We start from the raw sequence: 114,689 nt of genomic DNA, 5'->3' as shown, positions 1-114,689 counted from the left end.
AAGCGTCGCCCGTGAGCCGTCCGCCGCTTATCTGAGCGGTCGTGGGCCGCCTCGTGACACAGCACCAAAAAGAGATCGTGAGTCCACACCGCGCGTTTCGGGCTCGTCACCGCCGAATCAGTAATCACGATCCGGGTGTAGCCATCCGTCCAGGCGTCGGCGGTCGCCTCACCCCACGAGATGGTGCGATCGATCCCCATCGCATCGGCAAGCGCCCGCGCAAACAGGAGATAGCGACCTTGTCGGGTTGTTAGTTCGATATCGGCGAGCCGGGTGTATCCCTCCCAGATGCCGAGCGCTTCCGCGCGTTCGTGGACCACAAAGGTGTCTGGCAGCGTGATCGCGGCGTCGTCATCGCGAGCCGCGCGTGCCAGTTGATCGGTTGCCTGATCGGTCGTATCGAGGATAATGGATCCGCGCTCGACGAGTGCGTCCGCGCCGTGTCCCACACCCTCCTGCAAGGCGATCTGCGGGGCCGCCTGTATCTGAGCGAGACTCACCGGCGTCTCGGTGACGAGCTGGAACACCTGCCGCCCGCGCCACCGCTCACGAAGGCCCTCATCGGTTGCGATCAACTCGGCCATCATCGATCGCGTCTGGGCGGCAAGGGCGTTATCGCTGAGCTGGTCGTACAGCGCGATTCGTGCGTCTTCGAGTGTCTCTTGGATGCGTCCCCACCGATCACACCCCGATTGGATGTCCGTCCGCCCGAAGTTCAGCGTGAGATTACCGTTCGAGACCACGACGCCCCCGACGCCCGCATCGTGATCGGTGGTGACGTACAACCCGTTGCTGTAGATGGCAAGCCCCTGATCGGGCGTGTGGGTGAGCGCTAGGTAGGCGTCGGTGGTCTCACGAGTGACGGCGACACGCGCGTCGTCGACGGTATCAAAGGGATGCCCGCGATCGACGGGCGTCCCGTTCACCACAATCTCGACGCCCGTCCGGAAGGTGAGGTAGCCGAATCGCTCGCAGAGCCGATCGTAGATGCGTGGCCATCGGTAGCTGTCGGGGGCGGGTACCTCATTCGCGTAGTGATCAATGGTTACGCAGACACCGTCGAACGCATGCTCGGTGTCGACGACGACCCCGTTCCGGCCGGCCGCCTGCGCGAATGGTGCTGTGTCTCTGGCGTCCTGATAATCAAAACACAACGCCTGGTGGCCGCTCCAGATGCGGACGGCGCCTTTTGCGATGATCGCGCCCGTGCCGATTCCCCACTCGCCGAGTGTCGCGTCGTCATCGCGCGCTTTGGTTCCCGCCCCAAGCACGGAGAGATCGCGACGACCCGCTTTCTCGGCGAGATCGACGCCGGCGCCGTCATCACAGACAACTGTCCGGTCTGGCGTGACGCTCACCAACACGCGCTCGGAACCCGGACTGTCGACGCCGTTCTGGACGGCTTCACGAATGGCATCGGTGAGATCCGCCATCTGGTCTTCGATCAGGTACTGGGCGACCTGATCGGTGGTGGTCATCTCGACAGAAGCGGTACGACTCGGCTCGGTCCCCCTCGATTCTGGGGGTGTCGACTGTTTGGACATGGTGTCCACCCCTCGGGCACCACAGAAACCCAGCAAGGGCGTCCTCACTGCGTGTCGATCGCGTCGATTAGCGTGGTACTCACGTCGCGGATTCGCTCACACCGAGTGAGGAGCTGCTCACTCTCATCATCGCTCCATGCCGCGAGATACCGCGCGGATCCGTCCATCTCGAGATCAAAGTGGCGCCCAACAACGTATGCGACCGCCTCAGCTTCCCGTTCACGTGCCTCCCGCCCGGCCGCGTCAGTTGAATCATGCTGCAGTGCGTGCGCGTACTCATGAAGCAGCGTCCCCGCGACGGCCGCAGTGTCGTCGTCGCGCACCTGCACGTGAGGGTCACCGTCGACATGGCGACACACGCCGTCCGCGTCGCCGTGGGGCCATGCCTCACTCTCGAGTATCTCGACTGCGATCTCGAGATCGGTGACCGCCTCGAGGAGCGCCGTCACCAGCCCGTCCGCGTCGCCCTGAGCTGCCGTCTTCAACTCGGGAAGTGACTCACCGTCAGTTTGAGAGACGTCGAACACCGGAACGGGCTTGAATCCGACAACATCCGTCTCCCACTCGTTGGGTGGCGTGTCGTCATACGCACAATCGTTGGTTTCGTGGTAGGTAGGTCCATCTCCGCACTCGGGACACTGATTCGTGATGATCGGCGCCCAAATCCAGATCGCTGACTCGCCTTCTGTCACGTGTCGGTCGAACTCTTCTTGCCACGTCCGATACCCCGCAACCCGTGTCGCGTCGGGATACTGCAGGGTGATGAGCAGCGTGTTTCGGTGTGAGTAGTCGCGAAAGTGACTCTGCACGTCAAGCCACCGCTGGAACTGTGCGCTGGCACGCGCTTCGTCGACGCCGTCAACGAGTTCGGCGAGCCACTGGTCGATCGCTTGATGCATCTGGTCGGCGCGGGCGTCACCGTCACCGAAGGTGACTGACCCGCTCGTGGACAGGGATTTAGCCATGCTCCCACCCATTGGGAGCATAATAATCCGGCTGAGCCACACACCGAGCAGACGCTGGCGTCATCGTGATCGGGATCACCGCATCGGTCTCATCGGACTCATCGACACAGCGGCGTTTGTTGTCCGCGAGTGCACGTCTCGGCATCACAATCCGGTCACGGCGTACGTCGGTCCGTGGAGACACTCAAGATGCTCCAGACGACATCACCGAGCGGCGATTCACGAACCATGGCATAGAGTATCTCTTTGCGACCAGGCTTCACAGAGCGCCTCCGCATCGCTGGAGAAGTGTCCGCTGCTCTCCGTCTATTCGAACTGAAGACGGTCGTTTTCGCGCTCCAGGCTTGACATCCTCCCCGCGCTGAAGCGCGAGGCTTTCTCCTTGATGCCCTGTAATTCTACCGCTATTGTTAGGATTTTCCCTAACACTTATCGGAACCGGTTGCGTCAGTAAACGTGTGGATGAGCGATGATGTCACCGTACTCGAAGACGAGATTGAAGCCTACGCCGACGGCACCGTGGCGCGGGTGCGCGTGCTCTCGGTCCCGACGTCGGAGCGATTCGAGGAAGGGATCAAGTACGCTTACCACTACGGCGAAGCCGGCACGGATGACCCGATCATCCGGTTCGACAACCACCACGGCGTCCACGAGCTCCACCTCGGGGGCGAGACCTTCGAGATCGACTACCCCGGCCTCGCGGAGATCTTCCGCGCCTGGCGGGCAGCGCTCCCTCCGGAGAAGCGCGACGACTGGTAGCCCATCCGAGTACGGTAACCGACGTACAGACTCCCGACCAACCCCGACCAACCATCCCACGCCCCACACCTCATGACCCGAACACTCCACGTCCAGATCAAGCCCACCGATCGTAGTGACCTCGAAGAGCGTCTCGAAGCGATCGACGCCGGCGAGGACGTCGAACCGAGCGAGCCGACGCTCTCTATCGAGGACCTCGAAACGTTCGGTCGCGTCTTCCGCTCGACCAACCTCGAGCTCCTGGAAGCGATCGTCGAACACGAGCCGGAGAGCATCCGCGAGCTGGCGCGCCTCGTCGATCGGAACCCGCCAGAGGTCCTCGAGAACGTGAACGAACTTGCCGACTACGGCCTCATCGAACTCGAAGAGGACGGCCGGGCGAAGCGGCCGGTCGTGTGGTACGACGAGATCGATGCCGACATCCCGCTCACCCCGCCGTCGGGGCAGGACCGCAAGGCGAACGCCTGAGGTAGCGAGAGAAGATGGGCGGCGACGTCGATCCCGGGGACTAATACATGCATTTTTGGCTCTGTTGAAATCCTCTTCTTCGAATATATTCTCAACTGGATTGACATCCTCTTGCGCCTGAAGACGCAGGAATCCCGAGCGTTGGGAGTTTCAGGTTTGCAACCATGCTTCTGCCACTTCACGGGAGTCCGTTTAACCCAGCCATCGTGGTCAGCGGCTGACTGGCGGTGCCAAACCGCCGTTACTCCTATCCTTGGTGTCAGTGACTCCCATCTGTTGTTTTTGCCAGCAGGGAGTCGTTGACACTTCGACGGACTCGGAGTTACCTTTGGCTTGCTCAACCAACAGGCACAAGGCGAACGTCTCTGCGTTCGTGTTCACCGTGTCGGTGTTCCGGATATTGTCTCATTAGTGGCGGGTAAACCGCCTCCAAAGGCCGTTCGAAATCGCTCCGTTCCGACCTGACCTTACTCCTGCTACGAGATGGTATTATTTGAAACTCCGGATTAGAAACTCAAAACTGCCATTGAACGAGGATTCGTGTAGTGTATTGTCGGATTCATCCTGCGGCTAAAGCCGCAGGTATTCTCCTTGCTCTTTATAACCGATTGATGAGAACCGTGGACCGCTCGTCACCGGTTCCGTTACCGGGATGGTGACTCTCGACGACGCGAACACTTCGCATGACGGCAATTCTCAGACACTGTCGGGTTCTACCGCGATCCAGACACCGTACGCGAACACGGCAAATCCCGTAACGAAGACTGGGATCCCAACGAGATAACCCCCGCCGGTAATACCAACATAGCTGAACAGAGCCAACGAGATGCCGAGAGAGATGAATATCGCGGCTTTTCCACCGAGGTCGTACAGGACGGTGGTCGGAATCGGGTCGAGCCATCCGCTCATTACGTGAGATGTGGAGGACTGGATGCTTGACTCTTCGTCACTCACCTACCCGTCATCCGGAGAATGAGCGATATGTCTCGACTGAGATAGTCGATAAACCCGCCGTATCATATCCAGTCTCTGTACTGAGCGATTGCGGGTAAAAACTATCACCTGCTAAGGATTTCAACAAAGCCGGATATTTGTATCCTGAACAGCCGTCTCTACCTTTCTCGCCATAAGATTAAAATCAAATGGATGTACATTTTACAGGCCATGGGGCAGCAGCCCGACCCCTCCCCGCAGCAAGACGCCACACACCTCCACCTCCGGCCGACGGACGCCGCCCTGTCACCGGCAGCCGTTACGCAGGGCTTTTGTCGGCTTCACAGCAGTGATGCAGACACCGACGGGTGGACCGACCGGCTCTTCGGGACGCGGGCGCCAACCTTTGAGTTCCGGCTCCAGCGGCCGGCCGGCCCGGACGCCGATCTCACCCTCTATGCCGGAAGTACTGATGCGCCCACAGCAACGCTACACGAAGGGTTACGCACCGCGTGTCCGAACGAGTACGAACTCACGCCGGCGACACCTGAGTCGCCCGCAGCGGTTGAGACACCGACTCCCGACGATGAAGGTACTTCGCTGGCAGCCGTCGAGTGGGTCGGTGACGCCGAGCGACGCGATGACTGGCAGACGCAGTTGACACCGTTTGCCGTGTTTCAAGCCACCGACGAAACTCGGCTGCCACTGGCGGTGATCGCCGAGGCACTGACAGACACCACCGCAGCGGTCACCTATCAAGTGGTGTGTCGCCGGTATCGCGACTGGCGCGGTGACGCCCGCGCTCGACAACAGCAGCTCGAGGCAGGTCGCGACACGCCCGCCAGTCGCGTTGTGGATGATCTGGTTGGCGATGTGCTGGCCGACACTGCTCCGAAAAAACGGCCCACCCAAGACCGCCAGCGCGATCCGGCGACGGCTGGCCGGCAAGAGGCGATCGCCGCGGCCGACCCGCAATACGCATTTCTCGTGAGCGCCCGCTGTGTGATTCGCGGGCCACAGGCAGAGCCGCTCGCACGCCGGCTTGCGACCATACTCGAGGGGGTGAGCAACGCATATTACACGATCGACGGTACGGTCACGACCGGCGCCGACGCCGAGCCGGTCGTCGAGGCGGTTCGTGAGCGGACGGTCCATGAGCCAACCTACGACACTGCGCGCACGAAGCTGCCGTGGACGGCAAACCGGAGCCGCGGACTCATTATGGACGCGGCGACGCTCCCCGCGATCTGTCTGGTTGATGGCACCGCACTTACTGCAAGCGGCGCACGCGCCGTGGATCCGACTGCCGCCGATCGGACGGCGCTTCCACCTCCGCCTGCCAGCCAACTCACGCGCTACCGTGACTCCGGTCTTGTCATCGGCCAGCCACTCGATCAGGACGGAACGCCCACCGCCGATCCGATCGCGGTGCCGCCGGCGCTCCAGCCGCTCCACGTTGCGTGGTTCGGGAAGACGGGCTCGGGGAAATCAACGAGTTTGCTGACGGGAATGCTCGCAAACGCCGACGCCACAGCCGGTGCCGACATTCTCATCACGCCGAAAGGCGATGCGATGGCCGACGCGTATCTGCGGGCTCATTACGCGCGCTACGGCACACTTGCGAACGTCTACTACTTTGATTGTGCAGAGACGCTCCCCGCACTCTCATTTTTCGACATTCGCGACCAGCTGGCGGCCGGTATCGATCGCACGACCGCCGTCGAAGATCTCACGGATCACTACATCGAGATCCTTGAAGGTGTGATGGGCCGTGATCGCTTCCGGCAGGCCGTCCGCTCTCCCGATATCATTCGTCAGTTGGTGAAAGCACTCTTTGATCCCGTCCACGGGAGTGATGCGTTCCCTCATCGCGATCTCCAACGCACAACAGCCCGGTTTCACGAAACCGGTGAGCCGCCGCCAGTGGTCAATGACGAGCTCCAATCGATGCTGTACAACGTGGCCGCCAACAGCCAGCAGTCGTTTGATGAGTTGCTCCAAGGGGTGCACAACCGCATCGAGAAAATCCCGCTCGATGAACGGCTGGGCCAGCTGTTTAACCACGTCCCCGAACCTGGCGATTCGCAGTTCGATTTGCGATCGGTGATCGATGAAGACGCCATCATCATTCTCGACACCGGCGGGTTGCGCACCGCAAGCCAGCGCGTGCTCACACAGACCGTCCTCTCACAGCTGTGGACCGCGCTTCAACGGCGGGCACACACGACTGAGCCGGCCGACCGGGCACTGGTGAATCTGTATCTTGAGGAGGCCGCTCAGCTCGTCTCCTCCGGTATTGTTGATGACTTGCTCGCCCAGTCGCGGTCGTTCGGCTGTAGTGTCACGCTTGCCACGCAGTTTCCGGGCCAGCTGCGTGTGCGTGATGAGGCAGCGTACATCGAGCTGCTCAACAACGTTTCGACAATTGTGACTGGTAGCGTCGCTGTCGACACCGCACTCACCACGCGACTCGCGACTGCCGATCTGGAGCCCGCAGCCGTCGGCAATCGCCTGCGGTCGCTACAGCGTGGCCAGTGGCTAGTGCGGCTGCCCGCTCCGTTCGGACTGGAGCCACCACGGCCGTTTCTGGTCGCGAGCGCGCCCCGTCCAGCCGGCCATCCGGATCGAGAGTCGTTTCGGCCGGCACGCGAGACCGCGTTTGCCGCCCAGCGAGACGTGCTTATCGACCGGACACGGCTTGAGTACGGAATCGACGTGACGGCGACGCGAGCGACGACCGGGTCACCAGAGACTGAGACGGCTGCTGGCGACGAGGCCGCACCTGCCGACTCGGAGACGACCGTCTCTCGGATCGATTCGGCGCTGCCGTACACTGAACGACTGCCAGAGCCCGTTATCTACGATGATGAGCGCCACGCGCTCGTCTGTGTGGCGTGTGAGACTCCGTATGACCCCACCCCGGCTGGGCTTCGGGCGGCGATGGGCTGTTGTCACGACCCGACGACGGTCGATCGGGCCGACTGCCCCATCTGTGATCTGCCGCTCAAGCTCACCTACACAGAGCGCCACGAGAGCGCCATTAGTGATGCGGGACTCCGGTTTCTGCAAGCGGTGTATTCAGCCCACCAACAACAGTACGACCCCACAATCGAATACGATATCACCCGCGACAGCATGCGGCGGCTCGAAGAGTACGTTGGCATCGACGCGACCGAGGTCGACGAGCTGCGCGAGGCTGGACTGGTGAGCTGTGATTGTCGGTATCCGCATACGCTGTATACGGTCACACCGGACGGCCGTGATGCCATCGGCGTGCGCCACCGCGAAGGCGTCGCTCACGGCGCTGGCGCAGGCGATCTCAGCGAGTCCAGCTTTCACGTGGCCATGGTCGAGGTGGGGAGTCAACTGCTCGAAGCGGAGTACGTCGACGATCCGAGCTCTCCGGCCACAACGGTCGAGCGCTACTACGAGGTGCGCGAGGGGCGGCTTGATGCTGCGGCCGTCGACGAGACCGGTGCCGTCGTCGCCGCGCTCGAAGCCGAGCGCATCAACAACGATGCGAGTCGGGCCATCCCTGAGGATTACGACAAACTGGCGGCCGAAGAGCCGAACGCGGCCATCTGGATCGTCAAAAACCGCGAAGCCGCCCACGCCGTGATCGAGGCGCTCAACACGCCGCCAGACGGACAGCCCCGCGTCGAAAAGAGCTACGGGAAACAAACCCGCCCAGCGGTGTTCACGATCGACCAGCCGGGACTCACCGACGTGTTCACGTTTCAGTCGGTTCGTGATACGCACCTCGACGCGTCAGAGTAAGTTGAGAAGTATTGCGGTGAATCGCCTCGATCTGCTCGGTCTGTCGATCACGATCGTCGATAAGTACAGGGACGTGTCCCGCGGAGACCGAAGCGTACGCGTTACAGCGGCCACCAACTGGCTGTTTCATCCTCATCTGTGGCGCGTTCGAGCGCCTGTCGTCGGTTCCGTTCGGCCGCTAAATCCGCTCGAAGCTGTTCGTTTTCTTCGATGAGCGTTTCAATTCGGGCTGTCAGCTCTTCGAGTCGTTCGAGACGTGCGCGGGCATGCTGTGGGTGAGCTGCTGGCCCGGAGTTGAGTGTCGTTGCTGCCGTCGCGGGAGACCCTGCGGTGGAGTCACCGGCTGATGATGTCTCGGTTCGGCTGGGTGGTGTCGATTCGGCTGGTGACGTCGACGCGTGCTGTGCGGGATCGGTCGCCGTTGGTGTCGAGGGAGCCGCTGAGTCATCGGGAGCGGTGTCAGTGTCACCGGCCGACGGTGATGCGTCGGCTGTCCCCGGTGGCGTGTACACGTCGTCTGTACGAGCGATCGCCCGCTCAAGCGTCTTCTCACCGTAGGTACTGCCGTCAGCGTAGTGGACCTCGTCCCACTTGTCACGGGCCAGCCCCGACTGTCGAAACAGTCGATCCATTCGACCGCGATCCCGGCCCGTCCAGAAAGCAAGCAGCCGACACAGTGCCATGTCTGCCTCAGAGTGGCTCTCGTAGCCGCTGGTGTCACCTCCCCAGAGCCGACGAAACTTTGCACCGTTGGCAGCGGCTGTTGCCCGATTGAGTAGCTCCTCGTCTGAAAGCGCACCGACGCCGGCGGTGGCTGTCTCAGGTGCGGTGGTGTCATCGTTCGGGGATCGATCCGTGGTGGTACTGGGCGGCTCGCTGGACGACTCGGAAGCCACTTTCTCAGCGTGAAGCGACGCCACCGCTGCCGTCCGCTCGGCTACCGTTGCGGGTGTTTCTGCAAGTTGTGTGCCGGTTACAGTGAAAAATCGCGATCGGTCATACAGCTCAAGGTTGCCAGCGCGGTTGCGTCCCTCAGGGAGCGCCCCCGTGACGAGAATGTGATAGCCGGTTTCAGAGGGGCTCACTTCCGTGTACGAGTCGAGTTGGGTGATGATCTGGCTGGCCCACGCGGTCGGCTCGCCGGTGTCAGGATCGCGGCAGTCATCCAGATCGATCCCGATGAGCGGGTCATCTGTCGTAAACACAAACCCCAATCCATCGACTGGGGTTGATGTCACCGCCTTGCGGGCCGTCTGGAAGTCTCGCCACGTATCCGGATCCGTCGTCGACGCAAACTGCGTTGTGCCGGGAATAATCGGGACTTTGGTGTGCTTGTCCTCTCGCTGTTGGCTTCGCCAGCACACCCACTGGTCACGATCGACGAGCGCGTCCGGGAGGGTGTCGGCGGTCGGGGGAATTCCCATAGTGTACGCGTGACATGATCACACGGATCAGGCAAATAAATATCGCCAGAGACGCACTCACCGAGCATCTCGACGTCGGCGTCGACCACGTATTGTTGCGGGACGTCTATCGGGTCGTACTCGTGTATAGATCTTCGGGTCGCTCTGTACGATCGCATCTCGATCCGTCTCCCTGCCGTCTTTGGGTGGTCTTCCCGTCCGCAATAACACTGCAGACAACGGGTGACACTGTTGGGGTCACCACCCCGGAGAGACGCGATCGACACACACCGGCCAGGACGGCCGATCGCAATCGGCTGGTACGCTCTAAAAATCGCTCGACGGCGTCGAGAGTCGATCGATGCTGTTTCCGACAGCGCATCCGTGTCGTCGTCGACGACGGCGGTAACCTCTCTGATGGCCGACATCGAGATTCACCGGTATCACCCCCACTATTTCCAGGGTGATCGACAGAATTACGATCGACATCTCACAGCCGTGATGTATCTCGTGGCCCCGCGTTGTGCCCGAGTGGATCGTCGTCGACGACACGTACGGTGGACAGCACGGCGTACGATCGGGTGAGACGCAGATCGCTGCCGCCCTGCCGAGTCGCCTGTGGACGCAACATTGATCGGTGGGGGGTACCACCCCCGCTGTTACACATCTTCAAGAGTGATGTATTGCGGTCGGGGTGTCGGCTGAAACATCGGTGACGCGTGTCACTTGTTCGGTGCTCGGTGAGTGGGTGCGGTGTGGAACGCTGCCCGTTCGCTCTCGATGGTGTCGCCGGCGCCCGGAAGCGACGCCAGTTCTTGGGTGGCTGGGTCGAAGTCGATGACCCGTTTCTCGTTGGGCATCGCTGTGACCTGGATGCCGCGCCACTCGCCGTCGACGCCGATGAGCGCCTCAGCGAAGCCGGCATCCTCGTTGCCGGGCACCGCATCCTGGACGAACCGCATCTGTGCGTAGTTCAACCCGAATTCGGCGGCCCACGCCTCGTCCATCCCGTCGAGGCGATGGAACTGCTTGACGGCACACTGATCGAGGATGGCCTCGCTTTCGGCGTGCTCGAAGAACTCATCGACGGTTTGGGTGACCAGCCGGATAGACAGATCGTGATGCCGATGGTGACGGAACACGGTTTCAAGAAACGCCAGACTCGCAGCATCCTGCATGATGTAGCGTGCCTCATCGATGTAGAACACGACCTCTGTGTCCGATATCTTCGCTCGCTCGTACACCAGCGAGATGAGCAGCTGCATCGTCAGCGCCGTGCTGCTGTCGACGCTACCCTCCTGTTGGGCGAGATCGAGGTAGATGACCTTCTCGTCGTGGATGTCGAAGTCCGACGCTTGACCGAGATTGGCGTGGCGACCGCCCCCTTCGAAGGGGCGAAGCTGATCGAGTAGCCACGTTGCATCCTCTGTGATCTTCTCTGTCTCCTCGTCAGATCGGACGATGAACGCCTCAGGGTCGTCGATCATGTCCTCGAAGACATCCAGCATGTCGCGGATGGTCGGGCTCGGGTTGCTGTGCGTGGCAATGTCGTCCGTAATCCCCTGACGTTTGTAGGCACGCTTGAGCCCGAGTTCGAGCGTCGTCCGTCGATCCCCGAGTGAAATCCCCCGCAGTGCGAAGAAGTTCGTGAGGAAACTCATCGCGTCATCGAGTTTTTCGTTAAAGGGACTCGCGTCCTCACCCATCGCCCGCTGGACGTGTTCGGGGGTTTCGCGAATTTCTAGGGGATTTAGCCCGAGCGTTCCGCCGACCGTGATGCGTTTGGCGCCGAGAGCTTCGGCGACGCCGGCCCAGTTGTTCAGCGGTTCGAGGATGATTCCGATGCGGTCCTTGCTCTGCTCGATCGAGCGGATGAAGTTTTGCTTCGAGCTGAACGACTTCCCTGAGCCCGTGTCCCCGACCGTGAACATCGCATAGCCGTTCTCCCGGGCGAACGGATCGATGACGACCGGACTCTGGGTATCTTTGTGAATTCCGAATTCGACGCCACCCTCTTCGAGAATCGTCGCGTTGTGTGGTGAGGAAAGCATCGCGCCGACGGCGCCCCCGAGCGCGATCGATGTGCGTCCGAACACGTTCTTGCCGATGGGTGCGGCAGACTGGAGGGCGAGGTCTTGCCGGCAGATCGCCGTCTTCGGCGTGAGGTTCGCTGGATCATCACGGAGCGCACTGGTGACTGTCTGGACGGCATCTCGGAGGTCGTCTTTCTCGTCGGCCCGCACCGTCACGTACAGCCCTTGATCGAAGACACGCGCGCCGTTCTCGACGGCTTTGTAGGTCGCGGCGGCTTCGTTGGCGCGCTCTTGCAGGTAGGTACTCCGAACGCTCTGTTCGAGATCAGCATCCACCTGGAGATCATCAGCGATCTCTTGCAGTTCGTTCCGCGCCCGCTCCTGATTTTTTGGGGTGAGATGCGCCGTCAGGTCGAACTGGATATCGGTCAGCTCGAAAAGGTCGCTCAGATACCCGTCGTTCGGGTAGTCCGGGTACTCAGTGATGTACAGCGTCGTCGTCCACTGCTCGCCGACGCGTGCGGCTCGTGTGTCCCATTCGATGGCGGCCGGTGCGGTGATCGTCTTGTGTGATTCGGCGATGTCGTCGAGCAGTTGCCGTTCGGCCTTGCCGTCTTTGAGTGTCTCCTCGTCGAGGAGATCTGAGAATGCGACTTCCTCGTCGTCATCTTCGGAGTACCAGTCCCAGAGCCGTGTCCCACCGACGCCGAGAACAACCGCGATGCCGACGTAGAGGGCGGCGCCTTCAGCTGCGATCGGATTCGACAGCCACTCCACTAACTGGCCGACAGCCTCGCTACCCGACTGGAGGATTTGGTTATCCATTGTGCGCATCCTCCCGGCGCGAGTGACCCATAATTGCGTGGTCGCGCACGATACGCTCTGCGTCGTCATAGTCGTGCTCGCAGCCGTTCCAGAAGTCCATATTGAGGACGAACAGCTCGACCGTGCTGAGCCGGCGGGCAGACCACCCCGAGGCCTGTTGGATGAACTCGGTGCGCACGTCGGTGACACGACTGTCGAGTTTCTCGAACAGTTGGGCGCGGCGCTCAACGGCGGTGAGATTCTCGCGACGGGTGACAAACGGGGTGAACAGGAAGCCGATCACGGGGAACTGGGTAAGCTTCTCGGCGGGCGTCTCCTCATCGCGGAAGCGGTCATACACCTCCAGCGGGGTGACCTGGACGCCGATGTAGTAGCGAATCTGCTGGGTCCCCCGCTCGCGCATCTCTTTGGGGCGCGTCTCTCGGTACTCCTCAAGGAGTTCTTTGAAAACCGGGTTCGCTGTGACGTCTTCGTCGTGGAGCCGGTCCTCGATAGTTTCGGTGATCTGTTCGACCGGGAACGAACGAGTTGTCGCGTGGAGTTTGAGCTTTGCGTCCAGTTCCGTGTTGGCAAACGCTTCGCCGGCGTCTTGGAGCTGGGCCCAGTCATCGGACATCGCGAAGTCCATGTTGTCCGGGTCGATCTCGATGAACGCCTCCATCCCCCCGTCGGCACGTTGGATCGCCCCAGCACCTGGCCACGCCCGTTCGATATTCGTGAGGTCTTGGGTCCGCTCGTCAGGTGTAAACGGCGTGTAGTTTGCGAGGCCGCCTGCATTCCGGTCTGTTTCGGTGGGACTCTCGTCAGCGTGCTCGGGGGCACTAAACGTGATCTGTGGTCGCATAGCGTATCGCGAGACGTCTTTCGTCCACGTCCACGCGTTCACGTGGGTTGGCGAGACGTAGACGATTGCGACGCCGAGCCCGAGCCCGCCGGCAACAAACGGAAGCGCAAGCGACTCGACGCCGGCGATTCCGGCGACGAAGAGCCCGACGATCGGAAAGGCGATGAGGACGCCCACGTCGCCCTCCTCGATGTTAAGGTACGGAATGTGGCTCTCCTCACCGAACTGATTCATGATGCGCCGTGCAGCTGCGTCTGGGTCTAGTGACATTGTTACTGGATCCCTCGATCAAACTCCATTCCGCGGGCCGTGGTCTGTGACGCTCCCGTGGTGTCTATCTTTTCACAAGGAGAGAATCCCGCCGTTTACGGCGGGCGTGAATCCGACACTTGCTGACCAGTCCACCGATGACACTCTGGCCGGATATTCCACGGCAATCCACAACTATTAAGTAACTGGTTCTACATAGGCTATATGCGGCAGAAGATAACTCCGAGTCCTCACGGAGAGGATAGGAGTAACGGCTGTGTGGCACAGCCATCGGTACACTTGTTCGACCGCGAGAGCGGGACGGTTCGCCCGAGAGAACAGGTTGTATCGTAAACCAGTAAATATCCCACCTGCGGTACGGGAAGCCCCGGCGTTTACGCCGGGGAGGATGTCACTGGGTCGTTTTCGGTGCGTCGATACGACGGTGTGTCGCCGTCGTCGCGGTGGCCACCGCGCGCGGCCGCTTTCTGTGCAAGCGCGTGTCCTGCGGCGGCTTTCGGCCCCCATCGGGCGGCCGTCGTCGCGACGCCGACGCCGCCGACGTACGCACCGGCAGCCACGCCGCCGACAAGCGTCGCCCCCTTTGTCGCGCCACCGAGGACTTTTGCCGTCAGTGGGGTCGCGAATTTGAACGTCTTCCACGAGATGTAGAGCGCGATGACCGGAAGTGAGACTGCGACCAGATACCGCAAAAAGGGGGTACTCGGGGAGATTGCGTTCTGAGAATACAGAAGGTCGTATCCCTTGAACACTACCGCTGCCGGGAGAGGCAGGATGGCTAATGGAACAAATCGCTTACTGAACCCCATTGCGATATCGGAGAGGACGGGGATGTTTCCATATGCGAGAGCGAACCCAATCGGCATCCCATATACGAAGACGTACAGCAGGACCTCACGAATGTAGTAGAGTGCCTCCAACGCCCACATTGAGAGTCCTCCAATGAGAGCAAAGACGAGCGAAAGCCCGGGGTTGCTGAGCGAGACCTCTAAGAAGTTGAGCATCGCATCACTCAGAGAGTCCAAACTCGGCATCAGGGCGATGGTGAATCCGTCTACGATGTAGAGACCAAGGATACTCACCCAGTACCAGGTGATGATCAGGAATGCACCGACCCAGGCGGTTTTCTTGGTGCGTCTGGCCTCGTATGCGCTTCCGATATTGAAGATTCGGACTGTGTGACGGCCTTGGACGCACATCACGAGGAGAAGTAGTGAGATCAACATGATCTCACCACCGACCAGTGTATCCTGAATCACAGGCCAAGGAGCGTTATTGGGATTGCCAAAGACAAATGCACCATCGGTCTCTGGTGTAGGTGTCCCGAATATCTCCTCGGAGAGGATTTCGTAGCCTGATCGCAGCCCGTCCATGAAGAGGCTGATTACCCAATCGACGACCTCTTTGAACCCCTCCAGAACGATGTCGATTAGATTTACCATGATTAGTCCTCGTTGATGGAAATTTCGCAGGTATTGGATTCTTGAGACGCTGAATACTGGATACCGTACGTTTTGATGGTTCGATCTCTTCCAACTCGGGTTTCGAGAATGAGGTCGTACTCACCAGTCTTCGACTCCTCCGAACAGGACGTTCCCGCTCCCGGAACGAATGCGAAGGGTGAACGTGAACTGTATATCGTAACTCGTTCTCCGGGGAAGATTGTGACCTGTTTAACTTCCGAATCTGATCCAGGGTCGTGACATCCTCCTCGCCGTAAACGGCGAGGCTTCCCCCGCACGAGGAAACCCGGCCCGTTACCGAGCAGGTTTCAGGACCTTCTCTCCCGAGGTCGGTGGGACGGGTTTCGTCCCTCGCTCGGGAGCGTCCTGTGGCGCTGTCACGGGCGCTCCCACCCGCGAGCGAGTCATCGACGCCCGGTTTCTCGGGGCGTCTCTCTCTCAAGCGGTCATGCCTCACGGCACGGTCGGTTCGGTCACACTTCCCCGACCCGTAGGCCGGGTTCCCGTGCTGACGAACGACGCGAACCCCGCAGTCGGTTGCAGAACCGACCCGTGGGAACCGACGCCCGGAAATACTCGGGACGCTAGTTTCAGCGCGTCTCGTACTCCCGCGCAAGTGCCGAGAGCCGACGCAACCCTTGCCAACGTGTACGAGACGGCGTGTACTAAGCATTTGGGTTTCGGTGAGCAATCGTCGGCGGTTGCTCAGCACCGTGTCGGATTCACGCCCGCCGTGAACGGCGGGATTCTCTCCTTGAATCAAGATAGCGACCGGTGGGTGTTGCACGTCGCTGCGAACTACGAAGTCGAGCCAGACCACTCGTGTTCGTGTGAGAGTGACGAGGTGACTCCGGTAGGGTTCGACGTTGGTGAATCCAAACTCTTGGTGGGCTGTGCCTTCCGAGACAACACACCCATTGACCCGTTGTTCGTGGATGGTGGTCGCGTCCGACACCTCCGACAGAGGCAAGAAAGTGCCGAAGACCGCTTGAAACAACGCTACGCGTCGAACCTCTTAGACAACCTCGTGTGGGGTCGGTGGCAAGACGCCATCGAAGACGAAATCGAGAAAGCCTCTGCGCAGGCCGTTGAGTACGCGTCCCAGTTCGAGAACCCGGTCATCGTCCTTGAATACCTCGACGGTATCACTGACGAGGACATCGGAAAGTATTGGAATCGACGCCTCGGCAAATGGCTGTTCTCTCGATTGCAGTCGCGTATTGAGGAGAAGGCAACGGAGCGCGGTATTCCTGTGGAGTACGTGTCTCCGCATTACACGTCGAAGACGTGTCACGCGTGTCAGCACCTCGGATACAGGCCGCATCAAGGGACGTTCAAGTGTACGAATGAGGCGTGCTGGGTGTCGGAGTACCAAGCAGATTTGAATGCAGCGGCGAACATAGCCAATCGGCTAAATCCGTGGGGAGAGAGCCTGCCTTGGAAATCGGCAGGCGATGACTCGCTTCGGAGCGGGGGCCAGTGGCAGGCCCACGAAGACACGTCACCGAGTGAGGGACTCCCGTCTGAGAAGCGGGCTTCCGATGACAAGGTTTCGTCTAGCTCACCAACGGTGGGAGCGGGGGCGAAGCCCGAGACCGGTGACGCGCACACGTCTTGAAACCTCAATCCAGTACATTTGCTGGTATTCCACCTGCGGTGGAAGCCCCGCCGTTCACGGCGGGCGAGGATGTCACGTCGAGTGTTCCTTGAGCATGCGTACCTCTCGTGGGAACGCGACGCCCTCAAAATCCATTACCACGCGAATAACAAGTTCGAGAGGGACGTTAAACGCGTACTCGTAGTACTGGCCGCCGGCACGTCCCTCGTTCCGCGCATGTCTATCGAGAATTCCGAGTATCGCGAGATCGGCAAGGTGATCGTGCATCCGTCGGCGAACGAGCGGATCCACGTCGGAGTGTTCCGCGATGCGTCGATACAGCGGGAATACGTCGCGGATTCTCGCGGGCGTCTCGTCTTCGAGGGCCAGTTGGAGTGATGCGACCAGCGAGAGGTGGTGGCCGTGTTTCGTGAGCCCGCGCATCCCGTGTTCGATCTGGCTCTGCTCAAGTGCCTCTTTAGCGCGATACCCCTCGAAGGAGTGGACCAGACACACACCACTCTTGCGAGTGAAGTCCGGATGAATGGTCCCCGATGAATTGTCGTTCCTATCACTATCTGATGTTCCTCCTCTCCACTGTTCAGATTCTTTCGTGTTAGTCACACAGCACCCCTGCGAGTGAAGACAGCAGCAGCTGTGGTGTGGGACACTGTTTGAACTATTGTAACTAACCCACATTACTGGATCCGCTTTACTTATCCGTGTCGTTCATGCTTCACTTGCAACGGTGGGGTGTCACATTCACTAGCCGTGATCTGGTGTCGTATACGATATGGTACAGAACAGAAAATCACCACCAGACGAGAGACTTGCGTTACTTCTGTCACCCCTTTCACTTGCAAAGGTGGTGTGTCTGAATGAGGAAGATAACGGGTCATGACGTTCAGTTGTAACACATGAATATGTGGTTTTATATACTACTGTGAGGATGTGTAGGTATGCGACGGTTTGAGCGGAAACAGAACGTTTTCGCCAACAAAGACGCCCTCGGCGAGTCTTACCAGCCCGATCAGATCGAAGAGCGGGATGAAGAGATTGAGGAGTACATGCATGCTCTTCAACCGATCATCGACGGTTGGGAACCGAACAACGTGTTCGTATACGGCAACACAGGTGTGGGAAAAACGGCGGTGACGGAGTTCCTCCTCGATCAGCTTCAATCAGACGTTACAGCGTACGACGATATCGAGCTCTCGGTCATTTTCCTCAATTGCAAGACGCTCAATTCATCGTATCAAGTCGCTGTCGAACTCGTGAACAAACTTAGACAACCAGGCAACGAGATCAGTTCAACCGGTTACCCGCAACAAACGGTGTTCAACAAGTTGTTCGATGAACTCGAGGCGATCGGCGGAACGGTCCTCCTCGTGTTAGACGAGATCGACTCCATCGGTAAGCGGGACGAGCTGCTCTATGAACTCCCACGAGCGCGAGCACACGACAATCTCGAAGAGACGAAGATCGGTGTTCTCGGAATCAGCAACGACTTCAAATTTCGCGACGAGTTAGATCCTCGCGTCCAAGACACGCTGTGTGAACGCGAGCTACAGTTCCCCCCGTACGATGCGCCTGAGTTGGAAAATATTCTTCAGAGCCGGGCAGATGTCGCGATCCGTGAGGGGTCAGTTGCTGACGGTGTCTTGGGATTCTGTGCCGCGCTCGCCGCTCGCGATAGCGGAAGCGCGCGGCAGGCGCTCGATCTGCTTCGGCTGGCCGGAGAAGTCGCTGAGAGCGAAGACGCAACGTGCATCGAGTTGGAACACGCGGAACAGGCGCGATCGAGACTTGAACGCGAACGAGTCGAAGAGGGAATGCGAGAGCTGACGACACACGGACGACTGGCGTTGCTTGCTGTCGTGTCGAAAACCGCCAAACAAGAAACGCCGTGTCGAACTCGGGCCGTATACGACGAATACGCATCCCTCTGTGAGTCCGCCGGGACAGACACACTTGCACAGCGATCGGTACACAACCACCTCGCGGACCTGCGGATGTTGGGAATACTCTCTGCTTCCGAGAACCGGAGCGGCTCTCGCGGGAACTACTACAGCTACGAACTGAACGTTCCGTTCACGAGCGCGATCGAAGCGATGTCTGACGTGCTTCGACTTTCACCCGAGATCGAAACGATTCGCGAGATTGGGTTGATGAACGATATTACTTGATTCGACAGGCCACGCCGATGGGGGCGTCGCATGACCGCGCTTCACTTGCAAAAGTGGTGTGTCTCCGTCCCAGTGATGAGGTACCGAGATTGTCGCTACGAGTCGACAGTCACCTCGTCTGCTTCTACGGAATTCTCTTCTTCATCGGCGTCAGAGCTTGCCGGTAGTTCGTTGAGTTGCTCTTCGGCGCGATCGCGGTCCTTGGGGTAGCCCACGTCGATCCACCGGGTGACGCGGTCACCCGAGATCCCACTCACAAGCTCACCGTGACCGCCGGCCGGCGATCCGGATTGCGTTGATGGTACAGCCGGGCTGGATGAGGAGATCGATCGGGTCCGCCCGGAAATCGGTGTAGTGGGATTTGACCGCAGAACGCGTCATCTCGTAGAAACCATGTTGGCTCTCGGACCTGAACGGTCTGTTCACCCAAGAAGAATGGCCACCCATGTTCGGAACAAGCGATCTATGCGGCCCGGTCGACAAGCCGTTGGTGGCGACGTGTCCCTGCAGCTGTTCGCGTTCTCATGTCGCCACTGAGAGGGGACGGCCGATCGACAAGCCGCAGTATCTGGCGGAGGGCGTTAGGAAACAGGAAAAGATGGGATCTGCTACCGTATCTGTCTGTGGTGATCTCGATTGTGGCTGTGCGCGCAGCGACCGTTGGGAGCAAGCACGGAGCGGTGGGTGGGGTGTGGCTGGATGGTGCAGACACACCGATCGCCCAGTCGCATCGAGCTGGAGGCTCACAGCAGACGTTGCTGAGCTGTCTGGACGGAGGTAAAATTCGCCCTCGACGCCTAGCTCTCTCGGTCTGTTAGAGGTGATTCAGATCGGCGTCGGCCAGCGTCACGGCCGTGACGGGCTCGCCGTCGACGCGGAGCTCGCGTAGGCGCTCGGTCCCGACGTAGCGCATCTCGCCGTCCACCGATTCGCGCTCGACGAGGAGCGCGTTCCAGGGCGCATGCGGGGCGCGCTGGTAGTCGTGCTCACGACGGATGCCGTCGGCGCCGACGAACTCGATCGTCGGGAGGTCACTCCCCATCGACTGCCTCCTCGTCCCCGTCGCCGACGTCCTCCACTTCGAGACCCTCGGGCAGCGTACCGTTCTCCTCGGCGAGCCGCAGCTGTGCGGCCACGGCGTTCGCGTGCGCGTTGTCGTCGTCAGTCATCGGGTCGCCACTATGGCCTACTGGTCGATCGATTGACGCGTCCGGTTCAAGTGTCCATCGGTTGCCACTCGTCAACATCTCGATAGTCGACACCATCTCGGCGCCGAAATCGGGCGTCTGCGGGTGGCTGCTCCCGCGCGTCACGGTGAGTTCGACGTAGTCCGCCTCGACACAATCGACGACCGTCATTGGCTTCGTGAGGGCGCGGGCGGCGCGCTCGTCGAACGTGCCCGGACCAGTCGCCGCGTCGCCGGCGCTACTCATCAGCAGCCACCTCGTACGAACTCGCAAGGTCGCCGTCGACGAGGTCGTCACGGCGCTCGCGCTGCTCGCGAACACGCCGGTCGGCACGTTCACACGCGCGCTTGTCGGTTGGGTGCGGCATCAGGCGCTCGCCTCACAGACCGCGGACTCATTCGCACTCGCGTCGACGCGCTCGACGTCCACCTCTCGGCCCTTCGAGAGGTTGCCGCCCTCACACGCGATGATCTGCTCGCGCTCTTCGAGGACGACCGATGCGTGGTCCTCACCGAGGCGCTTGCAAACGGGTGTGAGCACGACGTCGACGGCACCGTCCCACTCGCCGCGGACGCGGACGAGCGGCGTAACGAGTTCCTGCTCGCCCAGCTGTTGGTGACGCTCCCCGAGGCCGACGACCGTCAGCGGGCGAGTGCGGTCGCCGAACAGGACGCAGTCGCCCCGCCGGAGGTCACGTAGGTCAGTAATCTGTTCCGTGTCGGTGCGCTTATCAGCGCGTGAGTGGTGATCGTTCATGCTGTCGTTAGTGGACAGCGCGGTCGTCGGCGTTGTCGCGCCGGCGGCCAGACCGTTTCTGACCGCGTCCCGCGCTTCCTACTAGTTAGTATATTTGCTAACCACTTATAGGTTAGCATTTGCGCTAACTATTAGTAGATACGCTAAGCAATGTCCTGTAGGGGTTAGCAAATACTACAATGGAAAGGCCTGGAACACGAGGTATGGCGAAGACTCGCGCGCTCCTCACAGAGACGGAGCGCGAGCAGATCGCAGGCGAGCATGGAGACTCTCGAAAGTATCAAGCAACTTCCCGGGTCCGAGGGCGGATTCAGGAAGAGCTCGAAAGTGACGTGGAGATCCTCAAAAAGTACCACCCAGACCTGCTCGACGAACTCCGCGAGGTTGTCTGCGAGGAGGTTGATGAACACGGCTGAACGGCGCGCGCCCCAACTGCAGTGGCCCGACGGGTATCCCCGCACGCCCGCCGGTGAGCGTGAGCCCTACCCAGGCAACATCTCGCTCACGCGCAAGGAATCGTTCGAGTCGATCGTCGACGAGCTCGAACGCTGGGGTGCGACCGACGTCCGGATCTCCACCGCGAGCACGCACTACAAGGACCGCCGAACATCCCGCACCAACACGACAAGCCCGCCGGCGTCGGCGCCGCCGTCCGCTTCCGACGCGAGGACCGTCCCGCCACCGAGGGCTACGCGATCGCGTGCGACCGTTGGGAGACCCAGTTGGAGAACGCACGGGGGACCAGTCTGTACGCGTGGCGGAAACGCCTCGCCGAGCGGTATGGCGTCACGACTGCAGACTCGGAGTTCGAGACCGCCCGGTTGCCGCCCGGAGATGAGGACGAGTCGGTGGTCGTCGCCGGCGGACGTGTCGAGACGCCACCTGCACACGAGGTGTCGGAGTTGAAGCGAGCTCGCGACCAGCTGCTCGACGCGTAGCGTCTCACTGTTTCCGGTCAGGGTTATTCGCGATCTCCACGAGCGGCGGCTCTCAAACTGGTTGTGGTAGTAACGTGCCGGCGACAACCCAACCATGACCGCATCGATGCCAAGTCGGAATGCGGGATCACAATCGCGTGCCTCTGCACGGTGTCGCCGGCGTCAGCACGTCTACGCCGCAGTATGAGTGACATCCTCCCCGGCGTGAACGCCGGGGCTTCCCGTACCGCAGGTGGGATATTTGCTGGTCTACGACACGGCTTGTTCTCTCGTGTGAAACGTCCCGCTCTCGCGGTCGAACAAGTATGTCGATGGCTGTGCCACACAGCCGTTACTCCTATCCTCACCGTGAGGACTCGGAGTTATCTTCTGCCGCATGTTCTCCGCCCCGTTGCAATCCGCGTTCCCAACCAAACCGCACGACGAGCAGACGTACAACCCACGCTCGACACGGTTCTCCTTCGTGTCGTCACCACAGTTCGAGCAGGTCTTTGAGGTGTTCCACTCGTTCTCCTTCAACACCTCGACACCACGAATCTCGCCTTTGTACGCGAGGTACTGGTAGATGCGGTCGAACGCCCACGAGTGTAACTTCTTGTTCCCAGTTTTGCCCCAGTCGGACTCTCGCACCTCTTCAGGCCAACTCACCGCGAGTGTACCAACACCGCGTTCGACACACTCCGTAATTATGGTGTCTGAGAGGACGTGGTAGAAGTGTGTTTCGCGGTCAGCGAGTTTCCGACGCGCCCACATCGACTTCTCCGAGGGGCCGTTCTCACCTTCGGTGTCGTACTCGGCTCGTTTGAAGTAGTGCTTGTCTTCTTTGAGCGAGTTACCGGGGTAGAGAACGTATTCGTCCGGGAACGCGACCGTGGCGATGTTCTTGATGCCAAGGTCAATCCCCGCCACTTCGTCGCCTGCGGAGTCGTTCGTTTCGAGTTCGACTTTGCAGACGAAGTGCAGTTCCCACTCGTCGCCGTTCCAGACGGCGCGAACGTTCTGCACTCGGTTGACTTCAGAGAGGTCAATGTCAGGGCGCGTCTGGTACTCGCAGAGCAGGAAGTCCGACCAGTATTCTTTCAGGTTCGAGCCTTTCGAGAGCCGGACGCGGTTGTTCTCGGGGTCGTGTTTGAATCCGTCTTCTTTGAATGTCACCGTGGAACGCGGTCGGGTGTCACCGTGTTTGCGGTAGCCGGGCGGATTCGCCTCACTGGACTTGTGCCGTAAGTCGAACCACGACTGGAAAGCGTCAGAAAGTTCTTCAATGACTTTCTGACTGGATTGCGCGTTCAAATCTTTCCAGCACGACTGATTCTTCATACACGATTTCAGAACACTACCGTTCGGGATCTCACCGGTTGCGTCCCAGATACGGTCGGCTGTCCATCGTGCGACGTTCCAGATTTTCGAGGCGGAATCCCCGAGCGAATCCAGACCATCACAGATCTGTTGGTGGTTCTGGATAGAACCAACGTAGGTGCGCGTGACGGTGAGATTCGCCATACATAGCCTATGTAGAACCAGTTACTTAATAGTTGTGGATTACCGTGGAATATCCGGCCAGAGTGTCATCGGTGGACTGGTCAGCAAGTGTCGGATCCACGCCCGCCGTAAACGGCGGGATTCTCTCCTTGTGAAAAGATAGCAGAAGTAGGGCGGAGGGATTCAGTGAACTGAAGAACAATAGACAAAGTCACTGAAACAGTCGCAATAGACATAATAGGTGAAATAGGTGGAGTAGGTGAGCAAGTCAGAAAAGAACAAAAATGCGGGATAGGCGAAGTAGAATCAGTAGCTACACCACACAGAACATATTCAATAGAAATAATCTGTGTACTCGCTTCAATCCCTGTAGATTAGAAAACAGAGAACTATTTTCACAATTGGTTTTCAATACTTTTCGGAAGATCGAATCGGAGCGAGGGATGATCGTAGTCACGGTCGTCCACCCAGTGATCTGATTGCCCCTCATATGGATCGATGAACGCATTCCGAACCCGGCCTTCGTGTTCTTTCACAATACTGGTCATGCGGTCAATCTCGGATTGATTCCACAAACGAAGCGACCGGCCTTCCTCAGTGACTTGCGTTGCCTGTACAACAGATACCTGGAGAACATGCCCCGACACCACCGTCTTGTTCAAGGGATCCAGTAACAACCCAAAGAACGTGTCTGCGTCCGCGATCTCGTTCACCATCATCACCAAATGCGACGGGAGCTGCTCCGGCGCGCTTCGAGGCTGTTCATACTCCGGCTTCCCGAAATTATAATTCTCAACTAATCTGGGCTTCCCATCGAAACAAGCTTTGATAACGCGACTCTTGAACACACCTTTCGCTTTCCGTGGATCACGGTTCTGATCCAAGAAATTCGAAGAGGCATCGTAATCCCTCGGAGACGGAGTGAATGCTACGAGATCGAAATTCTCCGGGTGATATGGATCGTGAGTTGCTTCCTTGGCGCTTGATTTGGGTTGGGAGTCGACGTCGTCTGAACTGTGGAATTGGAAGTCAGGCGATGCACTGATCGTCGCCCTTGACGCGAGCGAAACTCCGACAACTGTCCCGACGCTTCAATGTCCAACAGAAGCCCAGAAAGAACTGCGCGATATCGCAGTAGAGCAACGCCAAGAGCGCCGACAAAAACTCGCGGAGATGTCTGAGTAATACACATTTCCAGAGATGGGTGATTGTCTGTTCTTGCTTCGCAGGCAATCCCATCTACTTTACTCCACCAACTAATACAAGTTTAGTTGTGTTACGTCAATCTGATTGGGAAAATTTTATGTGGGTGCCGCTGGCACCAGATATTGTGGCTGAAAGCGATAGCCCCCACATATGGGGTTAAGGAGCTGGAGGGACAACTAGTGACAACGATGAACTGCCCGGACTGCGGGGACGAGCAAACACGCGTCATCGATACCGAGACCAGCGCCGACGGAACCTCCGTCCGGCGGCGCCGTGAGTGTCAACGCTGTTCGTTCCGCTTTACGACCTACGAACGTCCGGAGTGGGACTCCCTCCAGGTGAAGAAACGCAACGGAACCATCGAGCCATTCAACCGTACGAAGCTTCGTGCAGGGATCGAACGAGCCGTAGAGAAGCGTGACGTGTCCGAGACAACGGTGACGACTCTCGTCGACGACATTGAGAGCGCGCTTCAAGACCGAGAGACACGTCTCGTCTCTTCGAGTCTCATCGGTGAACTTGTCTCTGATCGGTTGCGTGACCTCGACAAAGTCGCGTACATTCGGTTCGTCTCCGTGTACAAGGCGTTCTCGGAACCCCAGGAGTTCCTCCGCGAACTCGATGCAGTCTTGAACGCAGAAATAGACGACTTCGAAGCCCCGAACGACTCACAATGACACACACAGATCAAACGGATGTTCGGTCACTCCTCGACCGGATGAGCATAGACCACGAACAGACGTACAGAAAGCGACACGGGTGCATTCGAGCGCACCGAACCAAGAACGACGGAAATAGAAGCCAACCAACAGCGGACGTTTCCTCCCGGGTACGTCCCAATGACTGAAAATAAAACCACAGGTGGTGATACAGCGACTGACATCTTCTCGGAACGAACACAGCTCAAACCGTATGAATACAATGATTTCCTTGATTACAAGGATGCGATACGGAACAGCTACTGGGTTCACACGGAGTTCAACTTCTCGGGAGATGTTCAAGACTTCAAGGTCAACACAACTCCGGCCGAGAAGACCGTTATCAAACGGACGATGTTGGCTATCGCACAGATCGAGGTGCAGGTGAAGACATTCTGGTCAGATATCTACGAAGAGATGCCCAAAGCAGAAATAGGCAGTGTCGGCATGACCTTCGCAGAGAGTGAAGTGCGACACATGGACGCCTACAGTCATCTACTCGATGTGTTGGGGATTACAGGAGATTTCGAAGAAGTTACTGAAGTCCCGGCTGTAAAAGACAGAATCGAGTATCTTGACGAATGCCTTGAGCGTGGTCAAAGTGATGATACAAAAGGGTATGTGATGAGCATCCTTCTGTTCAGTATGTTCGTTGAACACGTCTCACTGTTCAGCCAATTCCTTATCATGACAAGCTTCGACAAGTATGAGAAGAAATTCAAAGGAATTGCGAACGCTGTTGAGGCGACCAGCAAGGAAGAACAGATTCACGGACTGTTCGGAGTAGAACTGGTTGACACGATCAGAGAAGAGAACCCAGGCCTGTTCGATGATGAATTCGAAGCAGAGATTCGAGAAGCATGTCGGCGGGCTTACGAGGCAGAGATGGGTATGCTCGACTGGATTTTTGGAGAGGGAGAACTCCAATTTCTACCGCGAGAGTATGTAAATGAGTTCTTAAAAGACCGATTCAATCAGAGTCTAGAGAATGTCGGAGTATATCCAATGTTCGAAACAGATGATGACCTACTTGACGAGACTCGCTGGTTCGATGAGGATATCATGATGACGAAGGACAATGATTTCTTCAGCAAGCGATCGACCACATACAACAAACACACGCAGAGCGTTACAGCCAAGGAGATGTTCTAACAATGGCACAAGCAGAACTCACACAAGTCAGAGAACAGCACAAAGAACCCTTCTACTGGTTGAACGAGGACAGCAAAGAGTTCCTCAGAGAAGGATACCTGATTGAAGGGGTCGAACCGAAGGAAAGGATCAGACAGATAGCAGAGAACGCTGAAGAGATCCTGGATGAAGAGGGCTTCGCAGACAGGTTTTACGACTACATGAGTAGAGGGTTCTACAGTCTCGCAAGCCCAGTCTGGGCGAACTTTGGACTGGACAGTGGCCTCCCTATCAGCTGCTTCGGCAGCTACATGGAAGACAACATGGAGAGTATTCTCTACACCCACGCCGAAGTGGGTGAAATGACTAAGTTGGGCGGAGGTACAAGCGGATACTTCGGTGACATCCGGCCACGAGGCAGCCCAATAACGAACAACGGTAAGAGTAATGGGAGTTACAGTTTCACAGAACTGTTCGACACTGCTATCAATGTGGTGAGTCAGGGCGAAACTCGAAGAGGTCAGTTTGCAGGATATATCGATGTTGAACATGATGACCTCGAAGAATGGCTCAACATCAAGACCGAGGGTGATCCGGTACAGGATATTTTTTACGGTGTCATCATCGGTGATGAGTGGTTCCAAGAAATGGTCGATGGTGATGAGGAAAAGAGAGAGACGTGGGCAAAGATCATCGAGACACGAATCAATATCGGCGTCCCCTATATCATCTTCAGAGACAACATGAATGAGGGGAAGCCACAGGTCTACAAGGACAAGGACTACGAAATAAATGCATCCAACCTGTGTACCGAGATAGCACTACCAGCCACACCGGATGAGAGTTTCGTCTGCTGTCTCTCAAGTATGAATGCTCTCCACTACGACGAGTGGAAGGACACGGATGCAGTTGAAACTCTGACGCGCTTCCTCGACGCCGTGATGGAGGAGTTCATTCAGAAGGCAGAGGGGACGCAGTTCATGGAGCGCGCTGTGCGATTCGCCAAGCGTCACCGTGCAGTAGGAATCGGCGTGCTCGGTTGGCACAGTTACCTCCAGAGCAATATGATCCCGTTCGACAGCATGGAGGCAATGCAGGAGAACGAACAGATATTCCGGACGATTAGAGAGAAAAGTTACGAGGCGAGCGAAGAGCTAGCCGATGAGTTCGGCGAACCGGAGATGCTCGAAGGATACGGTCGGCGTAACACGACGACGATGAGTGTAGCCCCGACGAAATCAAGCAGTGTCATTCTGGGCCAAGTCAGTCCGAGCATCGAGCCACTGAAGTCGAACTACTTCGTCCGCGACGGTGCGAAGCTGAAGTCGACGCAGAAGAACCGGTTCCTTGAGGCGATACTGAAAGAGCGAGGCAGAGACGGGCGCGAGGTCTGGGACAGCATCGCACAGAACGACGGGAGCGTGCAACACCTCGACTGCCTGACCGACGAGGAGAAGGAGGTGTTCAAAACCTTCGCCGAGATCCCACAGATGGCGATCATCAACCAGGCAGCGCAGCGGCAGAAACACATCGATCAGGCACAGAGCCTGAACGTCTCGATTGATCCGAGCGAAGTGAGCGTCAAGGAGATCAACCAACTCTACATCGAGGCTTGGAAGAAAGGGGTGAAGAGTCTCTACTACCAACATAGCGTGAACGCTGCACAGAAGTTCAGCCGAGACATCCTCGAATGCAAGGCCTGTGAGAGCTGATCTCCCATCGGCCGGTATGATTGAGTGGTCCATGTAAACTACGCCACTCTACCCCTCGGCGTGTGCGTGCCTCGGTCCTTGATGGCTTCGGCGTGGATTTCATCAAACAGATTTGTCGGAGAATCCCAGGGTGTGGACCGACGAGTTCGGCGACGAGGTAGTCGACCTGATCACCGAAGCGGTCGAGCTAGAGAAAATTACACCTACGAGGCGTGTCCTGACGAAATACTTGGCATGGGTACCGAGCAGTTCGCCGAGTACGTCGAACACATTGCCGACCGGCGCCTTGGACGACTAGACTTACCGGAACAGTACGGGACTGACAATCCGTTCCCGTGGATGTCCGAGTAAGTCAACCTGAACAAGCAAGAGAATCCCTTCGAGACGCAGGTGACCGAATACCAGATCGGGGGTAGCCTCGACTGGTAGCATCCGACCGTGTTCCGCATAGCAACGTGGTCCCCTAGCTGTCTCCGAAGCATAGCTGTATCTCCTGACTGAGGAGACCTTACAGCGTCTCTCGGACGGAATATTCTCGACTAATGCCATCAACAGAGCAATCGCGACGAGATGTCTTTCGAACTATCGCACAGTTACAGCACGTCGAATGGCCTACATACGGGTCGACACCGCTGTACGACCGCAGTTCGGTATCTGCTCTCCAATCGGACATTCGAACCGTCGCCAGAGTCTGGTTCGAACACGACGTCCACGACTCGATTGCGGAGTTCGTCTCGCAGTACCCACTGAAATACGTCGATTTCGGGCCGCATGACGAGTATTCTGGCTCCACGCGGTATCAGATGCCGCAGTTGGTCCGGTTGTTCTTGCTCAAAGAGATCCACGGTTGGGACCACGAAACGGCACTCTTGACGTTCCTTCGACAGCGACCGGAACTCCGTTGCGATCTCGGTTTCGAGCGTATGCCGGATCAATCGACTCTATGGCGCAGTTGGCACCAGCGATTCACGACCGAACTCCGCGAGACAATCGAAACGGCGGCTCGAACGATCCTGATCAAGGCCCAGGATGCGGGTCTCATAGTTCCACGAGAACCAGACCGAAAGCTCAGCTATCGAAACGATGATCAAGATGACTCAGCACCGGACGATCAGACCGTTCTGAAGCGGGCCAAGAAAATCACCAACCACTTCAGTCGTATCGTCTTCCCTGCATTCTCACTGAATCGCGGTGAGGGATGTGAGATCCACGAGAACGCCTACTGGGGCTTGCAGACCTATCTCGGGCTCCGTGAGAACTTGGCTGCCAACGAGGGTGCTCGGAGCTTCATTTACGAGTCAACGCGAGAGCGGACACCACTCGGACACGCTCACCGTGACCACATTCGCGGTCTTTCGATACCAGCGGTTCGGGAGATGTACCGAGAGGCCGTCGATCGGCTGCTGGAAGAGGTTGCAGGGACTGAGGAGTTCTTTCGAGCTGGAATCGTCGCGATCGACATCACCGAAGCCGATCCGTTCACGGGCGACCGAACGGGCCACGAAGACGAGATCATCGGGACGAAAGAGCAGACCGACGAGTACGCCTATCAGTGGGCGACGGTCCAGTTGGTCGGGAACGCCGTCCCAATCGTGCTGGACGCGCGCCCGGTACGGAAAGGAGAGTCACGAAAGGAGATCGTCGAGGACCTGCTGAATTCGGCTGAGGACCTCGTTCATGTCGATAACGTCCTGATGGACCGGGAGTTCGATAGCCAACACGTTCTGGAGATGCTCAGCCAGCGCGGGCTTTCCTACGTCGTTCCGAAACGGATGCAGACCAGCGAGAAAGCTCAGGCCAAGCGGTTGCTCCGGCGTGACCGAGACCGATACGAGACCGACCGGAAGCTGCATCTCGGAAAGAACGAGTGGCACCAGACGACGCTAATCTACCACCGCAAAGAGAACGCTGAGCACGACGACCATCGACAGTATTCAGTGTTCATGACGAATTGCGGGAGTGGTCACCTCACGGAGTACGGCTATCGCTGGGAGATCGAGAGCGGATACCGGTCGATTAAGCGGTTCATGGCTGCGACGACGTCGAAGGATTTCGGGCTTCGCTTCTTCTACTTCGCGTTTGCGTGTCTGCTCTACTCGATCTGGCGGGCTGTCGATCTACTCGTCCAAGTCGAGTTGACCGGTGAATACGAGCACTCGCCCATTGTGACGGCCGACAATACGCTCACGCTGTTGAAGAAGGAGACCGGAATCGGATAGAGCGATACTCTGTCTGGGGCAATGCGGATTCTTGAGTGGCAACGCTGTCGGGAATTTCGGAAATTCACCGATCTGGTCGGTAGTACGACACGAGAAGATCCTCGAGAGAGGATTCGAAGCGTCCTCCACTCACAAATTCGTCCGAAACCACGCATTACAGCCCCGCTAAACCCGCCGTAGTCTCAACTTCCAACACCCAAGATTTTGTATAGCGATATGCAATATATAAATTTTCTTAGTGCTGGAATTCGGCGTTAGGAGTCTCCAAACTACCGAATCTGGTGTATCGTCCGAATTCAACGAGTGGTCCTGATTATGCTCGTAATCACGACCACTTTGAAGTACCCCGACGCCGTCGGTGAAGCACGAATGCTGCAACCGCCTCACGACGGCGCTTCCCCCAGGGTAGAGGCACCGAGAGCGGGTCCGCAGGACGGTGGAGGCCAGGTAGATGCCTGACCGAGCGCTTTCGACGGCGCTCGACGACAGCTTCGAGCGCTATCTCCAGGACAAGGGGAAAGGCCGCGGCGGCGATGGCGGGAACTATCGACGCAACGCAGCCCGCGAGCTCGAGCGGTTCGCCGAGTGGGCCGCCGGCGACCGCGGCGACGACCACTGGACCGGGATCGTCCCCGACGACGTCGACCGGGAGCCAACCTTCGACGATCTCGACGAACGCGTGTTCCGAGAGTACGCCCGGCATCTTGGTGGAGATCGGGGACTTAAGCAGAACACGGTACAAACCTATTACCGCTATATCTCTGCGTGGTGCGGGTGGTGTGTCAACGAGGGGTATCTCGAGGCCCATTACGCGCAGCGAGCGAGTGCGATGGCGCCGCTGCCGGAAGACGACGGCCGCAAGCCCGGCGACCAGCAGGCCTGGACGTCCGAGCAGCGCCACGCCCTCACTCGGCACGTCGACGAACGGGCCCGCGACGCCGTCGAGGCGTACACGACACTCCCGGAGGATACTGACCCCCTCGACAAGCAACGAGCGCGCTACGCGGCGCTCAAGTCCGCTCGTGACCGGGCTCTGGTGTTCGTCCTCGCGTACACGGCCGTTCGTGTCGGTGAACTCCTTCGGGACCCGAACGACCCGCGTCGACGCGGCGTCCGCTGGGAGGACCTCTCCCTCGAGGACGGGAGTATGGACGTCTACCGGAAGAAACAGCAGTGGGACGCCGCCAGTCTCCCCGACCCAGTGATCTCGCCGCTGCGGAGCTACCGCCAGCTGTTGGACCCGACGACGGAGCGCTGGCCGGTGTTTCCAACGTTCGACCAACGAACGCTCGCAGGACTCATCCAAGATGAGCTAGCCGACCAAGGGGAACGCCCGGACGCAATTGCCGAGCGCCGCGAGGAGTATGCCCGAGACCTCTTGCTGGCGCTCGACGAGGATATTCGGCCGCCGTCGATCACAACAGACGGCGCACGGTCGATCCTCCAGCGGCTCTCGGAAACTGCAGAGGTCGATATCGACCATCCGAAACACGACTATCTTGCTCCCCACGGCGGCCGACGTGGAATGGGAGAGGTGCTTGTCCGCGCGTTCGGGTATACAGTCGCTGCTCGTTACTTGGATAACTCCGAGGAGATGGTTCGGGAGCGCTACTCGCATATTGAAGCTGGTGAACTCGGTGATGTCGCAACCGAAGCACTAGAACAGATCGATTGAAGAGTGAAGGCTATGGACCCTCCCTCAATCATAGCAAAAAGGCACTGTTGGAGGTCAGCGTAGTACCTCTCCGATTTCAATGGGGAGCTCTGGTGACGGAGCAGATATCATCTGATCCGGTTGGAATCTGCCTGATCTAGTGTCACCAATAGATGGCTACTATTTGCGATTCGATTTGGAGGGCATCAACATCGATAGCTTCTCCTTCACTACCCATAGACCTGCGTTCCTCGAATATCATGTAGTCAGTAGCTTCTGCTTCGTCATCCTTCGAGAGGGAGACATCGTGGTCTCGAAGATACGTCGCATAATCAGTGTAAAAGTCAATCAGTTCTGTTCCGCCATAGGGGGAGAGTGTTGGGACTCCTTCTTCAACTACATACTCGGTTATGAACCCGCGATGAAGATCGTCCCCGACCTCGTCAATCCCTGCTCGTTCATCAAATTCAGCGAGCGTATCTATCCAATCGTCTAGGTCTGTATCGTCACTGAACTGTTCGCTCGCCTCCTCTTTGGCGAGGGCCGCCGCACGTTCCATAAATTGGGTTAATAGCTGAGCCAGCGGCGGAGAGACTGTTTCGATTTTCTGTGCGAGGCTTAGCGGGTGCCACGACTCTTCGTCATACGTCTCCTCGACACGACAGAACACTGTGTATTCTTCCTCGTCAAACAGGGCATCAGGAACGTCTTGCCAGAGCTTCAGGGCGTTCAGTTGACCCACGATATGGAGTGGCTCTCCGTCAGAATCGTCCGGGTCACCTGGCTGAATTCTCCCGTTCTTCACCTGGTAATCGAGAACGCGTCCACTCACCGGGATCTCTGCCCCAAACATTGATTCGATAAGCTCCAGGACATCTTCGTCCTCTGGACCAACTGCCTCAGGAATATTCTCTTGGAGATACATCATCACCTTATAAAATCGGTATAGATAGTGCGTCTCCAGTTCAACATCAACCCGAAGGATCTTCCCTCGGATTACTTCGGACACATCTATCTCGGTTTCCTCGTCCGAATCGATGAGGCCAACATCCTCGTCGTGCCGTCGATGCTGATCTAACTGGTCGAAGAGTGACTGAATCGCGTAGTTGTGTACCACTTCGGATGAATTCTCCCCCATCTCAACCTGTTCGCCCTCTACCTTTGCGCCCACCCCAGAAATACTCGCGTTCACACCACCAGCAACACGCTTCGTTGACCGACTCCCAATCTGCTCGATCCGTTCTCAGTACCTCACAAAGCATCCTCGGCTAGCTGTTTCTGCGGCCTGAGTTCTGTGTCGAAGCGGTTGTACTGACGGTCTCGACGAGAGAATTACGGACGGATCGACGGAGAGCTGTCGCTGTCGGCGGCGGTCAGCCGCCGACGCGACAGCGTCGCCACTCACTCCGCTGGCTTGCTCGGTCGGTGGTTAGCGGTGGAATCGGTCGTCAGGTGGCCGATTCGCGGGGACGGCCCGACGCACCGCGAGGGCCGTCCACGCAGCTCGTCGAATCATATTGACGAACTCCTTGTACGGCCACCACCAGAGGCGACGCCCGCCTCGGCGGGGCGTCGCCACATACTCGTAGTGAAGGTACCGCCAGACGTTCTGTAAGAGGAGACTCACCACCACGTACAGCAGCCGTACCGTTGGATCTCGTGTTGTCGTTGTCGCTATCGCTTGCTCAAACAAGCGATAGCTTGACTCGATACCGAAGCGTTTCGAGTAGTGGTATCGAGCGTCCCGTGGTGAGTCGATGAACGGCGCGTCAGCGGCGTAGCCGTGACGCGCCACACCGTTCTCGTCATACTTCCCATTTAGGTACGTACAGTCGATGTAGACGGGAAAATCGACGGTCCAGCTGTGACCGTCGAGTTTCCCCGTCAGATCATGCTGAATGACGCGACTCCATCCTTCCGAGAGCTCTTGCTGAATCGCCTCACCCCACCGGATGATCGGGATCACGTACGCGTAATTGTGCGCCTGAAGCAGCGTGAGACACTTACTGTCGTAGAATCCGCGATCAAGGTAGACGGCCTTGACCCCGGCGTCAAGGCCGTCGAGGACACCGAAGAACTCAGCGAGGACACTACTTGCGGTATCGCCGTCTTTGAGACGGCGTACCGCCAGCGTGTAGCGTTTGTTCTTCACACGCGCGTAGAGTGTGGCATAGGCGTGGAACGCAGTGGTTCCACGCTTCGCTACCGAGTGATAGAGGCCGTCTGTGTCGTCTTCGTCACCGTAGTAGGGCCGCAGGTGGAGGTCTGCGCAGACCTCCACCTGTTCGGGGAGCAATTCATCGAGATCCTTTCGCAGGAGCGTGTTAGCGACTCGTTCGAGCCGTTCCGGCTCGAACTTCGTCCGAAGATGGTAGAGGACCGTGTTCCCAGCGGGTGAGTTCTGGCTCGACGCACAGAGCGTAGAGACAGAGGTCCCGTCGGCGCAAGCGCCGACGAGGACCTCATAGATGTCTTCAGCAGTGATTTCAGCGTTATTGGCTAACGAGAGCGAAACTTCCTCGTCAAGGCGGTTGACGAGAAAGTTAAGAAGCTGGTCCTCGTGGATCTCACCGTCTGCTTGTTTGGTTTTAGACACACCTTCAGCAAGCAGACGTTCTAACTAAGCGGCTTTGTGAAGTACTGAGTATTCGTAACCGGTCGTCTGTGTTCCGTCGTGATCGGTTGTTTCGATACGAGAGTAGTGTGCTTCAGGTCCCGTGACGACGAAGTCAGTCCGTGGATCCGGAGAGTAGTATCCCCGGGAAGTAGATTCACCAGAATCCGCATTGAGTGCGTCGGCAACGGCGACTTGTGTAGCGTGAGGCAACCCATCGAGAGGTGTGCTAAACTCGTTGGAGATACCGGTCACCGTTGCTTCGTCTAATGAAAAACCGCCCTCGTTCGAGTTTGAACAGGAGTCCAATCGTGAAAACGACGTGAGACACCCAGCGGTGGCTGTAATACCGATACCACCGATCACCTGAAGCGATTGTCGTCGAGTGCTGTCATTTGGAGGGCACTTCATATCCCACAGTTAGTTGCTCTACTGAAATACCCTATCCTACTCAGCCACAGGCGTGGGCGGACGATGACGGGCGACGACCCATCTGTTCGCTCACTCACTCGGTGTCCACGTGACAGGAGCAACGCTCCGCGAATTCGCCGACCGTGGTCGGACAGACGCCGTCGCCTCGGTATCGCTGTTCGGTGGGGCGATTCCGAACGACAGTGTCGGGGGCGACGGGCGATACGGGTCGGCTATTGCGGCGATCGACGCTCCTGTTTCAACTTTTACAGCCGGAACGACCGGATCTTGGGAGGGGTGTATCGGGCCTCAGATCGGACCCGCGCAGTTGGTCATGGGGGGCTCGAAGCATCTGCGAGCGCACCGGCCAGTTATACAGATGTCGACGTCATCGACCTGGTCGCGGACCACTACTCAGACGCCGAGCCGAAGGAGGGGTGTCTACCGCGGGTGGTCGGTCAAATTAGGGTCGAGTGAGTCAGCTCGACGACACCGAGACCAGTGACAGGTTGCTCACCCGAGACGATAGTTGCGAACACGGTCTCGTGCGACGTACATTGAGACGATACCGACGAGACACGCGAATACAGCCGAAACAAGTGTCCCACTGAGACCGATCACGAACCGGTTGACGCCGACGGCCGAAGCGAGCGCGTGGCCAGCAATACCAGAGTGAGCGATAACGGCTGGGAGCGCAACGATGAGTACCGCGACCGAGTAGATTGCGAACGCGAAGGCGCTAGGAACGATTGCTTTGGTACTTCGAGAGACGCTGACAGCCTCAAAACGCGGAAGGCCGACACCTATTCCGGTCCCGATCGCTCCCGATACGGCCGACAAGACGAGCGCTGACACGCCGAGGCTCGCAACGACTGGTACCGAATGCGGACTCAGAATTCCCGCGGTGACGGTCGCTGCGACGGTTATCGGGGCTATCAGGAGGGCACCAGAGAGGACGTGTCCGGTGACCAGTGAGCGCTCGGGGGCCTCTGAGAGCAATGTGACAGGGAGCGCTGCGCCCTCTTGGCCCACCACGTTAAGCGCGAACAACGACCCGGCAACCCACGTTCCAGTGAGTAAAACCCACAACGGCAGCCCAGTTCCGATCTCCCCTGTTTGGACGGCCGTGACAATCGGGCCGGCGAGGACGATCAGGGGATACAACGCGAACGACAACGAGATCGGCGACCGGCGGGCACGTTTCCAGTCGGCTACGACGACACCGAAGACTGGCTGTGAAAGAATTCGTGAGAGCCCGTTGAACCGCGAAGATCTATCGTCCGATCGCTCGACCTCGTGAGTGATGTGAACGCCATCAGCGTACCAGAGCCACTCTGAAAGTCGGTACAGGGACACGACCGCTACAACGACGAACACGCCTGTGAACCCCACCGCGCCGATCGCTCTGAACGGTGACGCCCCAACACCGAGCCCCAGTGCGGCGAGATCCCCGAACCAGTCGATCGGCGTCGGCGAGAGCACTCGATAGATCGGTTCCAGGGCTGACGCAAACGCGTTCGTGAAGATCAGCGCGAAGTACCCGATACCGAGCAGGACGAGAAACAGCGTTCGAAGGCGGCTGAGCAGCCGCGATCGAACGCCGGCGTTTCGCACCCCGAGTGCGATGATGAAGCCGGCTGGGATCCCGGTCGCAAGTAAGAGACACAATGTGAGCAACAGGGCGGGGATCGTGAGTAGTGAGCCGGCACCGACGGCGAACGCGACCGAGGCGGCGCTGCCGACTGTGAGGAAGAACGCGGACCAGAGCGCGAGTTCGGTGAGGAGGAGGCCACTGATCAGGTCCCGGTGTGAAACCGCCGTCAACAGGCCGTCGAGGTTGTCGGGACGGAGCGCCACGGCGTACGCGCGGTATCCACCGAATCCGACCACGAATATCCACCCGTAGACGAACGCCACCCGGGCCCATTCGATGAGTGGCTCGGTCTCGCTTCCGGCAACGAACCCGCCGGCGAGATATGCCCCGAACACCCCGCCGATCGAGAACGGAAGCAGCATGATGCCCGCGAACGCAAGCGCCAACAACTGCGTTGTGTTCCCCTTCATCGTCCGCCAGCGACGGCGGAGTTCGGCCCGGGCAATGAGCCGCAGACGTTTCGCTCGCGTCATCGGTCCTCGACCCTTCCGTCGTCATCGACTCGTCCGTCTTGTCGGGCCGCAGCGTCTCCGGTGTTTCTGGGAGCCGATTCGGAAGCTGCCGGTCCGGGTTCGGCGGTGACCGAGAGGAACACGTCTTCGAGGGTCGTTCCCTCCTCCGCTTCCATCCGTGCCGTCAGCTCTGTGGGTGATCCCTCGGTAACGAGGTCACCCTCATAGAGGACGCCGACGACGTCCGCGAGTTCCTCGACGACCGAGAGGATGTGCGTCGAGAGGAACACCGTGTGGCCGTCGTCGGTCAGGTCCGCGATGACGTCGAGGACGGTCCGAGCCGCCCGCGGGTCCAGTCCGCTGGTCGGCTCGTCAAGGAACACGACGTCGGGATCGTGTAACAGCGCCTGAATCAGCCCAACCTTTTGGCGCATGCCCTTCGAGTAGTCGTCAATCCGCTTGTCGGCGTCGTCGCTGAGATCGAACCGATCCAACCAGTCTGTAATCCGGGTCTCCATCTCGGCGGCAGGGAGATCACGAAGTCGACCAAAGTACTCGAGCTGTTCGCGGCCGGTGAGTTCGTCAAAAACCGGCGGTTCCTCGGGAAGATACCCGATCGATGCCCTGATCGCATCACGATCAGATACGGGATTCCCGTTGATCCATGCCTCGCCGTCGGTGGGCCGCGTCAGCGACGTCAACATCCGCATCGTCGTCGTTTTTCCGGCCCCGTTCGGTCCGAGGAAGCCGTACACTGTGCCGTGGTCGACGGTGAGATTGAGCCCGTCGACGGCAATCTCTGTCCCGAACCGTTTCGTCAGTTCACGCGTCTCGATGGCGTCTGTGTCTCGTGTCATTGTAACGGATGGATAGTCAGGTTCGTACCGCAGTCGGTCATAGGGCGATGCCTCCGACTCCGACAGCGACGAAAGCCAGCGCGACCACCGTCGGGAACACTGCCCGCCAGAGCCGTGCGAACGCGAACCGTCTCGGGGAGCGATCGGTGATGACGAGATCACCCTCCAGGAGGATCTCGTTCTGCTGCCGTTCCGTGTGTCCCGCGATAAGATACTCCTCGCCGGGAGCGATCCGACGTTCGACGTAGCGCCGCGTCCCGAGTCCCGGGATAATCCGTACCCATCTCGCAACGGGTTCGAGTTCGTCTCGCACGTCGACGAACCGTTGGATGCGCTCGGGCGGCGTTTCACTGCCACCGACGGTGATGACAGTCGATTCCGTATCGAGCGCGAACCGTTTGGCGGATGGGACGACATCGAGAGTCCCGGCCGGACCGTTGAGGGTGAACGGACGCGTCGCCACCCCGCCGTCGAGATAGGCCTGAAACCACGGGATCCCGATCCCGAACGGTTGCCGTTCGGTAATCTCGAACTCGAAACCGAGGCACCGTGATCCCGTGAACGGAGTCGTAAGGGCCTCGGCTGATTCATTCGCAATCCCGCAGCATACGACGAAGGAGCCGGTGTTGGTCACTTGGGTCTCTGACGGTGGCACGGAGGACACTCGGGACGACCGCAAGCGGTCGGATCCCATACCAGCCGATCGCAAGACCGAGCGCGACGAAGCCGCTCCCGACGACCGTGAACAGCATCACTGGGAGAGGTGTGGGTTGACGAACCCATTGGAGCAGCGGTCGGCCGTCGTCGCGTTTGACCGCGATGAGGTCTCGTCTGCCCTACCGAGAGAGATCACCGGAGGAAGGATCTCGAAGAACAGCTGTGGGGTCTGATGGACGGCGGTGACCGTCATCGGGACGGACAGTAGCAGTTGCTCACGAAGGAGTCGTGAGGCTTCTCGGAAGGGGTTGTGGAGGGCCATATCCAATGTAACCACGAGAATCATATATAAAACGGCGGTACGATCCGATCTAATCGGTTCTGTGGAAATCCGCAGTAGGTGATACAGTCAGGTCTGGTTGCGGTCAATACAGAAACTTGACCACGCATCCTTCGGGTAGCTCCGTCAGTTGAATTCGAGCGACTCGGCCCACTTGACGAAGTTGGCGAAGACGACCATCACCACAATGAAGAACACGATGTACACCCCTCCGTGTATGAAGTTGAACTGTCCTGAGAAGGCCAGAGAAACGAAGAGAAACGCAGCCACTGCAGCGATAGTTCCTGCCAGATACATGCGCAATTGAGTCTCCATACGTCCGAGACGACTCACTGGCGGATAAATGTGTGTGAGAAAAGTTATTACCTCACCTATGGAGGATCTATACAGTTATACTGGCTTATCCGCCGTAATTGGAGCTTCTATGGGAGGGCCAGCGATAGGTTCGCTCATTGCTGGTGACCGCAACATCCCGATACTGCTCATGGCGATCGGTATCTGAGCGGTCTGTACTGAACGATTGAGTGTGTGGAACCGATCAACTGCAGAGGTTTCAACAGAGCTAATCTATCCTACCGTTTGAGGAATAAAATCCAACGAGACTATTTGTCCAATACTTATTTATTGGTAGGAATCACCCCATCTCGTGGTTCGATCAGGTTCCCCCTCCCAATCGGCGAGTTGTCTTGATGCTCCGTCGATCCGAGTTGATGAACTCATAACACCGCACGTACCAGTTTCAAAATCATAATCTCACGATTCAGACTAATGCCACCACGCCCTCCATCCGACGATTCAGACGAACAGTCATCCGATGACGAGCTCACCGACTGGCCACCAACCGACTCGGGTCAGCCCGATTCAAACCCACCGTGGATACTGCTTGGTGTTGGTGGACTCGTTGCTGTCGCCATAGGGTGGTTCTTCCGGCCGTGGCTCCACGGACTCATCTACACGGTGTACACGACGCCGCTACTGTTGCTTGGTATCGTTGCCGGCAGCGTCGCCGCGTGGGTCACCGCACGGTCGGGCGGTCGCGTTGAGATCGTCGTCAACACGCTCTCCAGCAGTGACCACACGATTACCCCACTCCGTGTCGGGGTGGTTGTACTCGTGATCGCTGCGGTTGCGCTGATGCCCGTCGCCAACGCAGTCGCTGGCGTCACCTTGAGCGACCAAACGATGAGTCAGACGGCCACCGCTGAGCGACTCGACGATGTTGATGCCGACAACCCGCGTATCGTCACGCGAGCGGTCGCCGATCGGTACGCATCGAACACGCTCAACCGGCCGCAGTACCGCGTCGGGGACACGGACATTAGCGTGGTGAACGGGACTCCCTACTGGGCGGCACCGCTCGCTCCGGACGGCCTGTTCAACACGATCACCAAACGACAGGCCGGAACCGTCCTCGTCGATATGACGACTCAGCAGGCGAATATACGGTCCGTTGATGGCGAGCTTGAGATCGGGGTTGGAACGATTTTCCATCGGAACTACCGGTGGGAACTCCTCAAATCGCAGGCGTATCTCGTTGACTACGGCGATCCCAAGATGGTCATTCACAACGAGACCCAGTATATCGCCGTCCCGTACTCGGAGCCGCAGTTCCATTTGACACCGCTTCCGCACACCACGCCTCAGTGGGGAGGCGTCGCTGTCATCGATCCAAGTGGTTCAATCGAAACGCTCTCGCCTTCCGAGGCTGCTGCCAGTCCGATTCTCGACAATCAGCAGCTGTATCCTGAGCAACTGGCGCTCCAGTCGGTCGCAGCGACAAAGTATCGCAACGGGATTCTCAACACATACACGAGCCACGAAGACGAGATCGAGATTGCACCGCTTCCCGGAGACAGAAACGATCAGCCGTTCTTTATCCTCTCTGAGTCGGGTCCGCAGTACGTCGTCGCCGTCGAACCGTACGGCGACGCACAGGGACTCAAGGAGCTGTGGACGATCGACGGCCAAAGCGGCGCCTTCGAACGGTACGTGCCAGCCGACTCGCTGTTCGGCCCACAGCGAGCAGCGGACCTCGTGAGGCAATCAGCGCCACAGACAGATTGGGACCGCTTTTCGCCGGCCGAGCCGATCCTTACAGTCATCGACGATCGAGAGTACTGGCAAGTACGCGTCGTCCCCGAGGACAACAGCGGGATTGCGTATGTCGCATTTGTCGACGCACGGTCCGGTGATGTTGATTCATTCGAACAGACAGACACAATCACTCAGTTCCTCGCAGGTGAGACTCCGGTTGAGACACCCACTGAGACGGAGCCGAGTGAAACGACTGCAGAGACGCCGACAGTCATCGTCCAACGGGTTGCTGAGAACGGCACTGTGATCGAGACCATGACTGTGTACGACGACGAATCGGTCGAGATCCGAACACCAACAAACGGCACCGCTGGCACAGAAAACACGACCGCCAGAACGCTAGGAAGCTAGACGTATCTGCGCATCACGGACACAGCAACACAGTTTGTGACTCGGACATCTTTTCTCTCCTCTGCGACAGAGAGATCGGACCACAATACAATGCGTCATGCTGGATTGAAGCGTTCACCACAGTCCTGTTGGGAGTGACGAAGAAACTCCTGTGGGCAACCACCAGAAGGGATAACTATCTGGTTTGAGTATTTCGACTCATGGCCCTCCACGCAGTCGAAAACGTCGAGGAAGCGTTCGGCGTCACCCGAGAGTTTCTGACGCCAATTAATATCCGCCGCTGGCTGAAGCTCGCGCTTGTCGTGTTCTTCGTCGGGAGCGGCGTGAGCTTCCCGACGGCACAGTTCAACACGTCGACGCCACCGGGAGACGTTTCGAACGGTGAGCTCCCGTTCAGCCTCCCGGTCGACGTGATGACGCTCATCGTCGCACTCGTCGCCGCCGGAATCCTCTTCGGCGGGCTGTTCGCGCTGATCGGAGCGATCATGGAGTTCGTGCTGATCGAGTCGCTCCGCACGGGAGAGGTGACGCTCCGGCGCCACTGGCGGCGGCGCTGGCGGCAGGGGCTCCGTCTGTTCGGGTTCCGGATCGCAATCGGGCTTCCGATGATCGCGCTGTTCGCCGGCTGGCTCGCACTACTCATCGTTCCGATCCTGACCGGACGCGATCCCACGCTCCCCGCCACGGCGTTCCTCGTCGGGATCCCGATGGTGTTTCTCATCGGCGTCCTGTACGCGTTGGTGTCGGGGCTCACGACCGTGTTCGTCGTGCCGCTCATGATTCAGGCAGACTCGGGCGTCCTCGCGGCGTGGCGTCGCCTCTGGGGATCGATCAAGACCGCGTGGAAACAGTATCTGGCGTATGTCGTGATTGCGTTCCTGTTGACGGTCGCAGCCGGAATCATCGCCTCGATCGTGGTCGGGATCGTCGCAATCGTGCTTCTCATCCCCATTCTCATCGTCGCCGCGATCACGCACGTGACGGTCTCGTTGTCGTCGACCGTTGGAATCGCCGTCCTCGTCGCACTCGCACTCCTGTTCGGACTGTCGATGCTCGTCATCTGGACGCTTGCGCAGGTCCCCGTCGTGACGTATCTCCGGTACTACGCGCTGCTCGTGCTCGGCGACATCGAGGAGACGTTCCACATCCTATCTGACCGTCAACTGTCGAGAAGAGAGCCATGAACGACGAATCGTCGACGTGGGGTTCTGCCGCCCGTGGCGCAGTCGCGCTATTCGTGCTCGGGTTGATCGGCGTCGTCGCGCTTGCGATCTATTCCGTGCCGACCCTTCGGGCGATACCCGAGCTGGCGGTCCTGTCGTATCCGACGCTCATGCTGGTCGCAGCCGCAAACTCGACTATCTTCCTCGTCATCTTCGTGACGCTCGGCACGGTGACCGCTCCCCGGACGGGACTGCACTCACATGTCTTCGCGTGGGCGTCCGGCGGTACCCCGGATTGGGACGCGTTTCGACGATCACTTCCCCTCGCGGTCGGGTTGGGTGCCGTGCTGTTCGTTCTCGTCACCGTCCTCGACGTCGTGTTCGCCCCGTTTACAGGACTCGAGTCAGTCGAACCCGTCGGGGAGGCGGCGGCGCTCCAGGACCTGCTCGCGTCGATTCCGATGCGACTGCTCTACGGCGGAATCACGGAGGAGATCCTACTCCGGTGGGGCGTCATGGCCCCGATCGCATTCGTCTGCTGGGGGCTTCGAAACCGGATCCGGGAGCGCACGAAGACGCCGCCCGCAGCGGTGATGTGGGTGGCGATCGTCGCCAGCGCGGTCGCGTTCGGCGTCGGCCACCTGCCCGCGCTGGCGTCGACGTTCGATCTCACGATCGCGCTGATCATCCGAACCGTCCTGCTGAACGCGATCGTCGGCGTGGCGCTCGGCTGGCTGTTCTGGCAGCGATCGCTGGAGACGGCGATGGTCGCACACGCCGCCTTTCACATCGTTCTTGTCACGGTTTCCACGGCCGGGACGCTGTTCTTCTAGGCGGACTCAGTCGGGTGCGGTAGCTCACCCGAGCCGTCGCCGGGGAGTTCTCCCAGTGTTCGAGACCGGGAAAACCGTACACTTCGAGGCCCGTCTCGCTGTCGACGACGGAGATGTCGGCCGGGTAGTTGACTCGGGAGAGGAGGTCAGATACGAACCCTCTGTATCGACTGATAGAGTCACGAGCGCATACCCCCGTCTTTAGGCGGGGGTCAAGCGGACAATAGCGTACATCCCCACCGACGACGCTATGGCTGGATTTCCCACCGATTCACCATCAGTATTAATATACATTGTCTCATAGTGTACAACACGGATGAAGACCACACGGCACGCGACCTACAACCTCAACTACCACCTTGTGTGGTTGCCGAAGTACCGCAACTCGGTACTCGTCAACGAGGTCGCAGACCGTGTGCGGACCATCCTCCACGAAATAGCCGACGACAAGGGCCTCGAAATACTTGACCTGACCGTACAACCCGATCACGTCCACCTATTCGTCAGTAGCCCACCGAAACACGCACCATCCCTTCTCGCCAACTGGTTCAAAGGTATCAGCTCTCGGAAGTACAACCACCGCTACGCCGACCACGACGGCGAGAAAATCGGATGGGTGAGAGGCTACTACGCAGGGACAGCAGGGCACGTATCGAGCGAGACGGTCAAGAACTACATCCAGCGTCACGAGGAGGACGAGTCGTGACCACGCTCACGAAGACGCTGGAACTGAAACTGGTAGAGCCGAACGCGCACAAGCGGAGAAAACTCCGCGAGACGCGAGAGGCGTACCAACAGGCGCTTCACGACGCCTTCGACGCTGGCTGTACCACACAGACCGAAGCGAACGACGTGGTGGTCAACTACAAGCTGAGTGGATACGCAAAGAATGCGCTCAAGAAGTACGTCCCGCAACTCACGACGACGTACAACGCAGGCGAACTTCACGATGCCCACCCCGTCCGTTTCACGAACGAAGGGCTACGACTCGACCACAAGCCCGAGAACGCTATCGAGTGGTACGTCAAAATCCCGCACCACGAGGACTACCACCTCTGGATGCCAGCACAACCGAATCCCGAACAACGGGACTGGTTGGAAGCGTTGAACGCGGGAGACGCCACGATGGGCGAGAGTCGGCTATTCGAGCGGGACGGAACGTGGTATCTTCACGTCACCGCAACCCGCGACGCAGAGGGCGGTTCCGAGGTGTCCGACGAAGAACGGACACCCATCGGTGTCGATATTGGGGAAGCGTCGCTCGTCACGGTGTGTCACCGTGACGACCACGGTTGCCCGACCGCTCCCGAACTATGGGCCGACGAAGGGAAGACCGTTCGTCGGCTCCGCAAGACCTACTTCACCGCCACGAGGCGACTTCAGACACGCGGTAGCGAACGTATCGCGGAGTCCTTCGGTGACGACCTGTGGAACCAGATAGACGACGTGTTCCACCGCGTCACCCGCGAAGTCGTGGACTACGCCGAGTCTGTCAAGAATCCCGTTCTTGTTCTGGAAGACCTGACGTACATACGGGAGTCGATGGACTACGGCGAGTACATGAACCGCCGTCTCCACGGATGGGGATTCGCCAAACTCCACGCGCAGATACGATACAAAGCCGTCGAGAAGGGTATCCCCGTCAAGACGGTGAACCCTCGCAACACCTCGAAAGAGTGCCATGCGTGCGGTGAGGTAGGATACCGCCCACAACAGGCGACGTTCAAGTGTACGAACGATGCGTGCTGGATGGGCGAGTACCAAGCGGACGTGAACGGAGCGGTGAACATCGCAGACCGCTACCTCAGCGGAGAGAGTCGTTTCAGAGAACACGAGAACGACGATGACTCGGCTGAGGATGGGGGGCGTTTGACCGCCCCACAAGACAGCCAAGCCGATGCTACCAAGCAAGAGACGCTTGGAACGTATGCGTCTTGAAACCGTAGGGCCACGCTCGGCCTGAAATCCCGTGGTGGGATTCCCGCGTCTTCAGGCGCGGGAGGAGGTCAATTGCAGAGTGGGTACACCATCTACCTTCTGGCTGTTCCCGAACTACTACTCTCCGAGAGAGCTGCGAATCGCTCGGATCTCGTCACGAATTTGCTGCCACTGCGACAGATCTCCAGGGATACCGGATTCCCGTCGACTGTCCCCACCGAGACCATCGTCGTTCGATGCTGCTCGATCGACGAGTGCCCGGATTGCACGAGGGTCCTCGATCGCCCGGAACGAGAGGTCGTCCCCACCAGCGATTTCGAACGTAACTGAGCCGTATCCGAAGATCGATCCCGTGATATCCTGCCCAAAGGAGCTGTTCTGGACGGTTTCGAGGTTTGCCTGTGTGACAGACCGGGTCAACACGCCGCGTTTCACGTAGAGTGCCTCGTCCGTTATCACGTACTGCACGCCTTGCAGAGCGAAATACTTCCAAACCGGGATCGCCACTCCGAGTGGAACGACTGCGAGGAAGAGCAGGGTCTCTCTAGTAACACTGACCACGATTCCGGAGACGAGGAGGAGAACGCCGATCACGACTGCCGGCAGGATAGTAGTGATTCGCGGGCGACCGGACCATTCGACCGATTCGTTGGTGTCGAGCGGGATCGCCGGGTCGATCGACTCCGTCATGGCTGGCTACCGTTCATCATCCGACTCGTGGTCGGCGGGAGAGCTCTCGGCTTTCGGGTTGCTACTCACGAACTCATTCTGGCTGGTGTTGTCCTCACCAGTCGATTGTTCGTCCGCCGCATTGCCGGTGGTGGACGTCGTGGCTGATGTGTTTCCTGTCGTCTCCTGTTGTGCGTCGAGAGTCGAGCGGATCGCTCTGAGTTCACCGAGGATCTCGTCAAGTACGTCACGCTTCGTTTCACCCGATTCCGTCGTCGGTTCACCACGGCTGCCCTTCACACGTTTATTGATGAGCTCCTGAATCTCGCGCGGTTCGGGGACTGACCGGAACTGCATCTCGATACCGGAGCCGCCGGCGGTCGAGATATCGACGTTTCCGTAGCCGAATCGGGAGCCGAAGAATCCCTGGCTGTAAGAGGTGTTTTGGACTTTTCCGAAATCGATGCGCTGGACGTCACGTGAGAGGACACCCGTCTTCTTGTACAGCCCATCTGTCGTCACAACGTACTGTGTATTCTCGCGCTGGAGATAGCTCCCAGCGATGATGAGTAACCCTATGAGGATGAGAGCGAGGGGCAGTCCGACGACAAGTGCTGGGATCAAGCTACTCTCGTGTGGTTTCCCAGACCAAACAATCTCTTCGTCCTCGTCGAGGGTTAACCAGTCGGCAGTCTCAGGGTCGATAGTCGCTGACTCGGGCATACGAGGCACTTTGTCAGATGGCTGTATGAAACTCCCGACCGGACGATAGCGAGTGTTGTATGCCAGTACGTCTGTTGATACGTTCACGTACAAAGCCGAACGTGCTGGTATTCGTGTCGAGAAGGTCGATGCATACCAGACCAGCCAGCGATGTTCGGCGTGTGGTTCGATGGGAACCCGTGATGGTGACTACTTTTGGTGTTCGGAGTGTGATCGTGGACGCCATGCTGACCTGAACGCGTCGGAGAATATCGCACAACGGGAGGGTAAACCATGCACGGTGTAGCAGTTCGGCTGACGCGAACCGTGCTACCTCGCTGGTTGAACAGCCAGCCGTCGTTGACGCCTGCTGTATGCAGGAAGGAAGGCCCCCTTGACAGGGCTACACGCGCTGTAACGCACGTCCTTGGTCACAACTGGACGGCTACCTTTGACGTTCCACGCGAAAGCGTACTTGAGAACCGAGGAAACGCGCAACCTGAATATCCCCTTTGGGGAATCCTCGTCGCCAGACTACGTCTGGCGGGCAACCAGAACGCATAGCGTTCTGGTGACGCCCTTCAGGGCGAGGAGGATGTCAAATCCGGGGCGTCTTCCCATCGAAAAGAGATGTGAATCTGACCAGAAGAACCAGGACGATGGCCAGTCCGAGGGTCGGGTATTCGATCGTGACTACCAGCCATTTCGCTGATTGCGTGGTGTTCATCAAGCTGATGAGAGCGGTGGGATAGCTATCGGGGTTTGAGTAGATCAGGATAACCCATAGATTCTCCAGTGAGTCGAGGAGCCGTGAACAGACGGTCAGCACCATCCCGAGCTTCGGAACCAGCACTAGACGGTCGTCGAACGACAGTCGCTTCATCACGAGAGAGTGGAGCGAGAAAAAGAGAAAGAACCCAGCGATGATAAAGAGGTAATCGAGCACAGAGAGAAGAACGACCGAATCCATGACCGGCTCGAATGCCTGTAGGATGGCGTCCACGTCGGTTCGAGTCGTTGCCTCCTGTAGATCTGCGGTCGAATAACCGGACGTCTCGATTTCCCTCGTGACCGGGACAAATCCAAAGACGATGGTTCCGACAAACACACAGAACGAGATGATTGCGACGACACCGTGCGTTCTAGAAGAGCCGGCTTCCGCGTACGCTTCGACCGGTCGGAAGATGCTAATCTCTCCTCGCATGGGACTGTACTGGCGGTTGTTGAGCAGCCGCGATGATAAAGTGAGGAGTTGTCGCCACTTTCAGAGAATTGGCTTTCGTGACACTGTTGAAATCCTATTCTTTGGTTGATTTGGAGGATCTAGAACAGATGCTATCAGCTAACAGCTGAGACACAGTCCGTTGTGCACCTTCTGTTCCAGTGGGTACGACTAGTGAGACTCAGCTTCGTCTGTCTCAACCCGTCCGTGTCGTTCATCGATCTCATCGAGCATATCGAGTGTTTTGCGGATCGATGCTCGAATCGCGTCGCTTCGGTTGACGAACTTTCCCTCGTCACCGACGTGCTCGTCGAGGTCATCAAGCAGCTCCTGGGGGATCTCGACGCTGACCTTCGGCATACGCTCGTATTCGCAGAGAAATATCTTCAGCGTGTCGCACAGCACACCAGATTCACTGGTCTTTGTCGGCGGCAGAACCAGTAGACTGCTCCAGTCTGTCGAACAGTTCGTCTGGTGACAGCGGCTGCGACCTGCGTCCATCCGTTGTCAACACCGGATCGGACCGCGATTCGGTGGGGTTGTGTCCGCTGTCTCCCGAGGAGGAACAAGGGCCCCATCAGAGCAGTCAACAGCGAGACATCGCCGATTCTCCCACGCTATGGGTGAGAGCCGGGACAGCGCGCCCGCTGCTCACCGTAGCACCGGTACGATACGTGCTGAAGACATCAGTAGAACGATGTTACGAGTCGACGACGCCCGGCTTTTCGGTGTTTGTCGTTGGGGAGCGTGCCGCCACAGAGGGTGGCGAGTCGACAGACGATCCGACGGAACCCGACGTCAATCACGTTCTGAAAGGCGTCGAAAAAGGCCGGACGACAATCAGGGTACCCGGAGAAATCTTCCGAGTGCGCGCCGATGAACAGCGCCTCCGAGTCGGTTGCCTCCGCGTACGATGTCGCCATCGACAACAGATTCGCGTTCCGGAAGGGGACGTACGACGTCGGAATCTCGTCACTCTCCATATCCGCGTCAGCCACGTCCAGGCTGCGCTCGCTGCACCTCACTAGGCGAAAACGGGCGATTTACCATGATGGTCGACTGCTTGATCGAGCCACTCGTCGACCAGTTCGGTCGGCTCGTCAAGGAATTCGAAGGGGTCGCCGGTCCCATACCCATCAAGGTCGACTGTGCGACCAAGAACGCCTTCGAAGACACCAAGCGTAGCGAACGAGAGGTGAGATGGCTGATAGCCACCTTCTTGAATCAGTGCGAGCGCGCCGTCTGCCGTCTCATCGGCGAGCTGTTGGACCCTGTCGCCCATTTTCCGGAATCCCTCACGGGTCACAATATTTCGACCGTTCATGTCCGACGGTCCAGCATCCTGGCCAGCGCTGACGAGGATGAGGTCTGGGTCAAACCCAGTAATCGCCGGATTAACAATCCGTTCGAAAAATGCCTCGTAACCCCGGTTACCCGTGCCGGGCGGAAGCGGGACGTTGAGCGTGTACCCCTCACCGTCACCCTCGCCAAACTCCTCAATCGAGCCCTCTTGTGGATGGTACTCAGGGTGCCAGGAGCCGTGATCGTTGTGCGCGCTCACGAAGAGCACATCATCGCGGTCATAGAATGTCTCTTGTGTACCATTACCATGGTGGACGTCCCAGTCGATTATCGCAACCCGGTCGGCTGTGATGTCGGCCGGTCCGTCAGTAGCGAGCGCAGCCTCCGCTGCGAGCGCGACGTTGTTGAGGTAACAGAATCCGTCTGCGCAATCGGGCTGGGCGTGGTGGCCGCTGGGGCGACACAGCGCATAGGGGAGCGCCTCTTGCCCATCGTCTTTCGACCCGTCAAGCGCTTGTCCCGCGGCAGCGATGGCAGCCCCGGCTGAGACGCGAGCGGCGTCATACGTGTGCTCGTTCAATCCAGTCGTCGTGTCTTCGATGCGGCCGCCGCCATCAGCACAAAACTCGACGAGCCAGTCAAGATAGTCGGGATCGTGGACGCGTTCGATCGCTTTCCGGCTTGCCGGGTCCGGCGAGACGGTCTCGAAGATGTCACCGAAGGCATGGTCAAGCATCGCCCGGATGTTCTGGACGCGTTCACGACGGTCCGGGTGTACTTCAGGGACCGCGACAATGGGTGTAAAGGGGAATTTGAAGGCCCCTTTCGGCGGTTCGTGGTCGAGCATCTGATCGTCCCAATAAACGGTGATGTCTGTTGTCATGGTGTGTTGGTGGTGGTGTTTTTTTCCGATTGGTTTGGTCTATCGACTCCGGAGGGAACCGCGGGGTGTAGTTCCCCTTTACTCCTCGATTCCGCAGTACTCGATAGCGATCGAGGCAATCGTCGTCGCGGTCTCCAGAAGCGAGGGTACAGTCGTATGTTCGTCCGCGCCGTGAAGGTTCGATCCAGTCGGGCCGACAGAGACTGCGTCAACGTCATAATAGAGGTCGTAGAAGCGCTCGTCGAGTCCCGCATTTCCGCCGACGAACGAGCCGGAACGGCCTGTGACATCCTCACCGACGCGTTTGGCGAGCGTCGCAAGTTCGCCGTCGCTGTCAACCTCGTGAGGTTCGGCCTGCCAGCCGAACCACTCGACGGTCGGCGGATGGTCGGCGAGCCAATCGTCGTTGGCGGCGGCTTCGGCGATCGTCTCTTCGATCTGCGACCGAACCTCGGCCCGACTCTCTCCGGGCGGCCAACCGATCCGCCCCTCGAGGACCGCCCGTGAGGGGAGCGTAGACGGCCAGTCGCCCGCCTCGATCGTCCCAACGTTGAGGTTCGTGACGTTCCCCTTCAGGCCAGGATTCGCCCGGTAGGCCGGCTCGTAGTCGATTCGCGCTTTCCGTTCGGTGTCGAGCTCTTCTAAAGCGCGGTAAATTGTGGCGGCGTTCCCGATCGCGTTGACTCCCTCATGGCCCCACGCCGCGTGAACACTCTTGCCGGGAACTTCTACCCGGAAGTACATCACGCCCGCACCGGCGATCCCGACGTTCGGGAGATCGAAGGGCTCCGCGATGACAGCCGCATCGGGAACGTATCCGCGCTCAAGGACCGACAACGCTCCACCGACGCCACCGTCTTCCTCCTCAATCGTCGACTCGAAGAGAAGGTCGCCGCCGAGCTCGATTCCAAGCGAATCGAGTGCCTCTATTGCTATCAGGGCCGCTGCGAGCCCTCCTTTCATGTCTGCGCTGCCGCGGCCGTAGAGGGTGTCTCCCTCTCGCGTTAGCGACCACGGATCGCGTGTCCACTCGTCTTCGGTCACGTCGACTACGTCGATGTGGCCGCCGATCGCCAGGGTCGGACCATTGCCACCTTCGACGCGAGCGGCAACGTTTGGACGCCCTTCGTACCCGTATGCTTCGTACGAGGAAGTCTCAAAGTATCCTTCGTGGTCTGCGAGGTTGTCCGCAGACGGCTCCCAGACATCTGGCTCAAGGTTCATTGTCTCAAGTCGATCGATTATCACCTCCTGTGCCGGCGCCTCGTCGCCGGTCACAGTTTTCGCGGCCACGAGATCGCCGAGCAGGTTGAGGAGGTCTGATTCTTTCGATTCGATTGTTTCCGCCAGTGTGTTTTTATCTGTCATAGTGTGTCTCGTTTCGTGTGGTGTGTTCGTTTATCCATACCGCCGCATCGTAGCTGCCGGGTCGGGAGGTGGTCGTTCGATCGACCACCGGCCGGTCACTTCCGATCGAACAGTTCGCGGAGTCGTTCACGCGGGTCAAGTGAACTCCCAGCGAGCCCGTCCGGGAAGTAGATCGTTACGACGACCAAGAGCGCGCCCCAGATGACAAGTCTGACTTCCCCAAGGTCACGAAGTCCCTCGGAGAGTCCGAAGACGATCACGGCTCCGAAGATTCCGCCGCCGATTGTCCGGAGGCCTCCGATAATGCCCATCGCCATGAACTCGATCATTCTGTTGACTTCGATCATCGGTGGCGAGATGATCAGAACGGTGTGAGCCTGTAGACCGCCAGCGACACCGGCGATCGCGGACCCGATTATGAATCCGGTGAGTTTGTATCTCGGGACGTTGTTCCCTAGCATCCGCGCTGCGTCGGGGGCTTCGCGTATCGCTCTCGCCACGAGACCGAAGCGATTGACCAGCAGCCCGTACTGCACGACAAGCAGTGCGGCAACGAGCGCGAACACAAAGTAGTACAACGCGATCCGATTCCCGCCGAACAGGGATGGAAACCCGGTGTAGCCGGTCGGGCCACCAGTGACTTCGCGGAAGACGATCACCAGCCGGTAGACGATCTCCGCGAACGCCAGTGTGACCATTCCGACGTATGCCCCTGACAAGCGAAGCACCGGGAGCGCAATCGGGATGCTGAGGATTCCGGCGACGACGCCGCCGAGTAGCACAGCGATGATGGGGTGTATCCCCATCTCGCCGGCTAGCAGGACCGCCGCGTACGCACCGATCCCGTAGAGGGCGGCGTGTGCGAAGCTGAACATTCCGAAGTAGCCCGCGATGAAGATCCAACTCGTGACCACGAGGATCAGAATGATCAGCTGCATCACCAAGTCAAGGGTGTAGCCGCCGACCAGCACAGGCGCTAGCAGCCCCAAGACGCCGGCGATCACGAAGGCAGCGCCGTTCCGTGAACGGGCGTCTTCGGTCAGACGCTCGGCGGTCCGGGCGATCCCGGACCGGAGCGTGTCGATCGCGGTCATTCGAGGTACCCCCCGATTCCGTCTGGGTACAAGGCAAGTACGAGTATCATAATTCCGAAGAGGATGACCATCGCCATCTCACTGGAGACCCAAATAGTACTGACGCTCCGTATGATCGCAAGCCCCATCGCCGACAGCAGTGTACCCCGAACGCTCCCGAGCCCACCGACCATCACGACAACGAACGAGAGGAGGAACGGGTACCACCCAACTGATGGATAGACGGCAAAAAGCGGGGCCAACAGGACTCCCGCGAGCCCCGCAAGCGCAGCACTGATTCCGAAGGTTATCGCGTAGATTCGGTTCGGGCGAACGCCCATCAGCAGCGCCGTGTCATTGTCTTGAGAGACCGCGCGAATACCGAGTCCGAGTTTGGTTCGAGCGATGACGTAGAACAGGAGCCCCAGAGCGACGAGCGAGATAACGAAGATCAGCACCCGCTGTGCGCTCAAGGTAATTCCGCCGATATCCCAGACCACGCTGGTGAATCGCGGGAACGATTCGCGTTGTGAGCCGATCCAGACGATGAAGGCGTTCTCAAGGAAGAACGCAAGTCCGAGGGTGACCACCATTGACGGGATTCCGAACTCTTCACGGTCACGAAGGGGTCTGATGAGTGCGACCTCGGTCAGGTATCCAAGAGCGAAGACGACGAGGGCCGCAGAAACAACTGCCACGACTATGTTTCCGGTCGCACCGAGGGTGAAGTAGCCCACAAATCCGCCGACCATGAACATCGCCCCGTGACCGAAGTTTAACACCCGGGCGACGCCCCAGATCAACGTGAGACCGACCGCCATCAGGGCGAGCTGACCGCCGAATAGCAGCCCGTTGACCACTTGCTGGACAAGTAGTTCGATACTAACCATTGTGTTCACCCCTCGATAGGGATGCGCGTTGCCGTGCCTGTTCGAGTGTGCTTGTCTCCGTCATTTGTGGCGTTCTCCGATGTACATCTCCATTATGTCTTCCTCGTTGCGGAGCGACTCGGTCTCGCCCTCGTACTCCAGTCGTCCTTGGTCGAGGACGTAGACGTACTCGGCAATCTCAAGCACTCGTCGCACGTTCTGTTCGATGATGAGCATGTCTCGCCCGCGATCCTTCAGGACCTCCACCTGCTCGAAGACATCGTCGACGAGGTCAGGTGCAAGCCCCGCGCTCGGCTCGTCTAACAACAGAATATCAGGGTCAGGCATCAACGCCCGTCCGAACGCGACCATCATCTGTTGACCACCACTGAGGTCGCCGGCTCGCTGGGCGCGCTTCTCTTCGAGCACGGGGAACATATCGAATACCTCCTCGTACTGACGGCCGAGAAACTCCTCATCGTCGATGAGGTAGGCACCCATCCGGAGGTTCTCCTTGACGCTCATGTCCGGAAAGACGCTTCCCCCCTGTGGGAGCATTACGACCCCCCGTTCGAGTACCTCACGAGGATGGTCATTCGTTACGTCCTCTCCTCGGATGGTGACCGTACCGTTCCAGACGTCGACCATCCCGAAGATGGACTTCAACATGGTCGACTTTCCAGAGCCGTTTGGGCCGATGATACAGTTCACCCGATCCTCGGAGACCGTGACTGAGAGGTCGTGGAGGACCTGATTCTCGCCATATCCGGCATCGACGGCGTCGAGTTCGATGAGGCTCATCTCAGGTTCCCCCGAGGTACGCCTCACAGACCGTCTCGTCTCCACGGATCTCCTCGAAGGTTCCCGAGGCGATGTTTCGACCGGCGTTCATCACGACGACGCGTTCACAGAGTTCACTTATTACGGACATGTCGTGTTCGATAACGAGGATCGCGGTACCCTGCTCGTTGATACGCTGAATGTCGTCTATGATGTCGTCCATCAGTGCCGGGTTGATCCCCGCCGCGGGTTCGTCAAGCAGGATCAGGTCGGGTTCGAGCATCAGCACTCGCGCGAGTTCGAGCAGTTTCTTCTGGCCGCCACTGAGCTCGTCGGCGCGGTTCTCCCGTACCTCCTCAAGGTGTAGCTCTTGGAGTAGCCGGTCGATCCGGGCCTCTTGTTCAGTTGGACCGCACGAGACGTTCGGAACGAGCAGGTTCTCGTACACGGAGAGCCGGCCGAACGGCTTCGAGATCTGAAAGGTCCGGCCGATCCCGCTCTTCGAGATCGAGTCCGGCGAGTCGCCGGTGACCTCGGTCCCGTTGAGCGAGATTCGTCCCTCGTTCGGGGTCAAGAACCCAGTGATAAGGTTGAGCGTGGTCGTCTTACCGGCCCCGTTCGGACCGATCAGACCGACGATTTCACCAGGCTCTACCTCCAGGTTCAGCCCGTCAACGGCGACGATACCACCGAACCGTTTCTTGACGTTGTCGACTGAGAGTACTGGTGTCATCTGTCACCTTCGATCGCTTCCGGGGGATACGCGTTCTTCCAAGGGATTGTCTCCTCAATCGCCGCACTTGCGGACATCACTTTACGGTCTTCGAGCCGGCCACCAACGACCTGCATTCCGATTGGGAGCCCGGAGTCGTCAAACCCGACAGGGATCGAGGCCGCGGGATGTCCGCTGAGGTTCAACGGCCACGTAAGCGTCCAGCCGTGCATGCGGTGAACAGACTCTCCGTCCACGGTCGGGTTGTCGACATCGAGACCGAACGCGGTTCGGCCGAGCGTCGGCGTCACAAGCACGTCGACGTCTTCAAGCGCCTCGGTAATCGCGTCGTATACCGCAGTTCTGCGGCGGCGTGCCGTCGCAAGAGTCGTGGTATCGAGTTCGAGCCCGGCCCGGATCCGCGAGCGGACCTCGGGCGTGATCGGTTCATCGATCGTCAACAGATCGACGTCGGAATCCTGCTTGAGATTCTCATATAGCCCCACGTATCGAGACTGGAGGATCCACTCGATCGCGTCGTGACGCTCCTCCCAACTTCCTTCGAAGGGAATCTCGACCTCCTCAACGGTCGCGCCGGCCGCCGATAGGTCATCAAGCGCTGATTCAACCGTTTCCGAGACCGACTTGGAGACGACGAAGTCACCAAAGTCCGGTGAGTAACCGATCCGGAGGTCAGCAAGATCAGGGGCTGACTCGACTGCGTCGCGGTAGGAACCGGTCGGCGTAGGGAGTCCATTAGGGTCAGCGGTGTCGGGTCCCGAAATCGCCTCGATCATGAGCGCCGCGTCCGAGACAGTCCGAGCGATCGGGCCGAGGAACGTGTACGGGAGCAGATCTTGGAACGCGTCGGAACGAACCGGCCCCGCAGGTACGCGGCCGAAGTCCGGCAGAAACCCAAACACGCCACAGGCGCTTGACGGGATCCGGATCGAACCCGCCGCGTCGGATCCGAGCGCGATCGGCGCTAACCCGGCGGCGACCGCCGCTGCGCTTCCGCCCGAAGAACCGCCGGTCGTCCGACTCGGGTCCCACGGGTTCCCGGACGCGCCGAATACTGGGTTATCCGTCTTGGTTTTACGGCCGAATTCGGGAGTGTTCGTCTTTCCAAGGATGATCGCCCCTGCCTCCCGAAGTCGTGAGACGACGACGTCGTCGTGCTCCGGAACGTGGTCAGCGAAGGCCGGGGATCCGAACGTGGTCCGCACGCCAGCGACGCGGTTTAGATCCTTGATCGCAACCGGGACACCGTGAAGCGGGCCGATGTCGTCACCGCGTTCGACAGCGCGCTCGGCCTCACGTGCGGCCTCTCTAGCCGACTCCGAACACACCGTGACATACGCGTTGATCTCGGGATTCACCCGCTCGATCCGATCGAGGAACGCGTCGACGACCGCAACTGGCGAGCGCTCTCCGCGGCGAATGTCCGCAGCGAGCGCCGTTGCAGAGGCGTAACAGAGATCAGTTTGGTTGTTACTTGAGGTCATATTTAAATGAGTAGCAGTATTTTTCGTAGTCGAGGTCGAGATAGAATCGGTGCGCATCTTCGCGCCAGAGTCCCGACTCGAGCTCGACAGCCACGCAATCGTTGTCCGCGGCCCAGTTGTGAACGTATTCGAGAAGTTCCGCTCCGTACCCTTTCGAGCGATTATTCTCATCGACGACCAGGTCGTAGACGTACGCGTGTCGGCCAAGGTAGAAGTTCGTCGAGATTGTGACCCCGGCGACAGCAATCGGTTCGTCGTTTACGTAACCTGCGAACAGCTGGTAGCCCTCCTCGGCCATCGACTCATACTCAGTACTTCACAAAGCCGCTTAGTTAGAACGTCTGCTTGCTGAAGGTGTGTCTAAAACCAAACAAGCAGACGGTGAGATCCACGAGGACCAGCTTCTTAACTTTCTCGTCAACCGCCTTGACGAGGAAGTTTCGCTCTCGTTAGCCAATAACGCTGAAATCACTGCTGAAGACATCTATGAGGTCCTCGTCGGCGCTTGCGCCGACGGGACCTCTGTCTCTACGCTCTGTGCGTCGAGCCAGAACTCACCCGCTGGGAACACGGTCCTCTACCATCTTCGGACGAAGTTCGAGCCGGAACGGCTCGAACGAGTCGCTAACACGCTCCTGCGAAAGGATCTCGATGAATTGCTCCCCGAACAGGTGGAGGTCTGCGCAGACCTCCACCTGCGGCCCTACTACGGTGACGAAGACGACACAGACGGCCTCTATCACTCGGTAGCGAAGCGTGGAACCACTGCGTTCCACGCCTATGCCACACTCTACGCGCGTGTGAAGAACAAACGCTACACGCTGGCGGTACGCCGTCTCAAAGACGGCGATACCGCAAGTAGTGTCCTCGCTGAGTTCTTCGGTGTCCTCGACGGCCTTGACGCCGGGGTCAAGGCCGTCTACCTTGATCGCGGATTCTACGACAGTAAGTGTCTCACGCTGCTTCAGGCGCACAATTACGCGTACGTGATCCCGATCATCCGGTGGGGTGAGGCGATTCAGCAAGAGCTCTCGGAAGGATGGAGTCGCGTCATTCAGCATGATCTGACGGGGAAACTCGACGGTCACAGCTGGACCGTCGATTTTCCCGTCTACATCGACTGTACGTACCTAAATGGGAAGTATGACGAGAACGGTGTGGCGCGTCACGGCTACGCCGCTGACGCGCCGTTCATCGACTCACCACGGGACGCTCGATACCACTACTCGAAACGCTTCGGTATCGAGTCAAGCTATCGCTTGTTTGAGCAAGCGATAGCGACAACGACAACACGAGATCCAACGGTACGGCTGCTGTACGTGGTGGTGAGTCTCCTCTTACAGAACGTCTGGCGGTACCTTCACTACGAGTATGTGGCGACGCCCCGCCGAGGCGGGCGTCGCCTCTGGTGGTGGCCGTACAAGGAGTTCGTCAATATGATTCGACGAGCTGCGTGGACGGCCCTCGCGGTGCGTCGGGCCGTCCCCGCGAATCGGCCACCTGACGACCGATTCCACCGCTAACCACCGACCGAGCAAGCCAGCGGAGTGAGTGGCGACGCTGTCGCGTCGGCGGCTGACCGCCGCCGACAGCGACAGCTCTCCGTCGATCCGTCCGTAATTCTCTCGTCGAGACCGTCAGTACAACCGCTTCGACACAGAACTCAGGCCGCAGAAACAGCTAGCCGAGGATGCTTTGTGAGGTACTGATACTCGGTCGAGATCGATATCGATGAATCCACGCTCTCGGATGGGGTGACAGTCCGTTCGTTCACGGAATTGCCTGCTCACGATCGGGAGTCACTCCGCAGTGCGATAGGAAATTCAGGGCTCCTCCATGCACCACATTACACGTCGTTCTCAGTCATGTTTGCGTACGAACAGACCGAGATACGGGATCAGTCCGTGTTCACCCCGGATGGTGCCACACATTATCTGGAATGGGATGAAACGTTGCTACGATTGACCTTCGAAGGACAACAGACGGTGGAGATCACGAGCACGACCGTCTCGACTGAACTCGTTGCTACGTCACCGGCTGCGTTCACAGACCATATCGGCGACAACCGCGGCGTCGTTCTTGACTCCCTGACGACCCAACAGCAGGACATCGTGACCCAAGCGATCGACGAAACGTACACCGAATGTGAACCGTATTCGGAACCGTTCAACGATCTCCGGGAACGACTCTCAATACGTGACCATATCGCCGTGTTACTCGTTTACTATGACGGCAACTGGTACTTCGGCCATCTGTATTGACCGTAACGGGGTCAGAACGGACACCGACAGAAGGCCGGCCGAGTGATTGGGGCTCCGGTCTGCTGACCGCTGTGGTCTCTCTCAGCTAGAGGCGATCTCCGTTACGCTTCTTCTTCGTCGATTCGGAACGTTACACGAACCGGCTCTGGAAGAGGTGGTCGCGGAGCCGTCTCATGCCGCTCGATCTTTTCGGGCTTGCGCGTTTTTTGATGTGCCGCTCGCGCTATCGGAACACCCTTGAGGTAATTGAACTTCCCGAGAATGTCAGCACCACGCTCGGTGAAACCGTAGAATTTCCACGGCAACCCGCGCGTCCCTGTTCGGCGGATAGTCGTAGATTCAACAATCTCTGCTTCAACGAGGACCTCCAGTTGCTCTTGAACGGTCTTTCTCGATTTGTTTTGGTCGCAAGTCGAGATTCCCGTATTGTTTAATTGCAGAATGAATCCACGGTGCTGATCGACACCGGGGTGAAATATTCTCCTGATGAGGATTTCAATAGTGCCCAATCAATCCAACCGATCGAGATCTCCCCGGCGCTCTTGATGCATGATGCCACCAGCGAACAGCCGAAGTTTCGAAATGAGTTCTGACTCGGTCGCATACGTTTCCACCCGGAGGTCCCATCGCACCTGTGCAGATCGTATCATCGCACTCGTAACATCGTTCTCATGAACGAAGATGAACCGGTCACTGTGTGTTTCCGAAAGTGCCTCCAGAATACTCCCAGCTTCTTCTCCGACGCCGAAATTATGGCCGAGAAACGGTAAGATGAACGCAGTCGCGTTACTACACCGCGTGTATTTAATACTTTGAGTCGCCGCGTCTACATTATCAGTATCCACGTCAACGTCAAGAGCGAGAAATGCGTTTACTCCGGGTTTCACACGAAGTGCTCCCTGTACCCGTCGTAGCAGTGCCTGCGCCGCGTCGATCTCTTCTTTGCTCTGAAATAATTGCCGGAGCGGCCCTGGGAGGTCCTCTACGTCAATTTCCTGGCGCTCTTTCTCGCTGAGAACGTAGTTAAGATTGAACGATTTGTATGGACCCATCAAGTAGAAGAGAAACCGGTCGTACGTTACGTGACCTAACCGTTCGGCAATCACGTCACGCGTAATCTCCACAGTCATAAGCGATTATGTCCACTAAAAGTACTTAAAAGTCCCATTTTTTGAGAGAATTCGGCTTGAGAAAGACTAAGAGTCTCTCTATCCTACCGTAGAGTAAGATGGCGACGAACCACACACAGACAGCCGGAGGAGAATTTCCAGAGGATCCCGAAGAATTACTGCCGGAAGAGAGTGTCCTCAGCCTTGACGAGTATCTTGCAATGCACGCAGCCGTGGGGCATCGGACCAGATACGAGATCCTCTACCGGCTCGTCCACGGCGGTGACATGAGTCCTAAAGAACTAGAGGGAGTGATCGGGATCGATGACAGCACCCTCCACTACCACCTCAACAAACTTGTTGATGTGGGCCTCGTCGAAAAACGCCAGCAGACCGAGCGGGGCCAAGATGGCTTGTATACGTACTACCGAGCGACAGTGTTCGGAGAAGTAACGCTCACAAAGGGTGTCGACGAATTGATCCGCGGTGAAGAAGACTTCGAGACGATGTACAACAGTTCAGCCGATCGCCGATAGACTGAATAGGTGCTTGTCAGTGTGTTCGTCGCACCCAATTTGCGGCCTTCCACCTTGACTGCCTGACGGGACTACCCGTGAAACCGGTACAGTGACGTCACGTATGGCAACCGGTTGAGCATCCAGATTTCGATCGGTAGCCCCACGACCGTGATTGCGAGGGCCGACGCCACGTTCGCCCACAACAAACTCAGCCACCACCCACGAGGACAAACCGCAGTTGGCTACGTGGAGATAGACGAACCAGCCTGGTCTGTCGCCCGACTCAATGACGAGATCGCTGCCATCTTGGAATCCGCCGCAGATCGGTTTCCAACGTATGTTGTCGGCGAAGTGTCCGATGCGACAGCGAAAGGCTATGGGACGTTCTTCACGCTCCGAGACGTCGAGGCCACCTACGTCAACTGCTGGCGGAATTACACCCAGGTCCGGACACAATACCAGATCCTCAACGACATCGGCGCCACAATCGACATCCACCGCCAGTCGGCACCCCACGACGAACTCATCGAGCGGCACCAACAGTACGAGAATCCGTGAACTGTCGTCATGCTCGATGAGGTCGACAAAGTTGAAGCCCGAGCATCATTTACGATCTCCACAGCCTGCCGCAGTTTGCAATTATCTTCATCGCGAACAAAGAAGAGGAGCTGTTCAGCCGCGTCGACGACCGTTTCGTGAGCCGCCTGCGCTCTACACGTCCGGATGGACAAGTACCACAACGAGCAACTATACGACATTCTGAGTGCTCGAACGAAGTGAGGGCTTGAGAACGGCGTCATCACCGACGACCTGCTCTATTAGATCGCTGATGCCGCCGCTGGCGATGCCCGCCTTGCTATCGGGATGCTTCGCAGCGCAGCCAGCACGGCTGACCGCGAAAATCACGAGAAGATCACTAATGACATCCTCCTAGACGCCGCTGAAGATGCTCGTGAAGATGCTCGGGCCCAAATCAAGCAGAAGAGCCTGGATTCACTCACCCAACACCAGCGGGTCGTCTACGATATTGTTCGTGACCACGGCCCCCTCGGACCAAGCAAAATTCACGACCGCTATACTGAGGCGGTCGACGACCCACAGACGAAGCGGACTGTTCACCTATCTTTCGAAGATGCCTCAGTACAACCTCCTCGAGGCGGAGGGCACGAGTCGAGACCGAGAGTATTCACTCATCGATTCGGCAGCGACCTCACCGATGTAGTAAATTGTTGAGCGTGTCATCGAATAGTCTGCATACCCGTCATATGGCGAACTTCTCCAGGTAGATCTTGCCCCTGAAAGTGATATTCGGCACTCAGCCGACGATCTTTTTCCGGTGCATTCGGCATGAGATCCGTTCTATGAGACTTCTATACAGCAAAACAGCCCACGGACACAGTGTCCGTGGGCTGAATAGTGGGAGTATACTCCCGTATGAATGGTAGGCGGCGAACCGCGGTTCCCAGAGGATCGCTCACTCCAGTACTTCCCGGTACGCTGGTGGGCTTAACTTCCGTGTTCGGAATGGGTACGGGTGTTTCTCCACCGCTATGGCCGCCTTTACGCCGACTCTCGGAGTTGAACCGAGACTCTCTCTGCGCTGTCGCCGAGAGAGACGCCTGTGTCGGTGGTTCGTCCGACCGTGTATATGTGCGATCCAGTTACCGCCTGAACTCATACGACCTGTGGTGTCAGTGCCGTATGACTGTGGCTTCGGTCTGTTAGTGCTCGTGGACTCAACACCTCGTTGCCTCGGTGCGTACATCCCGAGTCTATCGAACTCGTCTTCTACGAGTGACCTCATCGGTACTTCTTTTCCATGTGGGTTTCGAGCTTAGATGCGTTCAGCTCTTACCCCGTGTCGCGTGGCTACCCGGCATTGCGTTCTCACACAACCGGTACACCAGTGGCGACCAAACGTAGTTCCTCTCGTACTATACGTTCGTTCACGTCAAGTACCTTGACACCCCCAATAGATAGCAGCCGACCTGTCTCACGACGGTCTAAACCCAGCTCACGACCTCCTTTAATAGGCGAACAACCTCACCCTTGCCCGCTTCTGCACGGGCAGGATGGAGGGAACCGACATCGAGGTAGCAAGCCACCCGGTCGATATGTGCTCTTGCGGGTGACGACTCTGTTATCCCTAAGGTAGCTTTTCTGTCATCTACGGGCCCCATTCCGGAGCCTCGTAGGTTCGCTAGACCACGCTTTCGCGTCAGCGTCACTCGTTGGGAATGACACTGTCAGACCATCTTGTGCTCTTGCGCTCTTCGCCGGATTTCCGACCCGGCTGAGATGATCTTCGGGCGCGCTCGATATCTTTTCGAGCGCGTACCGCCCCAGTCAAACTGCCCGGCTACCGGTGTACTCCTCCCGGAGTGAGAGTCGCAGTCACCGACGGGTAGTATTTCAATGTTGTCTCGGTGGCCCGCTGGCGCGGGTACCTGTGTAATGACTCCTACCTATGCTGCACATCGGCGACCACGTCTCAGCGACAGCCTGCAGTAAAGCTCTATAGGGTCTTCGCTTCCCCTTGGGGGTCTCCAGACTCCGCACTGGAACGTACAGTTCACCGGGTCCAACGTTGGGACAGTGGCGCTCTCGTTTATCCATTCATGCAAGCCGCTACTGAAGCGGCAAGGTACTACGCTACCTTAAGAGGGTCATAGTTACCCCCGCCGTTGACGGGTCCTTCGTCCTCTTGTACGAGGTGTTCAGATACCCGCACTGGGCAGGATTCAGTGACCGTACGAGTCCTTGCGGATTTGCGGTCACCTGTGTTGTTATTAGACAGTCGGAGCGCCCGAGTCACTGCGACCTGCTCCGTCGAGAGCAGGCATCCCTTCTTCCGAAGGTACGGGACTAACTTGCCGAATTCCCTAACGTCGGTTCTCCCGACAGGCCTTGGCTTGCGCTGCCAGAGCACCTGTGTCGGATCTTGGTACGGACATCGTGCTTGTCTTTTCACGGGCCCTATGTACGGCTGACTTGCGCTATCTCGCGTTTCGCTCGCTTCGTGCCGTGACGGCTTCCACGAGTTTCCACGATTCGACCGGGCGAAAGCCCGGCTCAGCGTTCCACACGGCGTCGACGTTTACTGCACGATGGCACTGGAATCTTAACCAGTTTCCCGTTGATGCAGTCGAGTTACGGTGCATCTTAGGACCGGCTGACCCTCGGCTGAGTGGCAGTGCCGAGGAACCCTTGCTCTTCAGGCCGTCGAGGTTCTCACCCGACTATCGCTGCTACTGTGACCAGGATTGTCGTTTCTGAACGGTCCACACGAGTTCTCACCCGTGCTTCCATCCGAACAGAACGCCAACCTACGCGGTTGCCCCTGTCAAGGGCACGGCCAGGTCTCGGTGGTAGATTTGAGCCCCGATCATTTTGGGCGCCTCAAACCTCGGCCGGTAAGCTGTTACGCTTTTCTTAGAGGGTAGCTGCTTCTAAGCTCACCTCCCGGCTGTTTAGGGCTTGAGACCACCTTCGAATCGCACTTAATCTACACTTTGGGACCTTAACCCGGCTCTGGGTTGTTCCCCTCACGGTACACAGGCTTACCCCGCGCACCGGACTCCCATCGTCTACAACGCCTGCGGGTTTGGAGTTCGACAGGATGGCCGACTCCTCTCGGAGGCGGGTCATCCAATCGGTAGCTCTACCCCGCGGGCTATCTCGGATGAGGTCATGCTTCGACATGTTTCGGTTGGAACCAGCTGTTGCCAGGCTCGATGGGCCTTTCACCCCTATGCACAGATCACGAGAGGATATTGTAGAATACCAACTCTAACGGGCCTCCACGTGGCTTTCGCCACGCTTCACCCTGCCTGTGTATAGATCGCCTGGTTTCGGGTCGCACCCAATTGACTCCCCGCGCTTGAACACGGTGGCCCTCACACGAATGTGCTGCGGCCGTATCGGTTTCCCTGCGCCTTCCCCGGTTCACGGGTTAGACTCGCCAATCAAGTGCACTCCCTGGGTCGTTTTTCAAAACGCACGACACGACGCCGGCTCGTCTCTCTTCCTACTAGAGAATCGCTTCTCGCTCGTTTTAAGAGACGCCTTGTACGCCCTGTCGCTCGATCGCCAACTGATTTCAGGCCCTATTGCACCGCCCTTCTCGGGGTGCTTTTCAGCGTTCGCTCACGCTACTTGTTCGCTATCGGTCTCGAGGAGTGTTTAGCCTTCTCAGGGGATGCCTGAGTCGTTCACAGAGGATATCCGACCCCTGCTACTCTGGTATTGACGCCTTCTGTACTGTCTCATCTTACGGGGTTGTCACCCTGTTTCACGCTCCATTCCAGGAGACTTCAGATGAAATGTCGAGAATTGATTGTCAACCCGAACACCACATTGGTCCGAAGACCTTCGGTTTGGGCTGTGTCGCGTTCACTCGCGGTTACTGACGACATCGCTATTGCGTTCTTTTCCTTCCCTTACTGAGATGTTTCAATTCAGGGAGTTCCCTATTGCGCGTGGCAATTGTAAACGGATTCCGATTCGGATATCTCATGTTCTTCCCCTCCATGCGGGTCCCATGAGCTTTTCGCAGCTTGGCACGTCCTTCATCGGCTCTCGAGCCGAGCCATTCACCAGCTGGCACAGTAGCCAGTAGTGTGTCAGTCGATTCAATAAAGAACCGCTGACGGTGTCAAGTGACTAAATGTCACCCGACTGTATATGGTTCACTGACGTTCCACGAACTCGTATGAGTTCAGTGGACGTCTGGATCGCACGTATACACGGTCGTCATTGGATCACGTCCAGGCAGGAGCGTGTCCGTCGAACCCTTCCCATCCGCGGTTTCCCGAGATGGTGCATCGGTCGTCGTCTACTCAATCCGAGTCGCGTCTTCCACTTAAGGGGACGGATTCGGACCGAGGCTGACATGGACTCACTGGGATTCGAACCCAGGGCATCCTCCTTGCAAAGGAGGCACTCTACCGCTGAGCTATGAGCCCACCTTCCCACGTGGGAAGGATGATCGGTGTCTGTGTGAACCGTGGTAGTTCGTCGGTGTCCAGGCCGGCGAGTGGTCGGACACAGACCATGCATGAATAGTGACCGTCTGGTGACGGTCGAAAGGTGAGCTCGCCCAGAAGGGCGAGTCTCGGGTCGGTGGAGGTGATCCAGCCGCAGATTCCCCTACGGCTACCTTGTTACGACTTAAGCCCCCTTGCGAAGCCCAGATTCGACTCGTGTAACGAGCCTCATCCGGACCTCACTCGGGTGCTTTGACGGGCGGTGTGTGCAAGGAGCAGGGACGTATTCACCGCGCGCTTATGACACGCGATTACTACCGAATCCAGCTTCATGTGGGCGAGTTGCAGCCCACAATCCGAACTACGATCGAGTTTCTGAGATTACCGTCTCCTTTCGGAGTTGGAACCCTTTGTCTCGACCATTGTAGCCCGCGTGTTGCCCAGCGCATTCGGGGCATACTGACCTACCGTTGCCCGTTCCTTCCTCCGTGTTGGCCACGGCGGTCTCCCTACTGTCCCCAGCCACTTCGCAGTGCTGCTGGCAAGTAAGGATGCGGGTCTCGCTCGTTGCCTGACTTAACAGGACGCCTCACGGTACGAGCTGACGGCGGCCATGCACCTCCTCTCTGAAACTCGGATAAGGTCATCAACCTGATCGTCATTATTACAGTCGACGCTGGTGAGATGTCCGGCGTTGAGTCCAATTAAACCGCAGGCTCCTCCGGTTGTAGTGCTCCCCCGCCAATTCCTTTAAGTTTCATCCTTGCGGACGTACTTCCCAGGCGGTCTGTTTAGCGGCTTCCCTACGGCACAGCACCCACTCGTAGTGGGAGCCACACCTAACAGACATTGTTTACGGCCAGGACTACCCGGGTATCTAATCCGGTTCGAGACCCTGGCTTTCGTCCCTCACTGTCGGATCCGTCCTCGCGACGTGCTTTCGCCATCGGCGGTCCGTCCAGGATTACAGGATTTCACTCCTACCCCGGACGTACCCGTCGCGCCTTCCGGTCCCAAGCCACGCAGTTTCTACCGGACGCCCACCCGTTGAGCGGGTGGATTTTCCGATAGACTTGCGCGGCCAGCTACGGACGCTTTAGGCCCAATAAGATCGGCCATCACTCGGGCTGCCGGTATTACCGCGGCGGCTGGCACCGGTCTTGCCCAGCCCTTATTCGTACACCTCCCTACGGTGTACAAAAGCGTAGGCTCTATGCCTACGCACTTGGGATTCCCTTATCGCACTGGCGTGCAGTGTAAAGGTTTCGCGCCTGCTGCGCCCCGTAGGGCCCGGAATCTTGTCTCAGATTCCGTCTCCGGGTTCTCACTCTCATGACCCGTACCGATTATTGGCACGGTGGGCCGTTACCCCACCGTCTACCTAATCGGCCGCAGCCACATCCTTCGGCGCCGGAGCATTTGGCACAATCCTCATTCCAGGTGGATTGTGGTATGCACTATTAACCTCAGTTTCCCGAGGGTATCGTGCTCCGAAGGGTAGTTTGGCCACGTGTTACTGAGCTATTCGCCACGAGTCTGAACTCGTGCGACTAGCATGGCTAAATCGAATCCCAATAGCAATGGCCTCCGGCAGGATCAACCGGAATGTATAACCTCCGAGCCTGATTCCCGGCTCAGAGGGGTGTTGGCGGGTTTTGACTTGCGATAAGTCAAAACACCATTGCATGGTCTATGTGGTGTCCGGTTCACCCAGCGACCTGGATGACACCGAACTACCACGGCTCACATCAGATTTCCTCTTACGCCGGAGCGCAGGGGGCGAAATCCTCATTCAGGTGAGTCGAATAAACCGACTCTGCGAAACCGGGACGAATTGAACGTCCCGAGTCCGCGGTGCGTTCTTCGCGTTTTAACCGAACGGACTTATACACTTAAGCACGTCGGAACGCTTCGACCGACCGCAGAGCGGTCGGCCGTATGTCCCCCGCGCCGGGGGACCTTCGCATTCAACACGAATGCCGGGTTGTACTTAACCCCGTCGAACCATCGCCGTCACGTCATGCGATTTCATAGAGAACAGTTGCCATAGCCACCGAGAGTAGCTCACGGTGACGAGGGGCTCAAGCTCCATGTGCCAGAGCATGATATAATACAGTAGGAAACAAAATGTGAACACCGCTATACACTCCCTCAACACGTTGTTCTTTTGTGCTTCAACGTTCGGAAGAATACGACCTACCGTGGACTGCTCGATGAACTGATCGAGATGCCACGCATCCGTCGTGTTCTCGGACTAGCCGAACTTCCTACAGTATCAACACTCTGTAAGGCGTTTAATCGACTAGACAGGGAGATATGGTGCGTCATATTGACTCTCTCAGCGGACGCTACTTCTGACGAGCAGGGTTGTTAGAGTTGATGCGCCAAGATTCGACCGCAGTCACGCCTCGAAATACTCGCTAAACGAGCCGAACTCACGATTCAACAGCTCAAGGTGACACTCCTGGTCGATATGAAAGTGAACGCAATTCTCAATCTACACATGACGACGACAAGAAAACGCGATAGCCAGATCGCTCCGTCGTTGATCAAGCGCAACCCCGTGAATATCGACATCCTTCTCGGTGACAAAGGCTACGACGATCAGAAAATCAGGTGACTTGCCCGTCAACACGAGGTTCAGTACCTCACAAAGCATCCTCGGCTAGCTGTTTCTGCGGCCTGAGTTCTGTGTCGAAGCGGTTGTACTGACGGTCTCGACGAGAGAATTACGGACGGATCGACGGAGAGCTGTCGCTGTCGGCGGCGGTCAGCCGCCGACGCGACAGCGTCGCCACTCACTCCGCTGGCTTGCTCGGTCGGTGGTTAGCGGTGGAATCGGTCGTCAGGTGGCCGATTCGCGGGGACGGCCCGACGCACCGCGAGGGCCGTCCACGCAGCTCGTCGAATCATATTGACGAACTCCTTGTACGGCCACCACCAGAGGCGACGCCCGCCTCGGCGGGGCGTCGCCACATACTCGTAGTGAAGGTACCGCCAGACGTTCTGTAAGAGGAGACTCACCACCACGTACAGCAGCCGTACCGTTGGATCTCGTGTTGTCGTTGTCGCTATCGCTTGCTCAAACAAGCGATAGCTTGACTCGATACCGAAGCGTTTCGAGTAGTGGTATCGAGCGTCCCGTGGTGAGTCGATGAACGGCGCGTCAGCGGCGTAGCCGTGACGCGCCACACCGTTCTCGTCATACTTCCCATTTAGGTACGTACAGTCGATGTAGACGGGAAAATCGACGGTCCAGCTGTGACCGTCGAGTTTCCCCGTCAGATCATGCTGAATGACGCGACTCCATCCTTCCGAGAGCTCTTGCTGAATCGCCTCACCCCACCGGATGATCGGGATCACGTACGCGTAATTGTGCGCCTGAAGCAGCGTGAGACACTTACTGTCGTAGAATCCGCGATCAAGGTAGACGGCCTTGACCCCGGCGTCAAGGCCGTCGAGGACACCGAAGAACTCAGCGAGGACACTACTTGCGGTATCGCCGTCTTTGAGACGGCGTACCGCCAGCGTGTAGCGTTTGTTCTTCACACGCGCGTAGAGTGTGGCATAGGCGTGGAACGCAGTGGTTCCACGCTTCGCTACCGAGTGATAGAGGCCGTCTGTGTCGTCTTCGTCACCGTAGTAGGGCCGCAGGTGGAGGTCTGCGCAGACCTCCACCTGTTCGGGGAGCAATTCATCGAGATCCTTTCGCAGGAGCGTGTTAGCGACTCGTTCGAGCCGTTCCGGCTCGAACTTCGTCCGAAGATGGTAGAGGACCGTGTTCCCAGCGGGTGAGTTCTGGCTCGACGCACAGAGCGTAGAGACAGAGGTCCCGTCGGCGCAAGCGCCGACGAGGACCTCATAGATGTCTTCAGCAGTGATTTCAGCGTTATTGGCTAACGAGAGCGAAACTTCCTCGTCAAGGCGGTTGACGAGAAAGTTAAGAAGCTGGTCCTCGTGGATCTCACCGTCTGCTTGTTTGGTTTTAGACACACCTTCAGCAAGCAGACGTTCTAACTAAGCGGCTTTGTGAAGTACTGATCATTGTACTCGCTCTCGACGTACGAGATTTCACTTTCTAGGAGCGTCTTGACGGCCTCTTCATTCCGATTCCGGAGAAATTCATCTATCCCTTGAACTCCGACTGTGGCTACTTTCCGAGGATTTACGTCCAGAACTGCTTCCGTAATCGTTCGTGCGAGTTCGTGGTATCGGTCCGACGGAAGTCCGTCTTTATGGAGGATGTATTTCATTTCGTCGTCCGGTCCGTCAACGGATTCGTGGAAACCGCCCGCCTTCTTGATGGTCTCCATCCTGGCTTTGATAGCCTTCTCTAATTCGTCCATATCCACCTCTCCTAACACCTGAGCGAGTCGTTCACTTCCACTGGGCTTACTCTCATTTGACATTATTAGATGCCCGCGTTCTTCACAGATAAGACTACTACCTTTGATCGATAGCGGGTCATCGCTCAGTACGCACTCTTTAGCGACCAGCTGTTTCAGACAAGAATGTGTCTGACCAAGAGGATTTCAACAGAGCCGAACCAGACTATAATAGTCTGAACTATAATATCCCGGACCCTAATACGGTGGGTCAATTATTTGAGCCCCACCAAGGCTCCGACAGGTATTCCCGAATGTCCCGTCAGTCACCCTGAGAGCGGATTTCGCTGGCCCGCTGTTCAAGCCGGCGGAGGATCTGGACGCGCCCCTGATTCGCGTTCTCGTAGGCGACGCAGGCTCGGAGTGTCTCCATGTTATGAATAGTCGCGATACCAGCGTTGATGAGTCGGGTGTTTGGTGGTTCAAGACGCTGTTCCGGTGTGAGACCGTCTGATTCGACGGATAGATTCGACGAGTCGCTCATTTTTTGTTCGCCTCCGCTCTCTCAAGGCGATAATAAACCGCGGCCAAGCCACTCCCGGTCGAAGAAATTTCTTGTCAGAAATCCAAGTCAGTTTGGACGGTAGTTCGCGTCAGTGTCGACGCTGTCGTACATGCGGCCGAGCATGTCGAGCGCCGACTGGAAGTGGGCGTAGTGCTCGTTTGCGAACGCTACGGTTTCTTGAAGGGAGATAACGGGCCGTCCGTCGACCCTCTCGGGTTCGATCTGTGGCCGCGGCTTGAGTACCACCTGAATCGCACTATTGAGGTCGGCAGCGGGCAGGCGTTCTTCCGCAGTCGGGATTCCGAACCGGTCGAAGAACGCCGTCCAGGCGTCGAGGTCGGGCTCGTGGACGGCGATGAACAGCGGATAGTCTTCTGGGTCGCGAGCGACTTGGTAGCCACCGCGGGTCCAGACGTAGACCGCATCGATGCCAGTGTATGCATACTCCATCCCCGCGAACTGCGGGAGGACATACGCCTCCGCTATGGATGGCGGCGAGATGTTTGCTGACGCCGTCAGGAACTCGAGACCGGCGTCTCGGAGCGTCTGATCGACGAGATGGAGCCCATCGTCGTACGCGACGTATCCCGCCTCCTCGAGGCGATTCACGACGCGCCGAATCGTCTCCCGGTTCTCGTCGATCTTCCGCGCGACGCCGGAGATGGAATCGCCCGGGTCAAGCGCGAGGATGACCTTGAGTTCCTTCTCACCGCACACTTCGTACATTCTATGGCTACACAATTCTGTGCAATAGTCAAAAGAAGTACTATTCGTGTGGGTCGGCTGGCTGGATCTGGCGAGTGTCCTCAGCGAGGTCGTGGATATACTCGCGGAGGGTTTCCATATCCTCGCGGGCGTCTTCGAGCGTCTTACCCTTCACTTTGGCCGTGATCTTGTCTTGATCGCGGGTGCCAGTACCGCGAGTGAGTTTGACGGTGAGTGAGACGCCGACATCGCTTCGCTCGACGTACTCGGTTGGTGCCTGACGCTCACGGTTCTGCGGCGATTCTGCGCTCTTACGAGGCTGCTGGGTGTGGTCTGACATTGATTGCTCTCTGTGATCGTTAGTTGATGGACGGTGCGACTGGATCGTCGACTATCTCACGAAGGGTTGCATCTATCTCGTATCCGGTGAGTCGCCAGCAGCCGTCAGGTCCTGTACACTCTAGCTGGCTCACCACTTCGGTCTTGAACGCCTTGTACTCCGCCAGTGCCACCTCCTCATCGTCAGTGTAATCGAGCAGGAGGGCGAGGGCGAGTTGCGCCGGCCCACTCCCACCATATCCCCATTCGAAGCCCGAAGGACTGTGACTCGCCAGCGCGAGACTCCGCTCTGGCGTGAGCTGTTCTTGATCCGATTGGTTCTTGACGATGGCGCGGCCTCGACGACGGTAGCCGACGTAGATGACGTCGGGATCAGCCGAGGTCCGTGACTGTACGTGCGAGCATGGGTCGCTGATTCCACTCATAGGTTGGTTCGCGGGAGGCTCGTTCGATCACCCCCGCACCCCTCTCGGGGGTCCAAAAACAGGACGTAGCTGCGTTCGGCAACGTATTTGACAGTTGCAACGTACTGTCCAGGTATATCGGGATGGCTGTACTGGACGATCTCTCAGGGTTCGAGTTCGAGGACGTGATGGAGGACGTCTTCCGCAACCTCGGCTTCGAGAACGTCCGCCAGGCAGAGCGGACGGCCGACGAGGGCCGCGACGTCATTATGGAGGAGGTCGTCGACGGCACCCGGCGCGCGATCATCGTGGAGTGCAAGCACACAGGGACGGTCGGGCGCCCGGTCGTCCAGAAGCTCCACTCGGCGATCGCGACGTTCGACTTCGACGGTCCGAAACGCGGGATGGTCGTCACGACCGGCCGGTTCACGAACCCTGCTCAAGAGTACGCTAATCGACTCCAGCAGAACGACGACCCCCATCCAATCGAGTTGCTTGATGGCAAGGACCTCCGGGAGATCGCTGACGAGATCGGTCTCGACCTCTACAACGGGCGCATCGAGATTCTCTGCGACGATACCCTACGCCCGTACGACCCGGCCGCCGACGTCGACGCGGCCGTCGCGGAGGCGTTCCGCGACATCGAGAACACCGAGAGCGCCGATCTCCCGGTGGCGCACTCGCAGGTGACGTTCCGTCCGGTGGTTGCGGTCACCGCGGACACGAACGCCGTCTTCGAGACGTCGGTGGGCGTCATCCACCGGATCAACGACCGCACACAGTTCGTTGTCCACGCTGAACGCGGCCATCCGAAGGTGGCCGACGACGATGTCGCGACGCTGGTCACCGAGAACTTCCACGCGACGGTTCCCCTCGATACTGGGCAGTTTACCGAGGTATTCGACGACGTCGAGGAACGACGGTTCGGCCAGACCCAAACGGAGTACAAGGAGTGGGCTGTTGACCGTCTTCAGGACTACCACACGACGACGGTGACCTACACTGGCGACAACAACGTCACCTACAACAAGACGTGTGAGCCGAATCTCTCGGACATCTCTGTGCAATCGATCGAGCCGGTGTATCTCCCCGACATTCGGCACACGACCGACCTCCAGGAGTACACCTACCCCTACGAGTACTACGCGGCAGGTCCGTCACGAGTGACCGCCGAAGACGGCATTCACCGCTGCGTCCATTGTGACACGAGCGGCATCGATGAGACGTACACCTACTGTTCGAACTGCGGGGCCATCGCCTGCTCCAGTCACACCAAAACGGAGCGGCTGGAAGGTGAGCCGGTCTGTACGGGCTGTGCAGTCACCGACCGGTTCGCGCTGAAGACGAAGTACTTCTACGACGAGGAGAATCTCGAGGCGTTCAGCGAGGAGTACGCCGATATGCCGCTTCACGAAAAGGCGATGGAGAACAAGTGGCTGGCCGGGGGAAGCGTTGTTGCGACGGTGCTGCTTGTCGTCGGACTACTCGTCATCGGCGGCATCATCTGAGCGGGCTAAGCGTTCACCCCGGCTCAGCGACGATCTCTTCGAGCGCCTGCTCAAGCGGGCCGTGGAACTGCCAGCTGGCCCGCTCGAAGGCTTCCTCGGTCGGACCATCCCAGCGCGGGAAGGCGGAGTGACCACTCACCTTGACGGTCCACTCGGACGGCTCTTCGAACGGGTTCCGGGTCGGCAGCTCGACGACGTAGAGATACTCCTCGTCGCCGTGAATGCCGTCGGCTGGGTTCTCGACGCCGTGTCCGAGCAGGAACATCGGCTGGTCGAGGTGCTCCATATTGTCCGGCTCGAGGAGATCCGAGGGGTGGTCAGCGTGGATGCTCCGATCACGCCCTTCGTCCACGTAGAGGGTCATCGTCGAGAGCGTGTCGAGGAACAGGAACTGGGCAGCGGCGTACGCAGGCCCGCGCTCTGTTCGTGTCTCGTCGAGCAGCTCCTTCAGCTGGACAAGGTCACGGAGGACGCTGTCGGGATAGCCATCCGAGTGACGGTATATCTGTGCGATGCGGTCGGTTTTAGACTGTTCGTCTGCGGTCTCGCTCCGTTGGATGAATCGGAGTTGACTTCGTGTCGACATCGATCACCGCCGGCGCGTGTGCGCCGGCACCCACCGCCGGCGCAGAAACAACCTCTCCTGAATCGAGTGAGGTCTCTGGAATCTCGACGAATGGCTGATACTGGACAACTTAAACCCGGTTAAAAATGGATTCCAAAATTCGCAAGACGGTAGTCGGGTGGGGTCCTTGCTCGGAAACTGATGCTGTTCCAGCCCAAAGGTATGCGTATGTCATCGGAGTCTGAGAGGAGTTCACCGCTCCCCGATCCGGCTGAGATTGCCAGGCGGGCCGAACGACAGCGTAGTCTGTACGAGGAGGCCGCCGAGAATCCAGACCGGGTGGTGCCAGCAATGTTCATCGAGGACTGCGCCCGGTGCGAAACGCTCGCCGACAAGCGGCGTCGTGAGGGCTTCTATAAACACTTCTATCGGACACTCCCTGACCGAGAGACAGCGGAGCTATCCAGCGACGATCTCCCCGAGGAGATTCAGTCTGCTGCGCCCGTCCATCTTGCAATCGATGATACGACTCTTGAGGACGAAAGCGCGGACGTGGCCTCCGTTTCGGAGCTATGGGAGCAGATCGGTACTGGTGAACACCCGGGTAAGCTGTGTCAAACTCCGCTGGTCCACTATATCGACCGTGAGGACTGCTATATCCACGCAGAACCAACGCGGGTCGGATTCAGCTATGGTCTCCCCGTGTTCGTGTACAAACGCCGGCAATCGGACAACCACTACGGAGTCTTCTTCTCCAGTGAGAAGGCGTATCTGTGGCTCTGTGGGTGGATTCTTCACGCAAACGGATTCTTCGACCCGAAAGAGTTCATCCCATCACTCTACTTCTTGAAGGCCTCGAACCCATCCACAGTTGCCCCTGAGCTGGTGTCCAAAACAGAAGATCTCGTGTTTCGTAACGGATTCCCCGGCGTAGACGCGCCCGAAATCACAGACCTGCCGGACGGGGTCAATCTGTACCAATTCCCGTACAGCAAGGACACGTATGCGGATCAGTTTGCTCGGTGGCGCCGTCTCTACTTCGACGAGCGAACCCCTCGTGGATGCGGGTCCTGCGACGTGTGTCGGACGTAAATTCACCGCCCTAACGCGCGCTCTACGCCAGGTGCGACACCTCAGATGGTTCCTCGACGTCGTCGAACTCTCCACGCTCCACAGGTTCCCAGTTCTCACCGGGCTCTGGACTCCACCAGTCGACCTTGTAGGCGCCCGGTGCGCCGAGGATCTTCACGCGCGCTGACCCATCAGGCAGGTCGCGGCGCAGTTTCTCATCGATGTGGAGGTTCCAGGTGGTGGTAGAATCGAAGCAGGCGAGCACGGCATCCTCGTAGCCGCGTGTTTCTCGGGATTCCTGGAGTTCGACCTGGGTGTTGCAGTTCTTGCAAAACACCCCCTCGAAGGGGATGTGAGTGAAGACCTCCTGCCCGCAGACGGGGCACCAGAGGAACTCGAACAGCGCCTCACTGTGTCGGTCAAGTACTTCGAGACTCATTGGTTGACTAACCCGGTTGTCCCGGGCCACCACCTCGTGCCCGGCCGAAAAACAGCACCCAGCGCTTATTCACTCACCGTTCGGCGCCGTAGACGATGCGTGAGGGGGCTTCGTACCCACAGTCGGGGCAGTCGTACCACCGCTGGACATTCGCCCCGTCTGCCGCTTTCTCGCCGACACGAACGTCCTCGTTCGGACACTCCGGACAGCTGAGGTCCGGAGCGGGACGCTCCCGGAGCTCGTCACGGAACGCCGTCGCGTCTTTCGTCTCGTACCCCCGCGACCACACCGGGTAGCCGTCGACGAGGATTGCTCCACGCCATTTGTACCGATACGAATCTGGCGCTCGATGCAGGACGGCTTGCACACCAGTCTCGGTGTTCCGATACGCGAGCGTCGGCGAGCGGCTCTCGCGTCGCCAGTTGGTGATACGGGGCATTCTTAGAAGTGGACGTCAGCGGGCACGATCCAGATCTCTTCACTCTCCTCGAGGAGTCGGTCCAGCTGTCCACGGTGGCGAATGCCGGTTCCGTGTTCGGTGTACAGGAAGATCGTCGGGCCGTCGTACGCACCGACCTGGTGGAAGGCGTGCCGCGCGAGGTCCTCGTCGCGCATGATCTCCTCGTCGGAGAGCTCCCCGATGGCCTCCTTCACCCGGTCGAGATTGCGCTCGAACTCTTCCTTCGTCGCCTCCCACCCACGCTCCAGGAGCTCCTGACCGTCATCAGAGTCGACAGGAGCCGCGGTCGGCAACTCTCCCCATCGCGCTGTCCCCGCAACGGACGTGTCCTCCTCATCGAAAGTCACGTGGTAGTCGAAGACGGCGCCGGCGTGTGGGTCCGCGCCGACCAAGCGGTCGAACACCGTCTTTCCGGTGGCCAGTGCGTCGTCGTGGGTCGATTCCTCTACTAGCGCGTAAATCACCATATGCATCTTGAACACCTCGAAACGCCGACGCACCGGGGGTCGTTGCTCGCTCCAGCTGCGCCGGCACCCATCGCCGGCGCTCGAAAAACGCTCCTCGTGACGGCGGATTCTCAGGCTTCGTCCGCTCGTCCGACAGTGATGGTCAGATCGCCCGATTCGTAGTCGGCCTCGAAATCGACCGCGAACCCGTCCGACTCGTAGGCGGCGTGGTAAGCACGGTGGCGTTTGAGCGAGCCTGTCGCCTTGAAGTGGAAGAATGCGGCCGCTGTGTAGGGCTTGCTCTGTGTTTCGACCTGCGACTCGACGGATGCGGGGAGCGCGATTTGGGGTGTTTCCGTGTCGATACTCGCAGCGAACTCCTTCGCTTCCTCGACGGTCGCTTGCGAATGCGCTGGTGTCTCGCCAGTCAGCACGTTCACCGGTGTTTCCGTGTCGTCGGTGAACAGGACATCTTCGAAGGTGTGTGTTCCGAGGATCGCTTCGGGATCCAACTCGCAGTCGTGAAACGGGTCGTCCTCTGAGGTCATCGAATCACGAGCCTACGGCGGGGCTCACCCATTCCGACCCTGAAAAACAGCAGCTGCCACGAAGCAGATCGAACTAGGGGCTTTGTTGGAATCCCCCGGACCTGGCAGATGTCGCGTGCAGGATACAGAGACTGTATGCAGCAAACGAGATGAGTGCTCGGGGGGTAGCGACTTACAGATTCGACCCTGAGGTAGTCTCCGAGGTTCGGTCAAGTCGCTCGTAGAGGTAGTACGAGTACACGATGGTGCCGCCGGCTGTCAGAAGTGCAGGGACGAGGAGGAAGTAGAGCGCGTAGTTGCCGAACAGTAGGCCGACGACCGTGAGGATGGCGGTGAGTTTGAAGAGGCGGCCGCCGAGCGCGTGGGTTCGTGCCCAGACTTCCTCGCTGCTGAGGGTCCACGGTGTCCGTATGCCGACGAACCAGTTCTGCTTGGCGTGCGTGAGCACGACGCCGCTGTAGTAGAACAGGCCAGCCGCGGCGACGAGAATCAGATACGTGAAGTCAAACTCGTAGCCGAGATTGAACGCGACGACGCCAGCGTGGACAACGAACATATAGATGGTGAAGATGACGACGAACCAGTCGTAGTACGACCGGAACTCGGCGATGTTTTCTCGAAGCGGGTCGATCCGTGGAATGACGGCGAACAAGCCAAGGATTCCTGCCATCAGGGCGGGGGTGAGCCAGAGGGCGAGCGTCTTCTGCATCGTTCCGTTGGGGTTACCAGCGGCATCCCAGTTCGTGACGAGTTCAGCGGGGAGCGATGGAGCAGCAAGCAAGCTCACAATGCCGGACAACACGACGAAGCCCGCAGCCAACAGGAACCGGTGAATCGTCTTCATACTGGAATATACGACCTGTACTCTGATGAACAAGTGGGGTAGAGAGTCAGTGGATACTCGGGTCAGCACTCCCTGTCCGGTGGCCCTGTTGAAATCCTCAGCAACTGATACAAACGGCGTGCGAGATACAGAGAGTGGGTTCAGCACGCCCTGTTGGAGCGATATTGAGTCAGTTGCTCGTAGATGTCCCAGCCTTTGTCACTGATATGGCCGATTAGCAGCAGTTGCTTTCGTCAGGATTCCACACACACGCATTCCCAGTCGTCAAGCTGTTTTCCTCGATGTATGCGGAGAGACACGCATAGTTGCAGAAGTACTCGGGGGAGCCGCAGTCGTTGTCACAGTCACGGACACAGATTGGGTCGTGGTCGAAAATACGCGACTCACAGTACACACAAAGCTCGTCTGCGTCGGGAATTGCAACGGTCGTGGACATACCGAAAGTAGGGAGAGTGCTATGGAAAGCGTTTCGTAAAATCAGGATTGTCCCATGATTGACTCGCGCCATCTATACAGCAGTGCCTCTTCCACCTTCTCGATGCTCATCACTACTGATGTGACCGATACAGAGAATAGGTTTAGCAGAAAAGACTGGGCCTGTCAACCGATTCACGCCACGGATTCGACACCGAGAATCTCGAAGCGAGCACCACCTGTCTCGCTCTCGGTCACCTGAATCGTCCACCCATGTGCAGTGACCATTTCGGCGACAATAGCGAGCCCAAATCCGGTTCCCTCCTCACGGGTTGTATATCCCGGCTCGAACACGGAGTCACCATCGCCCTCGGGGATACCGGGCCCATCGTCGAACACGTAGAACCCCGGTTTGTCAGACAGCGCCCCAACGGTAACCGTCACGTCTGGGCCGCCGTGGTCCAGTGCGTTCCGAAACAGGTTTTCGAAGAGTCGTTTCAGCCGTGCGGGGTCCGCTTTGAACGCCAAGTCATCATCGACCCGTAATTCGGCAGTGTCCGTCTCGACCATCTCCCAGCTCCCCTTTGCGACCGACGAGAGAGACACGGCGTCCCACTGCTCAACCGGTTGTCCCTCACGGGCAAGGGTGAGAATTTGGTTTATCAGGTCGTCCATCCGGGTCAGCGCCCGCTCAACAGCCTCTGCGTTCTCATTATCTGCCGCCATCACAACCTCCTCACGAAGTAACTCGAACCGACCTGTGGCCACATTGAGTGGGTTTCGGAGGTCGTGGCTCACTAAACTGGCAAACTGTTCGAGACGTTCATTCTGACGCTCTAACTCCTCGCGGTACCTCTCACGGTCGGTCACATCGGTGAGTACGATAGTTCGACCGAGTCCGGATTTCACCGTCCCATATGGCGTCTCCGTCACACGGTAATACCGCGTAGAGCCCTCCTGCTGCACCTTCAGAATCGGATTATCGCTGTCAAGGCAGTCGGCCACTTGCGGGAGTGACGTCTCCAGATGAGCACCCTCTGCACCGTCGATCTCGGGAAACAGGGTCAGCGCAGCACGATTCGTGTCCCGAATGTAATTGTCCACGTCAAGTGCGATAACTGGTGTGTCCCGTTCGGCGGCCAGTTGGACGGCCTCGAACTGGTCGATGTAGACGAATGCGACACCAACAGCGAAGACGGCGACCCCCAGCGGCTCGTAGGTGATGTCGATGAGGTAGGGCGTGGTGTACCCAACAAGATCCAACACGACGGGAAGGCCAGTGATCCCAACGAGAGCAAAGAGTGCCCGTGTGTCAAGGTCGATTTGCGTGAACAGTTCCAGGAGCATGAAGTAACCGACAAAGGCGAGCGCGTACGAGAGCCCCATCGCGGTCCAGTGTAGTGGCCCCGTATATACGGATAGATGAGGGAACGGGGTAGCGACGACTGTTGTTGTGAAGTATTCGCGGTGGAGGGGATTAGTGACCTTCACCGCGACGAGTGCGATGTAGACGGCGATAGCGAGGCGACGATATGTTGGGTTTCGGTGGTATGTACGGCCGGTGTATGCAGAACAGAAGTACAGCCATGCTCCGACTGCGGCGAGACCTAGCACCAGTCCGAGGGTATACCACCCGAGTTTGAGTGATGTTGTCGGGGAGACCAGAAAACCGACGTGAGCAGCTGCCCACCCGCCACTCGTCAATAAAAGCGCCCACAACCCTTGTCGCGTGTCTGAGTCAGTGATATGGTGAAGTCGTGTGAGGCTTGCAAAACAGGTGAGTGCGGCAATCAAAAACACACCAACATAGAGCAAAAAGAGCGGAGATGCTGGTAAGACTGCCATAGCGGATGTATTAGAGGCGTGAATATCACTCTGGCGTCATAGATTTGCTGGGTCTTGATAGCCTGCGAGATACGCGCGCTGTATTCAGCACGGCCTCAGAAAACTACCAGATGATGAGTATTTTAGCAGGGCCAACTAGGAGCAGGTCTGGCTCGCCGTCTCGAAGGGTGATTCTCCGGTCGGAATGCGCAGCTCCTGTTGGTCTCCGACTCGCTTGGCCAGCTTCTGTTTCAGGTACTGTCTCGCCGTCGACGGCGTGAAGACGCCTTTGTCGAGCATATCGCCGACGACGTCTTTGAGGGCCGCGAACTGTCCCTGCAGGTGGCCGTCGCCGACCGGCTCGCCGTCGTACCAGCGCACCGTCGCGAGCGCGCCGTTCCCGACCGTCTCCCCCTGTTCGACTGTCTCCGAATCGTACTGGAGGCCGAACCACAGCGTCCGGTAGGCGGTCACCTCGAACGTCGTCGACACCACGAAGAACGCCTCGTGGTGGAGGTAGTCGAGGTGGTCAGCGACGATCTCGTCGAGGGTGAGCCCGGTGGCACGGGGCTTCGGCTCGACGACCGTCGACGGTCGATCCTCATCGGCGAGGTAGCCGTCGACGGCGTCTGCCTCGAGGCCATCGGCCAACTCCGACAGCAGCTGTTTCGCCCACTTCGAGTCGGTATCTTCGCTACCGAACGGTGTTTCGGCCGTGATACGGTGCTTCAGTTTCAGGTTTGCAGCACCCCAGTGAGAGTAGTGGAGCGTGTACTGGCCATCGGTACGTTCGTACGCAACAAGTGCGCGGTGTCCCATGATTCAATCACCTTACGAGGCGATGCTTGTGCTGTGTCGCCCCGCACCCCTCCCGGGGACGAACAACGCTACTCGTCGATCGGGTCGGGGGAACTGAGGTCCGCGTGGAGGACTTCGCCGTCGCGAACGACGTACCGCTTCGCCAGCACCGGGAATCGGCATTTCGTGAAACCGGCCGTCTGGATATCGAATTCTTCGTTCGGTTCGAGATGGTCAGCGAGCGACCGGAGGAACTCGTGAGTTACGATGCCGCCCTCGTAGTCCGGGAGGCCGCTCTCCCGTGCCTCGTATACCTCGAAGTCGTCGCACCCCCAGATAGTGAGCTCGCCCTCCTCCGTGACCTCCCAGTCGAGCGTCCCAAAGCAGTAGTTCTCACAGAGCTCGCGGACTGCCTGCGGATTCGATACGATTGCGCCGGTCGACGTCGTCGCAGCTTGTAGTGTGGCCATGTCTGGATTTCGCGGGGAAGCCCCCGCACCCCTTCGGGGGGCGACAAAATAGGCTCAGCAGCCCTCTGTAACCGGGCCGGAGACGCCGTTACGTGTCTGCTCGGGCGTCTGTTCCGTCGCCGTCGGCTGGTCTAGTGAGAAGGCTCACCTCTTCCAGGAGAGCTCTTGCTCTCTCGACTCGTTCCTGATCTGCATCGTCCAGTCGGTCGATATCTAGACGATTCAGGTTACTGAGCACGCAATGCATCCGGTAGCCTTGTTTGAACTCTTGCTCCATCGGAAGCGCCTCACCGCTCGCCGGCGCAGATAGACTCCCCATCGAGACTGGCGCCGGAGTTAAAGGAGATCACGGTATTAACCAACGAAACTCGGAGGCATCTGTAGAGATGTTGGTTAATCGACGCCCAGCACTGGAGCTACTCGAGACTGGGTCCGTAGCGAGCCGAACCACACACCCGGCACTCCCAGATCGGTTGGCCCGTCCACGCCGCAGCCGGGACCGACTCGTGGATCTTGAACTGGTGGTCGGTCGCCCGTCCACAGGCTTGACAATCGAGATCCTGACTCGTAGGTACCAACGACACCTGACTATTAGTCTTATCCTCCCGAGCGGATTCGGTCAGCGCCATCGCTGGAACCAGCCACACCGCATCGTCGGCGTCGTCGAGGACCGCGTTGAGACGCGACGCGTCGCGGATGCCGTCCCCATGCTGGTCGTAGAGCCGCCTTGGGGCCTGCTCCTGACGCTCCGACGCTCCCTGCTCGTGCCACCCAGCCCCGTCACGGGCGGCACTGAGAAGCTGCTCTCCCTCTTCCGACGACACCTGTACCGCGTCGGGGAGTGAGGGCCATTGCTCGACCAGCTGGCGCGCCGGCGCCTCGTCGAGATCGTAGATGAGGGTGTAGTCGTCGACGGCCGGCTCCGCCTCGTTGGCGGAGAGAAGGTTCGCCGCGGCACCACCCTTTGCGACGGCGCCGTAGAACGTGGTCGACTCGACGATCAGGTGGACGATACCGAGGAACGTCGTCGACGCTGTCTCGTTCGTGCTTGTGGCGCCACTCCCGAGATGGTTGGTGAGACAGAACCGGCATTTCGTCTGGCCGTCTGGGACTGACGCCCCACAGGAACGACACTCGCCGTCGGTTACCGTCGGTGCATCAGGGTAGCCACCAGAGCTCGTCGCGACGCGTTGCCGCCGGGGGGTACCCTCACACTCGTCGCCCAACCTCGTATCCGGAATGTGGGACGCCTCGCCGGTCGGCCGCAGTTCCTCGAAGTCAGAATATCGGTTGTACATCGATTGGCTCGTAGCTTTTGTCGGTATCGTATTTCAACGTCCGGACGCCTTCGCTCGCAACGCACTCTTGATTATACGAGAGCGTACAAACATATATGGGAGTTCAGCGCCAACACTGTCGTAAGAGGTGTCAAACATGTCCGAATCCTCGCCAGACGGCGTTCAGTCGTGGGCTGCGTCGATGAGCGCCCGTGACCGTATTCGAGCAGTCGCCGAGACACTCCGCGAACCCCGTTCAGTCAACTGGATCAGCGAACAGGCCGACGCCGCTTGGAGTACGACCAACGAGGAACTTCAGGATCTTGTCGACCAAGGCCAGCTGCGTCGCGTCGAAGCCGGTGAGACGACGCGCTACCAGCCGGACTACACGCGACTGCTCTTCGAGGAGATCCGGACGCTCATCGAGGCAAACACGCGCGAGGAGCTGCGGAGCGAATTGGCCGCGATCACCAAGGAGATCGAGGAGTGGCAGGCAACCTTCGATGTCGAGACGTGGGAGGAGCTCGAACAGTCGCTCGCCGACGGCGACCTCACAAGTTCCGATCTCCACGAGCGCCGTGACGTGATCACACGGTGGGAGGAGAATCTGGAAGACCGTCGCCTCATCAAGCACGCGTTGGCGCTCTACTCGGACGTCGAAGCCGCTCGCGAACAGCAGATCAACGTGGCTGATCGCGTCATAAACTAATTCTTGTGATCTTCGAACTTGCGGGCGTCATCGAGGGCGACACAGCTACTTGCAAGACTGCTCATCTATCTTTTCCTGGAGTTCGACCGCGGCCTTCTCGAAGTGTTCCGCGAGGAACGGTGTTCCCGACACCGCCCGCTCGGTGAGAAATGCGACGGCGTCAGTGACCGCATCAGCGTCGCGTTCCGTAGCTGCGACACAGTCAACATATCCGTCGAGTGCCCGACTAAATGCACGCGAGAAATGGTCGTACGCACCGTCAACGCGCTCCATGTTCTCGTCGAGTGACTCGGTGAGTGCCCGGTAGACGGTTGCCGCCGACGCGGCCCGCCCCTGCTCGCGATGCTCGTTTGCGAGATCGAACCACTGCGTGAAGTCGATGGGCTCGAAGACGACGTGGTACTCAGGGTTCGTCTCTTCGAACCGCCGGTCGATCGAAGTGCGAAGCTCGTCGACCGACTGTCTCATCGGCTCGCCGACGCGGGCGAGAAACCGATCGCGGAGATCCGTATCGGTCGCGAGTTCATCACGCAGGAACGCGCGCAGTTCGTCGGCGTCGGCGCCACCGAGTGCGGCATCGAGTCGATCGCCGTTGTCTGACGGTGGGTCGTCGACACACCGAAGCAACACGGCGACAACGTGCTTACACGCACCCGGCCCGTCGTACGGACAATCGCACCACGGGGCAAACCCGCCAGTGGCGAGGTCAACACGAACATCGTACTGACGGCTGCCACTCACGACGGCGGTTACGGTGGTGTCGACGCGGTGAATCTCGTGGATACGTCCCTCAGCAAGATATCGTTCGCCCCGTTCGAAGACTGCGTCCGTGCAGATGTCCCGAACCGCGTCCTCGGTTACGTCCATTTTTACGGTGGGTTTGGCGCACTATTCAGCCGATCCAATGTATCAACCTCGTACGCTGCTCGCCACACTGCGTGGACAGCACGCGTCACGAGTGAGACCTCGGTCACGTCGATACAGGACGGCTCGGCGGCCGTCGTCGCGGCCTCGGGTGGCGGATGGAAGTGGATCTCGGGTGAGTGTGTATTCGGGTGGCGATCGAAGCGCCAGTTGACGTCGTCACTATCGACGTAGTGAAACGAATACATCCCCAGTTCGCTCCACTGAATATCGAACCGCGCGCTGGTGGCGTCGCCGAGGCCGTCGCTGAGCGTGATCCGGAGTTCTGTGGGTGCGACGACGTCATCGTACGACGTTTCATCGACCAAGGGCTCAAGTTCGATCCAGAGATCACGAATCCGCTGGAGCGCCGGGAGATAGATCGGTCCGAACTCGCCGGCGCGGTCGTCCCCACTCATACAGCGAGCTGGTGACTGGCCTCGTCGTAGGCGAGTGCGGCTTGGGCGACAGCGAGATTCTGCCGTGTCGTGCGCCACGCGGTGAGGTCGTCCCAGCCCTCCGCCTCGTCGCCGTCGAGTTGCTGGGCGAGTTCTTCCGGTGACACCACGTCGTAGCTGTCTTCGTAGCGCCGGATCTCGGCTTTCATGTCCCGGATGCTGTCAAGCAACTCCGGCCGAGTGACTTCCTCGCGCAGCTCACGGATCCGGGACATCAAGATCCGGTCGCTATCTCGCCTATACAGCGTTGTTTGGCCGTCTTGGTCCGTCTCGGCGAACCCGGTGTTCACGAGCGACTTGCAGTGTCGACGGGCCGTTGGCTCGCTCACGAGGGCGCGGTCGGCAATCTCGGCGGCCGACTGCCCGTCGTGGGTCTGTTCGACGATCTCGTACACCCGCTCGAACGGCGTGGTCTCCGCTTTCCAGTCTGCCTTGACCTGCTTGTTGATGTCGTCCCACGTCTCGGTCATACTAGGTGCTACGCAGTTGAGAAACAAATAGTTTCCTGAGGAAAACATCTCAAGGTAGTTGTTGTACAGGTGCGTTGTCAGGCTACACGCTCCTCTAACGTCTCGTGATGCGTCCGAACTGTGGTTGGCGTGACGTTTCCTGTCTCCGCGACGTCGCTTTGCGTCACCCAGTACCCCAGTTCCTCCCCCGCTTTGTAGAGGCAGGCCGCTGCGAACCCGGCTGGATGGACGCCCGCCGTGAGACCGCTCTCTTCGGCCTGTTCTGCAAGTGTTCGAGCCCGTTGTCGGATCTCGTCTGGACATTCGAGGTCCGAGGCGAGGCGTGGCACGAACTTACCGGGAGAGACGGGCTTGGCAGGGAGCCCCAGCTCTTCGTTCAGCGTTTTGTACGCATTCGTGACCCGTGACTCCACGACGCGGGCCATCTCGCTGACCTCGCCCACCAATCGCGAGAGGCCGTTACATCGACACGCGCCGTACACGCTCGCTGCGGCGATCGCCTCGATGGATCTGCCACGCAGCAGATTTTCATTCTGTGCGCTCCGGAACAGCTGACACGCCTGATCGCGCACCGAATTGGAGAGTTCGAGAGCACCCGAAATCCTTCGAACTTCGCCTAGGCCGTGTGCGAGGTTTCGCTCGGCTTTTGACTGGAACCGACCGCGACTTTGTTCTCGTCGCATTCGGGATAGTCGCTGGTGTTTTTGCCCAGAGAGGTTGTTCCCGTTCGCATCTTTCCCGCGACCGATCTCCGTCGAGAGGCCTCGGTCATGCCGTGCCGCAGTCAGTGGAGCGCCCGTCCGCTTTCGCTGGTCCTGATCGTGAGTTCTCCATTCAGGACCGTGATCGATTCGTTGTTCGTCAATAACGAGTCCACAGTCCTCACAGATCGTTTCGATCGCGTTGGTAGTGACCCGGCCATCACACTCCGGACATGGGTTTGTGCTGGAGTTTGTCTGGACGTCCTCGTCGAAGCCCGTTTCGTAGATATCTCTAGTTGCCATCGGTAGTTTGTGAGGTGTATTGTCTACACCTCTCACCCCTGGGGGAGATAAACAGCCGCGGACAGAGCGGTGTGTGGCGATTTGCTGGGCTACTGGAGGAGGTCTCTACGACCTGTCCGCACACACTCCCAGCAGGGAAAATCGTTGGACAGCCCATCACAATCGCACTGCGTTGTATCTCCGGTATCGGATTGGTCTCCTTGTCGCTCTCCATCCGTTACAACGCCGCTGTCGGTGATAGCTTGTGTCTTCTTCACAATGTCTAGAATTTGAGGTCGGATCGCAACGGCGACGCGGTGCTTACATACACCATCATACACTGCGTCAGCGGGACACTCACAAGCTGCTGGGACGCCGTCGACAACAGTGACGCGGTATTCATGATCTGCTGGATTTTGATGACTTTCGTTACGAACACGGATGTCACCATCTAGAAGAGAAAATTCGAAGGCTTCGTACTGAGCGCGTTTGAGTACACGATTCGTTGGTTCGAGACTGTCGAGTAGGGTTATCGCCATTATGTGTCGCGGCGACTGGTGCGCCGCACCCTTCGGTGCGCAAACAAACTCTCAGTAACTCACAGGTTGACCCGTTGTCAAGGTCGTGGCTGCGCGCGCAGCGGAGTCCTCGTGAGCATCGTGAACGAGGGCACGGGAGACGAGCGAATGCGAGTCTCACGGAGCGAGCACGGAGCGGAGGGTGGGGCGGCGGGGTTTGGGTCGGTCCGGCACGTAGCAAAAAAGAAGTATGCGACGACCGGCTACTCCCACCACCGACCGCGCTCGGAGAATTCGATCCTGCTCCGCCGGTCTCAATAAGAGTCTCTGTCCATCAATAATCAGCGCTGGAACGGCCGTGCTAGCCGCCGCAAAATGCGCTTCCCGTTCGAACGGACGAACGCAAGGCCACCGACTTTCGACTCGTCGAGGGCGTACCGTTTGGTAGTATCGCTCGTGTCAGTATCGACTGGATAGATCATCCCGTCGTCAGTACCGAAATCGAGCACTTCACGGATGCGTGACTCGGTCAAATTGCACGCATCGGCGAGTTCGGTGACAGTTTTCGGGCCCTGTTTCAGCTCTTCGACGACGAGGTGAGCGTGGTTCATCACCAGCATCACCTCGCTGGCGCTCATATCGTCGGGTTCGTCGCTACTAGTGCTATCGGCGAAGTCCGCGCGGGCATCGAAGAGGAACCAGACGCCGATAAGCGCGGTCAGCGCCGGGAACCATACTGGACCGCCTGTTCCGGTGGTCGCAGTGAGTTCCCAGCCGAGCCACGCGAGACTGGCGACCGTGATGAACGCGCCGAGGCCAACGCCGACCCAGCGGCTATCGACAGTCGGCGTTTCTCTGAGAATCGAGGTCGCCTCCACGAACGCGAAGCCGAAAGCGATGACGAGTACTGTCTCGACATCTTTGGTGACGCCATAGACGAGGGCGAGAAATGCGATGAGCGAGAGCACGTCTCGGGCCGTGAGCTGTTCGCGGGCGGTGCGACCGAGACTGGAGACCATACGTGTACCACAGTCAGGAGTCCTATTATGCTACTGGTCGAACACATTCTCACTAGCTGGGAGAGTTTGCGAGATACCAAGCGGTGAAGACCTTCCTATATGATGTAGAATGCTACAAAGAACTATCTGGAGTCTGGTGAAGTGGTGTATCTGGACCGTATACACAAGAGGATAGAATTTGCTCAACAGGTGGACAAGACATGAATGAAGATTTATTTGTTCGTGTAGTCGGCGGCTTTGGGACGATAGCAATTCTACTCGTTGCGGTTACAGTAGGCGCTTTGATGAGGAATGATCCTGATGAAATGTTTGCTTGGTCAATGATTTATACAGTCACACTGTCAATAGGTGCGGTTGTACTCGTCTATCGTTTCGGAGATAAAATGGATTCAATGTAATGAGCGATTGAGAGCATATACTGACCACACCCAGTCAGAATGTGTCACTTTCGAAGGATTTCAACAGAGCCGTGTTTTTATGATAGGTATACAGAGTGGCTGTAGTAGCTATATCGTGGACAAATAGGCGTGAATAGTATACGTGCGAGCGCTGTCACGGTTTCTATGTATAGCTAATTTATAAATGGGTATACTAACGGTGCGGATTTTCAGGGCTATTGTGTCACGATCGCGCTGCTGTTACACATCTACTCGAAAATCGAAGCGGCGCGCGACCAGAGATCGAGGGGGCTGACTGGACCATGCGCTATCCCTTTGCTACGGAAGATTGATCGGTATTCAACTGGCCGACGGCGTCAAGTAACCGCGAGTGACCGTTACAGCGACAGGCTCCATAGATGCTTGCTACCGCTATCGCTTCGATAGATCTGCCACGACACAGATCCTCGTTCTGGGCGCTCCGGAAGAGCTGACACGCCTGGTCGCGGACCGAATCGGCAAGTTCGAGGGAACTCGCCAACCGACGCACTTCGCCCAGTCCGTGGGCGAGATTCCGTTCTGCTTTCGACCGCCAGCGACCGCGGGTCTGCTCACGGCGCATCCGCGCGAGTCGCCGTCGCTTCTGCCCAGAGATCTTGTTCCCCTTCGCGTCGGTGCCGCGACCAATCTCAGTACTTCACAAAGCCGCTTAGTTAGAACGTCTGCTTGCTGAAGGTGTGTCTAAAACCAAACAAGCAGACGGTGAGATCCACGAGGACCAGCTTCTTAACTTTCTCGTCAACCGCCTTGACGAGGAAGTTTCGCTCTCGTTAGCCAATAACGCTGAAATCACTGCTGAAGACATCTATGAGGTCCTCGTCGGCGCTTGCGCCGACGGGACCTCTGTCTCTACGCTCTGTGCGTCGAGCCAGAACTCACCCGCTGGGAACACGGTCCTCTACCATCTTCGGACGAAGTTCGAGCCGGAACGGCTCGAACGAGTCGCTAACACGCTCCTGCGAAAGGATCTCGATGAATTGCTCCCCGAACAGGTGGAGGTCGTTTCAGACCTCCACCTGCGGCCCTACTATGGAGACGAAGACGACACCGACGGTCTCTATCACTCCCAAGCGAAGCGTGGAACCACCGCATTCCACGCCTACGCCACACTCTACGCGCGTGTGAAGAACAAACACTACACGCTGGCGGTGCGCCGTCTGACCGACGGCGACACCGCCAGCAGTGTCCTCGCCGAGTTTCTTGGTCTCCTTGACGGCCTTGACCTCGACGTCAAGGCCGTCTATCTTGACCGCGAATTCTACGACAGCAAGTGTTTGACGCTGCTTCAGGCGCATAACCACGCCTACGTCATGCCGGTCGTCCGCTGGGGAAAGACGATCAAGCAAGAACTCTCGGAAGGCTGGAGTCGCGTGATTCAGCACGACATGACGGCGAAACTCGACGGTCACAGCTGGACCGTCGAGTTTCCTGTCTACATCGACTGTACCTACCAGAATGGGCGGTACGACGACCATGGTGTGGCGCGTCACGGCTACGCCGCTGACGCGCCGTTCATCGACTCACCACGAGACGCTCGATACCACTACGCGAAACGCTTCGGTATCGAGGCGAGCTACCGACTTTCCGAGCAAAGTATTGCGACGACCTCGACACAGAATCCGGTCGTCCGGTTGCTGTACGTTGTGGTAAGCCTGCTGTTACAGAACGTCTGGCGGTATCTGCACTGGGAGTACGTGGCGACGCCCCGCCGAGGCGGGCGTCGCCTCTGGCAGTGGTCGTTCAAGGAGTTCATCAACATGATCCAACGGGCAGCGTGGACGGCCCTCGCGGTGCGTCGGGCCGTCCCCGCAAACCGGCCACCGGACGACCGGTTTAGCCGGTAATCACCAGCCAGACAGCCTCCAGCGGGAGTGGCGACGCTGTCGCGTCGGCGGCAGCCGCCGCCGACAGCGACAGCTCTCGGTCGGTTCGTCGAAGATTCTCTCGTTGAGACCGTCAGTGCAACCGCTCCGCCACAGAACTCAGGCTTCAGAAACAGCTAGCCGAGGATGCTTTGTGATGTACTGACGCTATGTTAATCGCGGAAGGGTGGGATGAGATTGAACGCTGCCGCGGCCAGCAGGCAAGAAACAATAACGAACCCTCCGCTGATAGCCATTGAGGAACCGATGTAAACTCCTCTCACACCAATGAAGAGCGCTAAAAGAGAAAATCCAAGGAGGGAAACGGTTCCAATAGCATCTAACACACCGTCCCTGACAGCATTTCGGGACATCTCCACATTCTCATCTCGACTCATTTCGGTCGTCCCACCGTCCGTTTCAATATCGGGAACCATCTCTTTGAGATGAGGTGAGATAACCCATAAGTCTGTTTCTGTCGAGAGTTTGGGAGAGATTCTACTTTGGTCATTGGATACCCTATATTGAACGTTCAGAGTGCCTTGTCGATGTTGTGAGTGAGACAGCCGACAACGAGTTCACGAAACTGCTTCCACCAACGTCGTGAGCGGACGAATTCGCCATATTTCCGTTTAATACGAGAGTTCACCGTCTCGTTCTGACTCCGTTGCCCGTGGATGTCGGCGTCCAGCCGAACGTTCCACGCCTTGTGAAGCGACGAAAATCCTCGATGCTTGATGACCGGACGAACACCATCTTCACGGGCTAACGTGCGAATCTTCTGGTCGTCATATCCCTTGTCACCGAGGAGAATCGTTACGTCATCCGTATTCCGCCTGATTAGCGAAGGTGCGATCTTCGAGTCGTGCTTTCTGGTCGTCGTCACGTGTAAGTCAATGATTGCATTCACTCTCGTGTCCACGAGAAGTGTAACTTTCAACTGTTGAATCGTCAGCTTCGTTCGTTTCGTGTAGTGCTTAGAGGCGTGACTGCGGTCGAATCCAGAGGCGTCGATCCCGACGACACCGTTGGTCGGGAGAAGCGTGACTGAGAGATTGAGAAGAACCCGCCAAACAGCCATACCAAGGCGGTTAAACGCCTTACACAATGTCGAAGGAGACGGGAGTTCCTCAAGATCGATGGCGCTTCGAATCCGAGGCATCTCGATAAGTTCGTCCAGAAGCGTCCGGTACGTCGTATTCTTCCGAACCTTGAGACAGAGCAGGACGATGTGTTGATGAAGTGTGTACCGCCGTTTCGAGAACTTCGACGAGTAACGAGCGACAGCTCGCCGAGCCAAGTGCATCGCTTGCTCAACGAACCTGAGTAACCGCGACTTCGGGAGAGCTTCCATCCAGTCAGACTACCAAGCGAATCTGTAACTCTCTGAGGATTTCAACAGAGCCACAAATCCGATAATTTGGTTCTGTCATCCCTCCATATAGCGGCACGGCTGCGTTATTCCGAGATTCGATCGCGAAGCACCGTTTCGCCCGGCTTGGTCGTCGCCTCTGTCCCCAACCGGAAGCCAGCGTTTAGTGAGGTGTTGATCCCGGTTTTTGCGCCGTCGCCAACGATCGCACCGAGTTTCCGACGACCGGTATCTACGCGATCGCCCTTAACGGTCATGCGGACGGTTGTATCATCATGCCGGAGGTTTGCGACGTTCGTCCCCGCGCCGAAGTTCACGCCCCGCCCGAGCACGGAGTCGCCAACGTACGAGAGGTGGCCCACTGACGCGTCGGCCATCAACACGCTGTTTTTCACTTCGACGCCGTGGCCGACGTGCGCGTCTGGACCGATCACCGTCGATCCGCGAAGATACGCATTCGGGCCAACCTCTGCACCCTCGCGGATTAGCACCGGGCCCTCGATATACGCACCAGACCGAACCAGTGCACCGTCCTCGACGACGACAGAGCCGTGGAGGTGGACGCCTTTCTCGACGGTGCCGGCGATCGCTTCATCCGAGCCCAGCTCTGTGAGCGCTAGTTCGTTGGCTTCTAGCAACTCCCACGGGCGACCGACGTCGAGCCACGTCCCCACGTAGGGCGCCACGTCAATCCGGTGGCCGTCGTCGAGCAGCAGTTCGATCGTCGTCGTGATCTCGTACTCGCCGCGTTCGCTCTCGGGAGTCCTGTCGATATACTCGAACACCTCGGGCGTAAATGCGTAACAGCCGACGTTCGCGAGATTCGTCGGCGGGTTAGCAGGCTTCTCGACGATTTTCGTGAGCGATCCGTCAGCGGCCGTCGAGAGTACGCCATACGCACGTGGATCGATAACTTCGGTCGCCGCAACCGCGGGCCCGTCAGCGTTGGCGAGTACTCGAGGGAGCGACGCGTCGACAACCACGTCCCCGTTGAGCACGAGGAAGTCGTCGTCCACGACAGGCGCGGCTTGTGCGATGGCGTGAGCCGTCCCCTTCGCTTCTTCTTGCTCGACGTAGGTCACCGGACGATCCCGGTACGATTCACCGATCGACTCACGAATCGCGTCACCGCGATAGCCGGTGACGACGACGAACTCGTCGACGACATCGACTGCAGTGTCGAATACCTGTTCAAGCAGCGAACGATCACCCACAGGAAGAAGCGGTTTTGGACGCCGATCTGTCAAGGGCCGCATGCGGGTCCCGCGGCCGGCCGCGAGCACGACTCCATACATATCTGGAGGCGACGCCGGGCCGGGTTTTATGGGCTGTGATCGCTGTCGGTCCGATCGACGAGGTCTCGGACACCGCTTGTGCCGAACAGATCATGACTGCTCAGGTGGATGGAAAGATGCTTTCGGGCTGTCTCTGTGTGTATGAGAGAATACGCTTGACTGTCGCCGATCATCCGGATCCGGCCGCGAACGAAGTCATCGACGACGCGGACTTTCTCGCCGAACGATCGTCAACGTCGTGACCGAAATATTCCACGGCGCACTCCGCGGCGACCGACCGGCGGCCGGTCCTTGTTGGACGCGCACAGAGATGTGACTAAGACTCCGTCGCCGACCAAGCCGAACGAGCCTACCGGCGCGCCGTCGACGGCGAGTGGTGAACGAGAAATAAGCCCCGCCGGAAGCCACACAAGTTCCGCCCTCAGCCCGAGGGAACCCCCCTACGTCCGCATAATCCACGAAGCAAAGAGCCCCAAGTACAGACGTAGGGGCACCCGCTATGTCTGCGGAATAGTGAACAGTCGATTGTCTCGTTGTCACTCCCTCCCCCACCCCTCATTCCGAGTTTGACATCCTCCCCGCGCTGAAGCGCGAGGATTCCTCCGATAGGGGTTCGGCTACCGACCCACGGAGGCAACTTGCGGGTTCGTGCGCACTTCTTTGGGACTTTCATGAGGGTATGGTTTCCCTGACCATTCGTGGTCGTCCCACTCGAATTGCACGGGCCGTGCCATCGGCCTGACTTCCGTATCGCTGTTTTCTCGAAGGAACGTCTCTGACGCCGTGAGGTCGGCGTGCCCCTCGAATCCACACGGACACGTCAGTGTGTCGCGGTGACGGACCGTCGTCTCGTGGTCGCCACACTCAGGACACGTCTGACTCGTCCACGCTTCCGGCTCGGCTTCGAGAGAGATGCCGTACTCCTCACAGACGCACGCGAGACGGTGGATGAACTTCTTGAACGCCCAGAAGTTGTGCGTCTTCTCGTTCACCCTGACCGACCAGTGCGTGTCCAGCACGTCGGTCAAGTCGCCCACGTATACCGTCGCCAAACCCTCATCGTACAGCCGTTCAACGAGGTCGCGCACCAGCGCGTTCTGTGCGTGGTCACGGCGTTTCGTCCGCTGTCGGTACAGCCGTCGAATCCGTTTGGAACTGTAGCGTCCCTCACGGAGCTTCGACTGTAGGCGAGCGATCTCGTCGGTCGTCTCACGGAACCGTCCGAACAACTCCCGACCGTCGTAGATGTACTGGTTCCCAGTAGTCGTGGAACAGGCGACGAGATTGTTCGCGCCAACGTCGAGGGCGGCTTCGTGAGAAGCCAGTGGTGAATCCAGTCGAGAATCAGGCACGGTGACTGGTTGGAAAGCCCTGAACGTGTCACTCACTTCGTCGTACTCAAGTTCCAGACGGCTCTGTTTGCCATCCCACTTCGGGTTGCCTCGGACTTCGAGGCGGAATCGTTCGTGGTAGCCAAGTCCGTATTCGTCTTTTAACTCTTGCCCGACAGGAATTTCGAGACGCGACCGCTTGCCCCACTGAATCGTGTACTGGTCGTTTCGGATGTAGGTACGGAGTTCGCGTCCCTCCTCCTCGTTGCCCCAGTAAGACGGGGGGTTAGCGTTCTCGCCTTTCTCTTTAAGGGCGAAGAACGACCGCCACGCTTCCGAGTTTTTGCGCGTGACCTGTTGGACGGTCGCGCTTCCGATGACGCCGTTGTACTGTCCACGGTATTCGGAGGTGTCCCACACGTCGCCGTCACCGAAGTAGTTCTGGCGGCGCTCGTAGGTCAGTTCGTTCCACAGGGAAGCGGAGGCGTCGAGTAACCGTAGGAGGCACCCTTTGTCGTTCTCAGTCTGTGGCACGATCTCGAAGGTGTTGACGCGCTTCATTCGTCGCCACCTTCCTGTTCAGCAATGTAGCGTTCGATAGCGTCCTTCGAGGCACTTCCCGCCGTACCGACATAGTACGAGCGAGTCCACTTCACGCGGTCGTCGTAGCGTTGGTTGTACTTCCGCGCCGAGATGCCCTTGACCCAGTTGACAATGAGTGATGGGGCGTTCTTGGGCGGACTCCCAATGAACAGGTGTACGTGGTTGAGCATGACCTCGGACTCGACCAGTTCGAGGTCCTTATCCTCACAGATTTCCGCGAAGATGGTTTCGAGACGTTCCTTCGTCTTCCCCGTCAGGTGCGAACGCCGATGCTGAGCGGAACCCTGTTCCGCGAGGTCAGCGGAACCTTCGCTCCCACCCAATTTCGGCACGAATACTATGTGGTAATAGAGCTCGTATTTCGCGTGACGGGTACTCTTTACCATCTATGTATACTATCGTAGTCAGACGCCTTAAAGATTGCGTTGGAACCCCGTCTATGCCATCGTTGGCGGTTGAATGCTGTTGGTCGGCTTCATCCCCGCCCCGAATGGCGAGGCTTTCTCCTTGAATCTCCGTAACTCGCAGGTCTGTACACCGTTCGTCCCCGCTCGAGGAAGCAGGACGACTCCGATCACCCGTCAGTGTGACCACCGTAGACCGGTGACAACACCCGTGCTCGCACAAGCGCTACCAGCCGATCTGCATGTCGTTCTCAGTCGTACAGCGAATGTCGAGGACAGCTGCGACTTTGTCTCGACAACTGCTGTCGTCTTCACTCGCCGTCTGGTGAGGTTCGCTTGCCCGTGAGAGAGTACTACGTCGCACGCCGATACTGTCGAAGAGTTGCTCGACGACCGGTTCGACGCCGACGCGCCCGTGGACGACCAGAACGCGTGGCTCTGGTTCGGCGTCGTCAACGAAGCGTGGTGCGGGCTCGGACGCGGGCGCTGTATGTTCGAGGCCCGGCCCCAGTGAGCTCGCGATCAAGACACCGGCATGGCGTTCGGGTGGGAACACAACGGCCGGACGAGTCGTCCGCTGTTCGACGCCAGTTCAACGATTGATCCCGCTCTCGCCGTCGATGACGCTTCGAACTTCCGCTCGGGTGGTCACCGCAAGGTCACCATCGGTGGTACGTTTTAGCGCCGCCGTCGCTGACCCCCACCGCAGGGCTGCAGGGAGGTCACCACCGCGCAGGCGCTCTGCAATGAAGCCGCCGACAAACGCGTCGCCGGTACCGATCGCGTCGAACGTGTCTGCCTCGAACACGTCCTGCTCGTACATCGATCCGTCGTGCAGCGCGACCGCCCCCTCGAGCCCGCGGGTAACGACCACCGTGTCGAACGCGAACTCCGTGGCGAGACCGTGTGCGATTTCGACGGCGTCGCCCTCGCGGTCGAGCACCTTGCGGGCATCACGTCGAGGAACGAATAGGGTGTCGATGTGCTCGAACAGGTCCTCGTAGGCCGCTCGCGCTGTCTGTGGATCCCAGAGCTTCGACCGGTAGTTCAGGTCGAACGAGCGCGTTGTCCCCGCGTCGCCAGCCCTTTGCAGCAGCGCCGTCGTCGTCTCCGCGGCGGCCTCAGAAAGAGCGGGCGTGATCCCCGTTGTGTGGAACCACTCCGCTTTCTCGACCGCATTCGTCGGGAGTTCATCCGGCTTGACCGTCGTGATCGCCGCGTCGGCCCGGTCGTAGATCACGTTCGTCCCCCGTGGGGAACCGCCGTGTTCGAGGTAGTAGGTCCCCAACCGACTCGCGTCCGGATCCGTCCACGCAATCCCCGGTTGAACCCCGTGGCTCTGAAGCTCGTTCACGATCCGCCGACCGAGCGGCGAGTCGGGGAGTTTCGAGAGCCAGCAGACATCGGTGCCGAGCCGCGCAGCCCCGACTGCGACGTTGCTCTCCGCTCCCCCAGCCTGTACAGCCAGGTCACTGGTCGTCTCCAGCCGCTCGCCGCGCGGTGGCGACAGCCGAAGCATCGTCTCGCCGAACGTGACTAGCTCAGTCATCGAAACCACTCCGCGGCGTGCGCTTCGAACAGATTCATACTCGTTGCTGTCATCGATCGCTTATAAGTAACGGTGATCAGCGTCGACCATCACCGTCCCAGCACGGCGGTCTATTTCGGACGGGTGCGGACTACTCCTGAGTAGACGTGGGACCGTCCCGCTCGAGCGCGAACGTCACCGCCTCCCCGTCGACGGCTGCTTCGAGTGCTCCGTCCCGAAGCGTCGCCGTCGACGCGCGGTCGGACCCACCCGTGAGCGTCGCGGCGTCGCCCAGGAGGTTGCCGGTGGTGGCGGGAACGACAGCAAACACCGCCGCACCGTGAGAGGGTAGCTCTCGCTCGACGACCGGCCCGTCGACGACCGCACCGGACAGCCCGTCCCAGATGACGTGATCGGCATCTGAGTCGCCCTCCACGTGCTCGCGCGCGTCGAATCGGACCGTCGACGGCTCGTCCGCCCAATTAAACAGCGCGACGGTCGTGGCCCCGTCGCCCGGCCGGTCGCAGACGACGTGCGAGGGGAACCGCTCCACACTGAGCCCGGAGACCTCGCCGCCGCTTGCAGGAGGGATGGACCGCTCAAGCAGCCGCCGGCCGGCCGAACCGATCTCCGCGAGCCGGTCCGAAAATATGTTCACGCCACCCGTCGCGGCGACGAGCGTCGCGAAGGCTTCGCGCTCGGCCGCAGTGAGGTCACTCGTGTCTCGAACAAGTTGGCAGTCGGGATCGTTGAGCCACCACCGTCGATGCAGGTAGTTCCGTGTGAGCGTGTTGCGAACGGCGTTTTTCAATCCCGGCTGGCTCCCCGACTCTCCCGGAGTCTCCCAGACCGGATCGGTGTCTGGGCCGACCCGCATCGCGTCGAAGAGCCCGACACTCGGGGCCATCGGCGCACCGCAGCCGAGAAGGAACACATCGTCGCCGGCCGCCTCCGCTATCGCCTCGACCCCCCGGCGATACGCCTCGATCCGGGTTGCCTCGGCGTCGTACCGCTCGCCGGGCAGCGCCGCCGCAAAGAGGAAGTCGAGCTTCAGATACGTGAACCCCCAGTCGTCGACAACCGTCGACACGGTCTCCCGGAGCCACTCAAGCACCGCCGGGTGCGTCGTGTCGAGTCCGTATAGTTCTGACCCGGCTCGGAAGCCACCGTCGACGGGTGTTCCCGGGCCGTCGGTGTCTGCGTCCGTCGGCTCCGTGATGAACCACTCCGGGTGGTCAGCGTATAGGTCGGCACCCGCCTCGACGTAGAACGGCGCGAGCCACAGCCCGGGTCGGTACCCCGAAGCCGCGATGTCGTCCGCGACGGCGCTCATGTCCTCGAACCCGTTGGCGATCGACCGCCAGTCGCCGAACGCCTGCATGTATCCGTCGTCGATCTGAACGACGTCGACCGGAATTCCCCACTCTCGAAGCTCCGAGAGGTTCTCCCGCACGTCCGCCTCGGTGACATCGGTGAAATAGTGATACCACGAGCACCATCCGGTCGGTGAGATTTCAGGCACGCGAGCATCCATCCGCTCACCGATGCAATCGGCCAGCGCGGTCAGCCCCTCTCGAAGTTCGCGGTCAGCGTCGACCCACAGTGGTGGCAGAGTCAGCCGTTCACCGGGTGTCAGCCGTGCCCCTTCCAGTGGACACACTGCGTGCAGCGTCGCAACGCCGCCATCGTCGTCATCGATCTCGAATCGAGAACAGTAGCGGTCATGTTCGAGAAAGCCCGCAGTGACGCGTCGGTCGCCCTCGACAAGCCCGGTCAGATAGCTGCTGACCCGGTCGTCCGTCGACGCCGCGAGGTCATTCATCATCGGAGCGTTATCCGAGTTCTCGGGTGAGAATCGCTCTCCGACGGGGAGCGTTCCCGTCGACGACCACGATTGATACCCGTGCCGGTAGACGCGGGCATCGGCGCCGAACGCGGTCTCGAACGCGAGTGTCACGTCGCCTGCCCGGACCGGCTCGTCGCCGACGTTTTCCACGGTGTAGGTCGCGACGACACCTCTCGCCTCGGTCGACAGCGACACGTCAGCGACCTGTAGCCGCCCGTCGTCTCCGTCGGCCGTCGCCGCGTGGACCGTCCCGACAAGTAGGTCACCGGCGTCGTCTCCGACCGTGACCGCATGGCCATCCGGATCGTGGGTGACTGCAGTAGCGCCCACCCTGTGTTCGTTCATATCACACCCTTTTTTCGCCCCTACAAATATCCTGCTACGACGCTTGTACGGCAAGGTACAACTCGACGATCAGCGGCGGTGGCGTCAACTCATCCGAACGCTTAGGTGCCGCGGTTGAGAGGATGCGCTATGCGTCTCGGAGTCTGTTACTTTCCCGAACATTGGCCGAGCGAAGAGTGGGAACGCGATGTCGCTGCGATGGCCGACGCCGGCCTCGAATACGTGCGGATGGCGGAGTTCTCGTGGGGAGTCCTCGAGCCCGAGCGGGGTACATTCGATTTCGAGTGGCTTGATGAGGCCATCGAGCTCATCGGCGACCACGGCATGCAGGCGGTGTTGTGCACGCCGACGGCGACGCCGCCGAAGTGGCTGGTCGACGAGCGGCCGTCGATCCGGCAAGAAGACCCCGACGGAACCGTCCGCGAACACGGCAGCCGCCGGCACTACTGTTTCAACTCCGACGCCTACCGCGAGGAGACAGCTCGGATCGTCGAGCGGGTCACCGAGCGATACGCCGACTCGCCGCACGTCGCCGGCTGGCAGACGGACAACGAGTTCGGCTGTCACGAGACCGTCCGGTGTTACTGCGACGATTGTGCCGACGCGTTCCGAACGTGGCTCGCGGACCGGTACGGTGATATTGACCGACTCAACGAGGCGTGGGGGAACGCGTTCTGGAGCCAGCAGTACGGCTCCTTCGACGAAATCGATCCGCCTGGGCCGACCCCTGCAGAGCATCACCCCTCGCGGCTGCTGGCGTACGCACGCTTTTCCAGCGATTCCGTCGTCGAGTACAATCGCCTCCACGCCGACCTGATACGCGAGGCTGACCCCGACTGGTTCGTCACCCACAATTTCATGGGGCGGTTCCCGACGCTGAACGCCTACGACGTGAGCGAGGACCTCGACCGCGTCGCCTGGGACTCATACCCGACGGGGTTCGTCCAGGACCGATACGACGGGGAGGCATCCCCGGACCAGCTGCGAGCCGGCGACCCCGACCAGGTCGGGATGGATCACGACATCTACCGGAGCGCGCTCGACCGGCCGTTCTGGGTGATGGAACAACAACCGGGCGATGTAAACTGGCCGCCGCACTGTCCGCAGCCGGGTGAGGGTGCTATGCGTCTGTGGGCGCACCACGCCGCCGCCCACGGAGCCGACGCAGTCCTCTACTTCAGGTGGCGGCGCTGTCTCGAGGGTCAAGAACAGTATCACGCCGGACTCCGGAAGGCCGACGGGTCGCCCGACCGCGGATACGCCGACGCCGCACACACGTCCGAGGAGTTCGCGACTCTCGACGGGGCCAGTCACGTGGACGCCCCGGTGGCGGTTGTGTTCGACTATGACTCGCTCTGGGCGCTCAACGCGCAGCCGCACGCCCCGGACTTCGACTACTGGGCGCTCCAAGAGGCATTCTACGGCGCTGTACGCGGCCGTGGCGTTCAGGTCGATGTGGTTCCGCCAAGTGCCGATCTCTCCGGATACGCGGCCGTCGTCGCGCCCGCACTCCACCTCGTTACCGAGGATCTCGCCGACCGGCTGACCGACTACATCGCCGGCGGCGGGGAGGTTCTCTTCGGTCCCCGGACCGGCGTGAAGGACGCAGAAAACAAGCTCCGGCCGATGTCCCAGCCCGGCCCGCTGACCGACCTCGTCGGCGCGACCGTCGATCAGCACGAGTCGCTGCCGCGGCGCCTCGAAACGACAGTCCGACGAGTTGGTGACCCCACCGACGACTCCGAGGAGATCGCGGCGCCGCCCGTCTCGTTCCGAACCTGGGCGGAGTGGCTGGACCCCGATGCAGCCGAGCCTCAGTACGCGTACGATGTCGACGGGCCGGCGGACGGTCGGCCGGCAGTCGTTACCAACACAGTCGGTGACGGGCAAGTCACTTACTGTGGAGTCTGGCCCGAGTCTGACCTAGCGGACGCGCTTGCGTCAGACCTGCTCGACCGCGCGGGCGTCCGATACGCCGAGCGGCTCCCAGACGGTGTCCGGATCGGGTACCGCGGCGGCCGCACGTGGGTGACGAACTTCACGAGCGACCGGCTCCGGTTGCCCGAAATCGATCCCGAGTCGCTGGCGGTTGACGACACTGATCGGGACGGTTTCGACCCGATGGCGGACGACGACAAGGACTCGTCTGCAGACGGTATTGTTGTGGGGCCGTACGGGGTCGCCGTCATCGAGGGTGACTGCGTGGACGGGCTGAGAATCGCTCAGACGTAGTCGGTTACGTCCGTCAAAAATCTCGGAATTTAATTTGCGTCCGCCGGCTACTCCGAGCGCTCTCGCGCCCGGTAGTCTGGGAGCGTGTCATCCTGCATCACTGCTCCGCGACCGCCGTCGACAAGCAGCGCACCCCCTGTGACGAAGGCGGCATCCTCGCTCGCGAGGAACGACACGGCTCCGGCGACGTCGGACGGCGTGCCGATCCGACCAGTCGGGTGGATCGATTCGACTTCCTCAAATCGTCCCTCCGGAAGTTCCTCGCGCGTCCGCTCAATTTCCACCCAGCCGGGGACGACCGTGTTCACCCGGACGCGGGGGCCGAAGTCGACAGCGAGCGATCGCGTCATGCCGTTGATGCCCGCCTTCACCGCGTTATACGGGAAATGTGCAGGCATCGTGGCGTAGGCATGGTTTGAGGAGATGTTCACGATCGCTCCGCGATCCATGTGTTCGAGGGCGGCCCGTGCAGCGAGCCAGTATGCCCGGAAGTCCGTCTCGACGACGAACGCCCAGTCGTCGAGCGTCGCCTCGTCGGCAGCCGTTTCGGTCTGTACACCGGCGTTGTTCACGAGCACGTCGACAGACCCGTAGCGTTCGGCGGCCGCCTCTGCTAACGCAGCCACGTCGTCCGGATCGCGCATATCGGCGCGAACGAACGTCGCGTCACCAGTCTGTGGATCGTCGGTCGTCTCGTCCGTGGTCCACTCCGATATCCGCCTGGCGACGGCCTCGCCGGCCTCCGCAGTGCGGCCGCTGACCACGACGTTCGCTCCCTCGGCGGCGAACCGCTCTGCGACACCGGCACCGATCCCGCGCGTCGACCCCGTGACGATCACGGTCTCACCGGCGAACCGTCCGGGCACCGCGTGCTCAGTCGGCGACTCGTGCCGGCGGGTCATCTCCTTTCTCCGTGTCGCCGCGTTCGCGTCGGCATCCGGATCACCACTCCGCGACAGAGCCGTCGTCGTGCCGCCAGACGGGGTTGTGCCAATCAACGTTTCCGCGCTGTTCGCGGACGTGCTCTTCGTCGATCTTGATCCCGAGTCCGTCACCGTCGGGGATATCGACGAAACCGTCGCGGTACTCGAACACCGTCGGGTCGGCGAGGTAGTCCAGCACGTCACTCGTTTCGTTGTAGTGAATATCGAGAGACTGCTCTTGGATCAGCACGTTCGGCGTGCAGGCATCAACCTGGATACAAGACGCGAGCGCGATCGGCCCGAGCGGGCAGTGCGGCGCGACCGATACGTCGTACGCCTCTGCCATCGACGCGATCTTCTTCAGCTCGGTGATCCCGCCTGCGTGCGAGACATCCGGCTGGATCAGGTCCACTGCGTCCGTCTCGAACACCTCCTTGAAGTCCCACCGCGAGTACATCCGCTCGCCCGTCGCGATCGGGGTCGTCGTCGACTGACGGATCGCTGGGAGCGCGTCGTTATGTTCCGGTAACACCGGCTCCTCGATGAACATCGGGTCGTACGGCTCCAGTGCGGCCGCGAGCCGCCGCACCATCGGCTTCGACACGCGCCCGTGAAAGTCAACCCCAATATCGACCTCGTCGCCGACCGACTCCCGAACGGCCGCGATCCGGTCCACCGCGTCAGCCACAGTGGCCGGAGTGTCGATCGGCCGCATCTCTGCGGTGGCGTTCATTTTCAGCGCTGTGAAGCCTGCGTCGACCTTCTCACGAGCGGCGTCGCCGACATCTGCTGGTCGGTCTCCGCCGATCCACTGGTACACGCGGATTCGGTCGCGCGCACGGCCGCCGAGAAGTTCGTGGACGGGAGCGCCGAACTGCTTTCCCTTGATGTCCCACAGCGCTTGGTCAACGCCGGCGATGGCGCTCATCAGCACCGGGCCGCCGCGGTAGAAGCCGCCGCGGTACATCGCCTGCCAGTGATCCTCGATCCGTGCCGGATCCTCACCGAGTAGGTAGTTGTCGAGCAACTCCTCGACGGCGGCAACGACCGTGTGAGACCGCCCCTCCACGACTGGCTCTCCCCAACCAACGGTGCCGTCACTCGTCGTCAACTTCAAGAATAGCCAGCGGGGCGGTACTTCGAACAGCTCGTAGTCAGTAATGTACATGATAGGTTAGTCTTCAGTCGCCCCGACGACCGCGGGGTCAACGTTGTCCGTCTTGGTCTTGAGTGCGTCTCCAGTTTGAGCGTCAAACAAGTAGAGGGCCGCTTCGCGGAAGTCGAAGGAGACCTGTGTCTCCTCTGCCGGCCGGATCGAGGGATCGACGCGGGCGGTGAGTTCGTGGCCGTCCATCTCCATGTAGAGGAAGTTCTCGTTCCCCATCGGCTCTACGACCGTCACATCGGCCGTGTTCTGGCCTGAATCGACGACAGTGATGTCCTCCGGGCGGACGCCAACGCGGACGCGGTCGTGGCCTGCGATCGGTTCCGGGTCGTCGAGTTCGTACGTAAACCCGCCGGGGCCCCGGAGGGTCTCGCCCTCGACGTCGGCCGAGAGGAGGTTGATGCTCGGCGAACCGATGAAGTCCGCGACGAACTGGTTCACCGGCGAACGGTACACCTCTTCCGGGGGCCCGACCTGCTGGAGCACCCCGCCGTCCATCACAGCGATCCGGTCGCCCATTGCCATCGCCTCGGTCTGGTCGTGGGTGACGTAGACCGTCGTGACGTCGAGGTCGGCCTGCAGTTCCTGCAGCTCGGTCCGCATGTCCGATCGAAGCTTCGCGTCGAGGTTACTGAGCGGCTCGTCCATCAGAAACACGGACGGCTCTCGAACGATCGCCCGTCCGAGCGCCACGCGCTGCTGTTGCCCGCCTGAGAGCGCCTTCGGCTTCTCGTCGAGTAGCTTGCTGATGCCGAGCATCTCGGCGACGCTCTCAACTTTTTGTTCAATCTCGTCGCCGGTCAGCTTCGTCGAGAGCTTCAGCCCGAAGCCGATGTTTCCCCGGACGGTCATGTGCGGGTACAGCGCGTAGTTCTGGAACACCATCGCCACGTCTCGCTCGCTGGCACGATGATCCGTGACATCGTTGTCGCCAAACCGTATCGAGCCATCCGTCACGTCCTCGAGACCGGCGAGACAGCGGAGCGTTGTCGATTTCCCGCAGCCGGACGGTCCGACTAACACGAGGAACTCGCCGTGGTTGATCTCGACGGAGAGATTCTCCACCGCGACCACGTTCTCGGTTCCAGAGTCGTACACCTTGTCTAGTTCAGTGATATTGATTCCTGACATTGTTACTCTTTGAGCGACCCCGCGAGGATGCCGCTGACGAACTGTTTCTGTAGCACTAAGAACAGCACGACCATCGGCACGATGGCGAGCGTCGCCGCCACCATGATCTGGTCGTAGTAGATCCGCTGGAATCCGGTCAGTTGTGCCAACCCGATGGGGATCGTGTACATGTCTGCCGTCTCGAGAATCACGAGCGGGTACAAGAACAGATCCCACTGGAACAGGAACAGGATGATCGCCAGCGCGGCTAGCGACGATCGCATCGTCGGGAGTGCGATCCGATAGAAGATCTGGAACTCCGTCGCCCCATCCATGCGGGCGGACTCAAGCAGCGCATCCGGTATCGATTTCATGTTCTGCCGCATGAGGAATATCCCAATGGGGTTTGCCGCCCACGGGAGGATTATCGCTCGGAAGGTGTTCGTCCAGTCCAGCTGGGCCATCAACAAGAACAGCGGGATGACGAGGAGCTGGATCGGCAACACGAGCGTCGCCAGGATCGTGTAGAAGATCGGCTCTTTGAACTTGAACTCGTACTTGGCGAACGCGAAGCCGGCCATCGAGCACAACACCAGCGAGAGCAGCGTGTAAACCACGGCAATGAGGACACTGTTCCGGATCGTCCGGACGAAGTCAAGCCGCTCTTGGAGCGCCGCGAAGTTGTCGAGGAACGCCGTTCCGGGAATCAGCCGCGGCGGGAACTGCAAGAATTGCTCCTGTGGGAGCGTCGCCGCCACCAGCATCCAGTACAAAGGAACCATCATCACCACGACCATCGTGATGACGAAGGCGTACGTGAGGAATCGCCAGACTGCGTCCTTACGCCGTTGTTCGCGCATCAGTCCTCACCTCCGATCTTGATCTGGACAACAGAAAACACGCTGACAACTGCCACAAACACAACTGTGAGCGCGCTCGCGTAGCCCAGGTTGAAGTTGACGAATGCCTGTCGGTAGATGTACTGCACAATGGTGATTGTCGAGTTAGTGGGGCCGCCGCCAGTGATGACGTACGGCTCAGCGAACAGTTTGAACGTCCCGATCGTCGATAGTACGACGACGAACAACATGACCGGCTTGAGCTGCGGGAGCGTGACGTAGCGGAACTTCTCCCACCGGTTCGCACCGTCGATCTCGGCGGCTTCGTACAGCTGCTGCGGGATCGTCTGGAGCCCGGCAAGCAGGATGATCATGTTGTACCCCGTCCACCGCCACGTCACCGCGGCGATGATCGTGTTTCGCGCCCAAAATCCGTCGGTTAGCCACGGAACCGGGCCGATCCCGACCCCGGCGAGGACGTAGTTGAGGAACCCTAACTGCTCGTTGAAAAGCAGCAGAAACACCGTCGAGTACGCCACAAGGTTCGCCGAGACTGGCAGCGCTATGGCGGTGCGGAACACCCCTTTGAGCCGCAGGAACGACGCGTTCAGTGCGAGTGCGAGCGCGAGCGCCAGCCCGATCATCAGTGGGACCTGGATGACGAGGATGTACGAGGTGTTGAACATCGACTGCCAGAAGAGGTCGTTTCCGAGCAGGCGAGCGTAATTTCCGAGTCCGACGAAATTCAGCTGTGCGATCTGCGGAATCTCGATGTACACCGGGCCGAGATCGATCCAGAACAGCGATCCTTGGCCGACACCCTGGTACTCGAAAAACGACAGGTACAGCGTGTAAAACACCGGAAAGGCGAGAAACACGCTGAAAAGCAGGAAGAACGGCGCAATGAACAGATACGCGACCCGCGGCAGCGTCGGTGTCGCCGCTGTCAGGTCCTGTCTGGCAAAGCGCACCCGGTCCCAGACCGGTCGCATCGCCCGTCTGGACTGCCTCGTGGCTGTCCGTATCTTCATGCGGACGCGGCGGCGATACCCCTGCCCAATCCGATCGTCCGTTTCGTCAGAAGTTGCCATGCGATCGATTACCCCAGATTACGCGAGGTCTCGATCGGTGTTTTCGGCGACCGTCTCCGCGGCTGCCTGGATGGCCTCCTCGGGCGATTGTTCACCGTTGATCATTCGCTGCAGTTCGGTCTCGATGGCCTGTGACACCTCGGGGGTGTCCGCAGTGAACCGGTATCCCGGCGACTCCTGTGCGACCTCGGCAAAGAGCGCCCGCGCAGCCTGTCCGTCGTAGAAGTCGAGCTCCTCGTCGAACACCGGCTCGTCGTAGACGGTCTCCAGCGCCGGGAAGAGCCCGTACTCGTCGTACATCGCCAGCTGCATCTCCTCGGTCGCCAACGAGTACTCCATGTAGTCCCATCCGCGCGCCTTCTCTTCGTCAGACACTTGATCGGCGATCATGAGGTTGGAGCCGCCCCAGTTCGACGCCCGCGGTCCGCCCGACTCTAACGCGGGGATCTTGAACACGCCCCAGTCGCCGGCGGTGTCGGGGAGTTCAGCACGCAGCGTTCCCTCCATCCACGCCGCCGAGGGGAGCGACGCAATCGTCGCGTCGCCGTAGGCGCTGAACCAGGCCGCTGTCCATCCCTCGATATTGGCCGCGATGTCGGCGTCGTATATCTCCTTAATGTTACGAGCCACACGGAGCGACTTCTCGTTGTGGATGTTCACCTCGCCGCTCTCAAGGAAGGGCTCGCCAGACAGCTGGCGGAACTGGTACCGCCAGACGCCGGAGAGGTCCCCCTCGGGGAGGTTGAGCATGTACTGCTCGTCCGGCAGTTTCTGTCCCTCTTCGATGAAGTCCGCCCACGTCTCGATGCTGTCTGGGTCGATGTCGTGTTCGTCGTACACCGACCGCCGGTAGTAGACTGCCGTCGGGCCGGTGTCCCACGGGAGCGCGTAGATGTCCCCGTCAACAGTGAGCGCCTCCCACTTTCCGGAGACGAAATCCTCGCGGATGCCCGCTTCCTCGATCTCGTCGGTGAGCGGCGCGACGGAACCCGTGTCGATGAACGAGGGGCCGTCGACGGACTCCAGCATGGAGACCGCAGGTGCGCCGGAGCCCGAGAGGAGGTTCGTCTGGAGCCGGTCTTTCATCGCGGATCGACCGAACTCCTCGACCGAGACCGTCGCGTCGTTTTCGGATTCGTACTCTTCAGCCGAGATCGTCAGCGCCCGTGCGGCGACGTCCCACCCCCACACGTCGATTTCTGACGCCATGCTACCGCCACCGTCGCCGTTGTCGTCGCCGCTACTGTTGCTTCCGTCACTGCCCTCGCTTCCATCACTCCCGTCACTCCCGTCGCCGCCACCGCTCCCGCCCTCGGGATCACCAGTTCCGATACATCCTGCGAGCCCCGCGAGCCCCGCGAGTCCTGCGCCCTTCATCAGCCGCCGCCGCCCGTATCGTGCGTAGTCTGGTTTTTTAGTCATGATCGTACCTGAGTATTCGTCCCTTATATTGTAGGTATATAAAATTACTGTACATCTGTCCTAAAACACGCTTAGAAACGCTCCATTTGCGTTTTCTTGGGCTGAACACTGGGCTATTATATACCATTCTCCCGGTTCTGGGCTTTTTGTCTCTTAATTCCAATCCATAAAGTAATAATCTATGGATATTTATTGTAGTTTTATCTCCCGACCGCCGATAGTGTTCTTCGATACTAAACAAACGTTATACACCTGTCGTTCATACTACTCTGAGAAACGATGGGGAACACGGACACTATCACCGTTCAGGCGACCGCAACGTCTCTCCGGATCGTCGAAGAGCTATACGAGCGTGACGGTGGCGGAGTCACCGAGTTAGCCGGCACGCTGGACGTCTCGAAGAGTGCAGTTCACAACCACCTCTCGACGCTCTGTGCTCTCGGATACGTAAAGAACTCAGGCGGCACCTACGAGCTCACCCACCGGTTCCTGCGGATCGGATTCGGGACGAGAGAACGGAACCCCGTCTACCAGGCAGCACAGAGCGAGATCCGCATGCTCGCTCGAAACACGAGCGCGGTCGCGAACCTCGTGGTTCCCGAAGAGGCCAACGCTGTCTATCTCCATCGGATCGGTGCCCGGAACCATCCTATTCCGGTGGGCGGTAGCGTCCGACTCCACGCGGCCGCGGCCGGTAAGGCGATCCTCGCGTATCGGTCAGAGGACGCGGTCGACGAGTACGTCACCCGCCATGGACTCGACCAGAAGACCAATCGGACCGTGACAGACCCGGCAACGCTCCGCTCTGAACTCCGATCGATCAGGGACCGTAACATCGCGTTCGATCGCGGTGAACTCGACGAGAACTGGCAGTGCGTCGCCTCCCCTATCGTCGTCGGCGGCGACTCCGTAGGCGCAGTCAGCGTCTCCGGACCGTCCGACGAGATGCAAGGGAAACGACTGGAGGAGGACACGGCCGGGCTCGTCTCCAGCGCCGCAAAGACGATCGAACTCGAGCTATTGTGACACGGCGTGGGCGTACCCGACACGGTTCGTTTTAATACCCCACCGGGGCAGATACCCATCATGCGAACTGATCGACTTGATCGAATCACGGACGGCGGGGTGATCGCGATCCTCCGCGGTGTCAACACGGCCGACGCCGTAGCGGTCGCGGACGCCGTCGTCGACGCCGGCGTGACAGCACTGGAGATAACGGCGGACACACCGAACTCGATGTCGTCGATCGAAGCGATATCGGACCGCGTCGACGACGCGCTGGTCGGCGCCGGTACCGTGCTCGACGCGGAGACGGCGCGAGCGGCACAGTTGGCCGGTGCGGAGTTCCTCGTAACGCCGACGGTGAACCGCAACGTCATCCGGACGGCGAACCGCTACGGAACGCCGATCGCGGTCGGCGCGTACACGCCGACCGAGGCGCTTGAGGCCTACCAAGCTGGTGCCGACGCGGTGAAGGTGTTCCCCGCAAAGACCGGCGGCCCAGACCACGTCGCGGCGATCGGTGGTCCCCTCCCGCAGATCCCCCTCGTCCCGACTGGCGGCGTCAGTGCGGAGAACGCGGGCGCGTACGTCCGGGCCGGCGCAGTCGCGGTCGGCGTCGGTGGTTCGATCGTCGACCACGAGGCGATCGACGACGACGCGTACGACCAGGTCGAGGCGAACGCGCGAGCGGTTGTCGAGGCCGTCTCGGCGGCCCGAGACTGACCGGCTTCAGTCGCCGTCTGGTGAGGTTCGCTTGCCCGTGAGAGAGTACTGTTGTCTCACGTAGTCGTATCCGTATGGGTGCTTGAGAAGCTTCCACCGGTAGCAGAGCCGCTGGAACCGGAACAATGTCCGTCGACGAATGTCCATATACAGCCTCAAACTCGCAGCGACATTGTTAGTGTCAAAATACCTTCTCAAAGAGTAGTCGTTGAGACCGTGGGTATTTTGATCGGTAGCGAGTACTAGTGGTGCAACTGTAAGGTTGCGCTGCGTCGTCCGCAACGCTGCGGTCAATACAGGAGGCTCACGGATCGGTCAATACAGAGTTAATCAAAGTGACATCCTGTTGCCCGGCCGACCAAAACTCATATACGACATATTACCGAATATCAGATATGTTGAGAATGTCGTGAGCTATCTTCGATTCGGGCTTGCTTTGTTATTCATTATCGCCGGTGTCGCCTGCTTTGCCGCCATCCGTGGAGTGCGACGGGTACCGAATACGGATACACGCCGAGGATTGACCGGATTGCTTGTCACGAGCGGGGTGTGGGCAGCGGCGGAGTGTGGACTCTTGTTGCTGCCGGGGACGCAGGCTAAGGTGGTTAGCTATATCATCGGGTTGGTTGCCGGACTCGCCACTGTTGGAGCGTGGCTGTACTTCTGTTCCGCATACACTCGTTACTTCCCGAACGAGTCGAGAGGGTGCTGCCTGAACGCCACAAAATAGTCACTTTCTGTATAATTTGACGGTCAGTCTCGGCTGCTCCCACGAAGTAGATCGAGGAAGTTCCAATTCACCGCTTTGGACAGACGATGTTACCCGGATTTCGACGGTATCTGCCGAAAGCTGTCGCTCACCGCCAACTGACAGGCCGTGGGCTGACCCCGGTCAGCCCGCGGCCGTTGCCTGTGATGCTGGCACTCCAACCCCGTTCGCTTTGATCTTCCACCGGCGGCGTAACTCCTCTTCCAGCTCATGACGAATCCAGTCACAGAACGTCTTGAACGTGAACTCCTCGGGCAGGTCGCGCCCGCCCCGCCGTGGGCGGGCGACGACCGCCCACCGTAGCACCAGCCACAGGTTCTCCAGCAATGCCGCGACCAACATGATGGCAAACCGCACGACGGGATCACGCGTCGTCGTGATCCCGCGTGCTTGCCGAAGTAAGCGATAGGTCGTTTCGATGCCTGAACGCTTCCTGTAGCGGTGTTCGACCTGCTTCGCTGAGCGATCAGTAACGCCACACGCCACGTAGCCACGAACGACCTCGCCGTGCTTGCCTCGATCTCCGTTCTGGTAGGAGACAGCGACCGCGAGCGGGAAGCGCAGTTCCCGCTCGCTGTCCTTGTACATGCGATAGGTCGTCATGTACGACTTGTGAGTTTCGAGTTTGTCCTTCATGCGCTCGCCCTTCTTGGGCACGTGAACGACCGTTGGGGCGATATCACGAGCGCGGCGGATGACGCGCTCGTTGTAGAATCCGCTGTCGGCAAGCAAGAGATCGATCTCGAAGGGATAGTTTTCGACGCGGGCGAGCACGCGCTCGACCGCGTCAGCCTCATCTTCGTCACTGCGGACGTAAGTCATCGCCAGCGTCACCGGCTTCCCGTTCGAGACGACGTACGCCGTGCAGTAGCGGTGGCAGGTCGTAGTCCCGTCCTTAGGAGCCATCGAACAGAGTTCGCCTTTCTCAGCATGGTGCTCGCCGTGGTAGGGATTGTCGATGAAGTCGATGGAGACGGTTCTCGACCGGTCAGGGTCGAAAATCGTCATGGCGAGCCGTGCGAGCAGAAGGTTGGCAACGACCTCAAGCCACTGACGGTTGAGTGTGTGGAGCCACCTCAAGACAGTGTCGTCACACGGCGTTCCCTCGGTATCGTTGCAGGTGTCCCAAATCGAGTTCTGGTTAGTGCAGGCTAGGATGACGACGAGCCAGATGTCGCCGGGGTCGAGGGGGCTCCCCTCGACACCCGGCAACGGGAGTGGCGTAATGACCTCTTCCGCTACGTCTTTGACATCCGACGCCGAAAGGTACTCGTCTGGATCAGGTATGGTGAACACATCCAGATCCAGACACTTTCTTGTGGTTAATTTAGCGATTCAATTCAGCTGATTACGCTGCTTGGGAAGTACCGAAGTTATCTTTGTCAGTGGATTCGTTGTATCTCTGTGAGGAAGTCACGGCTACTGGGGGGTAGATATTGACCAGGGGGCGGTGGAGATCTGTAAACTTCGATTGTGGCTCTCAATGGTCGCAGACATTGAAGACGAACCGAGTGAGGTGGAGCCGCTCCCCAATATTGACTTCAATATCCGACAGGGAAATACCCTGATCGGATTTACGGATATTGAGGAAGTCGCTACTGAGGAAGGTGACGCTTCGCTTACGAATTATGGCGGTGGAATCGGTGAGAACGTACAAGAGATGTACAGAGACGTAATCAGATCTGTGGAGCGACACCGGGAATCCGAATCTGCTAGAGAAGCAGCTGAGGCCCGCCGCGAGGCAGAGAAACTCATCGAAGAGTATGGTCAGCATCTTCATAAGAAAATTCTGAAGCAGTTCAAGGAATCTGGTGTTGAGAACATCACCTTTGACGATGTTCTGGGATACTCGCCATTTCACTGGGTGCTAGAGTTTGCGAGGGTCTACCGCGATGGTGGCTTTGACGTCATCGTCGGTAATCCCCCGTGGGATGTCCTAAGTTCGAGCAGTGACGAGTTTTTCGCACAATACAATCCCACCTTCAGAAGTCTGGATCAAGAAGAGAAAGAAGCGTTCATGGACGAGAAGCTGTCCGACCCTGAGATCAAGTCAGAGTGGGAGTCCTACCAGGAGAATATTGGGCGGCTCACCGAGTACTTCAAGAACAGTGGTGAATACACGCTTCAAACGCCGGAAGTTGCTGGCGAGACTGCAACCTACAAGAACGATCTTTCAAAATTGTTCTTTGAGCGGGTGTTCCACCTCGTTGATGACGATGCCTATCTTTCACAGGTCCTTCCTGGACTTATCGTGAACGGGGAAGGGTCGAAGGATCTACGGATGCAACTTCTGAACGAAACGAGTGTTCAGTCAATCATTGAGTTTGAGAATAACGGTATTTTCGACATCCACAAACAGCAGCGATTTGCTGTAATCACTTTCAAGAACTCCGGCAGAACAGAGGATCTGTGGGGCGTCTTCGACCAGAAGGATACACGACCATTCACCAACCTGGAAGAGTTTGGACTTCACCTTCCACGGCGGGTACTTGCTGAGTATTCGCCAGAAGCTCGCATCTTTCCGTGGGTGAAGAGCCAGCGGGAGGTCGAAGTACTTGATAAGATTCTGCAACATCCCCCACTCTCCGCACAGGTAGAGGATGCATGGAGTATTAATCTGCTCCCAGAAGAGCTGAATGAGACACGTGACAAGCGTAAAGGCTATTTCGACAAGGACGTTGACAACCCAGACTATCCAGTCTACACAGGTAGCAACGTCTTTCAGTACCAGTATGACGATACGCTGAGTGACGCGAATGACCCCCCTACCTACTGGAGCGTAGAGGAGGACCGAGACCCCGATAGTAGTGCAAAGCGTCGTATCCGTGAAAAGCGGTTCAACGCCGGTGAACCAAAGAAGGCACTCTATGACGACTTTGGAGGACCATCAACCAGTAAGTCACAAATTCAGTACCTCACAAAGCATCCTCGGCTAGCTGTTTCTGCGGCCTGAGTTCTGTGTCGAAGCGGTTGTACTGACGGTCTCGACGAGAGAATTACGGACGGATCGACGGAGAGCTGTCGCTGTCGGCGGCGGTCAGCCGCCGACGCGACAGCGTCGCCACTCACTCCGCTGGCTTGCTCGGTCGGTGGTTAGCGGTGGAATCGGTCGTCAGGTGGCCGATTCGCGGGGACGGCCCGACGCACCGCGAGGGCCGTCCACGCAGCTCGTCGAATCATATTGACGAACTCCTTGTACGGCCACCACCAGAGGCGACGCCCGCCTCGGCGGGGCGTCGCCACATACTCGTAGTGAAGGTACCGCCAGACGTTCTGTAAGAGGAGACTCACCACCACGTACAGCAGCCGTACCGTTGGATCTCGTGTTGTCGTTGTCGCTATCGCTTGCTCAAACAAGCGATAGCTTGACTCGATACCGAAGCGTTTCGAGTAGTGGTATCGAGCGTCCCGTGGTGAGTCGATGAACGGCGCGTCAGCGGCGTAGCCGTGACGCGCCACACCGTTCTCGTCATACTTCCCATTTAGGTACGTACAGTCGATGTAGACGGGAAAATCGACGGTCCAGCTGTGACCGTCGAGTTTCCCCGTCAGATCATGCTGAATGACGCGACTCCATCCTTCCGAGAGCTCTTGCTGAATCGCCTCACCCCACCGGATGATCGGGATCACGTACGCGTAATTGTGCGCCTGAAGCAGCGTGAGACACTTACTGTCGTAGAATCCGCGATCAAGGTAGACGGCCTTGACCCCGGCGTCAAGGCCGTCGAGGACACCGAAGAACTCAGCGAGGACACTACTTGCGGTATCGCCGTCTTTGAGACGGCGTACCGCCAGCGTGTAGCGTTTGTTCTTCACACGCGCGTAGAGTGTGGCATAGGCGTGGAACGCAGTGGTTCCACGCTTCGCTACCGAGTGATAGAGGCCGTCTGTGTCGTCTTCGTCACCGTAGTAGGGCCGCAGGTGGAGGTCTGCGCAGACCTCCACCTGTTCGGGGAGCAATTCATCGAGATCCTTTCGCAGGAGCGTGTTAGCGACTCGTTCGAGCCGTTCCGGCTCGAACTTCGTCCGAAGATGGTAGAGGACCGTGTTCCCAGCGGGTGAGTTCTGGCTCGACGCACAGAGCGTAGAGACAGAGGTCCCGTCGGCGCAAGCGCCGACGAGGACCTCATAGATGTCTTCAGCAGTGATTTCAGCGTTATTGGCTAACGAGAGCGAAACTTCCTCGTCAAGGCGGTTGACGAGAAAGTTAAGAAGCTGGTCCTCGTGGATCTCACCGTCTGCTTGTTTGGTTTTAGACACACCTTCAGCAAGCAGACGTTCTAACTAAGCGGCTTTGTGAAGTACTGAGGTTCGGTGCGCGGAACTCTGTGGCAAAGGCCACTCAAAGATGATAGCGACCGTGTACATCATTAACCCCGACGACTACGAGAGATGGGTCGAGGCACAGGGCGGTAACCCGGACAACGCGTTCTCGACACCGGATCAAGGTATCCAAATCGGTAACGCAACCGCGCCAGCCGATGGCGGTCACGACGAAGGAGGTGGTCAGTAATGTCTGACTCTCGACAGCCAGCTGGTGAGCCAGTTCGACAGGGTGAGGGGGCTGACGGCTTCCCCCACGGCAGTAAATATCCCCTGTTCGTCGGTGGAGGACTGTTCTTCATCGGCCTCGGCCTGGCGTGGTCCTGGCTGTTCCTCATCATCGGGATTCCGGTCGAGCTATACGGGCTGTGGGGCTGGACCCGCGAGTACACTATCGAAGAGTTCGAACGCGGTGTCGTCCCCGAGCAGAAGCGCCAGCTGCTCGGCGTCGAGACCGGACTACTCGGGATGTATATGCTCATCGTCAGCGAGATCCTCATCTTCGCGGGCTTTTTCGTGGCGTGGTTCTACCTTGACGCCACTCGCGGTCCGTTCCCCCCGGACGGCTATCCCGGGTTGACGGTTTGGCTGGGGGCCACAATGACAGGGTTGCTGCTCCTCGGGAGCCTGACC

At 59.0% G+C, this 114,689-nt stretch carries 107 protein-coding genes, 1 tRNA gene, 3 rRNA genes and 9 pseudogenes (2 of these 120 running past the window's edge); 38 read left to right on the top strand and 82 right to left on the bottom strand.

What is annotated here, in order from left to right; all coding sequences use genetic code 11:
- Both HLAC_RS14645 and HLAC_RS14640 read right to left on the bottom strand, forming a co-directional pair.
- A protein-coding gene (locus HLAC_RS14645) for a hypothetical protein (RefSeq protein WP_015911504.1) crosses the window boundary here: on the bottom strand, positions 1-1,478 show its 5' portion. 127 nt of this gene lie to the left of the window's left edge; 1,478 of the gene's 1,605 nt are visible here — the first part of the coding sequence; it begins with the start codon at positions 1,476-1,478; its stop codon lies beyond the left edge, outside the window.
- Between the two features lie 110 nt (positions 1,479-1,588).
- A complete protein-coding gene (locus HLAC_RS14640) occupies positions 1,589-2,509 on the bottom strand; it encodes an ArdC-like ssDNA-binding domain-containing protein (RefSeq protein ID WP_049933814.1) in 921 nt (306 codons plus the stop codon).
- 462 nt (positions 2,510-2,971) lie between these two features.
- On the opposite strand from HLAC_RS14640, the gene HLAC_RS14635 reads away from it, so the two are divergent.
- Positions 2,972-3,268 carry a toxin-antitoxin system TumE family protein gene (locus HLAC_RS14635; RefSeq protein WP_015911502.1) on the top strand — a complete coding sequence of 99 codons (297 nt, stop codon included), beginning with the start codon at positions 2,972-2,974 and terminating at the stop codon, positions 3,266-3,268.
- Between the two features lie 72 nt (positions 3,269-3,340).
- Positions 3,341-3,736, top strand: a complete 396-nt coding sequence (locus HLAC_RS14630) for an HVO_A0114 family putative DNA-binding protein (protein WP_015911501.1) — start codon at positions 3,341-3,343, stop codon at positions 3,734-3,736.
- Between the two features lie 696 nt (positions 3,737-4,432).
- Here the strand turns inward: HLAC_RS14630 and HLAC_RS14625 are convergent.
- Complete coding sequence (locus HLAC_RS14625) at positions 4,433-4,690, bottom strand: hypothetical protein (protein ID WP_154018585.1); 258 nt, start codon at positions 4,688-4,690, stop codon at positions 4,433-4,435.
- A gap of 210 nt (positions 4,691-4,900) precedes the next feature.
- Between HLAC_RS14625 and HLAC_RS14620 the strand changes: the two genes are divergently transcribed.
- Positions 4,901-8,446: a type IV secretory system conjugative DNA transfer family protein gene (locus HLAC_RS14620; protein WP_049933811.1), complete on the top strand. Its 3,546-nt coding sequence runs from the start codon at positions 4,901-4,903 to the stop codon at positions 8,444-8,446.
- Positions 8,447-8,547: 101 nt separating this feature from the next.
- Here the strand turns inward: HLAC_RS14620 and HLAC_RS14615 are convergent, their stop codons facing one another.
- The 3 genes from HLAC_RS14615 to HLAC_RS14605 all read right to left on the bottom strand — a co-directional run bounded on the left by HLAC_RS14615 (position 8,548) and on the right by HLAC_RS14605 (position 13,821).
- Positions 8,548-9,870: a phage NrS-1 polymerase family protein gene (locus HLAC_RS14615; RefSeq protein WP_015911499.1), complete on the bottom strand. Its 1,323-nt coding sequence runs from the start codon at positions 9,868-9,870 to the stop codon at positions 8,548-8,550.
- A gap of 701 nt (positions 9,871-10,571) precedes the next feature.
- Entirely contained in the window at positions 10,572-12,707 is a 2,136-nt protein-coding gene (locus tag HLAC_RS14610) for a VirB4 family type IV secretion system protein (RefSeq protein WP_015911498.1), read from the bottom strand.
- Positions 12,700-13,821: a TraC-like domain-containing protein gene (locus tag HLAC_RS14605; RefSeq protein ID WP_015911497.1), complete on the bottom strand. Its 1,122-nt coding sequence runs from the start codon at positions 13,819-13,821 to the stop codon at positions 12,700-12,702. The genes HLAC_RS14610 and HLAC_RS14605 overlap by 8 nt, the downstream gene beginning before the upstream one ends.
- 204 nt (positions 13,822-14,025) lie before the next feature.
- On the opposite strand from HLAC_RS14605, the pseudogene HLAC_RS18895 reads away from it, so the two are divergent.
- A pseudogene (locus HLAC_RS18895) lies at positions 14,026-14,154 on the top strand (RNA-guided endonuclease TnpB family protein); the annotation flags it as partial.
- Between the two features lie 41 nt (positions 14,155-14,195).
- On the opposite strand, the gene HLAC_RS14600 reads toward HLAC_RS18895, so the two are convergent.
- Positions 14,196-15,263 (bottom strand): TrbL/VirB6 family protein, encoded by a 1,068-nt coding sequence (locus tag HLAC_RS14600; RefSeq protein WP_015911496.1) that lies wholly within the window; start codon positions 15,261-15,263, stop codon positions 14,196-14,198.
- A 667-nt stretch (positions 15,264-15,930) separates the two neighbouring features.
- Here HLAC_RS14600 and HLAC_RS14595 point away from each other — a divergent pair.
- A complete protein-coding gene (locus HLAC_RS14595) occupies positions 15,931-16,902 on the top strand; it encodes a transposase (RefSeq protein ID WP_241211159.1) in 972 nt (323 codons plus the stop codon).
- A gap of 72 nt (positions 16,903-16,974) precedes the next feature.
- Here HLAC_RS14595 and HLAC_RS14590 read toward each other — a convergent pair whose 3' ends face one another.
- The gene (locus HLAC_RS14590; RefSeq protein ID WP_241211158.1) at positions 16,975-17,397 is read right to left on the bottom strand and encodes a Cdc6/Cdc18 family protein; all 423 of its coding nucleotides are present in this window, start codon (positions 17,395-17,397) and stop codon (positions 16,975-16,977) included.
- A gap of 443 nt (positions 17,398-17,840) precedes the next feature.
- On the opposite strand from HLAC_RS14590, the gene HLAC_RS14585 reads away from it, so the two are divergent.
- Entirely contained in the window at positions 17,841-19,067 is a 1,227-nt protein-coding gene (locus HLAC_RS14585; protein WP_015911494.1) for an orc1/cdc6 family replication initiation protein, read from the top strand.
- Between the two features lie 95 nt (positions 19,068-19,162).
- On the opposite strand, the gene HLAC_RS19340 is transcribed toward HLAC_RS14585, so the two are convergent.
- From HLAC_RS19340 to HLAC_RS14570, 5 genes are all read right to left on the bottom strand, one after another.
- On the bottom strand, positions 19,163-19,324 hold the full coding sequence (locus HLAC_RS19340; protein ID WP_015911493.1) for a hypothetical protein: 162 nt from the start codon (positions 19,322-19,324) through the stop codon (positions 19,163-19,165).
- 557 nt (positions 19,325-19,881) lie between these two features.
- Positions 19,882-20,109 carry a hypothetical protein gene (locus tag HLAC_RS14580; protein WP_015911491.1) on the bottom strand — a complete coding sequence of 76 codons (228 nt, stop codon included), beginning with the start codon at positions 20,107-20,109 and terminating at the stop codon, positions 19,882-19,884.
- Positions 20,099-20,500 carry a hypothetical protein gene (locus HLAC_RS14575; protein WP_015911490.1) on the bottom strand — a complete coding sequence of 134 codons (402 nt, stop codon included), beginning with the start codon at positions 20,498-20,500 and terminating at the stop codon, positions 20,099-20,101. The genes HLAC_RS14580 and HLAC_RS14575 overlap by 11 nt, the downstream gene beginning before the upstream one ends.
- Positions 20,493-20,621: a hypothetical protein gene (locus HLAC_RS19840; RefSeq protein ID WP_015911489.1), complete on the bottom strand. Its 129-nt coding sequence runs from the start codon at positions 20,619-20,621 to the stop codon at positions 20,493-20,495. The genes HLAC_RS14575 and HLAC_RS19840 overlap by 8 nt, the downstream gene beginning before the upstream one ends.
- Positions 20,621-21,010, bottom strand: coding sequence for a hypothetical protein (locus HLAC_RS14570; protein WP_015911488.1), 390 nt, complete (start codon positions 21,008-21,010; stop codon positions 20,621-20,623). Before HLAC_RS14570 ends, HLAC_RS19840 begins: the two co-directional genes overlap by 1 nt.
- Before the next feature lie 203 nt (positions 21,011-21,213).
- Here HLAC_RS14570 and HLAC_RS14565 point away from each other — a divergent pair, with 203 nt between their 5' ends.
- Positions 21,214-21,426, top strand: coding sequence for a hypothetical protein (locus HLAC_RS14565; protein ID WP_015911487.1), 213 nt, complete (start codon positions 21,214-21,216; stop codon positions 21,424-21,426).
- A 306-nt stretch (positions 21,427-21,732) separates the two neighbouring features.
- Complete coding sequence (locus HLAC_RS19605) at positions 21,733-21,948, top strand: hypothetical protein (protein ID WP_241211157.1); 216 nt, start codon at positions 21,733-21,735, stop codon at positions 21,946-21,948.
- A 249-nt stretch (positions 21,949-22,197) separates the two neighbouring features.
- Here HLAC_RS19605 and HLAC_RS14555 read toward each other — a convergent pair whose 3' ends face one another.
- Together HLAC_RS14555 and HLAC_RS19600 are read right to left on the bottom strand one after the other, a co-directional pair.
- Positions 22,198-23,451: an RNA-guided endonuclease InsQ/TnpB family protein gene (locus tag HLAC_RS14555; RefSeq protein ID WP_015911486.1), complete on the bottom strand. Its 1,254-nt coding sequence runs from the start codon at positions 23,449-23,451 to the stop codon at positions 22,198-22,200.
- A gap of 374 nt (positions 23,452-23,825) precedes the next feature.
- A complete protein-coding gene (locus HLAC_RS19600) occupies positions 23,826-24,149 on the bottom strand; it encodes a hypothetical protein (RefSeq protein ID WP_015911485.1) in 324 nt (107 codons plus the stop codon).
- Positions 24,150-24,824: 675 nt separating this feature from the next.
- Here HLAC_RS19600 and nrdR point away from each other — a divergent pair.
- From nrdR to HLAC_RS14525, 6 genes and pseudogenes are all read left to right on the top strand, one after another.
- Positions 24,825-25,313 (top strand): transcriptional regulator NrdR, encoded by a 489-nt coding sequence (nrdR, locus tag HLAC_RS14545; RefSeq protein ID WP_015911483.1) that lies wholly within the window; start codon positions 24,825-24,827, stop codon positions 25,311-25,313.
- A 162-nt stretch (positions 25,314-25,475) separates the two neighbouring features.
- Entirely contained in the window at positions 25,476-26,486 is a 1,011-nt protein-coding gene (locus HLAC_RS14540; protein WP_015911482.1) for a ribonucleotide-diphosphate reductase subunit beta, read from the top strand.
- A gap of 2 nt (positions 26,487-26,488) precedes the next feature.
- Positions 26,489-28,177, top strand: coding sequence for a ribonucleoside-diphosphate reductase subunit alpha (locus HLAC_RS14535; protein ID WP_015911481.1), 1,689 nt, complete (start codon positions 26,489-26,491; stop codon positions 28,175-28,177).
- A gap of 83 nt (positions 28,178-28,260) precedes the next feature.
- Positions 28,261-28,606 (top strand): annotated as a pseudogene (locus tag HLAC_RS20000) (ribonucleotide-diphosphate reductase subunit beta); the annotation flags it as partial.
- Positions 28,607-28,719: 113 nt separating this feature from the next.
- On the top strand, positions 28,720-30,396 hold the full coding sequence (locus HLAC_RS19595) for a transposase (RefSeq protein ID WP_015911480.1): 1,677 nt from the start codon (positions 28,720-28,722) through the stop codon (positions 30,394-30,396).
- A gap of 451 nt (positions 30,397-30,847) precedes the next feature.
- Positions 30,848-32,071 carry a tyrosine-type recombinase/integrase gene (locus tag HLAC_RS14525; protein WP_015911479.1) on the top strand — a complete coding sequence of 408 codons (1,224 nt, stop codon included), beginning with the start codon at positions 30,848-30,850 and terminating at the stop codon, positions 32,069-32,071.
- Between the two features lie 142 nt (positions 32,072-32,213).
- On the opposite strand, the gene HLAC_RS14520 is transcribed toward HLAC_RS14525, so the two are convergent.
- Both HLAC_RS14520 and HLAC_RS14515 read right to left on the bottom strand, forming a co-directional pair.
- Positions 32,214-33,278 carry a DUF6414 family protein gene (locus tag HLAC_RS14520; protein ID WP_422652236.1) on the bottom strand — a complete coding sequence of 355 codons (1,065 nt, stop codon included), beginning with the start codon at positions 33,276-33,278 and terminating at the stop codon, positions 32,214-32,216.
- A 201-nt stretch (positions 33,279-33,479) separates the two neighbouring features.
- Entirely contained in the window at positions 33,480-34,646 is a 1,167-nt protein-coding gene (locus tag HLAC_RS14515; protein WP_009486633.1) for an ISH3-like element ISHla1 family transposase, read from the bottom strand.
- Positions 34,647-35,122: 476 nt separating this feature from the next.
- On the opposite strand from HLAC_RS14515, the pseudogene HLAC_RS19590 reads away from it, so the two are divergent.
- A pseudogene (locus HLAC_RS19590) lies at positions 35,123-35,552 on the top strand (DUF726 domain-containing protein); the annotation flags it as partial.
- 36 nt (positions 35,553-35,588) lie between these two features.
- Here HLAC_RS19590 and HLAC_RS14510 read toward each other — a convergent pair.
- The 5 genes from HLAC_RS14510 to HLAC_RS14490 all read right to left on the bottom strand — a co-directional run bounded on the left by HLAC_RS14510 (position 35,589) and on the right by HLAC_RS14490 (position 39,350).
- Positions 35,589-37,202 (bottom strand): hypothetical protein, encoded by a 1,614-nt coding sequence (locus HLAC_RS14510; RefSeq protein ID WP_015911477.1) that lies wholly within the window; start codon positions 37,200-37,202, stop codon positions 35,589-35,591.
- Complete coding sequence (locus tag HLAC_RS14505) at positions 37,199-38,038, bottom strand: ABC transporter ATP-binding protein (RefSeq protein ID WP_015911476.1); 840 nt, start codon at positions 38,036-38,038, stop codon at positions 37,199-37,201. The genes HLAC_RS14510 and HLAC_RS14505 overlap by 4 nt, the downstream gene beginning before the upstream one ends.
- Before the next feature lie 37 nt (positions 38,039-38,075).
- Positions 38,076-38,693 (bottom strand): hypothetical protein, encoded by a 618-nt coding sequence (locus HLAC_RS14500; RefSeq protein WP_237583101.1) that lies wholly within the window; start codon positions 38,691-38,693, stop codon positions 38,076-38,078.
- A gap of 96 nt (positions 38,694-38,789) precedes the next feature.
- Positions 38,790-39,017 carry a hypothetical protein gene (locus HLAC_RS14495; protein WP_141104823.1) on the bottom strand — a complete coding sequence of 76 codons (228 nt, stop codon included), beginning with the start codon at positions 39,015-39,017 and terminating at the stop codon, positions 38,790-38,792.
- Between the two features lie 144 nt (positions 39,018-39,161).
- Positions 39,162-39,350 carry a hypothetical protein gene (locus HLAC_RS14490; protein WP_015911473.1) on the bottom strand — a complete coding sequence of 63 codons (189 nt, stop codon included), beginning with the start codon at positions 39,348-39,350 and terminating at the stop codon, positions 39,162-39,164.
- Positions 39,351-39,803: 453 nt separating this feature from the next.
- On the opposite strand from HLAC_RS14490, the gene HLAC_RS14485 reads away from it, so the two are divergent.
- The 5 genes from HLAC_RS14485 (at position 39,804) to HLAC_RS14465 (ending at position 45,414) form a co-directional block, all read left to right on the top strand.
- Entirely contained in the window at positions 39,804-41,480 is a 1,677-nt protein-coding gene (locus tag HLAC_RS14485; protein WP_015911472.1) for a hypothetical protein, read from the top strand.
- Positions 41,481-41,680: 200 nt separating this feature from the next.
- Complete coding sequence (locus tag HLAC_RS14480; RefSeq protein WP_015911471.1) at positions 41,681-42,664, top strand: DUF7544 domain-containing protein; 984 nt, start codon at positions 41,681-41,683, stop codon at positions 42,662-42,664.
- Positions 42,661-43,476: a CPBP family glutamic-type intramembrane protease gene (locus HLAC_RS14475; RefSeq protein WP_015911470.1), complete on the top strand. Its 816-nt coding sequence runs from the start codon at positions 42,661-42,663 to the stop codon at positions 43,474-43,476. The genes HLAC_RS14480 and HLAC_RS14475 overlap by 4 nt, the downstream gene beginning before the upstream one ends.
- A gap of 316 nt (positions 43,477-43,792) precedes the next feature.
- Positions 43,793-44,182: an IS200/IS605-like element ISHla21 family transposase gene (gene tnpA / locus HLAC_RS14470; RefSeq protein ID WP_012660096.1), complete on the top strand. Its 390-nt coding sequence runs from the start codon at positions 43,793-43,795 to the stop codon at positions 44,180-44,182.
- The gene (locus tag HLAC_RS14465) at positions 44,179-45,414 is read left to right on the top strand and encodes an RNA-guided endonuclease InsQ/TnpB family protein (RefSeq protein WP_015911469.1); all 1,236 of its coding nucleotides are present in this window, start codon (positions 44,179-44,181) and stop codon (positions 45,412-45,414) included. The genes tnpA (HLAC_RS14470) and HLAC_RS14465 overlap by 4 nt, the downstream gene beginning before the upstream one ends.
- 117 nt (positions 45,415-45,531) lie before the next feature.
- Here the strand turns inward: HLAC_RS14465 and HLAC_RS14460 are convergent, their stop codons facing one another.
- Together HLAC_RS14460 and HLAC_RS14455 are read right to left on the bottom strand one after the other, a co-directional pair.
- A complete protein-coding gene (locus HLAC_RS14460) occupies positions 45,532-46,104 on the bottom strand; it encodes a PH domain-containing protein (protein ID WP_015911468.1) in 573 nt (190 codons plus the stop codon).
- Between the two features lie 6 nt (positions 46,105-46,110).
- Positions 46,111-46,806: a PH domain-containing protein gene (locus tag HLAC_RS14455; protein ID WP_015911467.1), complete on the bottom strand. Its 696-nt coding sequence runs from the start codon at positions 46,804-46,806 to the stop codon at positions 46,111-46,113.
- 85 nt (positions 46,807-46,891) lie between these two features.
- Here HLAC_RS14455 and HLAC_RS17970 point away from each other — a divergent pair.
- A pseudogene (locus tag HLAC_RS17970) lies at positions 46,892-47,092 on the top strand (zinc ribbon domain-containing protein); the annotation flags it as partial.
- 291 nt (positions 47,093-47,383) lie between these two features.
- On the opposite strand, the gene HLAC_RS14450 reads toward HLAC_RS17970, so the two are convergent.
- The 11 genes and pseudogenes from HLAC_RS14450 to HLAC_RS14400 form a co-directional block, all read right to left on the bottom strand.
- Positions 47,384-47,989: a hypothetical protein gene (locus HLAC_RS14450; RefSeq protein WP_015911466.1), complete on the bottom strand. Its 606-nt coding sequence runs from the start codon at positions 47,987-47,989 to the stop codon at positions 47,384-47,386.
- Positions 47,990-48,178: 189 nt separating this feature from the next.
- Complete coding sequence (locus HLAC_RS14445) at positions 48,179-48,367, bottom strand: ribbon-helix-helix domain-containing protein (RefSeq protein ID WP_015911465.1); 189 nt, start codon at positions 48,365-48,367, stop codon at positions 48,179-48,181.
- Between the two features lie 431 nt (positions 48,368-48,798).
- Positions 48,799-49,011: pseudogene (locus HLAC_RS14440) on the bottom strand (7-cyano-7-deazaguanine synthase); the annotation flags it as partial.
- Positions 49,012-49,031: 20 nt separating this feature from the next.
- Positions 49,032-50,192, bottom strand: a complete 1,161-nt coding sequence (locus HLAC_RS14435) for an arginase family protein (protein WP_015911464.1) — start codon at positions 50,190-50,192, stop codon at positions 49,032-49,034.
- A gap of 78 nt (positions 50,193-50,270) precedes the next feature.
- Positions 50,271-51,560 carry an ArgE/DapE family deacylase gene (locus HLAC_RS14430; RefSeq protein ID WP_015911463.1) on the bottom strand — a complete coding sequence of 430 codons (1,290 nt, stop codon included), beginning with the start codon at positions 51,558-51,560 and terminating at the stop codon, positions 50,271-50,273.
- A 95-nt stretch (positions 51,561-51,655) separates the two neighbouring features.
- Positions 51,656-52,654 (bottom strand): branched-chain amino acid ABC transporter permease, encoded by a 999-nt coding sequence (locus tag HLAC_RS14425; protein WP_015911462.1) that lies wholly within the window; start codon positions 52,652-52,654, stop codon positions 51,656-51,658.
- The gene (locus HLAC_RS14420) at positions 52,651-53,523 is read right to left on the bottom strand and encodes a branched-chain amino acid ABC transporter permease (protein ID WP_015911461.1); all 873 of its coding nucleotides are present in this window, start codon (positions 53,521-53,523) and stop codon (positions 52,651-52,653) included. The genes HLAC_RS14425 and HLAC_RS14420 overlap by 4 nt, the downstream gene beginning before the upstream one ends.
- Before the next feature lie 60 nt (positions 53,524-53,583).
- On the bottom strand, positions 53,584-54,303 hold the full coding sequence (locus tag HLAC_RS14415) for an ABC transporter ATP-binding protein (RefSeq protein ID WP_015911460.1): 720 nt from the start codon (positions 54,301-54,303) through the stop codon (positions 53,584-53,586).
- A gap of 1 nt (position 54,304) precedes the next feature.
- Complete coding sequence (locus HLAC_RS14410; RefSeq protein WP_015911459.1) at positions 54,305-55,015, bottom strand: ABC transporter ATP-binding protein; 711 nt, start codon at positions 55,013-55,015, stop codon at positions 54,305-54,307.
- Positions 55,012-56,499, bottom strand: coding sequence for an amidase (locus HLAC_RS14405; protein ID WP_015911458.1), 1,488 nt, complete (start codon positions 56,497-56,499; stop codon positions 55,012-55,014). The genes HLAC_RS14410 and HLAC_RS14405 overlap by 4 nt, the downstream gene beginning before the upstream one ends.
- Complete coding sequence (locus tag HLAC_RS14400) at positions 56,486-56,797, bottom strand: GNAT family N-acetyltransferase (protein WP_079892123.1); 312 nt, start codon at positions 56,795-56,797, stop codon at positions 56,486-56,488. Before HLAC_RS14400 ends, HLAC_RS14405 begins: the two co-directional genes overlap by 14 nt.
- Positions 56,798-56,855: 58 nt before the next feature.
- Here HLAC_RS14400 and HLAC_RS14395 point away from each other — a divergent pair, with 58 nt between their 5' ends.
- Together HLAC_RS14395 and HLAC_RS14390 are read left to right on the top strand one after the other, a co-directional pair.
- Positions 56,856-58,022 (top strand): ISH3-like element ISHla1 family transposase, encoded by a 1,167-nt coding sequence (locus HLAC_RS14395; RefSeq protein ID WP_009486633.1) that lies wholly within the window; start codon positions 56,856-56,858, stop codon positions 58,020-58,022.
- A gap of 342 nt (positions 58,023-58,364) precedes the next feature.
- Entirely contained in the window at positions 58,365-58,760 is a 396-nt protein-coding gene (locus HLAC_RS14390; protein WP_015911457.1) for a hypothetical protein, read from the top strand.
- 101 nt (positions 58,761-58,861) lie between these two features.
- Here the strand turns inward: HLAC_RS14390 and HLAC_RS17965 are convergent, their stop codons facing one another.
- Positions 58,862-59,269: a helix-turn-helix domain-containing protein gene (locus tag HLAC_RS17965; protein ID WP_206536602.1), complete on the bottom strand. Its 408-nt coding sequence runs from the start codon at positions 59,267-59,269 to the stop codon at positions 58,862-58,864.
- Positions 59,270-59,890 (bottom strand): DUF7509 family protein, encoded by a 621-nt coding sequence (locus tag HLAC_RS14385; RefSeq protein ID WP_015911456.1) that lies wholly within the window; start codon positions 59,888-59,890, stop codon positions 59,270-59,272.
- A 98-nt stretch (positions 59,891-59,988) separates the two neighbouring features.
- Here HLAC_RS14385 and HLAC_RS14380 point away from each other — a divergent pair, with 98 nt between their 5' ends.
- Positions 59,989-60,405, top strand: coding sequence for a winged helix-turn-helix domain-containing protein (locus HLAC_RS14380; RefSeq protein WP_015911455.1), 417 nt, complete (start codon positions 59,989-59,991; stop codon positions 60,403-60,405).
- Positions 60,406-60,476: 71 nt separating this feature from the next.
- On the opposite strand, the pseudogene HLAC_RS18885 reads toward HLAC_RS14380, so the two are convergent.
- Positions 60,477-60,608: pseudogene (locus HLAC_RS18885) on the bottom strand (YccF domain-containing protein); the annotation flags it as partial.
- A 130-nt stretch (positions 60,609-60,738) separates the two neighbouring features.
- On the opposite strand from HLAC_RS18885, the pseudogene HLAC_RS18880 reads away from it, so the two are divergent.
- Positions 60,739-61,609: pseudogene (locus HLAC_RS18880) on the top strand (Cdc6/Cdc18 family protein).
- Positions 61,610-61,827: 218 nt separating this feature from the next.
- Here HLAC_RS18880 and rrf read toward each other — a convergent pair.
- From rrf to HLAC_RS14355, 4 genes are all read right to left on the bottom strand, one after another.
- A 5S ribosomal RNA gene (gene rrf / locus HLAC_RS14370) occupies positions 61,828-61,949 on the bottom strand.
- A 140-nt stretch (positions 61,950-62,089) separates the two neighbouring features.
- Positions 62,090-65,007 (bottom strand): 23S ribosomal RNA (locus HLAC_RS14365).
- A gap of 272 nt (positions 65,008-65,279) precedes the next feature.
- Positions 65,280-65,351, bottom strand: a tRNA-Ala gene (locus HLAC_RS14360).
- Between the two features lie 158 nt (positions 65,352-65,509).
- Positions 65,510-66,979: ribosomal RNA gene (locus tag HLAC_RS14355) — 16S ribosomal RNA — on the bottom strand.
- The 16S, 23S and 5S rRNA genes sit together here with 1 tRNA gene alongside, the layout of an rRNA operon.
- Positions 66,980-67,503: 524 nt before the next feature.
- On the opposite strand from HLAC_RS14355, the pseudogene HLAC_RS14350 reads away from it, so the two are divergent.
- Positions 67,504-67,989: pseudogene (locus tag HLAC_RS14350) on the top strand (transposase); the annotation flags it as partial.
- Positions 67,990-68,198: 209 nt separating this feature from the next.
- Here HLAC_RS14350 and HLAC_RS14345 read toward each other — a convergent pair.
- The 6 genes from HLAC_RS14345 to HLAC_RS14320 form a co-directional block, all read right to left on the bottom strand.
- Complete coding sequence (locus tag HLAC_RS14345; protein ID WP_009486633.1) at positions 68,199-69,365, bottom strand: ISH3-like element ISHla1 family transposase; 1,167 nt, start codon at positions 69,363-69,365, stop codon at positions 68,199-68,201.
- Between the two features lie 20 nt (positions 69,366-69,385).
- Positions 69,386-69,781, bottom strand: coding sequence for a hypothetical protein (locus HLAC_RS14340; RefSeq protein ID WP_015911451.1), 396 nt, complete (start codon positions 69,779-69,781; stop codon positions 69,386-69,388).
- 238 nt (positions 69,782-70,019) lie between these two features.
- Positions 70,020-70,241, bottom strand: a complete 222-nt coding sequence (locus HLAC_RS14335; RefSeq protein WP_015911450.1) for a DUF8129 domain-containing protein — start codon at positions 70,239-70,241, stop codon at positions 70,020-70,022.
- 87 nt (positions 70,242-70,328) lie between these two features.
- Entirely contained in the window at positions 70,329-70,988 is a 660-nt protein-coding gene (locus HLAC_RS14330) for a helix-turn-helix domain-containing protein (protein ID WP_015911449.1), read from the bottom strand.
- Positions 70,989-71,028: 40 nt separating this feature from the next.
- Complete coding sequence (locus HLAC_RS14325; RefSeq protein ID WP_015911448.1) at positions 71,029-71,307, bottom strand: DUF7389 domain-containing protein; 279 nt, start codon at positions 71,305-71,307, stop codon at positions 71,029-71,031.
- Positions 71,308-71,326: 19 nt separating this feature from the next.
- Positions 71,327-71,731: a DUF6166 domain-containing protein gene (locus HLAC_RS14320; protein ID WP_015911447.1), complete on the bottom strand. Its 405-nt coding sequence runs from the start codon at positions 71,729-71,731 to the stop codon at positions 71,327-71,329.
- A gap of 122 nt (positions 71,732-71,853) precedes the next feature.
- On the opposite strand from HLAC_RS14320, the gene HLAC_RS14315 reads away from it, so the two are divergent.
- Entirely contained in the window at positions 71,854-73,218 is a 1,365-nt protein-coding gene (locus HLAC_RS14315) for a restriction endonuclease (protein WP_015911446.1), read from the top strand.
- Positions 73,219-73,231: 13 nt separating this feature from the next.
- On the opposite strand, the gene HLAC_RS14310 is transcribed toward HLAC_RS14315, so the two are convergent.
- A complete protein-coding gene (locus tag HLAC_RS14310) occupies positions 73,232-73,804 on the bottom strand; it encodes a hypothetical protein (RefSeq protein WP_015911445.1) in 573 nt (190 codons plus the stop codon).
- 207 nt (positions 73,805-74,011) lie between these two features.
- Here HLAC_RS14310 and HLAC_RS14305 point away from each other — a divergent pair, with 207 nt between their 5' ends.
- On the top strand, positions 74,012-74,875 hold the full coding sequence (locus HLAC_RS14305; protein WP_241211154.1) for a hypothetical protein: 864 nt from the start codon (positions 74,012-74,014) through the stop codon (positions 74,873-74,875).
- Between the two features lie 22 nt (positions 74,876-74,897).
- On the opposite strand, the gene HLAC_RS14300 is transcribed toward HLAC_RS14305, so the two are convergent.
- From HLAC_RS14300 to HLAC_RS14255, 11 genes are all read right to left on the bottom strand, one after another.
- The gene (locus HLAC_RS14300) at positions 74,898-75,293 is read right to left on the bottom strand and encodes a DUF7567 family protein (protein WP_015911443.1); all 396 of its coding nucleotides are present in this window, start codon (positions 75,291-75,293) and stop codon (positions 74,898-74,900) included.
- A gap of 73 nt (positions 75,294-75,366) precedes the next feature.
- Complete coding sequence (locus HLAC_RS14295) at positions 75,367-75,732, bottom strand: DUF7568 family protein (protein ID WP_015911442.1); 366 nt, start codon at positions 75,730-75,732, stop codon at positions 75,367-75,369.
- A 2-nt stretch (positions 75,733-75,734) separates the two neighbouring features.
- On the bottom strand, positions 75,735-76,226 hold the full coding sequence (locus tag HLAC_RS14290; RefSeq protein ID WP_015911441.1) for a DUF7995 family protein: 492 nt from the start codon (positions 76,224-76,226) through the stop codon (positions 75,735-75,737).
- A 104-nt stretch (positions 76,227-76,330) separates the two neighbouring features.
- A complete protein-coding gene (locus HLAC_RS14285; RefSeq protein WP_015911440.1) occupies positions 76,331-76,747 on the bottom strand; it encodes a DUF8025 family protein in 417 nt (138 codons plus the stop codon).
- Positions 76,748-76,919: 172 nt separating this feature from the next.
- The gene (locus HLAC_RS14280) at positions 76,920-77,591 is read right to left on the bottom strand and encodes an SdpI family protein (protein WP_015911439.1); all 672 of its coding nucleotides are present in this window, start codon (positions 77,589-77,591) and stop codon (positions 76,920-76,922) included.
- Positions 77,592-77,805: 214 nt separating this feature from the next.
- Positions 77,806-78,027, bottom strand: coding sequence for a hypothetical protein (locus HLAC_RS17955; protein WP_015911438.1), 222 nt, complete (start codon positions 78,025-78,027; stop codon positions 77,806-77,808).
- Between the two features lie 173 nt (positions 78,028-78,200).
- Positions 78,201-79,850 carry a sensor histidine kinase gene (locus tag HLAC_RS14275; RefSeq protein ID WP_015911437.1) on the bottom strand — a complete coding sequence of 550 codons (1,650 nt, stop codon included), beginning with the start codon at positions 79,848-79,850 and terminating at the stop codon, positions 78,201-78,203.
- 135 nt (positions 79,851-79,985) lie between these two features.
- Positions 79,986-80,648, bottom strand: coding sequence for a DUF6735 family protein (locus tag HLAC_RS14270; protein ID WP_015911436.1), 663 nt, complete (start codon positions 80,646-80,648; stop codon positions 79,986-79,988).
- A gap of 68 nt (positions 80,649-80,716) precedes the next feature.
- Positions 80,717-81,097, bottom strand: a complete 381-nt coding sequence (locus HLAC_RS14265) for a hypothetical protein (protein WP_015911435.1) — start codon at positions 81,095-81,097, stop codon at positions 80,717-80,719.
- A gap of 88 nt (positions 81,098-81,185) precedes the next feature.
- Positions 81,186-81,374, bottom strand: a complete 189-nt coding sequence (locus tag HLAC_RS19585) for a DUF8012 family protein (RefSeq protein ID WP_049933880.1) — start codon at positions 81,372-81,374, stop codon at positions 81,186-81,188.
- A gap of 139 nt (positions 81,375-81,513) precedes the next feature.
- Entirely contained in the window at positions 81,514-82,395 is an 882-nt protein-coding gene (locus HLAC_RS14255) for a biosurfactant protein 1 (RefSeq protein ID WP_015911433.1), read from the bottom strand.
- A 136-nt stretch (positions 82,396-82,531) separates the two neighbouring features.
- Between HLAC_RS14255 and HLAC_RS14250 the strand changes: the two genes are divergently transcribed.
- Complete coding sequence (locus HLAC_RS14250) at positions 82,532-83,083, top strand: DUF7342 family protein (RefSeq protein WP_015911432.1); 552 nt, start codon at positions 82,532-82,534, stop codon at positions 83,081-83,083.
- Positions 83,084-83,128: 45 nt separating this feature from the next.
- Here the strand turns inward: HLAC_RS14250 and HLAC_RS14245 are convergent, their stop codons facing one another.
- The 6 genes from HLAC_RS14245 to HLAC_RS14225 all read right to left on the bottom strand — a co-directional run bounded on the left by HLAC_RS14245 (position 83,129) and on the right by HLAC_RS14225 (position 87,434).
- Positions 83,129-83,950: an SWIM zinc finger family protein gene (locus tag HLAC_RS14245; protein WP_015911431.1), complete on the bottom strand. Its 822-nt coding sequence runs from the start codon at positions 83,948-83,950 to the stop codon at positions 83,129-83,131.
- 2 nt (positions 83,951-83,952) lie between these two features.
- A complete protein-coding gene (locus HLAC_RS14240) occupies positions 83,953-84,405 on the bottom strand; it encodes a toxin-antitoxin system TumE family protein (protein ID WP_015911430.1) in 453 nt (150 codons plus the stop codon).
- Positions 84,402-84,914, bottom strand: a complete 513-nt coding sequence (locus tag HLAC_RS14235; RefSeq protein WP_049933801.1) for a winged helix-turn-helix domain-containing protein — start codon at positions 84,912-84,914, stop codon at positions 84,402-84,404. The genes HLAC_RS14240 and HLAC_RS14235 overlap by 4 nt, the downstream gene beginning before the upstream one ends.
- Positions 84,915-84,991: 77 nt before the next feature.
- Positions 84,992-85,918, bottom strand: a complete 927-nt coding sequence (locus HLAC_RS14230; RefSeq protein WP_015911428.1) for a transcription initiation factor IIB — start codon at positions 85,916-85,918, stop codon at positions 84,992-84,994.
- 89 nt (positions 85,919-86,007) lie between these two features.
- A complete protein-coding gene (locus HLAC_RS17950; protein ID WP_079892122.1) occupies positions 86,008-86,436 on the bottom strand; it encodes an SWIM zinc finger family protein in 429 nt (142 codons plus the stop codon).
- 320 nt (positions 86,437-86,756) lie between these two features.
- Positions 86,757-87,434, bottom strand: coding sequence for a helix-turn-helix domain-containing protein (locus HLAC_RS14225; protein ID WP_012659253.1), 678 nt, complete (start codon positions 87,432-87,434; stop codon positions 86,757-86,759).
- Positions 87,435-87,634: 200 nt separating this feature from the next.
- Here HLAC_RS14225 and HLAC_RS17945 point away from each other — a divergent pair, with 200 nt between their 5' ends.
- Positions 87,635-87,832 carry a hypothetical protein gene (locus tag HLAC_RS17945; protein WP_079892121.1) on the top strand — a complete coding sequence of 66 codons (198 nt, stop codon included), beginning with the start codon at positions 87,635-87,637 and terminating at the stop codon, positions 87,830-87,832.
- A 340-nt stretch (positions 87,833-88,172) separates the two neighbouring features.
- Here HLAC_RS17945 and HLAC_RS17940 read toward each other — a convergent pair.
- Positions 88,173-88,508, bottom strand: a pseudogene (locus HLAC_RS17940) (transcription initiation factor IIB family protein); the annotation flags it as partial.
- Positions 88,509-88,548: 40 nt separating this feature from the next.
- On the opposite strand from HLAC_RS17940, the gene HLAC_RS14220 reads away from it, so the two are divergent.
- Complete coding sequence (locus tag HLAC_RS14220; RefSeq protein ID WP_012659252.1) at positions 88,549-89,715, top strand: ISH3 family transposase; 1,167 nt, start codon at positions 88,549-88,551, stop codon at positions 89,713-89,715.
- Positions 89,716-89,906: 191 nt separating this feature from the next.
- Here the strand turns inward: HLAC_RS14220 and HLAC_RS17935 are convergent, their stop codons facing one another.
- From HLAC_RS17935 to glmU, 3 genes are all read right to left on the bottom strand, one after another.
- Positions 89,907-90,170 (bottom strand): hypothetical protein, encoded by a 264-nt coding sequence (locus HLAC_RS17935; protein ID WP_012659251.1) that lies wholly within the window; start codon positions 90,168-90,170, stop codon positions 89,907-89,909.
- A 95-nt stretch (positions 90,171-90,265) separates the two neighbouring features.
- On the bottom strand, positions 90,266-91,087 hold the full coding sequence (locus tag HLAC_RS14215; RefSeq protein WP_012659250.1) for an IS5-like element ISHla7 family transposase: 822 nt from the start codon (positions 91,085-91,087) through the stop codon (positions 90,266-90,268).
- 104 nt (positions 91,088-91,191) lie between these two features.
- Positions 91,192-92,400 (bottom strand): bifunctional sugar-1-phosphate nucleotidylyltransferase/acetyltransferase, encoded by a 1,209-nt coding sequence (gene glmU / locus HLAC_RS14210; protein ID WP_012659249.1) that lies wholly within the window; start codon positions 92,398-92,400, stop codon positions 91,192-91,194.
- Between glmU and HLAC_RS19335 the strand changes: the two genes are divergently transcribed.
- Complete coding sequence (locus tag HLAC_RS19335) at positions 92,334-92,642, top strand: hypothetical protein (RefSeq protein WP_169304935.1); 309 nt, start codon at positions 92,334-92,336, stop codon at positions 92,640-92,642. The two genes, glmU and HLAC_RS19335, sit on opposite strands and share 67 nt — an antisense overlap.
- 375 nt (positions 92,643-93,017) lie before the next feature.
- Here HLAC_RS19335 and HLAC_RS14200 read toward each other — a convergent pair whose 3' ends face one another.
- Positions 93,018-94,292 carry an RNA-guided endonuclease InsQ/TnpB family protein gene (locus HLAC_RS14200; RefSeq protein ID WP_012659248.1) on the bottom strand — a complete coding sequence of 425 codons (1,275 nt, stop codon included), beginning with the start codon at positions 94,290-94,292 and terminating at the stop codon, positions 93,018-93,020.
- A complete protein-coding gene (gene tnpA / locus HLAC_RS14195) occupies positions 94,289-94,720 on the bottom strand; it encodes an IS200/IS605-like element ISHla17 family transposase (RefSeq protein ID WP_012659247.1) in 432 nt (143 codons plus the stop codon). Before tnpA (HLAC_RS14195) ends, HLAC_RS14200 begins: the two co-directional genes overlap by 4 nt.
- Positions 94,721-95,120: 400 nt before the next feature.
- Between tnpA (HLAC_RS14195) and HLAC_RS19835 the strand changes: the two genes are divergently transcribed.
- A complete protein-coding gene (locus tag HLAC_RS19835; RefSeq protein ID WP_275039387.1) occupies positions 95,121-95,252 on the top strand; it encodes a hypothetical protein in 132 nt (43 codons plus the stop codon).
- 78 nt (positions 95,253-95,330) lie between these two features.
- Here HLAC_RS19835 and kdgK1 read toward each other — a convergent pair whose 3' ends face one another.
- Together kdgK1 and HLAC_RS14185 are read right to left on the bottom strand one after the other, a co-directional pair.
- Positions 95,331-96,287 (bottom strand): bifunctional 2-dehydro-3-deoxygluconokinase/2-dehydro-3-deoxygalactonokinase, encoded by a 957-nt coding sequence (gene kdgK1 / locus HLAC_RS14190; RefSeq protein WP_012659246.1) that lies wholly within the window; start codon positions 96,285-96,287, stop codon positions 95,331-95,333.
- 130 nt (positions 96,288-96,417) lie between these two features.
- Entirely contained in the window at positions 96,418-98,457 is a 2,040-nt protein-coding gene (locus tag HLAC_RS14185) for a glycoside hydrolase family 36 protein (protein ID WP_012659245.1), read from the bottom strand.
- A 129-nt stretch (positions 98,458-98,586) separates the two neighbouring features.
- On the opposite strand from HLAC_RS14185, the gene bga reads away from it, so the two are divergent.
- Entirely contained in the window at positions 98,587-100,689 is a 2,103-nt protein-coding gene (gene bga / locus HLAC_RS14180; RefSeq protein ID WP_012659244.1) for a beta-galactosidase Bga, read from the top strand.
- Between the two features lie 47 nt (positions 100,690-100,736).
- On the opposite strand, the gene HLAC_RS14175 is transcribed toward bga, so the two are convergent.
- The 6 genes from HLAC_RS14175 to HLAC_RS14150 are packed head-to-tail and all read right to left on the bottom strand — an operon-like array spanning position 100,737 to position 107,239.
- Positions 100,737-101,591 (bottom strand): SDR family NAD(P)-dependent oxidoreductase, encoded by an 855-nt coding sequence (locus HLAC_RS14175; protein ID WP_049933798.1) that lies wholly within the window; start codon positions 101,589-101,591, stop codon positions 100,737-100,739.
- A gap of 40 nt (positions 101,592-101,631) precedes the next feature.
- Positions 101,632-102,780 (bottom strand): galactonate dehydratase, encoded by a 1,149-nt coding sequence (gene dgoD / locus HLAC_RS14170; protein ID WP_012659242.1) that lies wholly within the window; start codon positions 102,778-102,780, stop codon positions 101,632-101,634.
- Between the two features lie 6 nt (positions 102,781-102,786).
- On the bottom strand, positions 102,787-103,908 hold the full coding sequence (locus tag HLAC_RS14165) for an ABC transporter ATP-binding protein (protein WP_012659241.1): 1,122 nt from the start codon (positions 103,906-103,908) through the stop codon (positions 102,787-102,789).
- A 2-nt stretch (positions 103,909-103,910) separates the two neighbouring features.
- On the bottom strand, positions 103,911-104,747 hold the full coding sequence (locus HLAC_RS14160) for a carbohydrate ABC transporter permease (protein WP_012659240.1): 837 nt from the start codon (positions 104,745-104,747) through the stop codon (positions 103,911-103,913).
- Positions 104,747-105,817, bottom strand: a complete 1,071-nt coding sequence (locus HLAC_RS14155) for a carbohydrate ABC transporter permease (protein WP_012659239.1) — start codon at positions 105,815-105,817, stop codon at positions 104,747-104,749. The genes HLAC_RS14160 and HLAC_RS14155 overlap by 1 nt, the downstream gene beginning before the upstream one ends.
- Positions 105,818-105,835: 18 nt before the next feature.
- Positions 105,836-107,239: a sugar ABC transporter substrate-binding protein gene (locus tag HLAC_RS14150; RefSeq protein ID WP_012659238.1), complete on the bottom strand. Its 1,404-nt coding sequence runs from the start codon at positions 107,237-107,239 to the stop codon at positions 105,836-105,838.
- 279 nt (positions 107,240-107,518) lie between these two features.
- On the opposite strand from HLAC_RS14150, the gene HLAC_RS14145 reads away from it, so the two are divergent.
- Together HLAC_RS14145 and HLAC_RS14140 are read left to right on the top strand one after the other, a co-directional pair.
- Positions 107,519-108,265, top strand: coding sequence for an IclR family transcriptional regulator (locus HLAC_RS14145; RefSeq protein ID WP_012659237.1), 747 nt, complete (start codon positions 107,519-107,521; stop codon positions 108,263-108,265).
- A 60-nt stretch (positions 108,266-108,325) separates the two neighbouring features.
- Positions 108,326-108,964 carry a bifunctional 4-hydroxy-2-oxoglutarate aldolase/2-dehydro-3-deoxy-phosphogluconate aldolase gene (locus HLAC_RS14140; protein WP_012659236.1) on the top strand — a complete coding sequence of 213 codons (639 nt, stop codon included), beginning with the start codon at positions 108,326-108,328 and terminating at the stop codon, positions 108,962-108,964.
- Positions 108,965-109,856: 892 nt separating this feature from the next.
- Here HLAC_RS14140 and HLAC_RS14135 read toward each other — a convergent pair.
- Positions 109,857-111,029 carry an ISH3-like element ISHla8 family transposase gene (locus HLAC_RS14135; RefSeq protein WP_012659234.1) on the bottom strand — a complete coding sequence of 391 codons (1,173 nt, stop codon included), beginning with the start codon at positions 111,027-111,029 and terminating at the stop codon, positions 109,857-109,859.
- 139 nt (positions 111,030-111,168) lie between these two features.
- Here HLAC_RS14135 and HLAC_RS19425 point away from each other — a divergent pair, with 139 nt between their 5' ends.
- The gene (locus tag HLAC_RS19425) at positions 111,169-112,686 is read left to right on the top strand and encodes an Eco57I restriction-modification methylase domain-containing protein (RefSeq protein ID WP_394296235.1); all 1,518 of its coding nucleotides are present in this window, start codon (positions 111,169-111,171) and stop codon (positions 112,684-112,686) included.
- Between the two features lie 140 nt (positions 112,687-112,826).
- On the opposite strand, the gene HLAC_RS14125 is transcribed toward HLAC_RS19425, so the two are convergent.
- A complete protein-coding gene (locus tag HLAC_RS14125; protein ID WP_009486633.1) occupies positions 112,827-113,993 on the bottom strand; it encodes an ISH3-like element ISHla1 family transposase in 1,167 nt (388 codons plus the stop codon).
- A 252-nt stretch (positions 113,994-114,245) separates the two neighbouring features.
- Between HLAC_RS14125 and HLAC_RS14120 the strand changes: the two genes are divergently transcribed.
- A protein-coding gene (locus HLAC_RS14120; RefSeq protein WP_012659232.1) for a cytochrome c oxidase subunit 3 crosses the window boundary here: on the top strand, positions 114,246-114,689 show its 5' portion. 372 nt of this gene lie beyond the right edge of the window; 444 of the gene's 816 nt are visible here — the first part of the coding sequence; it begins with the start codon at positions 114,246-114,248; the stop codon falls past the right edge of the window.

Source organism: Halorubrum lacusprofundi ATCC 49239, assembly GCF_000022205.1.
Taxonomy (GTDB): Archaea; Halobacteriota; Halobacteria; order Halobacteriales; family Haloferacaceae; genus Halorubrum; species Halorubrum lacusprofundi.
This window is presented reverse-complemented; position numbering and strand designations above follow the sequence as displayed.

Coding starts and splice junctions, on each gene's coding strand:
- HLAC_RS14640 (WP_049933814.1), bottom strand. CDS start 2,509: ATGGCTAAATCCCTGTCCACGAGCGGGTCAGTCACCTTCGGTGACGGT.
- HLAC_RS14635 (WP_015911502.1), top strand. CDS start 2,972: ATGAGCGATGATGTCACCGTACTCGAAGACGAGATTGAAGCCTACGCC.
- HLAC_RS14630 (WP_015911501.1), top strand. CDS start 3,341: ATGACCCGAACACTCCACGTCCAGATCAAGCCCACCGATCGTAGTGAC.
- HLAC_RS14620 (WP_049933811.1), top strand. CDS start 4,901: ATGGGGCAGCAGCCCGACCCCTCCCCGCAGCAAGACGCCACACACCTC.
- HLAC_RS14615 (WP_015911499.1), bottom strand. CDS start 9,870: ATGGGAATTCCCCCGACCGCCGACACCCTCCCGGACGCGCTCGTCGAT.
- HLAC_RS14610 (WP_015911498.1), bottom strand. CDS start 12,707: ATGGATAACCAAATCCTCCAGTCGGGTAGCGAGGCTGTCGGCCAGTTA.
- HLAC_RS14605 (WP_015911497.1), bottom strand. CDS start 13,821: ATGTCACTAGACCCAGACGCAGCTGCACGGCGCATCATGAATCAGTTC.
- HLAC_RS14600 (WP_015911496.1), bottom strand. CDS start 15,263: ATGGTAAATCTAATCGACATCGTTCTGGAGGGGTTCAAAGAGGTCGTC.
- HLAC_RS14585 (WP_015911494.1), top strand. CDS start 17,841: ATGCGACGGTTTGAGCGGAAACAGAACGTTTTCGCCAACAAAGACGCC.
- HLAC_RS14580 (WP_015911491.1), bottom strand. CDS start 20,109: ATGGGGAGTGACCTCCCGACGATCGAGTTCGTCGGCGCCGACGGCATC.
- HLAC_RS14575 (WP_015911490.1), bottom strand. CDS start 20,500: ATGAGTAGCGCCGGCGACGCGGCGACTGGTCCGGGCACGTTCGACGAG.
- HLAC_RS19840 (WP_015911489.1), bottom strand. CDS start 20,621: ATGCCGCACCCAACCGACAAGCGCGCGTGTGAACGTGCCGACCGGCGT.
- HLAC_RS14570 (WP_015911488.1), bottom strand. CDS start 21,010: ATGAACGATCACCACTCACGCGCTGATAAGCGCACCGACACGGAACAG.
- HLAC_RS14565 (WP_015911487.1), top strand. CDS start 21,214: ATGGCGAAGACTCGCGCGCTCCTCACAGAGACGGAGCGCGAGCAGATC.
- HLAC_RS14555 (WP_015911486.1), bottom strand. CDS start 23,451: ATGGCGAATCTCACCGTCACGCGCACCTACGTTGGTTCTATCCAGAAC.
- HLAC_RS19600 (WP_015911485.1), bottom strand. CDS start 24,149: ATGATGGTGAACGAGATCGCGGACGCAGACACGTTCTTTGGGTTGTTA.
- nrdR (WP_015911483.1), top strand. CDS start 24,825: ATGAACTGCCCGGACTGCGGGGACGAGCAAACACGCGTCATCGATACC.
- HLAC_RS14540 (WP_015911482.1), top strand. CDS start 25,476: ATGACTGAAAATAAAACCACAGGTGGTGATACAGCGACTGACATCTTC.
- HLAC_RS14535 (WP_015911481.1), top strand. CDS start 26,489: ATGGCACAAGCAGAACTCACACAAGTCAGAGAACAGCACAAAGAACCC.
- HLAC_RS19595 (WP_015911480.1), top strand. CDS start 28,720: ATGCCATCAACAGAGCAATCGCGACGAGATGTCTTTCGAACTATCGCA.
- HLAC_RS14525 (WP_015911479.1), top strand. CDS start 30,848: ATGCCTGACCGAGCGCTTTCGACGGCGCTCGACGACAGCTTCGAGCGC.
- HLAC_RS14510 (WP_015911477.1), bottom strand. CDS start 37,202: ATGACGCGAGCGAAACGTCTGCGGCTCATTGCCCGGGCCGAACTCCGC.
- HLAC_RS14505 (WP_015911476.1), bottom strand. CDS start 38,038: ATGACACGAGACACAGACGCCATCGAGACGCGTGAACTGACGAAACGG.
- HLAC_RS14495 (WP_141104823.1), bottom strand. CDS start 39,017: ATGGCCCTCCACAACCCCTTCCGAGAAGCCTCACGACTCCTTCGTGAG.
- HLAC_RS14490 (WP_015911473.1), bottom strand. CDS start 39,350: ATGGAGACTCAATTGCGCATGTATCTGGCAGGAACTATCGCTGCAGTG.
- HLAC_RS14485 (WP_015911472.1), top strand. CDS start 39,804: ATGCCACCACGCCCTCCATCCGACGATTCAGACGAACAGTCATCCGAT.
- HLAC_RS14480 (WP_015911471.1), top strand. CDS start 41,681: ATGGCCCTCCACGCAGTCGAAAACGTCGAGGAAGCGTTCGGCGTCACC.
- HLAC_RS14475 (WP_015911470.1), top strand. CDS start 42,661: ATGAACGACGAATCGTCGACGTGGGGTTCTGCCGCCCGTGGCGCAGTC.
- tnpA (WP_012660096.1), top strand. CDS start 43,793: ATGAAGACCACACGGCACGCGACCTACAACCTCAACTACCACCTTGTG.
- HLAC_RS14460 (WP_015911468.1), bottom strand. CDS start 46,104: ATGACGGAGTCGATCGACCCGGCGATCCCGCTCGACACCAACGAATCG.
- HLAC_RS14455 (WP_015911467.1), bottom strand. CDS start 46,806: ATGCCCGAGTCAGCGACTATCGACCCTGAGACTGCCGACTGGTTAACC.
- HLAC_RS14450 (WP_015911466.1), bottom strand. CDS start 47,989: ATGCGAGGAGAGATTAGCATCTTCCGACCGGTCGAAGCGTACGCGGAA.
- HLAC_RS14445 (WP_015911465.1), bottom strand. CDS start 48,367: ATGCCGAAGGTCAGCGTCGAGATCCCCCAGGAGCTGCTTGATGACCTC.
- HLAC_RS14435 (WP_015911464.1), bottom strand. CDS start 50,192: ATGACAACAGACATCACCGTTTATTGGGACGATCAGATGCTCGACCAC.
- HLAC_RS14430 (WP_015911463.1), bottom strand. CDS start 51,560: ATGACAGATAAAAACACACTGGCGGAAACAATCGAATCGAAAGAATCA.
- HLAC_RS14425 (WP_015911462.1), bottom strand. CDS start 52,654: ATGACCGCGATCGACACGCTCCGGTCCGGGATCGCCCGGACCGCCGAG.
- HLAC_RS14420 (WP_015911461.1), bottom strand. CDS start 53,523: ATGGTTAGTATCGAACTACTTGTCCAGCAAGTGGTCAACGGGCTGCTA.
- HLAC_RS14415 (WP_015911460.1), bottom strand. CDS start 54,303: ATGAGCCTCATCGAACTCGACGCCGTCGATGCCGGATATGGCGAGAAT.
- HLAC_RS14410 (WP_015911459.1), bottom strand. CDS start 55,015: ATGACACCAGTACTCTCAGTCGACAACGTCAAGAAACGGTTCGGTGGT.
- HLAC_RS14405 (WP_015911458.1), bottom strand. CDS start 56,499: ATGACCTCAAGTAACAACCAAACTGATCTCTGTTACGCCTCTGCAACG.
- HLAC_RS14400 (WP_079892123.1), bottom strand. CDS start 56,797: ATGGCCGAGGAGGGCTACCAGCTGTTCGCAGGTTACGTAAACGACGAA.
- HLAC_RS14390 (WP_015911457.1), top strand. CDS start 58,365: ATGTTTGCGTACGAACAGACCGAGATACGGGATCAGTCCGTGTTCACC.
- HLAC_RS14385 (WP_015911456.1), bottom strand. CDS start 59,890: ATGACTGTGGAGATTACGCGTGACGTGATTGCCGAACGGTTAGGTCAC.
- HLAC_RS14380 (WP_015911455.1), top strand. CDS start 59,989: ATGGCGACGAACCACACACAGACAGCCGGAGGAGAATTTCCAGAGGAT.
- HLAC_RS14340 (WP_015911451.1), bottom strand. CDS start 69,781: ATGTCAAATGAGAGTAAGCCCAGTGGAAGTGAACGACTCGCTCAGGTG.
- HLAC_RS14335 (WP_015911450.1), bottom strand. CDS start 70,241: ATGAGCGACTCGTCGAATCTATCCGTCGAATCAGACGGTCTCACACCG.
- HLAC_RS14330 (WP_015911449.1), bottom strand. CDS start 70,988: ATGTACGAAGTGTGCGGTGAGAAGGAACTCAAGGTCATCCTCGCGCTT.
- HLAC_RS14325 (WP_015911448.1), bottom strand. CDS start 71,307: ATGTCAGACCACACCCAGCAGCCTCGTAAGAGCGCAGAATCGCCGCAG.
- HLAC_RS14320 (WP_015911447.1), bottom strand. CDS start 71,731: ATGAGTGGAATCAGCGACCCATGCTCGCACGTACAGTCACGGACCTCG.
- HLAC_RS14315 (WP_015911446.1), top strand. CDS start 71,854: ATGGCTGTACTGGACGATCTCTCAGGGTTCGAGTTCGAGGACGTGATG.
- HLAC_RS14310 (WP_015911445.1), bottom strand. CDS start 73,804: ATGTCGACACGAAGTCAACTCCGATTCATCCAACGGAGCGAGACCGCA.
- HLAC_RS14305 (WP_241211154.1), top strand. CDS start 74,012: ATGTCATCGGAGTCTGAGAGGAGTTCACCGCTCCCCGATCCGGCTGAG.
- HLAC_RS14300 (WP_015911443.1), bottom strand. CDS start 75,293: ATGAGTCTCGAAGTACTTGACCGACACAGTGAGGCGCTGTTCGAGTTC.
- HLAC_RS14295 (WP_015911442.1), bottom strand. CDS start 75,732: ATGCCCCGTATCACCAACTGGCGACGCGAGAGCCGCTCGCCGACGCTC.
- HLAC_RS14290 (WP_015911441.1), bottom strand. CDS start 76,226: ATGCATATGGTGATTTACGCGCTAGTAGAGGAATCGACCCACGACGAC.
- HLAC_RS14285 (WP_015911440.1), bottom strand. CDS start 76,747: ATGACCTCAGAGGACGACCCGTTTCACGACTGCGAGTTGGATCCCGAA.
- HLAC_RS14280 (WP_015911439.1), bottom strand. CDS start 77,591: ATGAAGACGATTCACCGGTTCCTGTTGGCTGCGGGCTTCGTCGTGTTG.
- HLAC_RS17955 (WP_015911438.1), bottom strand. CDS start 78,027: ATGTCCACGACCGTTGCAATTCCCGACGCAGACGAGCTTTGTGTGTAC.
- HLAC_RS14275 (WP_015911437.1), bottom strand. CDS start 79,850: ATGGCAGTCTTACCAGCATCTCCGCTCTTTTTGCTCTATGTTGGTGTG.
- HLAC_RS14270 (WP_015911436.1), bottom strand. CDS start 80,648: ATGGGACACCGCGCACTTGTTGCGTACGAACGTACCGATGGCCAGTAC.
- HLAC_RS14265 (WP_015911435.1), bottom strand. CDS start 81,097: ATGGCCACACTACAAGCTGCGACGACGTCGACCGGCGCAATCGTATCG.
- HLAC_RS19585 (WP_049933880.1), bottom strand. CDS start 81,374: ATGGAGCAAGAGTTCAAACAAGGCTACCGGATGCATTGCGTGCTCAGT.
- HLAC_RS14255 (WP_015911433.1), bottom strand. CDS start 82,395: ATGTACAACCGATATTCTGACTTCGAGGAACTGCGGCCGACCGGCGAG.
- HLAC_RS14250 (WP_015911432.1), top strand. CDS start 82,532: ATGTCCGAATCCTCGCCAGACGGCGTTCAGTCGTGGGCTGCGTCGATG.
- HLAC_RS14245 (WP_015911431.1), bottom strand. CDS start 83,950: ATGGACGTAACCGAGGACGCGGTTCGGGACATCTGCACGGACGCAGTC.
- HLAC_RS14240 (WP_015911430.1), bottom strand. CDS start 84,405: ATGAGTGGGGACGACCGCGCCGGCGAGTTCGGACCGATCTATCTCCCG.
- HLAC_RS14235 (WP_049933801.1), bottom strand. CDS start 84,914: ATGACCGAGACGTGGGACGACATCAACAAGCAGGTCAAGGCAGACTGG.
- HLAC_RS14230 (WP_015911428.1), bottom strand. CDS start 85,918: ATGGCAACTAGAGATATCTACGAAACGGGCTTCGACGAGGACGTCCAG.
- HLAC_RS17950 (WP_079892122.1), bottom strand. CDS start 86,436: ATGGCGATAACCCTACTCGACAGTCTCGAACCAACGAATCGTGTACTC.
- HLAC_RS14225 (WP_012659253.1), bottom strand. CDS start 87,434: ATGGTCTCCAGTCTCGGTCGCACCGCCCGCGAACAGCTCACGGCCCGA.
- HLAC_RS17945 (WP_079892121.1), top strand. CDS start 87,635: ATGAATGAAGATTTATTTGTTCGTGTAGTCGGCGGCTTTGGGACGATA.
- HLAC_RS17935 (WP_012659251.1), bottom strand. CDS start 90,170: ATGGTTCCCGATATTGAAACGGACGGTGGGACGACCGAAATGAGTCGA.
- HLAC_RS14215 (WP_012659250.1), bottom strand. CDS start 91,087: ATGGAAGCTCTCCCGAAGTCGCGGTTACTCAGGTTCGTTGAGCAAGCG.
- glmU (WP_012659249.1), bottom strand. CDS start 92,400: ATGTATGGAGTCGTGCTCGCGGCCGGCCGCGGGACCCGCATGCGGCCC.
- HLAC_RS14200 (WP_012659248.1), bottom strand. CDS start 94,292: ATGAAGCGCGTCAACACCTTCGAGATCGTGCCACAGACTGAGAACGAC.
- tnpA (WP_012659247.1), bottom strand. CDS start 94,720: ATGGTAAAGAGTACCCGTCACGCGAAATACGAGCTCTATTACCACATA.
- kdgK1 (WP_012659246.1), bottom strand. CDS start 96,287: ATGACTGAGCTAGTCACGTTCGGCGAGACGATGCTTCGGCTGTCGCCA.
- HLAC_RS14185 (WP_012659245.1), bottom strand. CDS start 98,457: ATGAACGAACACAGGGTGGGCGCTACTGCAGTCACCCACGATCCGGAT.
- bga (WP_012659244.1), top strand. CDS start 98,587: ATGCGTCTCGGAGTCTGTTACTTTCCCGAACATTGGCCGAGCGAAGAG.
- HLAC_RS14175 (WP_049933798.1), bottom strand. CDS start 101,591: ATGACCCGCCGGCACGAGTCGCCGACTGAGCACGCGGTGCCCGGACGG.
- dgoD (WP_012659242.1), bottom strand. CDS start 102,780: ATGTACATTACTGACTACGAGCTGTTCGAAGTACCGCCCCGCTGGCTA.
- HLAC_RS14165 (WP_012659241.1), bottom strand. CDS start 103,908: ATGTCAGGAATCAATATCACTGAACTAGACAAGGTGTACGACTCTGGA.
- HLAC_RS14160 (WP_012659240.1), bottom strand. CDS start 104,747: ATGCGCGAACAACGGCGTAAGGACGCAGTCTGGCGATTCCTCACGTAC.
- HLAC_RS14155 (WP_012659239.1), bottom strand. CDS start 105,817: ATGGCAACTTCTGACGAAACGGACGATCGGATTGGGCAGGGGTATCGC.
- HLAC_RS14150 (WP_012659238.1), bottom strand. CDS start 107,239: ATGACTAAAAAACCAGACTACGCACGATACGGGCGGCGGCGGCTGATG.
- HLAC_RS14145 (WP_012659237.1), top strand. CDS start 107,519: ATGGGGAACACGGACACTATCACCGTTCAGGCGACCGCAACGTCTCTC.
- HLAC_RS14140 (WP_012659236.1), top strand. CDS start 108,326: ATGCGAACTGATCGACTTGATCGAATCACGGACGGCGGGGTGATCGCG.